Origin of the sequence: Pseudomonas sp. NPDC098740 (assembly GCF_044760065.1) — a bacterium.
Lineage (GTDB): Bacteria > Pseudomonadota > Gammaproteobacteria > Pseudomonadales > Pseudomonadaceae > Aquipseudomonas > Aquipseudomonas rossensis.
In genome coordinates this window covers 1-115,343 of record NZ_JBIWAM010000005.1, presented here as the reverse complement: position 1 = coordinate 115,343, position 115,343 = coordinate 1, and the positions used below count along the sequence as shown (strand labels likewise).

General features: G+C 58.4%; 95 protein-coding genes (1 of these 95 running past the window's edge). 41 read left to right on the top strand and 54 right to left on the bottom strand.

The features are described from left to right. Positions 1-2,517 carry the 5' portion of a membrane-targeted effector domain-containing toxin gene (locus ACIQU2_RS08065; RefSeq protein ID WP_403139895.1) on the bottom strand. Its footprint begins 615 nt before the window's first position, so the window shows 2,517 of its 3,132 coding nt (coding positions 1-2,517); it begins with the start codon at positions 2,515-2,517; its stop codon lies beyond the left edge, outside the window. A 247-nt stretch (positions 2,518-2,764) separates the two neighbouring features. On the opposite strand from ACIQU2_RS08065, the gene ACIQU2_RS08060 reads away from it, so the two are divergent. After that, the gene (locus tag ACIQU2_RS08060) at positions 2,765-4,141 is read left to right on the top strand and encodes a multicopper oxidase family protein (RefSeq protein ID WP_347803692.1); all 1,377 of its coding nucleotides are present in this window, start codon (positions 2,765-2,767) and stop codon (positions 4,139-4,141) included. Beyond that, on the top strand, positions 4,141-4,638 hold the full coding sequence (gene tadA, locus ACIQU2_RS08055; protein ID WP_403139893.1) for a tRNA adenosine(34) deaminase TadA: 498 nt from the start codon (positions 4,141-4,143) through the stop codon (positions 4,636-4,638). Before ACIQU2_RS08060 ends, tadA begins: the two co-directional genes overlap by 1 nt. A gap of 132 nt (positions 4,639-4,770) precedes the next feature. On the opposite strand, the gene cmoB is transcribed toward tadA, so the two are convergent. The 6 genes from cmoB to lon all read right to left on the bottom strand — a co-directional run bounded on the left by cmoB (position 4,771) and on the right by lon (position 10,814). After that, the gene (gene cmoB, locus ACIQU2_RS08050) at positions 4,771-5,727 is read right to left on the bottom strand and encodes a tRNA 5-methoxyuridine(34)/uridine 5-oxyacetic acid(34) synthase CmoB (RefSeq protein WP_347803694.1); all 957 of its coding nucleotides are present in this window, start codon (positions 5,725-5,727) and stop codon (positions 4,771-4,773) included. Continuing rightward, on the bottom strand, positions 5,724-6,503 hold the full coding sequence (gene cmoA, locus ACIQU2_RS08045) for a carboxy-S-adenosyl-L-methionine synthase CmoA (protein WP_193560118.1): 780 nt from the start codon (positions 6,501-6,503) through the stop codon (positions 5,724-5,726). Before cmoA ends, cmoB begins: the two co-directional genes overlap by 4 nt. Positions 6,504-6,629: 126 nt before the next feature. Then, positions 6,630-7,274 (bottom strand): lysoplasmalogenase, encoded by a 645-nt coding sequence (locus ACIQU2_RS08040; protein WP_403139891.1) that lies wholly within the window; start codon positions 7,272-7,274, stop codon positions 6,630-6,632. Between the two features lie 2 nt (positions 7,275-7,276). After that, positions 7,277-7,669 carry a protease inhibitor I42 family protein gene (locus ACIQU2_RS08035; protein ID WP_403139889.1) on the bottom strand — a complete coding sequence of 131 codons (393 nt, stop codon included), beginning with the start codon at positions 7,667-7,669 and terminating at the stop codon, positions 7,277-7,279. Positions 7,670-7,785: 116 nt separating this feature from the next. Beyond that, a complete protein-coding gene (locus ACIQU2_RS08030; protein WP_403139888.1) occupies positions 7,786-8,205 on the bottom strand; it encodes a hypothetical protein in 420 nt (139 codons plus the stop codon). A 191-nt stretch (positions 8,206-8,396) separates the two neighbouring features. Next, positions 8,397-10,814 carry an endopeptidase La gene (gene lon, locus ACIQU2_RS08025; protein WP_403139887.1) on the bottom strand — a complete coding sequence of 806 codons (2,418 nt, stop codon included), beginning with the start codon at positions 10,812-10,814 and terminating at the stop codon, positions 8,397-8,399. A gap of 454 nt (positions 10,815-11,268) precedes the next feature. Between lon and ACIQU2_RS08020 the strand changes: the two genes are divergently transcribed. Genes ACIQU2_RS08020 through ACIQU2_RS08005 form a run of 4 tightly spaced genes read left to right on the top strand, consistent with a single transcriptional unit; the run spans position 11,269 to position 15,573 of the window. After that, on the top strand, positions 11,269-11,946 hold the full coding sequence (locus tag ACIQU2_RS08020) for a methylamine utilization protein (protein ID WP_129438130.1): 678 nt from the start codon (positions 11,269-11,271) through the stop codon (positions 11,944-11,946). After that, positions 11,930-14,287 (top strand): putative bifunctional diguanylate cyclase/phosphodiesterase, encoded by a 2,358-nt coding sequence (locus ACIQU2_RS08015; protein WP_403139884.1) that lies wholly within the window; start codon positions 11,930-11,932, stop codon positions 14,285-14,287. Before ACIQU2_RS08020 ends, ACIQU2_RS08015 begins: the two co-directional genes overlap by 17 nt. 3 nt (positions 14,288-14,290) lie before the next feature. Beyond that, positions 14,291-15,154 carry a DUF3034 family protein gene (locus tag ACIQU2_RS08010; protein ID WP_403139882.1) on the top strand — a complete coding sequence of 288 codons (864 nt, stop codon included), beginning with the start codon at positions 14,291-14,293 and terminating at the stop codon, positions 15,152-15,154. Next, positions 15,154-15,573: a group 1 truncated hemoglobin gene (locus tag ACIQU2_RS08005; RefSeq protein WP_129438124.1), complete on the top strand. Its 420-nt coding sequence runs from the start codon at positions 15,154-15,156 to the stop codon at positions 15,571-15,573. Before ACIQU2_RS08010 ends, ACIQU2_RS08005 begins: the two co-directional genes overlap by 1 nt. A gap of 154 nt (positions 15,574-15,727) precedes the next feature. On the opposite strand, the gene ACIQU2_RS08000 is transcribed toward ACIQU2_RS08005, so the two are convergent. Together ACIQU2_RS08000 and ACIQU2_RS07995 are read right to left on the bottom strand one after the other, a co-directional pair. Next, the gene (locus tag ACIQU2_RS08000; protein WP_403139879.1) at positions 15,728-18,139 is read right to left on the bottom strand and encodes a glucose/quinate/shikimate family membrane-bound PQQ-dependent dehydrogenase; all 2,412 of its coding nucleotides are present in this window, start codon (positions 18,137-18,139) and stop codon (positions 15,728-15,730) included. A 213-nt stretch (positions 18,140-18,352) separates the two neighbouring features. Continuing rightward, the gene (locus tag ACIQU2_RS07995; protein WP_347806054.1) at positions 18,353-19,735 is read right to left on the bottom strand and encodes a carbohydrate porin; all 1,383 of its coding nucleotides are present in this window, start codon (positions 19,733-19,735) and stop codon (positions 18,353-18,355) included. Between the two features lie 362 nt (positions 19,736-20,097). On the opposite strand from ACIQU2_RS07995, the gene ACIQU2_RS07990 reads away from it, so the two are divergent. Then, complete coding sequence (locus ACIQU2_RS07990) at positions 20,098-20,328, top strand: VF530 family DNA-binding protein (protein WP_007944895.1); 231 nt, start codon at positions 20,098-20,100, stop codon at positions 20,326-20,328. A 2-nt stretch (positions 20,329-20,330) separates the two neighbouring features. Further along, positions 20,331-20,981 carry a Pr6Pr family membrane protein gene (locus ACIQU2_RS07985; RefSeq protein WP_403139878.1) on the top strand — a complete coding sequence of 217 codons (651 nt, stop codon included), beginning with the start codon at positions 20,331-20,333 and terminating at the stop codon, positions 20,979-20,981. An 89-nt stretch (positions 20,982-21,070) separates the two neighbouring features. Here ACIQU2_RS07985 and ACIQU2_RS07980 read toward each other — a convergent pair whose 3' ends face one another. Then, the gene (locus ACIQU2_RS07980; protein ID WP_403139877.1) at positions 21,071-21,856 is read right to left on the bottom strand and encodes a siderophore-interacting protein; all 786 of its coding nucleotides are present in this window, start codon (positions 21,854-21,856) and stop codon (positions 21,071-21,073) included. Next, positions 21,853-22,434, bottom strand: a complete 582-nt coding sequence (locus tag ACIQU2_RS07975) for a PadR family transcriptional regulator (RefSeq protein WP_347806051.1) — start codon at positions 22,432-22,434, stop codon at positions 21,853-21,855. The genes ACIQU2_RS07980 and ACIQU2_RS07975 overlap by 4 nt, the downstream gene beginning before the upstream one ends. Positions 22,435-22,949: 515 nt before the next feature. Between ACIQU2_RS07975 and ACIQU2_RS07970 the strand changes: the two genes are divergently transcribed. The 5 genes from ACIQU2_RS07970 (at position 22,950) to ACIQU2_RS07950 (ending at position 28,591) form a co-directional block, all read left to right on the top strand. Continuing rightward, the gene (locus tag ACIQU2_RS07970) at positions 22,950-23,444 is read left to right on the top strand and encodes a CS1 type fimbrial major subunit (protein WP_347806050.1); all 495 of its coding nucleotides are present in this window, start codon (positions 22,950-22,952) and stop codon (positions 23,442-23,444) included. An 85-nt stretch (positions 23,445-23,529) separates the two neighbouring features. Continuing rightward, positions 23,530-26,055: a CS1-pili formation C-terminal domain-containing protein gene (locus tag ACIQU2_RS07965; protein ID WP_403139875.1), complete on the top strand. Its 2,526-nt coding sequence runs from the start codon at positions 23,530-23,532 to the stop codon at positions 26,053-26,055. A 4-nt stretch (positions 26,056-26,059) separates the two neighbouring features. Then, positions 26,060-27,271 (top strand): hypothetical protein, encoded by a 1,212-nt coding sequence (locus tag ACIQU2_RS07960; RefSeq protein WP_403139873.1) that lies wholly within the window; start codon positions 26,060-26,062, stop codon positions 27,269-27,271. Between the two features lie 42 nt (positions 27,272-27,313). Beyond that, positions 27,314-28,057, top strand: a complete 744-nt coding sequence (locus ACIQU2_RS07955) for a molecular chaperone (RefSeq protein ID WP_347806047.1) — start codon at positions 27,314-27,316, stop codon at positions 28,055-28,057. Between the two features lie 33 nt (positions 28,058-28,090). Continuing rightward, positions 28,091-28,591 carry a CS1 type fimbrial major subunit gene (locus ACIQU2_RS07950; RefSeq protein WP_403139871.1) on the top strand — a complete coding sequence of 167 codons (501 nt, stop codon included), beginning with the start codon at positions 28,091-28,093 and terminating at the stop codon, positions 28,589-28,591. Positions 28,592-28,723: 132 nt separating this feature from the next. On the opposite strand, the gene ACIQU2_RS07945 is transcribed toward ACIQU2_RS07950, so the two are convergent. Both ACIQU2_RS07945 and ACIQU2_RS07940 read right to left on the bottom strand, forming a co-directional pair. Continuing rightward, a complete protein-coding gene (locus ACIQU2_RS07945; protein WP_403139870.1) occupies positions 28,724-33,844 on the bottom strand; it encodes an NEL-type E3 ubiquitin ligase domain-containing protein in 5,121 nt (1,706 codons plus the stop codon). A gap of 155 nt (positions 33,845-33,999) precedes the next feature. Next, positions 34,000-37,116 carry a transglycosylase domain-containing protein gene (locus tag ACIQU2_RS07940; RefSeq protein ID WP_403139869.1) on the bottom strand — a complete coding sequence of 1,039 codons (3,117 nt, stop codon included), beginning with the start codon at positions 37,114-37,116 and terminating at the stop codon, positions 34,000-34,002. Between the two features lie 636 nt (positions 37,117-37,752). Here ACIQU2_RS07940 and ACIQU2_RS07935 point away from each other — a divergent pair. Beyond that, positions 37,753-39,171 carry an amino acid permease gene (locus tag ACIQU2_RS07935; RefSeq protein ID WP_134417354.1) on the top strand — a complete coding sequence of 473 codons (1,419 nt, stop codon included), beginning with the start codon at positions 37,753-37,755 and terminating at the stop codon, positions 39,169-39,171. A 56-nt stretch (positions 39,172-39,227) separates the two neighbouring features. Here ACIQU2_RS07935 and ACIQU2_RS07930 read toward each other — a convergent pair whose 3' ends face one another. Next, the gene (locus tag ACIQU2_RS07930; RefSeq protein WP_403139867.1) at positions 39,228-40,352 is read right to left on the bottom strand and encodes an OpgC family protein; all 1,125 of its coding nucleotides are present in this window, start codon (positions 40,350-40,352) and stop codon (positions 39,228-39,230) included. A 241-nt stretch (positions 40,353-40,593) separates the two neighbouring features. On the opposite strand from ACIQU2_RS07930, the gene ACIQU2_RS07925 reads away from it, so the two are divergent. Genes ACIQU2_RS07925 through ACIQU2_RS07915 form a run of 3 tightly spaced genes read left to right on the top strand, consistent with a single transcriptional unit; the run spans position 40,594 to position 43,416 of the window. Beyond that, positions 40,594-40,968: a GtrA family protein gene (locus ACIQU2_RS07925; RefSeq protein WP_403139866.1), complete on the top strand. Its 375-nt coding sequence runs from the start codon at positions 40,594-40,596 to the stop codon at positions 40,966-40,968. Next, complete coding sequence (locus ACIQU2_RS07920; RefSeq protein WP_403139864.1) at positions 40,965-41,906, top strand: glycosyltransferase family 2 protein; 942 nt, start codon at positions 40,965-40,967, stop codon at positions 41,904-41,906. The genes ACIQU2_RS07925 and ACIQU2_RS07920 overlap by 4 nt, the downstream gene beginning before the upstream one ends. A 1-nt stretch (position 41,907) precedes the next feature. Further along, on the top strand, positions 41,908-43,416 hold the full coding sequence (locus ACIQU2_RS07915) for a glucosyltransferase domain-containing protein (RefSeq protein WP_403139863.1): 1,509 nt from the start codon (positions 41,908-41,910) through the stop codon (positions 43,414-43,416). 9 nt (positions 43,417-43,425) lie between these two features. Here the strand turns inward: ACIQU2_RS07915 and ACIQU2_RS07910 are convergent, their stop codons facing one another. From ACIQU2_RS07910 to ACIQU2_RS07900, 3 genes are all read right to left on the bottom strand, one after another. Continuing rightward, positions 43,426-43,710, bottom strand: a complete 285-nt coding sequence (locus tag ACIQU2_RS07910) for a putative quinol monooxygenase (RefSeq protein ID WP_056742041.1) — start codon at positions 43,708-43,710, stop codon at positions 43,426-43,428. A gap of 57 nt (positions 43,711-43,767) precedes the next feature. Next, entirely contained in the window at positions 43,768-45,387 is a 1,620-nt protein-coding gene (locus tag ACIQU2_RS07905) for an FMN-binding glutamate synthase family protein (protein WP_403139861.1), read from the bottom strand. A 176-nt stretch (positions 45,388-45,563) separates the two neighbouring features. Next, positions 45,564-46,364 (bottom strand): LuxR C-terminal-related transcriptional regulator, encoded by an 801-nt coding sequence (locus tag ACIQU2_RS07900; protein WP_008147857.1) that lies wholly within the window; start codon positions 46,362-46,364, stop codon positions 45,564-45,566. A 125-nt stretch (positions 46,365-46,489) separates the two neighbouring features. Between ACIQU2_RS07900 and ACIQU2_RS07895 the strand changes: the two genes are divergently transcribed. Together ACIQU2_RS07895 and ACIQU2_RS07890 are read left to right on the top strand one after the other, a co-directional pair. After that, positions 46,490-47,311 (top strand): carbon-nitrogen hydrolase family protein, encoded by an 822-nt coding sequence (locus ACIQU2_RS07895; RefSeq protein WP_403139859.1) that lies wholly within the window; start codon positions 46,490-46,492, stop codon positions 47,309-47,311. Positions 47,312-47,550: 239 nt separating this feature from the next. Next, on the top strand, positions 47,551-48,876 hold the full coding sequence (locus ACIQU2_RS07890) for an APC family permease (protein WP_403139857.1): 1,326 nt from the start codon (positions 47,551-47,553) through the stop codon (positions 48,874-48,876). Between the two features lie 137 nt (positions 48,877-49,013). Here ACIQU2_RS07890 and ACIQU2_RS07885 read toward each other — a convergent pair whose 3' ends face one another. Genes ACIQU2_RS07885 through ACIQU2_RS07865 form a run of 5 tightly spaced genes read right to left on the bottom strand, consistent with a single transcriptional unit; the run spans position 49,014 to position 57,406 of the window. After that, positions 49,014-50,420, bottom strand: coding sequence for an ATP-binding protein (locus ACIQU2_RS07885; protein ID WP_403139855.1), 1,407 nt, complete (start codon positions 50,418-50,420; stop codon positions 49,014-49,016). Beyond that, on the bottom strand, positions 50,417-52,228 hold the full coding sequence (locus tag ACIQU2_RS07880; RefSeq protein WP_403139854.1) for a DAHL domain-containing protein: 1,812 nt from the start codon (positions 52,226-52,228) through the stop codon (positions 50,417-50,419). The genes ACIQU2_RS07885 and ACIQU2_RS07880 overlap by 4 nt, the downstream gene beginning before the upstream one ends. Continuing rightward, positions 52,225-53,184, bottom strand: a complete 960-nt coding sequence (locus ACIQU2_RS07875; protein ID WP_403139853.1) for a cytochrome-c peroxidase — start codon at positions 53,182-53,184, stop codon at positions 52,225-52,227. The genes ACIQU2_RS07880 and ACIQU2_RS07875 overlap by 4 nt, the downstream gene beginning before the upstream one ends. 44 nt (positions 53,185-53,228) lie before the next feature. Beyond that, the gene (locus ACIQU2_RS07870) at positions 53,229-55,103 is read right to left on the bottom strand and encodes a putative bifunctional diguanylate cyclase/phosphodiesterase (protein ID WP_403139851.1); all 1,875 of its coding nucleotides are present in this window, start codon (positions 55,101-55,103) and stop codon (positions 53,229-53,231) included. Beyond that, positions 55,100-57,406, bottom strand: coding sequence for an EAL domain-containing protein (locus ACIQU2_RS07865; protein WP_403139849.1), 2,307 nt, complete (start codon positions 57,404-57,406; stop codon positions 55,100-55,102). Before ACIQU2_RS07865 ends, ACIQU2_RS07870 begins: the two co-directional genes overlap by 4 nt. A 261-nt stretch (positions 57,407-57,667) precedes the next feature. Between ACIQU2_RS07865 and ACIQU2_RS07860 the strand changes: the two genes are divergently transcribed. From ACIQU2_RS07860 to ACIQU2_RS07845, 4 genes are all read left to right on the top strand, one after another. Continuing rightward, complete coding sequence (locus tag ACIQU2_RS07860; RefSeq protein WP_403139846.1) at positions 57,668-59,026, top strand: HD domain-containing phosphohydrolase; 1,359 nt, start codon at positions 57,668-57,670, stop codon at positions 59,024-59,026. Positions 59,027-59,234: 208 nt separating this feature from the next. Continuing rightward, complete coding sequence (locus tag ACIQU2_RS07855) at positions 59,235-59,669, top strand: NUDIX domain-containing protein (RefSeq protein ID WP_056742030.1); 435 nt, start codon at positions 59,235-59,237, stop codon at positions 59,667-59,669. Between the two features lie 24 nt (positions 59,670-59,693). Further along, on the top strand, positions 59,694-60,332 hold the full coding sequence (locus tag ACIQU2_RS07850; RefSeq protein WP_403139845.1) for a LysE family translocator: 639 nt from the start codon (positions 59,694-59,696) through the stop codon (positions 60,330-60,332). Positions 60,333-60,334: 2 nt separating this feature from the next. After that, positions 60,335-60,832: a GNAT family N-acetyltransferase gene (locus tag ACIQU2_RS07845; protein ID WP_403139844.1), complete on the top strand. Its 498-nt coding sequence runs from the start codon at positions 60,335-60,337 to the stop codon at positions 60,830-60,832. Positions 60,833-60,952: 120 nt separating this feature from the next. Here the strand turns inward: ACIQU2_RS07845 and metR are convergent, their stop codons facing one another. Further along, the gene (metR, locus tag ACIQU2_RS07840; RefSeq protein ID WP_403139843.1) at positions 60,953-61,870 is read right to left on the bottom strand and encodes a transcriptional regulator MetR; all 918 of its coding nucleotides are present in this window, start codon (positions 61,868-61,870) and stop codon (positions 60,953-60,955) included. A 119-nt stretch (positions 61,871-61,989) separates the two neighbouring features. On the opposite strand from metR, the gene metE reads away from it, so the two are divergent. Then, entirely contained in the window at positions 61,990-64,302 is a 2,313-nt protein-coding gene (gene metE, locus ACIQU2_RS07835) for a 5-methyltetrahydropteroyltriglutamate--homocysteine S-methyltransferase (RefSeq protein ID WP_403139841.1), read from the top strand. Positions 64,303-64,345: 43 nt separating this feature from the next. Here metE and ACIQU2_RS07830 read toward each other — a convergent pair whose 3' ends face one another. Both ACIQU2_RS07830 and ACIQU2_RS07825 read right to left on the bottom strand, forming a co-directional pair. Further along, entirely contained in the window at positions 64,346-66,736 is a 2,391-nt protein-coding gene (locus ACIQU2_RS07830; protein ID WP_403139839.1) for a hypothetical protein, read from the bottom strand. A 345-nt stretch (positions 66,737-67,081) separates the two neighbouring features. After that, positions 67,082-70,282: a hypothetical protein gene (locus ACIQU2_RS07825; RefSeq protein ID WP_403139837.1), complete on the bottom strand. Its 3,201-nt coding sequence runs from the start codon at positions 70,280-70,282 to the stop codon at positions 67,082-67,084. Between the two features lie 256 nt (positions 70,283-70,538). On the opposite strand from ACIQU2_RS07825, the gene ACIQU2_RS07820 reads away from it, so the two are divergent. Together ACIQU2_RS07820 and ACIQU2_RS07815 are read left to right on the top strand one after the other, a co-directional pair. Beyond that, positions 70,539-71,558, top strand: a complete 1,020-nt coding sequence (locus ACIQU2_RS07820) for an alpha/beta hydrolase (protein ID WP_347804489.1) — start codon at positions 70,539-70,541, stop codon at positions 71,556-71,558. A gap of 176 nt (positions 71,559-71,734) precedes the next feature. Next, positions 71,735-72,400, top strand: a complete 666-nt coding sequence (locus ACIQU2_RS07815) for a DsbA family oxidoreductase (protein WP_347804490.1) — start codon at positions 71,735-71,737, stop codon at positions 72,398-72,400. Positions 72,401-72,586: 186 nt separating this feature from the next. Here ACIQU2_RS07815 and ACIQU2_RS07810 read toward each other — a convergent pair whose 3' ends face one another. The 9 genes from ACIQU2_RS07810 to ACIQU2_RS07770 form a co-directional block, all read right to left on the bottom strand. Beyond that, positions 72,587-72,916 carry a GlpM family protein gene (locus tag ACIQU2_RS07810; RefSeq protein ID WP_347804505.1) on the bottom strand — a complete coding sequence of 110 codons (330 nt, stop codon included), beginning with the start codon at positions 72,914-72,916 and terminating at the stop codon, positions 72,587-72,589. 8 nt (positions 72,917-72,924) lie between these two features. Then, positions 72,925-74,253, bottom strand: coding sequence for a sigma-54-dependent transcriptional regulator (locus ACIQU2_RS07805; RefSeq protein ID WP_403139836.1), 1,329 nt, complete (start codon positions 74,251-74,253; stop codon positions 72,925-72,927). Further along, positions 74,250-76,151: an ATP-binding protein gene (locus ACIQU2_RS07800; protein ID WP_403139835.1), complete on the bottom strand. Its 1,902-nt coding sequence runs from the start codon at positions 76,149-76,151 to the stop codon at positions 74,250-74,252. The genes ACIQU2_RS07805 and ACIQU2_RS07800 overlap by 4 nt, the downstream gene beginning before the upstream one ends. Before the next feature lie 169 nt (positions 76,152-76,320). Then, positions 76,321-77,055: an amino acid ABC transporter ATP-binding protein gene (locus tag ACIQU2_RS07795; protein ID WP_347804493.1), complete on the bottom strand. Its 735-nt coding sequence runs from the start codon at positions 77,053-77,055 to the stop codon at positions 76,321-76,323. Then, entirely contained in the window at positions 77,052-77,723 is a 672-nt protein-coding gene (locus ACIQU2_RS07790; protein WP_347804494.1) for an ABC transporter permease subunit, read from the bottom strand. The genes ACIQU2_RS07795 and ACIQU2_RS07790 overlap by 4 nt, the downstream gene beginning before the upstream one ends. Beyond that, positions 77,723-78,469, bottom strand: coding sequence for an amino acid ABC transporter permease (locus ACIQU2_RS07785; RefSeq protein WP_309675930.1), 747 nt, complete (start codon positions 78,467-78,469; stop codon positions 77,723-77,725). Before ACIQU2_RS07785 ends, ACIQU2_RS07790 begins: the two co-directional genes overlap by 1 nt. Positions 78,470-78,819: 350 nt before the next feature. After that, complete coding sequence (locus ACIQU2_RS07780) at positions 78,820-79,734, bottom strand: glutamate/aspartate ABC transporter substrate-binding protein (protein WP_347804495.1); 915 nt, start codon at positions 79,732-79,734, stop codon at positions 78,820-78,822. 324 nt (positions 79,735-80,058) lie between these two features. Next, the gene (locus tag ACIQU2_RS07775) at positions 80,059-80,469 is read right to left on the bottom strand and encodes a DUF4440 domain-containing protein (RefSeq protein ID WP_403139833.1); all 411 of its coding nucleotides are present in this window, start codon (positions 80,467-80,469) and stop codon (positions 80,059-80,061) included. Next, complete coding sequence (locus ACIQU2_RS07770; protein ID WP_403139832.1) at positions 80,450-81,817, bottom strand: MFS transporter; 1,368 nt, start codon at positions 81,815-81,817, stop codon at positions 80,450-80,452. The genes ACIQU2_RS07775 and ACIQU2_RS07770 overlap by 20 nt, the downstream gene beginning before the upstream one ends. A 105-nt stretch (positions 81,818-81,922) precedes the next feature. On the opposite strand from ACIQU2_RS07770, the gene ACIQU2_RS07765 reads away from it, so the two are divergent. After that, positions 81,923-82,810 (top strand): LysR family transcriptional regulator, encoded by an 888-nt coding sequence (locus ACIQU2_RS07765; protein WP_347804506.1) that lies wholly within the window; start codon positions 81,923-81,925, stop codon positions 82,808-82,810. A 61-nt stretch (positions 82,811-82,871) separates the two neighbouring features. Here the strand turns inward: ACIQU2_RS07765 and glpD are convergent, their stop codons facing one another. The 4 genes from glpD to ACIQU2_RS07745 all read right to left on the bottom strand — a co-directional run bounded on the left by glpD (position 82,872) and on the right by ACIQU2_RS07745 (position 88,083). Next, complete coding sequence (gene glpD / locus ACIQU2_RS07760) at positions 82,872-84,410, bottom strand: glycerol-3-phosphate dehydrogenase (protein WP_403139831.1); 1,539 nt, start codon at positions 84,408-84,410, stop codon at positions 82,872-82,874. Between the two features lie 245 nt (positions 84,411-84,655). Beyond that, on the bottom strand, positions 84,656-85,411 hold the full coding sequence (locus ACIQU2_RS07755; RefSeq protein ID WP_007916700.1) for a DeoR/GlpR family transcriptional regulator: 756 nt from the start codon (positions 85,409-85,411) through the stop codon (positions 84,656-84,658). 239 nt (positions 85,412-85,650) lie between these two features. Beyond that, positions 85,651-87,156: a glycerol kinase GlpK gene (gene glpK, locus ACIQU2_RS07750; RefSeq protein WP_033057460.1), complete on the bottom strand. Its 1,506-nt coding sequence runs from the start codon at positions 87,154-87,156 to the stop codon at positions 85,651-85,653. A 75-nt stretch (positions 87,157-87,231) separates the two neighbouring features. After that, positions 87,232-88,083, bottom strand: a complete 852-nt coding sequence (locus ACIQU2_RS07745) for an MIP/aquaporin family protein (protein WP_347804507.1) — start codon at positions 88,081-88,083, stop codon at positions 87,232-87,234. Between the two features lie 371 nt (positions 88,084-88,454). Here ACIQU2_RS07745 and ybaK point away from each other — a divergent pair, with 371 nt between their 5' ends. Beyond that, complete coding sequence (ybaK, locus tag ACIQU2_RS07740; protein ID WP_403139830.1) at positions 88,455-88,925, top strand: Cys-tRNA(Pro) deacylase; 471 nt, start codon at positions 88,455-88,457, stop codon at positions 88,923-88,925. A 106-nt stretch (positions 88,926-89,031) separates the two neighbouring features. Further along, on the top strand, positions 89,032-89,814 hold the full coding sequence (locus ACIQU2_RS07735; protein ID WP_403139828.1) for a PhzF family phenazine biosynthesis protein: 783 nt from the start codon (positions 89,032-89,034) through the stop codon (positions 89,812-89,814). A 91-nt stretch (positions 89,815-89,905) separates the two neighbouring features. Here ACIQU2_RS07735 and ACIQU2_RS07730 read toward each other — a convergent pair whose 3' ends face one another. Both ACIQU2_RS07730 and argF read right to left on the bottom strand, forming a co-directional pair. Then, on the bottom strand, positions 89,906-91,015 hold the full coding sequence (locus ACIQU2_RS07730; protein WP_403139827.1) for an ABC transporter ATP-binding protein: 1,110 nt from the start codon (positions 91,013-91,015) through the stop codon (positions 89,906-89,908). Further along, positions 91,012-91,932: an ornithine carbamoyltransferase gene (gene argF, locus ACIQU2_RS07725; RefSeq protein ID WP_347804501.1), complete on the bottom strand. Its 921-nt coding sequence runs from the start codon at positions 91,930-91,932 to the stop codon at positions 91,012-91,014. Before argF ends, ACIQU2_RS07730 begins: the two co-directional genes overlap by 4 nt. Positions 91,933-92,348: 416 nt before the next feature. On the opposite strand from argF, the gene ACIQU2_RS07720 reads away from it, so the two are divergent. From ACIQU2_RS07720 to grxD, 3 genes are all read left to right on the top strand, one after another. Continuing rightward, the gene (locus tag ACIQU2_RS07720; protein ID WP_347804502.1) at positions 92,349-92,639 is read left to right on the top strand and encodes a hypothetical protein; all 291 of its coding nucleotides are present in this window, start codon (positions 92,349-92,351) and stop codon (positions 92,637-92,639) included. 134 nt (positions 92,640-92,773) lie between these two features. After that, positions 92,774-94,879 (top strand): molybdopterin oxidoreductase family protein, encoded by a 2,106-nt coding sequence (locus ACIQU2_RS07715; protein ID WP_403139825.1) that lies wholly within the window; start codon positions 92,774-92,776, stop codon positions 94,877-94,879. 97 nt (positions 94,880-94,976) lie between these two features. Next, the gene (grxD, locus tag ACIQU2_RS07710; RefSeq protein ID WP_007943565.1) at positions 94,977-95,318 is read left to right on the top strand and encodes a Grx4 family monothiol glutaredoxin; all 342 of its coding nucleotides are present in this window, start codon (positions 94,977-94,979) and stop codon (positions 95,316-95,318) included. Between the two features lie 189 nt (positions 95,319-95,507). On the opposite strand, the gene bfr is transcribed toward grxD, so the two are convergent. Together bfr and ACIQU2_RS07700 are read right to left on the bottom strand one after the other, a co-directional pair. Continuing rightward, positions 95,508-95,981, bottom strand: coding sequence for a bacterioferritin (gene bfr, locus ACIQU2_RS07705; protein ID WP_056742015.1), 474 nt, complete (start codon positions 95,979-95,981; stop codon positions 95,508-95,510). A 198-nt stretch (positions 95,982-96,179) separates the two neighbouring features. Beyond that, positions 96,180-96,398, bottom strand: a complete 219-nt coding sequence (locus ACIQU2_RS07700) for a bacterioferritin-associated ferredoxin (protein ID WP_008155585.1) — start codon at positions 96,396-96,398, stop codon at positions 96,180-96,182. A gap of 301 nt (positions 96,399-96,699) precedes the next feature. On the opposite strand from ACIQU2_RS07700, the gene ACIQU2_RS07695 reads away from it, so the two are divergent. Beyond that, the gene (locus tag ACIQU2_RS07695) at positions 96,700-97,302 is read left to right on the top strand and encodes a peroxiredoxin (protein WP_403139822.1); all 603 of its coding nucleotides are present in this window, start codon (positions 96,700-96,702) and stop codon (positions 97,300-97,302) included. Between the two features lie 68 nt (positions 97,303-97,370). Here ACIQU2_RS07695 and rnt read toward each other — a convergent pair whose 3' ends face one another. Together rnt and pyrC are read right to left on the bottom strand one after the other, a co-directional pair. Beyond that, complete coding sequence (gene rnt, locus ACIQU2_RS07690; protein WP_046047091.1) at positions 97,371-98,048, bottom strand: ribonuclease T; 678 nt, start codon at positions 98,046-98,048, stop codon at positions 97,371-97,373. After that, positions 98,045-99,091 carry a dihydroorotase gene (gene pyrC, locus ACIQU2_RS07685; RefSeq protein ID WP_347805612.1) on the bottom strand — a complete coding sequence of 349 codons (1,047 nt, stop codon included), beginning with the start codon at positions 99,089-99,091 and terminating at the stop codon, positions 98,045-98,047. The genes rnt and pyrC overlap by 4 nt, the downstream gene beginning before the upstream one ends. Before the next feature lie 159 nt (positions 99,092-99,250). Here pyrC and ACIQU2_RS07680 point away from each other — a divergent pair, with 159 nt between their 5' ends. Together ACIQU2_RS07680 and ACIQU2_RS07675 are read left to right on the top strand one after the other, a co-directional pair. Continuing rightward, positions 99,251-100,159 carry an OmpA family protein gene (locus ACIQU2_RS07680; protein WP_403139821.1) on the top strand — a complete coding sequence of 303 codons (909 nt, stop codon included), beginning with the start codon at positions 99,251-99,253 and terminating at the stop codon, positions 100,157-100,159. Between the two features lie 129 nt (positions 100,160-100,288). Beyond that, positions 100,289-101,506, top strand: a complete 1,218-nt coding sequence (locus ACIQU2_RS07675; protein ID WP_007898502.1) for an argininosuccinate synthase — start codon at positions 100,289-100,291, stop codon at positions 101,504-101,506. Between the two features lie 160 nt (positions 101,507-101,666). On the opposite strand, the gene ACIQU2_RS07670 is transcribed toward ACIQU2_RS07675, so the two are convergent. After that, the gene (locus tag ACIQU2_RS07670) at positions 101,667-102,299 is read right to left on the bottom strand and encodes a hypothetical protein (protein WP_403139819.1); all 633 of its coding nucleotides are present in this window, start codon (positions 102,297-102,299) and stop codon (positions 101,667-101,669) included. Positions 102,300-102,879: 580 nt separating this feature from the next. On the opposite strand from ACIQU2_RS07670, the gene ACIQU2_RS07665 reads away from it, so the two are divergent. Further along, on the top strand, positions 102,880-103,506 hold the full coding sequence (locus tag ACIQU2_RS07665; protein ID WP_008155570.1) for a response regulator transcription factor: 627 nt from the start codon (positions 102,880-102,882) through the stop codon (positions 103,504-103,506). Between the two features lie 87 nt (positions 103,507-103,593). Here the strand turns inward: ACIQU2_RS07665 and ACIQU2_RS07660 are convergent, their stop codons facing one another. From ACIQU2_RS07660 to metG, 8 genes are all read right to left on the bottom strand, one after another. Continuing rightward, positions 103,594-103,773 (bottom strand): PA3496 family putative envelope integrity protein, encoded by a 180-nt coding sequence (locus tag ACIQU2_RS07660; protein WP_007898493.1) that lies wholly within the window; start codon positions 103,771-103,773, stop codon positions 103,594-103,596. A gap of 106 nt (positions 103,774-103,879) precedes the next feature. Beyond that, positions 103,880-104,518 carry an endonuclease III gene (gene nth / locus ACIQU2_RS07655; RefSeq protein ID WP_129438022.1) on the bottom strand — a complete coding sequence of 213 codons (639 nt, stop codon included), beginning with the start codon at positions 104,516-104,518 and terminating at the stop codon, positions 103,880-103,882. Positions 104,519-104,543: 25 nt separating this feature from the next. Then, on the bottom strand, positions 104,544-105,131 hold the full coding sequence (locus ACIQU2_RS07650) for an Rnf-Nqr domain containing protein (RefSeq protein WP_403139816.1): 588 nt from the start codon (positions 105,129-105,131) through the stop codon (positions 104,544-104,546). Further along, positions 105,124-105,735: an RnfABCDGE type electron transport complex subunit G gene (locus ACIQU2_RS07645; protein ID WP_403139814.1), complete on the bottom strand. Its 612-nt coding sequence runs from the start codon at positions 105,733-105,735 to the stop codon at positions 105,124-105,126. The genes ACIQU2_RS07650 and ACIQU2_RS07645 overlap by 8 nt, the downstream gene beginning before the upstream one ends. Next, positions 105,732-106,724, bottom strand: a complete 993-nt coding sequence (locus ACIQU2_RS07640) for an RnfABCDGE type electron transport complex subunit D (RefSeq protein ID WP_403139813.1) — start codon at positions 106,722-106,724, stop codon at positions 105,732-105,734. The genes ACIQU2_RS07645 and ACIQU2_RS07640 overlap by 4 nt, the downstream gene beginning before the upstream one ends. Beyond that, on the bottom strand, positions 106,711-107,721 hold the full coding sequence (gene rsxB / locus ACIQU2_RS07635) for an electron transport complex subunit RsxB (RefSeq protein ID WP_403139811.1): 1,011 nt from the start codon (positions 107,719-107,721) through the stop codon (positions 106,711-106,713). The genes ACIQU2_RS07640 and rsxB overlap by 14 nt, the downstream gene beginning before the upstream one ends. Beyond that, a complete protein-coding gene (locus tag ACIQU2_RS07630) occupies positions 107,718-108,287 on the bottom strand; it encodes an electron transport complex protein RnfA (protein ID WP_403139809.1) in 570 nt (189 codons plus the stop codon). The genes rsxB and ACIQU2_RS07630 overlap by 4 nt, the downstream gene beginning before the upstream one ends. Positions 108,288-108,429: 142 nt before the next feature. Then, complete coding sequence (metG, locus tag ACIQU2_RS07625; RefSeq protein WP_403139808.1) at positions 108,430-110,481, bottom strand: methionine--tRNA ligase; 2,052 nt, start codon at positions 110,479-110,481, stop codon at positions 108,430-108,432. 331 nt (positions 110,482-110,812) lie between these two features. Here metG and apbC point away from each other — a divergent pair, with 331 nt between their 5' ends. Continuing rightward, positions 110,813-111,907, top strand: a complete 1,095-nt coding sequence (gene apbC / locus ACIQU2_RS07620; RefSeq protein ID WP_046047101.1) for an iron-sulfur cluster carrier protein ApbC — start codon at positions 110,813-110,815, stop codon at positions 111,905-111,907. A gap of 127 nt (positions 111,908-112,034) precedes the next feature. Here apbC and ACIQU2_RS07615 read toward each other — a convergent pair whose 3' ends face one another. Next, positions 112,035-112,793: an SDR family oxidoreductase gene (locus ACIQU2_RS07615; protein ID WP_403139806.1), complete on the bottom strand. Its 759-nt coding sequence runs from the start codon at positions 112,791-112,793 to the stop codon at positions 112,035-112,037. A 169-nt stretch (positions 112,794-112,962) separates the two neighbouring features. Here ACIQU2_RS07615 and ACIQU2_RS07610 point away from each other — a divergent pair, with 169 nt between their 5' ends. The 4 genes from ACIQU2_RS07610 to ACIQU2_RS07595 form a co-directional block, all read left to right on the top strand. Continuing rightward, entirely contained in the window at positions 112,963-113,694 is a 732-nt protein-coding gene (locus ACIQU2_RS07610; protein ID WP_403139805.1) for a HugZ family protein, read from the top strand. A 66-nt stretch (positions 113,695-113,760) separates the two neighbouring features. Then, positions 113,761-114,240 (top strand): FxsA family protein, encoded by a 480-nt coding sequence (locus ACIQU2_RS07605; RefSeq protein ID WP_403139804.1) that lies wholly within the window; start codon positions 113,761-113,763, stop codon positions 114,238-114,240. A 248-nt stretch (positions 114,241-114,488) separates the two neighbouring features. Further along, a complete protein-coding gene (locus ACIQU2_RS07600; protein WP_047532658.1) occupies positions 114,489-114,782 on the top strand; it encodes a co-chaperone GroES in 294 nt (97 codons plus the stop codon). Between the two features lie 49 nt (positions 114,783-114,831). Then, positions 114,832-115,343: TCP-1/cpn60 chaperonin family protein (locus tag ACIQU2_RS07595; protein ID WP_403139803.1), on the top strand; the 512-nt coding region annotated here is incomplete at its 3' end.

Genomic DNA, 115,343 nt, shown 5'->3' with positions numbered 1-115,343 from the left:
CGAGTTATCGATTGCCTGGACCCGGATGTTGTTTTGTTTTGCGCTCTTGATCAGTTCCAGTTCGTTGAAACGTCCGGCAGGGTCCTGACCGATACTGATCAGGTAGTTTTTCAGATCTTTGGACATGTTCCCCGATTCGAAAAAGCTGTTCAGATCCTGCTGGGCAAAATCGCTGAGCAAGCCTCGCATGTAAATCGTGTTCACCCCCCGTTGAGCGAACTCGTGCATGTTTTCAATCATGAAGCGCAGGCTGGTAATGCGGTCCAGGGTTTCACCCACGACCAACCCATGGGTCACCTCGAACACTCGCTTAATCAGTTCGGCAATGCTCATGGGCTCGTCGACGGTAAATAACGTTGGCCGAGGTGGCAGTTCGCTCCACTTCAACTCATTGAAGAACCGCCCGGCGTCGCGCCTCAGATCCGCTAGTTTGCGGCTGAAGTAACGTGCGTAAGAGTCTTCTACTGTGAGCATGTTGTTAATGCGCATCACGCGCACATGAGTGGGTTGCTGATTCAAAGCCCACCCTCGGAGCTGTCGCCTGAATTGAGGATCCGCATCGTATGGCGTTTCCAGGGTGCGAAGGCGCGCCGGTGCGCGGGCTGCTGCCGAGGTACCTGCCTGTGGTTGAGGTGCTGCCCCATCGGAGGTGTTTGCTGTTTGCGCGGAATCGCCGCTGCTCGGTCCGGGTTTCGGTGTCGCCGGTTTGGAGAGGTTTTTACCACCACCCCTCAAACCGCCGCGCAAGATCATTTCCCACTCGTTTTCTTCATTCAGGCGAACTGGAATGTTGCGGTAAAACGAATAGGGATTGGTTGGGTCGATGATTGCCCAGCACTTCAGTTGGTTGTTGTAGTTCACCTGGAAAACACGATCGTCCATGGCAATGTAATTGCCGCCGCCATTGGGTTGATAGATACCCTTGTACTGACCGTCGTCACTGACCGGGAAATAACCGTCAAGCACCTCATTGGTGTCAAACGGGGCGAGGATCTGGGCGTCGGTCGGACCCGCTTCGACGATCGGCACCGGCAGCCCGGGTGGTGGCGTCAGTTCAGTTTCTGTCTTGGTCGCAAGCGCCTCTTGCGTCTCGGCGGACTCTCCAAGTTCGGCAGCGTCTGCCAGTTCAGCGGCACCCCACAGGAATGGCAAATTGAACAGGACTTCCACACTGCCAAATATTGCAGCAGTGACGGCGGCCTTGCGCTCCATCGGAGTGGGGGCGTTGATGGCCTGGTCGATCTGCAACCCGACATTGGCGATGCCTGCACCGATAACCACCAGCGCCGCCGGCCATGCGAGTGCGGCCATTGGCCCGAAGGTGTGGTTGAAGGCGTTGAGATAGCCAATCCATAGTTTTTTCCTGATCTCGCCATTGGAGCGCAGGAGGAAATTGGCGTCGCTGAGCATGCGCTCGTGGGTGGACTGACTGAGATGGCTGAACGCATCACCGACGATTTTTTCGCCTCGGTAGTGCAGCAAATGATAATCCGCGACGTCATGTTCGCCGGGCAAAACGTCATAGGCATGGGTGAGGCCGACGTTATCAATCGGCGTTTCTTCGAACGCGTGAATGATCAGGCCAATGCCGGTGAAGTTGGCGAGCTTGTGCCCCAGCGAGGTCGGCCGCTCCTGAAGAATGTCGCGCTCTTGCTGTTTGAAGTGCATGAACATGCGTTCACGGCCTTCGGCGTCCTTGACCTCATCGACCAGCCATTGGTGCAACTCCTCGACCTTGTTAAAGCAGTAAAACCCCCTGGGTTCTCCCGGAAGGTAGAGGATGTTCAGGTCGTGCTCGTCGGTAAAGCTGAGGATGTCCGTCGACACGAATTGATCGATGCAGAATTTGCGGATGGCTAGACCGTTACCCGCTGGCGCCTCGTCCATCAGCATTTGCCGGGTGAGTGGCCGGCTCACATTGCCGACGACAGCCCTTAGCACGGTAGTGAAGTGTTCGCGGGTCAGGTGTCCCTTCTCATAGTCGTCGATGGCCTTGGAGATAAAGGTGCACTTGGCCAGTGCGCGGAAGTTGGCGCTGTGTTTTTCCCAGAACGTCGCGACGGCGGTCTTGTAGCGGTCGCTGAAGTTGATGTTCCAGAAGGCTTTCAGCGCATCCCTGGCGTGCAGCCGGACTTCGTTGGTTTCGTCGTAGTTTTCGGCATTGCCATCGGCGCAATAGAAGCCGCTGTCGGCGTCCAGAAGGTCGGCGTTGTCCTGGTCGTGCACACTGAAACGCTGCATGACCAGTTGCGGGAAGGTCATCGACTCCCTGGGTTTTTCAAACACGTGTTGCCAACCGGTAAAGGTCTTCGAGCTGCTTTGCGCGGCGCGGAATCGGTGCCAGTAGACCTTGTCGGGCTCGATGTCGGTGATGTTGTGCTGGAGCAGAATATCTTTGGCGACCTGATACGCCATGGCGTACATATCGGGGCAGTCGGCGACCAGGCCGGGGATCAGGGCGTGGAGCGCCAATACGTCGGTGGCGTCGGGCACGAATGTGTCGTTGGAATCGTCCATGATTCTCTCTTTGAAAGCGGGTGGAAGGTCGCTCACTATCTCAAGAAAGCTCAGCTCGATCTGTAGGCCGTCGGGACGATAGCCGTGGCTGCTTGCGCAGGCGTTGAGTAGGACATCGAGCCTTGTCAGGTAGTCCTCGTTCTGCGGCCCATGGTCGCGCTGCTCTTACTGTTTCGCAGTTGCAGGTGTATCGTATTCGCCTTTTGCGGGCTCAGGCCTGCCGCTTTCAAGTGAGGTAGTCGCGTTCATGTCCTTTACCCGTCGCCAAATCCTCGGTGGCCTGGCCGGTCTTGTTGTCGTTGGTGTCGGAGCGGGGGGCGCGTCGCGGTACTGGTTGGGCAAGATGGCCGACGCCGACGCGGGCCACGACTATGAGCTGATCGCCGCACCGCTGGACGTCGAACTGGTAGCCGGGCACAAAACCGAAGCCTGGGCCTTCGGCCCGTCGGCGCCGGGTACCGAGTTGCGCGTGCGTCAGGGCGAATGGCTGCGGGTACGTTTCATCAACCACCTGCCGGTGGCGACCACCATTCACTGGCACGGCATTCGCCTGCCGCTGGAAATGGACGGCGTGCCCTACGTCTCGCAGCTTCCAGTGCTGCCGGGCGAATACTTCGACTACAAATTCCGCGTGCCCGACGCCGGCAGCTACTGGTATCACCCGCATGTGAACAGCAGCGAAGAACTCGGCCGCGGGCTGGTCGGCCCGTTGATCATCGAAGAGCGCGAGCCTACCGGTTTCAAGTACGAGAAGACCTTGAGCCTCAAGAGCTGGCACGTCGATGAAGAGGGCGCTTTTGTCGCGTTCAGCATTCCTCGCGAAGCGGCCCGTGGTGGCACGGCGGGGCGCCTGTCGACCATCAATGGCGTCGCGCAAGCGGTGATCGAGTTGCCCGCCGGGCAGATCACCCGGGTGCGCCTGCTCAACCTCGATAACACCCTGACCTACCGACTCAACATCCCTGGCGTCGAAGCGCAGATCTACGCGCTGGACGGTAACCCCATCGAGCCGCGGCCACTCGGCAAGGAATACTGGCTTGGCCCGGGCATGCGTATCTGCCTGGCGATCAAGGCACCGCCGGCCGGTGAAGAACTGTCCCTGCGTAATGGCCCGGTACGACTGGGCACGTTCCGTTCGGTGGCGAACACCGATGCACCGACCAAGTGGCCGCCCGCGCTGCCCGCCAACCCGGTGGCCGAGCCGGATCTGGCCAATGCGGAGAAACTCAACTTCAATTTCGAATGGGTAGGCTCAGTGTCGGTGAACGTCGACAATGGCAAGCCGCCGAGCCTGTGGCAGATCAACGGCAAGGCCTGGGACATCACCGACAAAACCTGCGCCGACCGCCCGATTGCCAAGCTTGAGAAGGGCAAGAGCTACATTTTCGAATTGAAAAACATGACTCAGTATCAACACCCGATTCATCTACACGGGATGAGCTTCAAGGTCATCGCCTCGAACCGGCACAAGGTCATACCGTACTTCACTGACACCTACTTGCTGGGCAAGAACGAACGTGCGCAAGTGGCGCTGGTGGCGGATAACCCAGGGATCTGGATGTTCCACTGTCACGTGATCGATCACATGGAAACCGGCCTGATGGCCGCCATTGAGGTGGCCTGATGCGTCAGATACGTCCTGCAGTGATCATCGACCGCAGCCGTGACCGTGACTTCATGCGCGAAGCCCTGACCCTGGCCGCCCAGGGTGCGGCGCTCGGTGAAGTGCCGGTGGGCGCGGTGCTGGTGCAGGACGGTGAAATCATCGGTCGGGGTTTCAACTGCCCGATCAGCGGCAATGACCCGAGTGCTCACGCCGAGATGGTCGCGATCCGCGCTGCCGCGTTGGCCGCCAGCAACTATCGTCTGCCCGGCAGCACGCTGTACGTAACGCTTGAGCCGTGCAGCATGTGCGCCGGGCTGATCGTGCATTCGCGGATTGCGCGGGTGGTGTATGGGGCGCTGGAGCCGAAGGCCGGGATTGTGCAAAGTCAGGGGCAGTTTTTTACCCAGGCTTTTTTGAATCACCGGGTGTTGTACGAAGGCGGAGTGTTGGCCGAGGAGTGCGGGGCGATGCTGAGCGAGTTCTTCAAGGCCCGAAGAGCCAAACCAGCAGACTAAACACCGATACCTGTGGGAGCGGGCTTGCCCGCGATTGCGGACTTACATTCAACATCGTCGTTGGCTGAAAGGACGCCATCGCGGGCAAGCCCGCTCCCACAGGTTTATCTGGTGTCTGAAAGATCGGGGGAGTTACTTACGAGCGACGATGACGGCACGCATCGGCGCCGGCAGCCCTTCAACCGTTTTGCTGTGATCCTCTGGGTCAAGGAAATCGCTCAACGACTGATACTTCATCCACTCCGTACCACGCTGTTCATCAACGCTGGTGGTGCTCACGTCCACACAGCGAACATCCGTGAACCCGGCCCGGCGCAGCCACAGCTCCAGCGCTGGTACTGACGGCAGGAACCACACGTTTCGCATCTGCGCATAACGGTCTTCCGGTACCAGCACCTGCTGCTGATCGCCTTCAATCACCAGCGTCTCCAGCACCAATTCGCCGCCCTTGACCAGGCAATCCTTCAGCGCCAGCAAATGCTCGATCGGCGAGCGGCGGTGATAGAACACCCCCATGGAAAACACCGTGTCGAAGCCTTCCATGTTCGGCGGCAGGTCTTCGAACGGGAACGGCAGGTGCCAGGCATTGGGTTCGGACAGGTAACGCTGCACCGCCTGGAACTGGCAGAAGAACAGCCAGTTCGGATCGACACCAATCACACTGTCGGCCCCGGCACCGAGCATGCGCCACATGTAGTAGCCGTTGCCGCAGCCGACATCGAGGATGCGTTTGCCCTTCAGATCCAGATGCGGTGCAACCCGCGACCATTTCCAGTCCGAACGCCATTCAGTATCGACGTGCACACCAAACAAATCGAACGGCCCTTTGCGCCACGGTGACAGTCCCATCAGCGCGGTGCGCATTTGCGCACGGGTTTCGTCATCGCAATCGGTGTCCAGCGTCAGGCCATTAAGCAGATCGACTTCGCTCGGCTGAATTTTTGGTAAAGCGTCCAACGCACTCTGCCAGCGCTCCAGGTCGCCGTGACCTTTTTCCATTTTCTTGTCGAGTTGCGCTTGCAGGGTATTGGCCCAGTCGGCCAGCGGTGTGCCAGCCAAACGGCGGGCGAGGGGGGACAGATCAATCATGGCAAGGCAATCAACGAGGCAAAGTTAAGACACTGGAACCACGGCACGACTTTCGAGAACCCGGCGGCCAGCAGGCGCTCGCGGTGTTCTTCGAGGCTGTCGGGCTTCATGACGTTTTCGATGGCGCTGCGTTTCTGGGCGATTTCCAGTTCGCTGTAGCCGTTGGCGCGTTTGAACGCGACGTGCAGGTCGGTGAGCAGCGCATGTTCTTCAAGGTCGTTGAAGCGCAGCTTCTCCGACAGAATCAGCGCGCCACCGGGCAATAGCGATTGGCGGATACGCGAGAGCAACGCCGTGCGCTGTTCCGGGGCGATGAATTGCAGGGTGAAGTTCAGCGCCACCACCGAGGCTGGCTGAAATTCGAGGGCCAGGATGTCGCCTTCGATCACTTCGACCGGCAGCAACTCCTGGAACATCGAGTCCTGACCGTTGAGGTACTCGCGGCAGCGTTCAACCATCGCCGCCGAGTTATCCACAGCGATGACGCGGCAGCCGTCAGTGCGTACGTGTCGGCGCAAGGCCTGGGTCACGGCACCGAGGGACGAACCCAGGTCGTAAAGAACGCTGTTGGGCTGGGCGAACTGCGCGGCGAGCACGCCAAGGTTTTCAACGATGGTCGGATAACCCGGCACCGAGCGCTTGATCATGTCCGGGAACACCCGCACCACGTCCTCGTTAAAGGCGAAGTCAGGCACCTGGGCCAAAGGCTGGGCGAAAAGGCGATCGGGTTCTTTGCTCACGGCGGTTCCAGCGGCATAGGTGGAAAAGGCCGGCATTTTAGCCAAATTGACGGGGGGATGCGCGGGTTGTCTGATAAACCGTAAATCAAAAGATCGCAGCCTTCGGCAGCTCCTACAGGGGATCACATTCCAAGTGTAGGAGCTGCCGAAGGCTGCGATCTTTTAAAGGGTTGAACGCGGTTTCTGGCTGAACGCCGACGCCGCAATCCCCCATTGCCCCAGCCAGTAGCTGAGGATGATGACGTAAGGGGCGGCATGAAACGGCGCGACGAATCGATTGATGCCAATCACGCTGTCCGAAAACACAAACGCCACCGCACCTGCGGCCGCCAGCAGCGCCGAGCGTTTGGGCACGTCAGTGCCGAGTCGAGCCAGCGCCCGCCAAAGCATGGCGCTGATGGCCAGACCGTAGACGATCACCGGGATGAGCAGGGGACCCAGCCCATTGGAAATCAAGATCCCCAACAACACCGCGCCGACGCCCAAAGCGATGATCAGCGGTAATAGCGCCAGTCGCCGGTAATCACTCAAGTAAGCCTTCAGATACGCCAGGTGGGCGACCAGAAACGCCCCAAGACCAAACACAAACAAATCCCCCGGCCATGCCAGCAACACATCGCCGAGCAGGGAGAAAATCAATCCAAGGCTGATCCAGCGCCGATATTCGCTGGGCGGTGCGTCATGCAACCAACCGAGCAAGGCCAAAACCGGCAATGGCTTGACCAGCAGGCAGAGCAACGCAGCGTGCACGCTGACGCCGTAGAGGAACGTCACCGCGCCCATCAGCGCCAGAATCAGCCAGCCCACGATCAGTTAACCGAGATCGCGCAGTCGAAAGTTTCCACTGCCGGTACTTCCGGTGCCCATGGCTGTGAGTAGGTCAGGCGCAAACGGCCCGTGCCAGCGGTGAAGGACTGGAAGCGCCAGGTCGAGAGGCCGGCGCTGCCGACGATCCCCGCGTCTTGCGGATTGCTGTATACCTCGGGGCTGAGTGCGCGCAATACGCCACCGGCCGAATCCTGGATCGCCCAGCGGTAACCTGTGGTCGGGTTGCTTGGCAAGGTCAGGATCAGGTTTTGCCCGCTGTGCAGTTTTACCGGGCATTCGCTTTGTTTTTCCACGGTCACGTTCTGCTTAGGTTGCATGGCGCAAGCGGCCAGCAGGGAAAGGGCGAGGGGGGCAAACAGGCGAGTGGGGGACATAAGGTCAGTGGCTCCGGCATTCACGACGAACGGCGAGCATAACTGAAGATGAGACAAACTGTGACGGCGAGAAGAGCGCCCGTGAGTAGGCGCCCTTCAGGGGGGAGCCCGTCTTGTTAATTTTGGGTGAGGTCGAAGCTACCCATGATGTCCCGCAATTCAGCATCTGGGAATTGGACTTTTACAAGGAACGACATTTTGTAGCGTTGGTTAACCGGGTCGAAATCAATCGTACATGTACCTTCCTTGATAAATTCCTTATCAGTAGCCCCACTACTCGTTGTGTGGACATAGATGAAAGACTTAATTCCCTTGGGGAACGTGTGCTGTCCACTGACTGCATCTTTTTCGGTGATGATGTAAATAGTTCTAAAGGGATTCGTTGGGGCAGAGCCCTCTTCCATTCCACTAAAGTGATACATGTCTTCAGTATCTTTATAAATCTGGAGCCTGTCGGCTTTGAAATCTTTATGACCCTGGATTTTTGCAGTAAATGAGCCTTCTATCGTTGAGGTGACGCGCATGTTGGCAGTCATGTTCGATCCTGGAGGTGAGTAGGGAAATGAGATGTCGAAACATCCTCGCCAACAGCATGTGCGATAGAGTTATGAGAGGTAACTGTCAGAGTTGACAGGTTTTAAGATTGTTTTCATCGGTTTTGTTGCCTTTTTATGGGCAAAAAAATCCCCGGCGAGTCTGGATGCACACCGGGGATTGATTGAACGAGTTAAAACAATATCTTCGCCACATCCGTAAACCGCTTGGCAAAGTGCACGGTAATCCCTTCCTTCAGATAATCCGGCAATTCTTCAAAGCTACCGCGATTAGGCTCCGGCAGAATCAATTCAAAGATCTTCTGCCGCCGCGCCGCAATCACCTTTTCGCGCACTCCGCCAATCGGCAGTACATGCCCGGTCAGCGTCAGTTCGCCGGTCATGGCGATGCCTTTTTTCGGCGCCTGGTTTCGGGCGAGCGAGAGCAGGGCGCTGGCCATGGTCACGCCGGCACTCGGGCCGTCTTTCGGGGTGGCGCCTTCCGGGACGTGCAGGTGAACGAAGGCTTCGTCGAAGAACTTCGGATCACCGCCGAACGACTTCAGATTGGAGCTGACGTAGCTGTAGGCGATTTCCGCCGACTCTTTCATCACGTCGCCCAATTGCCCGGTGAGTTTGAAGCCACGATTCAGGGTGTGGATGCGCGTGGCTTCGATCGGCAGGGTCGCGCCGCCCATGCTGGTCCAGGCCAGGCCGGTGATGACGCCGGTACCGGACAGCACTTGCTCGTTGCGGAAGACTGGATGGCCGAGTGAGGATTCGAGGTCTTTCGGGCCGAGCTTGATCACCGCTTTCGGCTCGTCGATCAGTTTCACAACGGCTTTGCGCACCAGTTTGCCCAGTTGTTTTTCCAACTGCCGAACCCCCGCTTCACGGGCGTATCCGTCGATCAACGCTTTGAGGGCGCTGTCGCTGATACTCAGGCTGCCTTTGGACACGCCGGCCTTTTCCAGTTGCTTGGGCCATAGGTGACGTTTGGCGATGGCGATTTTTTCTTCGGTGATGTAACCCGACAGGCGAATCACTTCCATCCGGTCCAGCAACGGGCCGGGGATCGAGTCCAGGGTGTTGGCGGTGCAGATGAACAGCACTTTCGACAGGTCCAGACGCAAGTCCAGGTAGTGGTCGAGGAATTCGACGTTCTGTTCCGGGTCGAGGGTTTCCAGCAGCGCCGAGGCCGGGTCGCCCTGGTAGCTCTGGCCCATCTTGTCGATCTCGTCGAGCATGATCACCGGGTTCATCACTTCGACATCTTTCAATGCATGGACGAGTTTGCCCGGCTGCGCGCCGATGTAGGTGCGGCGATGGCCCTTGATCTCGGCTTCGTCGCGCATGCCACCGAGGCTGAAGCGGTAGAACGGCCGACCGAGGGATTCGGCGATGGATTTGCCGACACTGGTTTTACCCACGCCCGGCGGGCCGACCAGCAGCACGATGGAGCCGCTGATCTCGCCTTTGTAGGCACCGACGGCGAGGAACTCGAGGATGCGGTCCTTGATGTCGTCGAGGCCGGCATGGTGTTTGTCCAACACCTTGCGCGCGTGCTTGAGGTCAAGTTTGTCCTCGCCGTACACGCCCCACGGCACCGAGGTTGCCCAGTCGAGGTAGTTGCGGGTGACTGCATACTCCGGCGAACCGGTTTCGAGGATCGACAGCTTGTTCATTTCCTCTTCGACGCGTTTTTGCGCTTGGGGCGGCAGAACCTTGCCTTCCAGGCGCTGTTCGAACTGCTCGATGTCGGCGCTGCGGTCGTCCTTGGTCAGGCCCAGCTCTTGCTGGATGACCTTGAGTTGTTCCTTGAGGAAGAACTCGCGCTGATGCTCGCCGATCTTGCGGTTAACTTCGGCGGAAATTTCTTTCTGCAGGCGTGCGACTTCGACTTCCTTGCGCAACATCGGCAGGACTTTTTCCATGCGCTTGAGCATCGGCACGCAGTCGAGCACTTCTTGCAGATCGTTGCCGGTGGCCGAGGTCAGTGCGGCGGCGAAGTCGGTCAGCGGCGACGGATCGTTGGGACTGAAGCGATTGAGGTAGTTCTTCAGCTCTTCGCTGTACAGCGGGTTGAGCGGCAGCAGTTCCTTGATCGCATTGATCAGCGCCATGCCGTAAGCCTTGACCTCGTCGGTCGGCTCGGTGGGCTGGTGCGGGTATTCGACTTCCACCAGGTACGGCGGGCGATGGTGCTTGAGCCAGGTGCGAATGCGCACGCGAGTCAGGCCCTGGGCGACGAATTGCAGTTTGCCGTTTTCGCGACTGGCGTGATGCACCTTGACCAGCGTGCCGTAGAGCGGCAGGGTCGAGGTGTCGAAATGGCGCGGGTCTTCCTGGGGCGTGTCCATGTAGAACAGGGCCAGGGAGTGGTGATCGGATTTGCTCACAAGATCCAGCGTTTCAGCCCACGGTTCTTCATTGACGATGACCGGCAGCACTTGGGCCGGGAAGAACGGGCGGTTGTGGATCGGGATGATGTAGACCTTGTCCGGCAGGTTCTGGCCTGGCAGGGCGAGGTCTTTGCCGGTGGAGTGGTGTTCGGCGTTCTCTGGGTCGGCGTATTCGCTCGGGTCTTCGGGGAATTCTTGCTGGTCGCTCATGGGGCACCTGCGCAATTGGGTATGGGTGTTAGATGGGGCGGGTGGGGGGTGGTTTCAATGGCGGGGGATATTTCAGGGTGTGTTCAGGATTTTGACAGGTCATTGCCCGAATGAACTCTGATTTCCTGTAGGAGCAAAGCTTGCTCGCGATGACGGCTAAACATTCAACATTGATGTTGGCTGACCCACCGCTATCGCGAGCAAGCTTTGCTCCTACAGAGGGCGGTGTTTATAGGACGCGCGTCCCGTCTTCAGTTTTTTCATTCGTGGTCGATAACCTATACAGAAGCTAACTTGTTGCATAAGTTTTGGCCGGACGAGCGGTCATCTGTCATGTACTATTCAGTGATGGCACTTAGCCTTAATTCAGGCATCATCCCCTTCGTGTCGGGCTTCAGTACGATCCTATCGCCAAGGCAGGCCATTTCGACTCCCTGACTTTTTTGGAAGCCTCATGGCCCGTTTGATTTCTGCTTTGTTCATAGCCGCAGCGCTCTGTCTCATTGGTTTGGCCAATGCCGCGCCGCTGCAAATCCAGATGCATGATCAAAATGGCAAATCCCTGGCCGATGCGGTCGTCACCCTGCAAGGTCCGGTCGGTCTGCCGGTGGGCGCGCTCAAGGCCGACATGGACCAGCGCAGTCAGCAATTCGCGCCCCACGTGCTGGCGGTGCACACCGGCACGCCGATCAAATTTCCCAACAGCGACAACATCCGCCATCAGGTCTATTCGTTTTCGCCGGCCAAGCGCTTTGAACTGCGGCTGTACGAAGGCACGCCGTCCGACCCGGTGCTGTTCGACAAACCTGGCGTGGTGGTGCTCGGCTGCAACATTCACGACTGGATGCTCGGCTACGTCTATGTCACCGATGACCCGCGTTTCGGCGTGACCGACGCCCAAGGCCAATTGACCCTCGACGCGCCGGCCGGGGTTTATCACGCCACCCTCTGGCACCCGCAAGCCTCGGGGATGCAACCGGTCGACGGCGGCGAAGTAAAAATCGCTGCGGCCGGCCTCACGCAGGCCTTCGCCCTGACCATAGAGGCCCAGGCCGAGCAAACCCCGACCGCGCCGGCACCGAGTGCCTTTGGCGATGCCTTTAAGCGAGCCGCCCATGAAACTACGCAGTAGCTTTCAGGCGCGGGTCGCCTGTGTTCTGATTCTGCTGTTGCTGGTGGTGGTCGGCGCGCTGTACTTCAGCGTGAAGGCGGCGACCAACTCGGCAGTGCGCGGCCAGGCCAGTGCGCAATTGGAAGTCGGCACACGGGTATTCGAACGGTTACTGGAAGTGCGGGGCCGACGGCTGGCCGACGGCGCGCAGTTGCTCGCGGCGGATTTCGGTTTTCGCGAAGCGGTGGCCAGCGGCGACGCGGCGACCATGGCCTCGGTGCTGCTCAACCATGGCAAACGCATCAATGCCAGCGACATGATTTTGCTGGGTATGGACGGCAAGGTCCTGGCCAGCACCCTCGATGACGTCGTCGAAGGTACGCCGTTCCGCTACGACCATGCCTTGCGAGAAGCCCGACGCACGCAACAGACCATGGTGATCGTGCCGTTGCAGGGCAAACCGCATTTGTTGGTGGAAGCCATGGTGCTGGCGCCGCTGCCGATCGCTCGGGTGGTCATGGGGTTCAGCATGGACGCAAGTTGGGCGGGTGAATTGCAGTCGCTGACCAACCTTGAAGTGTCGTTCCTCACCGTCGATCGCCACCACGTCGGCGAGTTGGTTAGCACCCAGCCCAGTGCCATGAAAGACAGCCTCATGCGATTAATGCTCGGCAGTCGGCAGGGCAGCCAGGTGCAGTTGAGTGAGCTTCACGATCAGAATTTCCTCGGCCAGTCGTTGATGCTGGCGAGTGCTCCGCAAGGCAGCGATAACCAGGTGATCGCGCTGTTGCAAAGTCCGCTGGATGCAGCGATGCAAGCCTTCGCGCCGCTGGATGAAAAGATCCTCGGCATTGCCTTGGTGGCGTTGCTCGGCTCGCTGGCCGGCGCCTTGTTACTGGCCCGTGGTGTGTCGCAACCGGTGCGCGCGCTGGCCGAGGCCGCCGAGCGGATTGGTCAGGGCGATTACCAGACGCCGGTCAGCCTCAAGCGCAGCGATGAACTGGGCCTGCTCGCCACGGCGTTCAATTCCATGCAAAGCGGCATCGCCGAGCGTGAACTGCAACTGGCCCACAACGCTTTGCACGACCCACTCACCGGCCTGCCCAATCGCACGCTGGCGATGGAACGCTTGGGCAGTGCGATCTCCGCACAACGACCGATGGCGCTGGTGTACATGGGCATCGATAACCTGCGGGCGATCAACGAAACCGCTGGCCCTGAGTCGGTCGATCAACTACTGCGCCAGACCGGCGAACGCCTGCAAGTCGCGCTGCGCCCCGGCGATACCGTGGCGCATTTGATTGCCGATGAATTCCTGTTGTTACTCGACGGTATGGACAGTGACGCCGCTGTGGCGGTGGCCGATCAGCTTCAACAATTGTTGCTCAAGCCCCAACGCATCAACGGCCATGACCTGATGCTTGAGTGTCGTATGGGCATCGCGGCCTATCTCGTGGATGGCTTGAGCGCGCACACCTTGCTGGAGCGCGCCGCGATTGCGATGAAAGACGCGGCGCAATTGCCCGGTCGCCTGCAAATCTACGAACAGGGCCGTGACCTCGTACATCGCCGCCAGATCACCCTGATCCGTGACTTGCGCCACGCCGCAAGCAATGGCGAATTCCTGCTGCATTACCAGCCCAAACTCGACATCAGCAAAGGCCATGTACGCCAGGCAGAAGCCTTGCTGCGCTGGCAGCATCCGCAATTTGGCATGGTCTCGCCGGCAGAATTCATTCCCTTGGCCGAGCGCACCGGCAGCATTCAAACGTTGACTAATTGGGTGATCGGCGAAGGCATGCGCCAGCTCTCGGAATGGAATCGCCGGGGCCTGCGTTTGCAGCTGTCGCTGAACATTTCTGCCGATGACTTGCTCAGTGATGACCTGGCCGAGCGGGTCTCGGCGCTGTTGCGGGTTTATCGCTTGCCGGCTGAACAATTGATTTTCGAAATCACCGAAAGCGCGGTCATGCGTGAACCGGAGCGAGCCCTTAAAGTGCTGCATCAGTTGCGTGATTGCGGCATCAGTTTGTCGGTGGATGACTTCGGCACTGGTTACTCATCGCTGGCTCACCTCAAGCGTTTGCCGGTGCAAGAGTTGAAGATCGATCAGTCCTTCGTTCGCGATCTGGATGAAACCAGCGAGGACGCGGTGATCGTTCGTTCGACCATCGAAATGAGCCATAACCTGGGACTCAAAGTGGTGGCCGAGGGCGTTGAATATGCCCACAGCCTGCGTTTGCTCGAACGCTGGCAGTGCGACACGGCGCAGGGTTATCTCATCAGTCGCCCGCTGAGCGCGGCGGCGTTCGAAGCTTGGGTGGCGTTGCCCCTGAGCGCTCAAACTTCCATGGTTCATTGATTCATGACTTCACGTTTTTCCCTGTTGCTCGGCTGTCTCGTCGGCCTGACCCTGCAAACCGCCGTGGCCGAAAACGGTCGTCTGATCGCCACCGGCGGCGCCAGCAGCCTCGAAGGTACGGCGGGCGGTGGCATCACGCCGTGGGCGGTGCTCGCCGGTTATGGCGAAAAGAATGAGTGGGGCGCCACGGCGTTCGCCACCACCGTCAACCTGCCGGACTATCGGCTGGATGTGGCGGGTCTCGCGTTGGCCTATGACAACCGCGTTGAATTGTCCTTTGCCCGGCAACGCTTTGATCTCGGTTCGTTGGTGCACAAGCTGAACCTGCCGGAAGACAGCCTCGGACAGGACGTGCTTGGGGTGAAGGTTCGGCTGTTTGGCGACGTGATCTACGACGACTTGCCGCAGGTTTCGTTGGGACTGGAATACAAACATCAGCATGATTTTTTGATCCCCAGCCTGGTTGGCGCCAAACGTGACAGCGATACCGAAGGTTATCTGGCCGCCAGTCGTTTGTTCATGGGTGCAGCGTTTGGCTACAACCTGTTGGTCAATGGCAGCTTGCGTTACAGCCGTGCGAACGAGTTGGGGTTGCTGGGGTTTGGCGGTGATCGTCGCGACTCGCGCAGCCTGTTGAAAGAAGGTTCGGTCGCGGTGCTGTTCAATCCGCGTTGGGCGGTGGGCGTTGAGTATCGAGAGAAACCAGACAACCTGTCGTTCTCCAGGGAAAGCGATTGGGCGGACCTGTTTGTCAGCTATTTCCCCAACAAGCATGTCTCGGTGGTGTTGGCCTACGCCCGGCTCGGCGAAATCGCCACGCTGGATAACCAGAACGGCACGTATCTGTCAATCCAGGGGAGTTTCTGATGCGGATTTCCCCTCTGATTCTGGCGCTGCTGTTGAGTGCCTGCGTACAGCAACCGCCCAAGGACGACAGCCTCTACCGCGACCTCGGCGAGCGTCCGGGGATCACTCGGATTGTTGAAGGCATGTTGCTGAAAATCGCCAGGGATGAACGCATTGTCGAGCGTTTTCGCAAGATTGATATCCAGCGCCTGCGGGACAAACTGATCGAACAGTTCTGCGTCGAAGCGGGCGGCCCTTGTGTGTACACCGGCGACAGCATGGCCGAGAGTCACAAGGGTCAGAACGTCAGTCGCAGCGACTTCAATGCACTGGTCGAAGACCTTATCGCCGCGATGGATGAACAGGGCATCAGCGTCCCCGTACAAAACTGCTTGATCGCCAGACTGGCACCCATGCGCCCTGACGTGATTGAGAAATAACACCGATTCGCATGCGATCCCTGTAGATACTCTGTTCACGGTCAAGCTTTCGCGAGCAAGCTTCGCTCTTACAAGGGATTGCGTTCATGCCCGGTCAGCACAAAAAAGGCGACCCCCTCACAGGAGTCGCCTTTCCTTTAACCGCCGCTAAAACTTATTCCGACAGTTTGTACGCAATCACATAGTCACCTTGTTTGGTGCCCAGCGACCCATGACCACCTGCAACAACAAGCACGTATTGCTTGCCGTCCTTGCCGGTGTAGGTCATCGGCGTGGTTTGCGCGCCGGCTGGCAGGCGGCCTTCCCACAACGGCTTGCCGTTTTTCACGTCATAGGCGCGCAGGTACTGGTCGAGGGTGCCGCTCAGGAAGCCAACGCCGCCGGCAGTGGTGAAGGTGCCGCCCAGGCTAGGCACGCCCATGCTCAGCGGGATCGGAGCCGGCGAGCTGTCGCGCACGGTGCCGTTTTTGTGTTTCCAGATGATTTTGCTGGTGGTCAGGTCGACCGCCGCCACATAACCCCAGGCTGGCGCCTGGCACGGCAGGCCCAATGGCGAGAGCAGGGGTTCGAGGATGACGCCGTATGGCGCGCCTTTGTTTGGCTGCACGCCTTCGGTTTCGCTTTTACGCGGGCCTTGGGCAGCGATTTCGGCGGCCGGGATCATTTTCGATTTGAACGCCATGTAGTCCGGGTTCATGAAAGCAATCTGACGCACCGGGTCAACCGAGATGCCGCCCCAGTCGAACACGCCGAAGTTGCCTGGATACACGATCGAACCTTGCAGCGATGGCGGCGTGAACGGGCCGTCGTAGCGCATGGATTTGAAGTCGATCCGGCAGATCAGTTGGTCGAACGGGGTGACGCCCCACATGTCGCGCTCTTGCAGCGGCGGCGGCATCAGGTTCAGGTCGGATTTCGGTTGGGTTGGCGAGGTGTGATCACCTTCCACCGAGCCCTGCGGTACAGGCACTTCGTTGATCGGCACGATCGGCTTGCCGGTGCTGCGGTCCAGCACGTAGATGCTGCCTTGCTTGGTGGACGCGAGTACCGCTGGTTTCACACCGTCTGCGGTTTTCAGGTCCATCAGGGTTGGCTGGCCACCGACGTCCATGTCCCACAGGTCATGGTGGGTGAACTGCATGTGCCAGCGCACTTGGCCGGTGGCGATGTCGAGGGCGGTCAGGCCGGCGGCATGCAGTTCCGATTCTGGCGTGCGATCGCCACCGAACTGGTCCGGGGTCTGGTTGCCCATCGGCAGGTAAAGCATGCCGAGTTTTTCATCGACGGCGAACATGGACCACATGTTCGGCGAGTTGCGGGTGTAGACCTTGCCTTCGGCAATCGGCGTGGTGTCGTCCGGGTTGCCACTGTCCCAGTTCCACACCAGTTTGCCGGTGTGCACGTCGAACGCGCGGATCACGCCGCTAGGCTCGTCGGTAGAGACGTTGTCGGTGACGTGGCCGCCAATCACCACCAGGTCTTTAGTGACCGCTGGAGGTGAGGTGGAGTAGTAACCGCCGGCAGTGAAGCCGCCGATGTTGGCGCGCAGATCAACCTGGCCCTTGTCACCAAAGTCTTCGCACATCTTGCCGGTGTCGGCGTCGAGGGCGATCAGACGGGTGTCGGCAGTCGGCAGGAAGATCCGGCGTGGACAGACGCTGCTGACCGGCGCAGGGCTGGCAGTGCCCGTCGGGCTTTGCTCGGACGCGTAAGCGGCGTCATCGTGATACGTCACGCCACGGCAGGTCATGTGCGCCCAACCCTTGAAGTTCGCCGCGTTTTGCGTGGAGAGCTTCGGATCGAAACGCCAGATTTCCTTGCCAGTGTCCGGGTCCAGCGCGATCACCTGGCTGTGCGGCGTGCAGACGTAGAGCATGCCGTTGACTTTCAGCGGGGTGTTTTCGGCAGTGGTTTCACCCGGGTCGTTCGGCCCAGGCAGGTCGCCGGTGCGGTAGGTCCAGGCCGGAACGAGCTTGTTCACGTTCTGCGGGGTGATCTGTGTCAGTGGTGAGTAACGATCGCCGTGAGCGCTGCGGCCGTAGGAGTTCCAGTCACCGTCGGGCATGGCCGGGGCGGTGTTGGTCATGCCCGGTACGCTGTCGCGGTCCAGTTGGCCTTTGATTTCACCCGGATTGGTGAATTGGCTGGCCAGCGCAGCAACGCCCGCCAGCACCACGGCCACGCTCAGTGCGCCGGTGCCCATCGGCGCAGGGCCAGTGAGCAACAGCGGACGGCGGAACCACGGCAGCAACATGACGAGGCCCAGCGCAAACAGCATGGCCAGACGCGGCACCAGTTGCCACCAATCGAGGCCGACTTCCCACAAGGCCCAAACGGTGCTGGCGAACAGCACCAGCGCGTAGAGGCCCAGTGCAGCGCGGCGGGCAGCGATCAGCAGCCCCCCGGTCAGCGCCAGGCCGATACCGGCCAGCAGGTAATACAGCGAGCCGCCGAGCATGCTCAGCTTGATCCCCCCGGCCAGCATGGCCAGGCCTATTAGCAGAAGCAGGATACCGAGCAGGCTCGGCAGCAGACGGCTTCGACTCAAAGCACCATCAGTGCTCATAGTGTGGTTCTCCGTGACGTTTTAAGTAGTTCCGCGCAAGTTCACTGTAGATGACGATCCTGTGCGGGCATGGTTCATGTAAAAAGTGTTTGGACGCCGCATTCCCTGTGGGAGCGAGCTTGCTCGCGATGGCGGCCTCGCATTCAGCATTGATGTCGACTGACACTCCGCCATCGCGAGCAGGCTCGCTCCCACAGGTTTTTGTGGTGTTGGTTAGAACGATGACTGGATCTTGATCCCGCCAATCAGCGCGTCATCGACCTGGTCCACGCCACCGGGGTGGCGGATGTATTGCAGGTTCGGGCGCACGGTCAGCCAGTTCGTGACGTGCACGCCGTAATAGAGTTCGGCGCTGTATTCGGTGTCCTGCGGTGGCAGAAAGGACGGGTCGTTGTAGTCGAAGACCGCGCGGGCCTGATTGGTCGCCTCGGCGTTCTTGCGATAGGCCGGGTTGACGTGGACGCGAGCCAGGGCGAAACCGATGTCGTCCTTGGCGCGCGCATCGAACAAGCCTTTGTAGACGACGCCTGCCTGGACATAGTTGTCGATGGCGTTGGTCTTCTTGTCGTGCATCGTGCCGTTGGCGAACACGCTCAGGCCGCGGGAGTTGTCGCTGGCGCGGCTGGTCAATTGCTGCTGCACACCGAGCCACACACCGTGTTTGCTTGACGTGCTGCGGTAAGCCTCGCCACTCAGGGCTGCCGGCTGACCGTTGCTGTCCTTGTAAGCGTCGGTGGCGTTAGCACTGCTGTAGTAATAGCCGGCGCGGTATTCACCCGGCAGGCCGTTGAGCTTCGGCGACCAGACCAGTTCCACCGGCAGGATCGCGCCCTGGGTGCCGCTGCCGCTGAGCTTGAAGCCATTGTCGCGATCAAGGTTCGACGGGTTTTGCTCGTAGGCACCGACCTGCGCGTACAGCTCCGGCGTCAGGTGATATTTGACCCGCATCGCCCACTGGCTGACCGGCCAGTTGTACCAGATGCCACCGACCCAGTTGCCGACCTGAGAGCCGCAGAACGCCAGGTTCTGGAAGTCGCAGGGGAAGCTGTTGAAGTCTTCGCCTTCGCCGAAACGGCCGACCTTGATGTCGAGCTTTTGATCGAAGAATTTCTGCTGATACCACATCTGCGTCAGGCGCCAGGTTTGCCCGCGACCCCAGACTTCCTGAGCCGAGGTGAACCCGCCTACACGCGGATCATTGATGCGGTCGTTGCTGATGTTGTTGCCGTTGCGCTCGGTGATGGTCAGCTGAAATTCGGCGTGGTCCCAGCCCAGAATCTTCTGCAGGTCCAGGTGCGTGCCGAGGCCAAACTGGTCGCTGTAGCGAGCGGTGCGGTCATGGTCGTAACCGCCGTGCAGATTGCTGCCCATTTCGCCGGTGTAATCGACTTTGAAGTCGTAGCCTTTTTCCGAAAGTTCGGTGCGCGTGCCGTTCCAGTCGCCCAGCATCCACGGCGACTCACTATCGAAAGCCGGAGCGGCCTGGGTGCAAGTGGCGAGGCCCAGCGCGGTGAATCCGCCAATCAGGTTCAGGGCTTTTCGACCAGCAATAGTGGTGCGGACAGCGCTGTCTCGCGGAGTTTGAAGATAAGGCATAGGGGAAGTAATTCTTGGTCTTTTCTGGGGGGTGAACTGAAGCGGCAGTATGTCGCGGGCAGCGGAAGCGTTTCAGCTTGACGGGCGCAAGGATAATGTCCTGTTACAAATAGAGAAAGCGCTTTTAACGACATGGAGCGTTTCGGATTTGGTAACAGTCAGTGGAAAAGATCGCAGCCTCGTTTCACTCGACAGCTCCTACAGGTGAACGCATTCCAATGTAGGAGCTGTCGAGTGAAACGAGGCTGCGATCTTTTGCGTTTCACCTACATTTAACTGACCGCACACAGATCGCTTCCCCCCAACGAAGCCCTCGGCTAAGGTGCGCGGCTTCCCATTCTTTCACCGCTCGAAGGCCCGGCATGACCGAACAGAACAACAACCCGCTGCACGGCGTGACGCTGGAGCAAATCCTCAACGCGCTGGTTGAACACTACGAATGGTCGGGGCTGGCCGAGCGCATCGATATCCGCTGTTTCAAGAGTGATCCGAGCATCAAGTCGAGCCTGACATTCCTGCGCAAAACCCCGTGGGCGCGGGAGAAGGTCGAACGCTTGTACGTGAAGCTGATGCGCACCAAGCGCCCGGTCTGAGCATGGTCAACCCACCGACGCCAGGTTCTGCCGCGAGGCGTCGTTTTGTCGCCGTGGCGGCGGTGCTTGGCTGGGCGGGACTGAGCATTCAGCTGTACCTGATTTTCTACTCACGCTGGACGCTGGCGGCCAGCCTGCTCGGCGGGCTGGTCAGCTTCTTCAGCTATTTCACCGTGCTGAGCAATACGCTGGTGGCGACCGTGCTGACGTGTGAGCTGACGTCCCGCGAGTCGGCGGCGCGACGCTGGTTCTTGCAGCCGTGGGTGAGTAGCGGCATTGCCGTGAGCATCGCCGTGGTCGGCCTGGGGTACAACGTGTTGTTGCGTCATTTATGGCATCCGCAAGGCTGGCAATGGCTGGCCGATGAGCTGATGCATGACGTCATGCCCCTGCTGTTTCTGACTTATTGGTGGTGCTGTGTGCCGAAAGGCACGTTGCGACTGCGGCATATCGCTGCGTGGGTGATCTATCCAGTGGTGTATTTCGCGTACTCGTTGTGGCGCGGGCATCTGCTGGCGGTTTATCCCTATCCTTTCATTGATGTCGGCAAACTGGGTTATCCACAGGTGTTTGTGAATGCCGGGGGGCTGCTATTGGGGTTTGTGGCGATAGCGTTGTTGGTGGTTGGGCTGGATAGACGTCATCGCCAATAAGGTCGCCAGGATCGCAGCCTGCGGCAGCTCCTACAATGGATCGTCGTACACCCTGTAGGAGCTGCCGCAGGCTGCGATCTTTTAAGGTTTCACTCGTCGTCGCTTTCATCCGCCCGCCAGTAACCCACGGCTTTGACGAACTGCTCGTTAAGCCCGTGCTCATCCAGCAACACCCGGCGTATCTGCCGCGACACTTTGCTCTCGGTCGCCACCCAGGCGTATAGGTTGCCGCTGGGCACCTGCAGCTGCTTCACGGTGTTCAGCAGGTTATTGCTGCCGCCTTCGCGCAGTACCCAGATCACATTGACCTGCGCCACGCTGTCGAGTTTTTGCTGCTCGGCACCGTTCTCCACTTCGATGATCACCAGTGCCCGGCGATTGGCCGCCAGGCCTTCCAGTCGACGAGCAATCGCGGGGATGGCCGTCTCATCGCCGATCAACAGGTAGCTGTCGAAAATGTCCGGCACGATCATCGAACCCCGTGGCCCGCCGATGTGCAGGAACTGGCCGGGTTTGGCCTGTTCGGCCCAGGTCGAGGCGGGGCCGTCACCGTGCAGTACGAAGTCGATGTCCAGTTCCAGTGCGTCGAGGTCAATGCGCCGAGGGGTGTAATCACGCATGGCGGGCATCGGGCCGTTGTCTTTGCCGGCACCGAGTACCAGGGTTTCCAGCGCCGCCTGCTGCGCTTCATTCTGTGGGAACAACAGTTTGACGTGGTCGTCCGTGCCGAGGCTGACGAAGCCCGCTAATTCCGGCCCACCCAGCGTGATGCGGCGCATGCGCGGCGTCAGGTCGACCACCCGCAACACTTCCAGGCGACGGCGTTTGATCTCGTGGCTGACACGGTGGATGGTTTGCACGATCACTTCAGTCATTCGGCTTGCTCCTGAGCGGGTTGAACGACAGGGCCATCGACGATGGCTTTGGCGGTGTTGTTAAGCAGGTCGCGCACCCGCAGGATTTCTTCCGGGCTCCAGCGGCCGTGATGCATCTGCAAGGCATGACGCAAGTTGTGCACTGCTTCGTGAATCTCGGCGGGGCGGTCATGGCCGCGCAATGAGCGCTTGCTGACTTCGATGCGCATCCGCACGCCGTCCAGTGCGATCGCCTGATCGCTTAACGACAGACGTCCGGCATCGGTGATGGTGTAGCGTTTTTTTCCGCCCTCGGCGTCGCCCAGGATCATTTCGCTTTCTTCAAGGAAGGTCAGGGTCGGGTAAATCACACCGGGGCTGGGGCTGTACGCGCCGTCGAACATGCTTTCGATCTGGCGGATCAGGTCATAGCCGTGGCACGGCTGTTCGGCGATCAGCGCCAGCAACAGCAATTTCAAATCGCCTGGGGCGAAGACCCGTGGGCCACGGCCACCGCGTTCGCGGCCGGGGCCTGGGCGTTTTTCGAAGCCGTCGCGGCCGTCGTTATGGTCGCGGTGTTGGGAATGATGGTCTCTCATTTTTCGCTGCTCTCGTCGTATTTAGATACAACTTAAGATATATCTTAAGCGCAGTGCAAGATGTTTTTTGCAAGGGGCTGATCTGTGCCGACGAGCGGTTGGCGCGGTCAATGATGCAATTCACCAGGAAATATCACCGTACATCAGCTGATTTTGTCGCCGATGCAGGAATTGCTTAATAGTTAAAGCTATTGCTCTAATAATAGTTGAGCTTATGTTCTAAAAATCCTGCAGGTCCATTGTTGTCTAGGCGAAGCCGCTGTATGGTTTTTTTAGAAAAACTGTATGTAGGCTGTAACTTACAGTCACTGTTTGGTGTTTGGGTTTTTTGTTTCTTTTTCCTTCTGGTCATGAGGTTGTTTAACTACGCGCTCATGGGAAGTTGCCTGCTTACTTTCCGGAACAAGAAGTCGAAGATGTTTCGGCGTTGGAAGTTTAAATAAAGCGACCTGTTACGGGTAAGCATTTTTTAACTTTCAATGAACCGATTCCATAAAGAAAACAGGTATTTAACAATGTTCAAGAAAATCGCAATCGCTGCCCCATTGGCTTTTTTGGCGCTGGGTTCCTCCGGGGCATTTGCCGCAGGTGAAGCTGCTCACTCCATCAGCATCGTCGCCCACGTGCCGACTAATGGTTTCTACGTGGTGCCTACCCATCCTGACCTCGTCAACAAGGATCAGGATATGAGCTTCCAGCCTACCACCGGCAAAATGGGAGAAGTGAACGGGTTCTTCGATGTTCGTAACAACAACGGTTCGGTTCACGCCAGCCTGGACAGCGCGCCAAAACTGATCTCTGGTTCCAATACCATTGCTTTGAAAGTGGAACTCAATAACAAGGAACTCAACTTGACCCCGCAAATGGTTGTAGGTGAAGCCGAGTCTGACGTGAACTTCCGCGCACCGCTGAAAATCAGTGCGGTAGGTACGACCTTCCTGCCGGGCGACTACACCGGTGTCGTGGCAATGACCTTCGACGCTGTCCCTCCCGTGGGCGGCTCGCGCTAACTTTCAAAGTCGCGCAAACCGACAGGGCAAACAGCATTGTTTGTCCCGTCGGACTTCAACTTGATCGTAATCAGAGTAAGAGTTCATGTTCCCGATGACCCCCATCGCGGCTGCGCTTGCGCTGTTGTTTTGCGCCAGTGCAGCGGCGGCTCCCGTTTCTTCCGCCGGTACGACACCGCGAAGTCTCCTGGCGCAGGCCAAAGGTCTTCCGACGGATTTCGAGGAGCATTTCTTTGATGTGCCTCTGGCTGTCCGGGTAGAACTCGATCAACAGCCTCTGGGAGAGGCCATGGTGGTGTTGTCTCGCGATGATCGCGTTACCCTGCTCGAATTTACCGACACCAGCGAAAACCGTTTCGGCCCCGCTGAACGGGAAAAATGGGCAAGTTATCTCAAGCCGGGTGTGCCGCTGGGCAATTGCACGGGATCATGCCCGGATCAGGTGCTGGCCGTGCACTACAACCTGGAAAGCTCGTTGGTTTCGATCCTCACCGAAAACGCCGAGCGCGATCTGGAGGCCAGGCGTTATTACGAGCAGCCGGATGGCGGCAGTAGCGGCCTGATGGTGCGCAACCAGCTCAACCTCAATGGCGGCCAGGATCAGGATCTGGGTGGGCGCTATGGCCTTGAAGCCAGCGCGAGCCTGGGCAACTGGAGCCAGACGTTCAACATGCAATTGGCCCGCCTCGGCGGTCCCGACGATAAGCTTTATCACGCGGTTCACGAGCTCTACACCCAGCGCGAACTGCAGGGCAGTTTCCTGCGCCTGGGCTATTTCACCCCAAGTTCCGAAGGGCTGACCCGTCAACCTCGTACGTTTGGCACCAGCCCCGATACCGCTGTCGGCGTCATGTTCGGCAGCTCTGACAGCCTGGCGATCAACAGTCCGATGCCCAGCGTCTACCCGATTTATGTCACGGCCAATCGCCAAGGGTCGGTGGAGATCTATCGCGACGGTCTGTTGATCAACACCCAGTCAGTGCCCGCGGGATTGCAAACCCTCGATACCCGGCCGCTGCCAGGCGGGATCTACGAAGTGGAAGTGCGCTTGGTCGAAGATGGCCAGATCACCTCCACTACCCAGGAGCTGGTCTACAAACCCAACAACTGGCGCAACCTCGATGAGCGCTGGCGCTACAACCTGTTTGCCGGTGAAGAAAGCAAACTGCTCAGTAACTGGGACCAGCAGTCCAGCGGCAGTCCTACGGCCGGCGCCTCGATCAATTACCTGTTGCACCCGCGAGTCATTCTCGGGTTATCGGCGCGGCAGATTCGCGAAAAACTGCAATACGGCAGTTCCATCGACTGGACCCTGGCCAATCACATCAGCCTGTATGCCAACGTGTATCAGACCCAGGATCATGGCACCGGTCTCGATCTGCAAAGTCTTTACAACTATGGCTCCGGTAGCCTGGTGATCAGCCACAACCGCAGCTGGCTGGACACCACCAACCTGTACGAAACCCTGCCAGACGGTACACGGGTGCGCCAACGCAATGTGTTCATGGGCGAAACCAGCAATTCATCCCTGGCGATCAACCATCGGGTCAGCAGTAAAAGTTCGATCAGCGGACGGGTGTCCCACAGCGAGGGCAACATCGATGGCATCGGTATGGATCTGGGTTGGACCCAGCGCGCTACGTTGCTTGGCAGCGATGCGAGTTGGCGTCTGTCGCTATTTGATCGCCCCGGCAGTTTCAGCAGCGGCGACGCACGCAACCGCGGGATCGACCTGAGCCTTAACCTGGCCTTGGGCGCGCCGGGCCAGCAGATCACCGGCAGCATCGGTTCGCGCACGGCCCGTGACGGCAGCCGCGACAACAATGCTTCCCTCGGCTGGCGCAAGGATTTGAAGGATCACGTGCTGCAAAACGTCTCGGTGACTGCACTCACTGACACCTACGGCGTGGGTGTGTCGAGCCTTGCCAACTTTCGTACCGACGCAGTCAATGGCGACGGTTTCGTCCAGCGTTCGTCCTACAACGGCAACTTCACCGGCGGTCTTAACCTGGACAGCACCTTGGTCGTCGGCGGCGAGCAAATGCTCATGACCAGCCATTACGAAATGCGTGGCGCGGGAATGATTGTCGACGTGGAATCAGACATCGACGACATCACCCTGCGCGCCGACGATTACAGCGGTGGCGGCGCGGCGTTGAAGCCGGGGCGCAATTTCATTCCGATTACCGCGTACCAGAACAGTTCGGTGAGCTTCGATTTTGAAGGCAATCACGTGCCGGCAGCGACCATCGAACCGCCGCGCACGCGCTATCACCTGAACAAGGGCGGGGTGGAGTACCGCAAGGTTAGGGTGATGAGAACCATGACGGTGCTCGGGCGACTGGTCGATGAACAGGGTCGGCCGCTCAAGGGCCATCACGTGATCAACCATGCCAGCCGCGGGGTGACGGAAGTCGACGGGTTCTTCTCGATGGAAATGAACGCCGGCTCACCGACGCTTGAAGTGCGCCAGGGCAACCAGTTGCTGTGCCAGTTCCGTCTCGATGCGAGCCGACATCGCAGTGAGAACAATGTGTTGATGATCGGTGATCTGCGCTGCACGCCGGACACCCTGGCGGACGTCGCCTCCAACGAGCAAAAGGCGGGGTGAATATATGAAGAAATCTACCTGTTATCTGGGGTTGTTAATGGCACTGGCGGTGCCTTCGGCTGAGGCGGCGAATCAGGAAATCAGAGCGTTGTTTCAGCCGGATCCTTCTCAGCCAAACAAAAATGCATTTCTCAACAAAACACCGAACAGTGGTTACTGCGCGAGCTATCCGGGTGAATGCGCTTCCAACAATATGTTCAGTATTCAGCTGCCGATCCGGTTCAACGCCAGCCGTTTCATCGGGGTCGGCGAAGGTATCCCATTGAAGGTGCCGGCCAACTGGCGACAGCTGACGGTGACCAATGCCGAGACCCATGAAACGGAGACTGTTGAAGTGCGCATCACCGGTGTTGGCTCCAGGTTCATTTTGAGCGAATCAGCGGCCAGTCTGGTGGGGGTGACCGACATACTCGAAGGTCATCAAAAGCTATGGACCAACAACAGTTGGGTCTACGCACCGGCACCCTGTCAATACAGCGGTGTTGGGGCTTACACCCCCACGAGTTATCGGTTTTTCTGGAAAACGCCCGTGGAAGCAGCTTGTGTCAAGGTGGCCGCTTACTTCATTCCCTCCATGTACTTTGACACCCTCGATATCGCCTATGAACTGCGCACTCCCAATCCCCTGGGCATGTCGAGCGGGCTGTACACAGGCTCGATTCCCTACACCCTGGGTCCCGGCGCCGATTTCGATCTGGGGCCAGTGATGCAACCGGACGACGCCAACCTGACCCTGGATTTCGTCCTCGACGTACAGCACACCCTGAAGGTTGACCTGCCACCGGGCGGCAACAAAGTTTCGCTGGAACCCGAGGGCGGGTGGCAACGCTGGATTGAAGGCGGTCGCAAACCGAGCAAGATCTACCGCGACCAGCTGTTTTATCTGTCGGCGTCGTCGCGCTTCAAAGTCATGATGCTATGCAGCTCGTCCGGCGGCACCCGCTGCAAGCTGTACAGCCCCAAAGGCAGTACCACCGAAGTGGAAACCTACCTCACCTTGCCCGACGGAATCATCGGGCCGGGCGGGCCGGTCAAGCTTTACCCGCTGAGATACAACACCTGGTCATCAGTCTTTCAACCAGGGATCTATGTGAATCGCAAGGCCGGCTCGCTACGTTTCGATATGCCCAAGGACTCCATCGATTTTCTGCTGCGGCCCGGCGTGAGCGACACGTTCAGCGGCAACATCACCATTATCTGGGACTCGGAAGTTTGACCGCTCGAGCCTGGCCACTTTGTTCTTATGGGATAAAAGACGATGAACCGTGTGTTTTTGCTGTGGGTGCTCAGTGTGTTTTTCGGGACGGCCAACGCCGGGCCGCAGATCAATGTCGGCACCGTGTATGACTATCTGGATGCGGATAAAAGTACCTACCTCAAACGGGTATTCAACAGCGGCGATGCCACCGCTTTCGTCAAGGTCAACGTACTGGAAATCGTCTACGAGGCCGACGGCACGCCGAAGGAAATACCGCTCGAAGCTGCCGCCGACGGCGCCTCGCGCAACGGCGTGATGGCCAGCCCGGCGCGGCTGATCGTGCCGGCCCAGGGCATGCAGGGCACGCGTCTGTTGTACATGGGCGAGCGAGACCGCGAGCGCTACTTCCGTGTGCGTTTCGTGCCAGTGGTACCGGAGAAGGAAGATGAATTCGCCGTCTCAAGCGAAGAGCGCGAAGACTACAAAAAGAACCTGTCGGCCGGGGTCAACGTGATGACCGGGTTCGGCACAGTCTTTTTCGTGCGCCCCAAAGATGCTCGCTTCGAGACCGTCATCAATGACACTGCCAGCCGCTACGAGTTGAAAAATAATGGCAACACCGTGGTGATCGTCGATGAATTCAAAAGCTGCTCATTGAGTAACGAGAGTGACTGTGGCGCGACCACCAAACACCACGTCATGGCAGGCAAGGCATTTGGCTTCGACAAGGAAAAGGGGCGTGAATACCGTTTCATCCTGATCGAAGGCGACAGCAAAAAAGTCCTGAAGATTGCCAGCCGATAGGTCGGCTTTCCATCGACACAACGGGTATTGAACATGATCAAGCAATGCGCCGCCGTCGCGCTGACGGCAATGACCGCACTGATGGGCTCTTTGACATGGGCTGCCCGGGAAGAGCACACCTTCGAGGTATCCGTGAGCATCCCGACGCGCTCGTTCTACCTGATCCCGGCCGAACCGGACTGGATTCACCGGCCGCAGCGGTTGAACTGGAACCCCTCGACATCGACCCTGAGCAGCGTGCGCAAGCACTTCGATGTGCGGCATGACACCAGCGCCATTGAAGCGCGCCTGGACGCAGCGCCGTACCTGTCGAACGGCAAGCCGGGCGACGACATTGCGTTGCGGGTCAGTTTCAACGGCGTGGAATTGAGCCCTGAAAGTGTTCCGCGCCAAGTGGTGTCGGCGGCCGAGGCGGCGGCGGGCAAGCGGGTGTTGCTGGAGATCGATCCGGTGATGCCGTCCGGGGGATACCGCCCGGGGGATTACAGCGGCAACGTACTGTTGTTGTTCAGCGCCAGGGCGCCGGGGGAGTGAGCTGAAACAGGCGCCTCGATATCCGGGATTCGGAAGTGGGCTGAGCAATGTGTCGATCGAGAAGCAGCGCCGAGTGATAAGACTCGGCGCTGGCGTAGGGTCAATCAAAAGATCCCCAGGCGCGTTACATTTTCAAAGCCCGGCTCGTGCCATCGCTGCCCGGGTCAGGTTTCTGGCCAACTCGTTCCGTGCATAGCCCATGTCTTGCACCAGCCTGTTGTAAAACGACGTGCTCATTTTTTCGCCACTGAACACGTCTTTCTCTGGAACGTTCAGCGCTCGGGCCAACGCTTCCAGTTTTTTCTGAAGCGGTGTTGTCTGAGCCCTGTCCTGATTATTTGCCCACTGGTTTTGAACCTCGCGCAGCTCTTCGAGCTGCCCTTGTTTTTCCTTGAAAAGTTGATCGTTCGACTCGAACTGTTCAGGGTAGGTTTTACGCAAATGTTGCTCCCAGAACGGGTTCTCGAATGAATCGACCATCCCATTGACCAGCCCGTCGCCTTTCTCCCGTTCGATGATCGTGTCATAGGCTGTGTCGATTTTTGCCCGATCTACCCCGGATCTCGGTTCAAACAGCATGCCCTCGGACTGCCACGGCAACTCCAGGCGTTTTGCCAGTCCCGTTTCAAACGCCAGGTGCACTTCCACATTATCCGGAGGGGTGTTGTTTGCCGGATTGATCAGAAACTTTTGCTTCTGGCTGCTGATTTCGGCTCTGGCGATATCACCGACCTTTTCCAGGCGAGCGGCGCTACGGGCCAGCCTGACCAGTTTGTCGTCGAGCACCGTGGGGGACGCCGATTCTGTGTACGCTTGCGACACCAGTACTTTGAGCCCCATGTTGTTGAACAGCTGCGCCCCGGCATCCGCGCAGCTCTCGGGATCATTGGCCTGTTTAAAAAGTTCTTCGCGCAAATCGGAGTCCAGCGCCATGGCATCGATCATTTGCCAGACGCGCTTGGTCAACTGCTTGCGAGCTCCGACGTCCTGGTAGTCCTGGCTTTCTCTCTGCTTACTGATGACCCTGAAAAAATCGGTGGAGCCGGGTTCGGCCATCACATCGTGCCAGGACTCTTCCCTGTGTACTTTGTAACCCTCGGACAAATCGAAAACCGATGGTGCGGTCGAGGACGGCTTCCAATGGCTCAGTTCATCCTCTACAGCTCCTGAATAGGCCTGCTGACGGGCAAAGCCCACGGATTCGCGGTAGTCGCCAAAACGGATCCGGTCGGCATCGGAAAGCCGCATGGTGCCGAATCGCGCACGTGCCAGGATGAACGCTTGATCCGACCCTGGTGCGACCTCCGGTACGGTCTTGATCGGGCATTGGCGCATGTCGAGAGCAAAACCACGCGGGCGGTTTCTCTCGCCGGCCGCGTCGCTGAAAAGACCTTGCGGCCAGTCTTCGATACCGGTATTTGCCAGACCTAATACTTTCAAGTCGCGCATGCCACCGACATTCGGGGGCTGGCGCAGCGGATTGCCGTCCAGCCTCAGAGTTTCCAGGTTGGTGAGGTTGCTCAACTGCTCGAGCGAATTGGCACTCAGACTGATTCGGTTGTCAGCCAAATCCAGGGTTGTCAGCTGACCCAGCTTGCCGATATCGGATGGCACCGTGGTCAATCCTGTGTTGCGGGCACTCAGCTGATGAAGGTTCGGGAAGTCGTTCAATAGACCGTTGCTGTCGACCGAAAAACGCGCTTTGTCCAGGTTCAGCACGGTGATCTGGTCAAGGTATTTGCTGATGTCGGCCAGCTTGCGCACTTGCTTCCACCAACTCTCGAGATCCGGACCCCTGATTTCGGAGGAAAGGTCCAGCGTATAGCCCCCGTGCGCAAGGATGCTGCGCTCGCCGAACGCTTCGCTCTTGCGTTCGAAGCACTCAAGCAGCCGTTCCTCGATATGCCTTCCGCCGTTTTGCAGGAAGTCCCTGTTAATCCCGGCGATGGGATCCCCGACACTGTCGAATTGAGTCGGTTGGTTGTCCCGCCACGCCTGTAAAGTGTTGCGCAATTGCTTGAGGTCATCCCTGATGCGGTCTATGGCCTGGTTGGGATCGCCCTTGGCACGCAATGCCTGAAGAAACCTGGTGACTTGCTGATCGCTCAATTGCGGATGCAGGTCCTTGATCCTCTGCTCCGGGGTTTTTTCGCCAAAGAACCAGAACGGACCACGCACCAGATTGGCGGTTTCAGTCGTGGCAACGGCGCGAATGGGCGGCTCCGCCAGCAATGTTCGGCGTTCGCCCGACGGCGCGGAGATTTCCATGATCCACAGTTTAAGCTGGCGACCGTGACCGCGCGCGTAACCCAATGCCGTGCGCTTGTCGTCGGGCAGGGCATTCAGTATCGCTTCGTAGAAGTCACCGGCTTTGTGCAGCTGCCGGTTGTCCCCGTCGAGCACCTCGTAGCGGCCCTGCTCATCGCGGATCAGTAGCCGTACCGTCGAGGCATCATCGGGGCCGACACTACAGCGTAGCGGGCCGTCAAATACGCCATCTCGCACCTCAATGCGAAAATCGCTCAGGCTCTCGTTATGAAGTGTCAGGGTTCTCAACGCTAGCATCTCAGTGTTCGGCACCATCATTTCGTCGCGATAAAAACCGTCGTAGGCGCGGGCGGTGGACGCTTCGAAATTCACTTCGCGCGCCAGGGTCTTGACCCTTAGGGGCAGGCGACTTTCATCGGCTATTCGCCGCAGTTCGGCTGGCTTTGCTTGAGCCAGGACTTTTTCCGCAAGCGGGAGCGGCATGTCCGGGAACGTCTGTTTCAGCACGCGGGTTTGCGCCCTGTTCGACCGCTCACCCGCCTGGTACAGGCGTTTGGAAATTTCGCCCTGATGCTGATCGACGGCCTCCGCCAATCGGTCACGCACTGCTTGGACGCGTTTGGCGCGTGGTACTTCGCGACCCAGCAGGGCGTTGATTTCGGTGTCATTCAAAAAGACAGAAACGCGTTCGGACAGCCGGCCGGACAGGAGCTCCGGCAGGCCGATGCTCAGGGTATTGGTGTCAGTTGCTTTGGCGTTGCCATAGGTGCGTGACTGACCAGTCAAGTCAGACCGTTCATAAACCTTCAGCGCCCGTTCGGCGGGCCAGCCCTGGAGCTTTGTCAGCTGTGGTACGAACCACACGGACGATGGGTCGAGCGGTCGTCCGGCACGGATGTTTGCACTGGCGATCTGCACCTCGTCAAAGGCGCCGAAGCGCTTGATCGCGTCGACCAGCAGCGGCGGCGGTGGTGCATGCTCGATATGCATCCACCGCAGTTCCCCTTCGTCGGTACCGCTGCTGATGCGAATCTGTTCGCGCTCGATTGGCGTAAAGCGCTCGACGCTATGGCCGAGGCGACGCATCAGCGTTTCACCTTCCCAATCGCCCGGATTCTCGCCCTCGAACATCCAGGCGCCGCTGCCGTTGTGTTCGAGCTTCGGCGAGTAGGCATTCGGTCGGGAGGGGTGTTTGAGGCGGTGCGTGGCGCTCGGGTCGTGCGAAGTGGTTTCAACGGCGTAGAGCTTGCCTTCAAGCGGCAGGATGTCCTGATTGAGGTGTCGATGCAGGCCGAGGACGTCGGGTTTCGAATCAGTGGGCAGGTTCAGACTGGCTTGTTCATAAGGCTTGAGATCGGAATGCCACAGCGACTGTTTGCCGTTGGGCAACGTGACCGGGTTCATGCCCTCGACCAGCGCCGACAATTTGAATCGAAGCGTGCTTCCAATCGCTGCACCCGCCCCGAACGCCGCCAGTTGAATGACGTCCGTCACCACGCTGATCATATGCTCGGCTGCTTCAACTGCCAGACCTTCGGCCAGATCGACAACTCCTTCAATGACATCACTCGTCAGTTGATAAGCGGTGTAGGCCATCATCAGTTCGCCCAGACCCGGCACGAATGGCGTGGCGATCAACAGGGCGACGTTGAAAAGGTCCGATACGACTTTCTTGAAGTTGTCCCACCAGGCCCAGCGCGCCTTGATATCTGTGTCAGCGGTGGACACGGCGATTTCACGCGCGTCGTTGAGGACCTTGTTGAGTTTCTGCTGGTAGGCATATGTCCAGTAACTCCGAGGAACTGGCAGAGACTGGAACTGCAAGCGAAGGTGAGGCACAGGTTCTTCGCGCCACGCCGGACGTTGATCCGTCCGATCTTCTTTGTCATGCCATTTGATGGTGGTGAGGCCTCGATCCAGATTGGCAAAAAAATGCCCGCGCTGCTGTTGATCGACAAACTGGCTGAAGAATTGTCGGTAACTCTGCCTTGCTGAGGCGCCGACCTTGTTTTCGCGCAACTGGCGCGCCAGTTCCGTCATGAAGGCGTCTGTTGATTCGTATTCCTTGAGCGGGTGATCCGGGTCATGGGGAACATAGGCAATGAGCCGTCGAATACCTCGGCTGTCTCGCATGACAGGAAGCAAAAGAACAATGCCGGTCATACGCGTCCCCATCATGGAGAAATCGCAACACAGCATTTGTTTCCCATTGAGGAGCGGTAGAGGTTCGTCCTTTGCCAGCGCCACTATCAGTTTGTAGGCGTCGTATTGGATATCCTCGGTCATCAGCGCCAGTTGCGCGGCGACGGCGAGTGCGTCTTTCTGGCTTTCAGTCACCATCTGTTGAAGGATGGCTTTGGCCATGGGGTCGCCGGGGAGCAGGCAGCTTTCGAGGTATGCGTTATATCGGGCGCCAATGTCCAGTTCCCGGCACAGCGCCTGGAACTGGCTGATGGTCATTTTTCGCTTGATTGGCAGGACATCGAAGTGCCCGCGATGGTCGGGTTCGGTGATGAAGTCCGAGCCGGTATCAACCTGTTCACTCTTTGCAAAGTTGTGTAGCGCCGCATCCAGCATGGACACGGTTCGGGCTGTGACACCATCCCGCAGGTCGATCACATACCAGGGCAAATCCTTGGGAAGGTACAGGCGCACGTAGGTCGTCTTGACGTCATGCTCGACTCCGTAACGCTTTTTGAGCTCTGCCTGGAGCAGGGGCGCGGCGAACGAATGGAGGTCCAGTTTTTCGAACAGTTTGTCGACCGTATTCTGCGAACGCCATGCCTTGAGGTTGGCCGCTTTCAGCTTGTCATGATGGGTGGCGGGCGATGTGGTGTACCACGGCTCAATCTTCAATCCAGTAGCCGCCAGTGCCCGGCCTCTGCCGACAGTGGCACCTTTGAAGTTGTTGCTGATGGTGTTTTTGATGAACTCGTAGTGCCGGCCCTTGTTCATGTTTTGGCCGAGCGTGGGAGCGTCAGACATGGCAATCATCCTTGATCGTTTTAAGAATGATCAGCCTATCTGTCGGGGCTAAAAACAACAGTCTAAAGATCTGTGCCTAACCGGCGCTTTCAGCCGGTAAACAGGTCAGTATTCAAATCTGAAAAATAATTAAATACCACCTGCTGCGCAAAAGCTCACAGTCGCGATGTCGGAACCGGCTGACACGCGACACTGCTACCCGGTTGCAGATACGGCGTCAGAATCGGCGCCATCCCCTTGAGCACTTGCACAGGCAAGGCCGAGGTGAATTTGAACGCTTCGGCCGATTGCCCGGGCACGAACGCAGTCATCGTGCCGAAGTGACGATCGCCGATGTAGAACACGAAGGTCGCGGTGCGGTTAATGGATTTCGAACTCAGAATTCGCCCACCCGAACCGAAGGCTTCGATGCGGTTATCGCCCGTACCGGTTTTGCCGCCCATGGCCAACGGTTTGCCATCCGGCGTGATGAAACTGCCAGAAACACGTTTGGCCGTACCGGCATCGACCACTTGCGACAAGGCTTCGCGCATGGCCGTGGCGACCTCGGAAGGCATCACCCGTTTACCGGCATCCGGGTCATTGATCAGTTTGGTTTCGTACGGCGTGTTCGCTGCAAAATGCAGGCTGTCGATGCGCAGTGTCGGCATGCGCACGCCGTCGTTTAGGATGGTACCGATCAGCTCCGCCAATGCTGCCGGACGATCGCCGGAACTGCCGATGGCGGTGGCGAGCGACGGAACCAGATGGTCGAACGGATAGCCGACTTTCTGCCAGCGTTGGTGAATGTCGAGGAACGCCTCGATCTCCAGCATGGTGCGAATGCGGCTGTCGCGGGCGCCCTTGTGACGGCTTTTGAACAGCCAGCTGTAGACTTCCTGGCGTTCGAACTGGCTGGCTTTGACGATCTGGCTGAACTTGGCGTCCGGGTTGTTCAGCAGGTAACCCATCAACCACAAATCGAGCGGGTGGACCTTGGCGATGAAGCCCTGGTCCGGCAAGTCGTAGGCGCCAGGACCGTAGCTTTCGTAGAGCCGTTGGAGGCGTTCGTCGGTCAGTTTTTCGGTGAGTTTGGCGCCTTTGAGGTGCGAGCGCACGAACATGTTGAAGCTTTCCTGACTGGCCTGTGGCAACAGATAACGATGCACCGCGGCCATGCGGATCGGGGTCGGGCGCATGCTGTCGAGGAAGGTCTCGAGCCGTGCCTGGGTGTCCTTGTTCTTGTATTTCTTCCAGAACTTCAGCAGGAACGACGTGCCTTCGCGGTCGGCGAATGAGGCCAGGTATTCCTGGCGGCGAGGGTCGCGGTCGTCCTTGAGCAATTCGGCGCTGCTGTTGGTGCCTGAATACGTGGTGTAGCGCACCAGGTCACGCATCAGCCGAATGAACGGAAGGTTGATCGACTCGCGCAGGGCATCGCGCAGGGTAGGGAGGCGGCCGTTGTCTTCTTTGCGAAAGTTAACGAATGTGTGCAGCCCGCCACCGGTGAAAAAAGCTTCGCCGGGGCTGGCCGAGTATTTGCGATCCAGTGCAGCGCCGAGCATGCCTGGTAAGTTGCGGTCTTTGTTCTGGATCAGGTAATCGACGGCCCAGCGACTCAGGCGGTCCTGATCAGGGACGTCGACCTTCTTCAGTTCCGGGACGGTCATCGTTGCGTATTTATCGTGCAACTCGGCGATGATCTGCAAATAGGTGGTCATTACACGCATCTTGGCGGTGGAGCCCAGTTCCAGCTTGCTGCCTTCATTGATATCGAACGGCTGGTCGGTGCTGTCGGTCTGCACCCGCACCCGCGAGCCGTCTGGGGTCAGTTCGAACAGCGTGAAGCTGTAGCGCACCTGGGTTGTACTGGTGGGGGTCAGCAGGCGTTCGCCCATCAAGCCGATCTGCGCCGCAAACACAGGGTCGGCCAGATGCTTCAGGTACTCGGTAGCCTGGGTTTGCAACTCGCCTTGCAGGGTGCTGGTGGCGGAAAGATCAAGGCGATCGAGGTCGTACAGCGGACGGTTGAGCAACCCGCCCAGACGACTGCGTGCCACGCTGATGCCCTTGTTGGTTTCGATTGGCTGGATGGTTGGCTGCGTTTGCCAGTCGCGATAGGTCACTTTGCTGGCCAATGCCGCTGCCGCGAGTGGCGCATCGATCACGCTATTGAGTGCCAGCAGACGAATGTGGCTATCGGTGAGCTCGGCCAGTTCATCGTGGCCCTTGGTCAGGTAGTGGGAAGGGCGGCGTTGGGCAATCATCAAAGACAGCATCTCACGCAGGGCCAGACCTTTTTCCGACATGCTTTTCGGATCTGTCTCCTTGCTGGCCAGCCGCTCGTTGGCCTTGTTGAAATCGGCGCCGTACCAGACGCGCAAACCTTCGGCCATGCCATGCACTTCACCGTGGCCCGGTACTGCCGACAGGGGCACGCTGTTGAGGTAATCGCGAATCACGTTCTGCCGGGCTTCGAGGGTCTCCGGTCCGGTCTGATAGGCGCGCACACTGGCGGAAATCATCTGGCGGATTTTTTCTGCGCCTGACACGGTCAGGCCATCGGGCGAATGCCGGTACTTCTCAAGTTGCGTTGCCAGGGTACTGCCGCCCGCCGACTGGCCCGGCAGGTGCAACAACTTGGCAACCTGGGACCACGCAGCCATGCCGAACCGAGGCCAATCCACGGCAGGATTGGCCCGGGGCTGACGGGGGTCGAGCAGAAAGCGGTTTTCGATGAACAGCAAACTGTTGACCACCACGGGGGGGATCGCCGAAAAGCTTGAATACAGTTGTTGTGGGTATTTGTACTGGTAAAGCGGTGCAGCACGGCAATCGGTGATCGACAATCCAGCCTGGATTTTCTCCGCGTAGGGCACGAAAAAGCCCTTGTCGGTGTAGTCCATCAGTTTTTGGGAAAACCGGGTTTGTGACGCCACAACGTAGTCGCGCTTGATCAGACGCGGCAGGAATTCATCCAGGAAGCTGTAGCCCAGACGCAGGTCGAAAGGACCGGCGCCGGGATAGTGAATGGCATCGCTGGGACCGGGTTTCAGCTCGTAGCTCAGGGTGGCGGCGAATTGGCTGAGTTCCCGGGATTGAAACTTCGACGTGCGCATTTCCTTGGCCGCGGCCAGCCCCAGGACAATCAGTATTATCAGCAACAACAACCAGAACGCCCCCCAACCGTGCTTGGTACGACTGCGAGGGGGTTTTTCAGGTAAAGGCGCTTCATCCACACGTTCAGTCGGAACCACATTTTTTCTCGAATCGGTTTGCCACAAAACGCCCATAGTCGACTGATCCATTCACGCAGATTGAGAGGACTTGTCTGAAGCTTAGACGGTGGTTGGCGTTGGTGAAAAAATTGTGAACACCGTTGCTGCTGTTTTTTATCCCGGATCCAAGGAGATTTTTGTAGCAGCTGGCGAAGCCTGCGTTCGGCTGCGCAGCAGTCGGCAATGCGACCAACTCGGTTAGCCTGATATACCGCGGTGTCGGGTTTACGACTGCTGCGCAGCCGAACGCAGGCTTCGCCAGCTGCTACAGGGGGAAGCGGTGTCTGTTGCCTGATACGCTTGTATTAGAGCCGTCGAAGCGAAAAACTCTAATTTAGCAGGGGCATGACGATGCACCATTACCGTGCAATACTCCGCGCCGTTTCATTGGCGAATAATCCTGCGTAAGGCAGGTAATGCCCCTCCGTAAACCCGGCTTTTCCCGAGACTTCTCGCTGAATGTTGTGGTTTATAGAGTGAAAAACCCTGTAGGAAGCTTTTTATACTGCACGCCCCGCTGATCTTGCAGGTTTTGTCCTGCAAGACGGGTTTGCCCACGAAGCAGGCCCGGTTTCAAAAAAGCATTGGCTTACCGGTCAGCGCTTCGACACTCGGTGGTCATATCCAATAACAAGACGAGGTTGTACCCCTATGCCAGGCAATCACCTGCCCAATGGCGAGACCGCTCAAGGCGGCCCGCTCAAACGCGAACTCGGCGAACGGCATATTCGCTTGATGGCGCTCGGTGCCTGTATCGGCGTCGGTCTGTTCCTCGGTTCGGCCAAGGCCATCGAGATGGCTGGCCCGGCAATCATGCTTTCTTACATCATCGGCGGTCTGGCGATCCTGGTGATCATGCGCGCCCTCGGCGAGATGGCGGTGCACAACCCGGTCGCCGGCTCCTTCAGTCGGTATGCTCAAGACTACCTCGGCCCCTTGGCGGGCTTCCTGACCGGCTGGAACTACTGGTTCCTGTGGCTGGTGACCTGCGTTGCGGAAATCACCGCGGTGGCGGTGTATATGGGCGTCTGGTTCCCCGATGTGCCGCGCTGGATCTGGGCACTCGCCGCGTTGATCAGCATGGGCTCGATCAACCTGATCGCGGTGAAAGCCTTCGGTGAGTTCGAGTTCTGGTTCGCCCTGATCAAGATCGTCACCATCATTGCGATGGTGGTCGGTGGTATCGGCGTGATCGCGTTCGGCTTCGGCAACGACGGCGTGGCGCTGGGGATTTCCAATCTCTGGGCGCACGGCGGCTTCATGCCCAACGGCGTGCAAGGCGTGTTGATGTCGCTGCAAATGGTGATGTTCGCCTACCTCGGCGTCGAGATGATCGGCCTGACCGCCGGTGAAGCGAAGAACCCGCAGAAGACCATTCCCAATGCGATCGGCTCGGTGTTCTGGCGGATTCTGCTGTTCTACGTCGGCGCACTGTTCGTGATTCTGTCGATCTACCCGTGGAACGAAATCGGCACTCAGGGCAGCCCGTTCGTGATGACCTTCGAGCGTCTGGGCATCAAGACCGCCGCCGGCATCATCAACTTTGTGGTGATCACTGCTGCACTGTCGTCCTGCAACGGCGGCATCTTCAGCACCGGGCGCATGCTCTACAGCCTGGCGCAGAACGGTCAGGCCCCGGCCGGCTTCGCCAAGACCTCGAACAACGGCGTGCCGCGTCGCGCCTTGCTGCTGTCGATCGGTGCCTTGTTGCTGGGCGTGCTGCTCAACTACCTGGTGCCTGAGAAAGTATTTGTCTGGGTGACGGCGATTGCCACCTTCGGCGCGATCTGGACCTGGGTGATGATCCTGCTGGCCCAGCTCAAGTTCCGCAAAGGCCTGAGCGCCAGCGAACGTGCCGGCCTGAAATACAAGATGTGGTTGTACCCGGTCAGCTCGTATCTGGCGCTGGCGTTTTTGGTGCTGGTGGTCGGCCTGATGGCGTACTTCCCGGACACTCGCGTGGCGCTCTATGTGGGCCCGGCGTTCCTGGTCCTGCTGACGGTGTTGTTCTACGTGTTCAAGCTGCAACCGACCAATGTGTCGCAGGGTGCGGTGCGTTCGGCTTCGTAAGGCGTAACGCCTGAAACAAAAAAGCCCCGGTCCATTTTGGCCGGGGCTTTTGCATTTCAGGCTGTCGCGGTTTGCACTGATCGATTCAGGCGTTTATTGAAGTCCAGCCACGCCCCCAGCAACGCCATCACCCCGGCACCCACCAACGCTGTGAAAACCTGCATGGCAAACGCATCGTCGGTCAGGGCGTTGAGCATGTCCGCCAAAGGCGCCAACAGCACGCCGAGGCAGAAAACTTCCAGTGAGTAGCGCCCCATGCGACAGCATTGCTGCGCCAGCCAGTTTTGCGTCCAGCCGTTGCCGGGCAAGAGCCTGGCGGTGACATAAGCCAGCGCCAGGAAGTGCAGCAGACGGACCGGCGACAGATCGGTCTTGCTGATCGGGTACAGCAGGTTGCTCAGGCTGGCTGGCATCACGGCATCGTGTATTTCCGGCCAGCGCCAGGAGACAGTAATCACGCCGGTCACCACCACGTACACCGCCGCGCTGACAAACAAGGGCTGGCGCAACAGCGGGCGAGTGTCGGGCAACCGTGGCCGCAGCCCGTGAATCGCCGCAAAGCCACCGAGGATAAACAGCAGTTGCCAGGTGACGGGGTTGAAGTACCACACGCCGTCCTTGATGGCCGCCAGGTTCCAGCCAAACCGCGGTGCCAGCAGGTACACCGCCAATGACACCGCTACGACTGCCCACGGTTTGCGCACCAGCAACGGCAGGACCAGTGGCAATCCCGCCAGCAGCACGATGTACAACGGCAGCGGGTCCATCAGGTTCGGCTTGAAGCGCAGCAGTAACTCATCCGTCAACGCTTGCTGGGGGTTGGTGATGAAGTGATGCAGGCCCATTTCCTCCACCAGATCGCGGGTCTCCACATGACTGTTGGCGAAGAACACGATGCCCATCAGCATGGCCAGCAGGAAAATATGGACCACGTAGAGCACCCAGGCGCGCCGCAGAATCTTCACGCAGGCGATCAGGTAACCATCGCGCGCAAGGATTTTGCCGTAGGCCAGAACGGCCGCGTAGCCGGCGAGAAACACGAATATTTCTGCGGCATCGCTGAAACCGACATTGCGCAGGGTGATTTGGCCTAGGGGGTTGTGAGGCACGTGATCCCAAAAAATGAAGATCAGTGCCAGGCCGCGAAAAAAGTCGATTCGGTGATCGCGCTCAAACGTCATGACGGCGGGCTCGTGAACGGGTGTTGAGAATAAGGAGTAGCCGAAGGCGCCAAAGGTTGCGCGCCGCACAACGGCGGCGCGCAGGGTGGCGTGATTCGCAGGTAATTGCAAAACCGGGGTATTTCGGGATGTCTCCCGGGGTTGAGGTCAGCCCTGACCGCTGGTCTGAAAGGCAGTCAGACCTGTGATTTCTGACAGTAGACAAGTTCAAAGTTTTATGAACTGAAACAGGGGAATCACCATGAGGCTCTTGTGGAAAGGATTTTCCAGCTACACGGTAGTCGGGGTCGCCAACACGCTGATCCACTGGCAAATTTTTTTCCTGCTGAGCGTGGGGGCCGGCGTCAGTCAGGCTGTCAGCAACCTGGCAGCCTTCTGCGTTGCCGCCTCGTTTTCCTTCTATATGAACGCGCTGTACACCTTCGATGCCAAGGCGTCGGTCGGCGGTTATCTTCTATTCTTGGGAGCCATGGGGGCGCTGAGTCTGGGCGTCGGTCATGCAGGCGACGTGTGGAGACTTCACGGTCTGCTGACGGTGGCTATTTTTTCGGCGTTGAGCCTGGTGCTGGGCTTTCTGGTTTCAAAGTACGTGGTCTTTCGCGAGCGTAACGCATGAAAGTCTCGTTGATCGTTCCGGTATTCAATGAAGAACAGGCGATCAGCCTGTTTTATCAGGCCGTGCGTCGCGAGTTGAGGCTTGACCAGGCTGAGGTCGAAATCGTGTTCATCAACGATGGCAGTTCCGACCGGACGGCTGAAGAGGTCAAGGCCCTGGCGCAGGCCGATGAACAGGTATTGCTGATCAACTTCTCGCGCAATTTCGGCAAGGAACCGGCGTTGTTCGCCGGCCTGGAATATGCCACCGGCGATGCGGTGATTCCCATGGATGTCGATTTGCAGGACCCGATCAGCGTCATCCCGCGGTTGATCGACCAATGGCAAAAAGGCGCGGATGTGGTGCTCGCCAAACGCCGGGATCGCACCGCCGAAAGTTACCTGAAACGCCACAGCGCGTCGTTGTTCTACCGTGTGCTGAACCGTATCGCTTACACCCGCATCGAAGAAAATGTCGGGGATTTCCGGCTGATGGATCGCAAGGTGGTCAACGTGATTCGTGCGCTTCCCGAACACCAGTTGTTCATGAAGGGGGTGCTGTCATGGGCCGGGTTCAACACCGTGGTGGTGGAATACGAGCGAGCCGCGCGAGCGGCGGGCACCAGCAAGTTCAATGGCTGGAAACTCTGGAACCTGGCGCTGGAAGGCGTGACCTCGTTCAGTACGGTGCCGTTGCGTTTATGGACTTACGTCGGTGGCGGTATTTCGATCTTCGCGGTGCTCTACGCGGTGTACATGGTGCTGGACAAGATTTTCTTCGGCAACAGCGTCCCCGGTTACCCGTCGTTGATGACCGCGATTCTGTTTCTCGGTGGCGTGCAGCTGATCGGCATCGGCATCCTCGGTGAGTACGTCGGCCGCATCTACATCGAAGCCAAACATCGGCCGCGCTATGTGGTGAAAGACATCATTGGCGGCAAAGACCGGCTCGGAATTTAGCATGGGCAGGTTCAGCGACTTTTTCAGCAAGGAACTCGGACGTCGGCAGGTCTGGCTGTTTTTTCTGTTGGCGACCTTTGTGTATGTGGTGCCGCTGATCCTCGCGGACTACCCGTATATCGATGACAACTGGCGATCGTTGTCGGCCGGTATGGCTTGGGCGGAGCAGGGGCGGTTATTCACCGAGCTGTTCTACAACCTGCTGACCTTCAGCAATGCCGCGCCGAACATCTTTCCGCTGCCGCTATTGATCGCCACGCTGGCCATGGCCGCGGCGTTGACGAGTTTGACGTTCCATTACTACCCGCAACCGACGATTGCCTGCTGCCTGGTGCCATTGCCGCTCTGGTACAACCCGTTCTTTCTACAAAACCTGTCCTATCAATACGACGGCCCCGCCATGGCGTTGAGTGTGGTGGCGGTCATCTACGCGATCAGCTTCCGTCATCCCTCGCGCATTGTTCATTGGCTGGTGCCCTCGTTCCTGATTGCGCTGGCATTGGGGCTCTATCAGGTGAGCCTCAATGTGTTTCTGGGCCTGTGTTGTCTGGAACTGCTCAGGAGCGCGAACAACAAGCTGGACTGGCCGCAGTGGTGCGAGTTGATCGGCTGGAAAATATCGCAGGCCATCCTGGGCTGGTTGATTTACAGCGTCAGTGCTTATCCGTTCATGAATGGAAATCGCACCTTGTTGTTGAACTGGACGGCGCAGCCTCTGCTGCAACTTCAAATCAACATCGCCCGGGTGCTGGAAAAAGTCGTGCTGCTGTTTCACGGCGGATTTGCCTGGGTGTTCGCCGCATTGCTGCTGTGTGCCATTGCCGGCAGTGTCCGACTTGGGCTGAACGTGTTGGATCGTCAGGACACAGGGCTGAAGAAGATCCTGATTGGCCTGGTGTGTTTACTGACATTGCCGGTCGTGGCGCTGCTGGTGTCGGGTGTCGCGCTGTTGTTCCGGGACTTCAATGAAGGCGCCAGGACCCTGATGGGCTTCGCAGTTCTGTTGGTGCTGTTGTTCTATTTGAGCCATCTGGCGCTGGCACGAATCCACGAGCGGCTGCCGTTGTTGTTGATGGTTCCACTGCTGGCGATGCTTTCGCTGTCGTACGCCTATGGACGCGTGCTGACCGTGCAGAAAGCCTTCGCGTCCAGCGCGCTATTGAGTCTTGAGCACGACATCGCGTCGAATCGACAGCTGCTCGAGGCCAAGCGCATTTACATGTCAGTGACCTATTCCGATCACTGGCTGCGGGGGGCGGCGGGCTCGTTCAAGCAGATGCCGGTGTTGCACTATCTGCTGAACATCGACTTCTTCATGCTGGCCGAGAACCTGCCGAAAGTGGGCATAACCAACGTCGTTGCGGAGAAGGAGCGACGTAACGCGACGAGGGTGGGTTATCAGGGTTATCCACCGGTGGTGGAGAGCCAGTACTACCGGATTTATCTGCTCGGCGATTACGGTTTTATTGTCATGAAAGAGCCAGCGCCGATTAAGACGCTGCACTGGTGACGGCGGGCGTCAGAACGCATCCATCCGCACGACAATGCAATCCCTGGCCTGGTAAGCGTTGATCTGCGGTACCAGCCGCCGAAAATGCTCCGACTGGCAATGAGCATCCAGCGCCGCCTGATTCGGCCATTGTTCGATGAAGATAAAGTGCCCGGGGTCTTTTTGATCAATGAACAAGTCGTAAGCGATGCAATCAGGTCCCAGTCGAGTCTTCTCGACCAGTTCGGCGTACCACGGGCGAACGGTTTCAATGTGTTCGGGTTTGATGAAATCCTGAGCGATGACTTTCAGCATGGTGTTCTTCCTTGATGTAATGCCAACCTCCCGATGAGGTTGGCGTTCAAACGTTGTTTACGCGGCAGCCAACTCATTCGGCTCAAAACTGTCCGCCCGCGCCATCTGCCACATCCGCGAGTAAAACTCGCCATTCACTTCACCGGTCAGCAACTCCCCCGGTTTCAGGAACACATGCAACTGCGAGAACAGTTTGATCTCGGTCGCCGACATGCGCCGCACCAAATGCTTGGCCGACAATTGCGAAGGATGTTCCAACCCGGCAGCGGCGAGCATTTCGGCCAGGGCCTTGAGCGTGTTGCGGTGGAAGTTGAAGACGCGTTGGGCCTTGTCCGGAACCACCAGTGCGCGTTGGCGCAGGGTGTCCTGGGTGGCGACACCGGTCGGGCATTTGTTGGTGTGGCAGCTTTGCGACTGGATGCAACCGATGGCGAACATGAAGCCGCGTGCCGCGTTGGCCCAGTCGGCGCCGATGGCCAGGACGCTGGCAATGTCGAAGGCGCTGACAATCTTGCCGCTGGCGCCGAGTTTGATTTTGTCTCGCAGGTTCAGGCCGACCAGCGTGTTGTGCACGAACAACAGGCCTTCGCGCATCGGCACACCAATGTGGTCGGTGAATTCCACGGGCGCGGCGCCGGTGCCGCCTTCCTTGCCATCGACCACGATGAAGTCGGGGAGGATGCCGGTTTCCAGCATGGCCTTGGCGATGCCCATGAATTCCCACGGGTGGCCCAGGCAAAACTTGAAGCCCACCGGTTTGCCGCCGGACAGTTCGCGCAACTGCGCGATGAAGTGCATCAGTTCAATCGGCGTGGAAAACGCGCTATGCCGCGACGGCGAGATGCAATCTTCGCCCATCAGGATGCCGCGGGTTTCGGCGATTTCCTTGGTGACTTTGTGCTTGGGCAGGATCCCGCCATGACCGGGCTTGGCGCCTTGGCTCATCTTGATTTCGATCATCCGTACTTGGGGCGTCTGCGCTTGTGCCGCGAAGCGTTCAGGGTCAAAGCGCCCGTCAGCGGTGCGACAGCCAAAGTAGCCGCTGCCGAGTTCCCAGGTCAGGTCGCCGCCGTTTTCCCGGTGATAGGCGCTGATGCTGCCTTCGCCGGTGTCGTGGGCGAAGTTGCCGAGTTTCGCCCCCTGGTTCAACGCGCGAATGGCGTTGGCGCTGAGGGAGCCGAAGCTCATGGCCGAGATGTTGAACACCGACGCCGAGTACGGCTGCGTGCATTGCGGGCCGCCGACGATGACCCGGAAACTGCTCGGGTCGCTCAACGGCGCCGGGCGCATGGAGTGGCCGATGAATTCGAAACCCGACTGATACACGTCGATCAACGTGCCGAAGGGTTTGTCGGCGCTTTCGTTTTTGGCCCGTGAATAGACCAGCGAACGCTGGGCCCGGGAGAAGGGCAGGGCGTCGCTGTCGGATTCGAGCAGGTACTGGCGGATTTCCGGGCGAATACCCTCCACCAGATAGCGGATGTTGCCGAGGATCGGGTAATTACGGCGCACCGCGTGAGGGCTTTGCAGCAGATCGAACAGGCCCACGAGGCTGAGAATGCCGGTGACGACGGTGATCGGCCAGAGCCAGTCGTGCTCCAGGAAGGGCAGGCTGGCGAGGGTAAACATCACACAGACGGCAAAGAAGGCGTAGCGGCTCAGGAGTGACAGGCTCATACGGTTTCCTTGGGTTCGGACTCAATTGTGTTCAACACAGCAGGGTGCATGGATACAAAGATCCCTGTGGGAGCGAGCTTGCTCGCGATGGCGCCGGGTCAGTCAACATCCATGTTGAATATGAAACCGCTATCGCGAGCAAGCTCGCTCCCACATAAAAGCGCCTCAGCGGTGTGTCAGGCATTCTGTGCCTGGAGAAAAATCGAAAACAGCTCTGACTGGGATTTGATCCCCAGTTTGCTGTACATGTGTTTCTTATGGACTTTCACGGTTTCGACAGAGATTTCCAGCTTGCGGGCGATTTCTTTACTGGAGCAGCCGCTGAGCATCAAGCGCCCGACATCCAGCTCCCGGGCGGTCAATTGCGCGCCTTTGAGTTGCTGTACCGACGCTTCCAGCTGCACGCGCCAGTCAACTTGCGGTGGTGCTGGTGCGAGGGCCACGACTTCGTTGATTTCGTAGGGCAGGCGCTGGCGCAACAGGCCGAGCACCCAGGGCTGGATCAGCGACAGCAAGGCAATCTGCTGGCCGCTGAAACGTTGCTTGCTGCCCAGTGACAGGCACAGCGTGCGGTCGCCTTCGAGCTGGCAATTGAACTGGATTTCATCGGCCACCACATTCAGACGAAAGTAGCGCTGGTAATACTCGGTCAGCTCGAAGTGCTCCGGCGCCACTTCCGACAGGCGATAGAGCCCGGTGCGCGACTGCTCGCGACAGGCGATGTAGAACGGATCGAGCAGATACAAGCCGCGCAGATAGTCCTGGAACAATTGATCGGGACTGCCGTCCGCGCCCGGGCATTCGGCGAACACTTGCGGGTGCTGATCGGCGCTGAAAAGCAGCGCCACCCAGCTGTCGAAGGTCACGTACTGATCCAGCAACCGTACCAGCTGCGTCCAGAAATTGGGCTTGTCCAGGGCGTCGATCAGTTGCCCGACCGAGCGGTGCCAAGCGATGTCGTCTAACGAGAGTGTCATGCCTCTACCCCTATCGGGTTACCCCAGCGGCGTGATTCCCCGGCCGGTGGCTTGCTGCGCATACTGGCGCACAGACACCGACCGGGCAATCTTTCTGCCAGCCTGGTTAAGAACAAGGAATACCCATGAAAGTCGAACTCGCCCAGTTGGCGGGCCGTGACAACGACACGGCTTACAACCTCGAACGCGCTCTGAAGGCGATGGCTGCCTGTGCTGCCGATACGCAGCTGATCGTGTTTCCCGAAACCCACCTGATGGGCTTCCCGTCCCTCGAGGCGTTGGCTGAAACCGCCGAACCGCTGGACGGTCCGACCGTCAGTGCAGTGCTGGCTGCTGCCCGTGAACACAACATCGCCGTGGTGATCGGCATGGCCGAGAACGACAACGGCCGCTTCTACAACACCACGCTGCTGATCACCCCCGAAGGTATCGCGCTGAAATATCGCAAGACGCACCTGTGGGCGTCGGATCGCGGGGTGTTCGAGGCCGGCGACCGTTACGCCACGTGTGAGTGGAACGGTGTGCGGGTCGGCCTGCTGATTTGCTACGACATCGAATTCCCGGAAACCGCCCGGGCCCTGGCGCAATTAGGTGCCGAACTGCTGATCGTCACCAACGGCAACATGGACCCGTACGGCCCGACTCACCGCACCGCGATCATGGCCCGCGCCCAGGAAAACCAGGCGTTTGCGCTGATGGTCAACCGGGTGGAAGAGGGCGATGGCGGGTTGGTGTTCGCGGGCGGCAGTGCGCTGGTGGATCCGCTGGGGACTTTGTTGTTCGAGGCCGGGCGCGAGGAGGGGCAGTTTGCGGTTGAACTGGACCTGAATCAGCTGACGGCGGCGCGGCAGGATTATCGGTATCTGGATGATCAGCGGCTGCGGTTGCCGGGGGAGATTGTCGAGCATGCTTGTGGATTGCGGGAGCTGATGATTCCTCAGAGCTGATCCGGATCCTGTGTTGTCAGGGCGGGCCTCTTCGCGGGCAAGCCCGCTCCCACAGGGATGTTCAGTGAACACAGAATTTGCGCACGACAGATACACCTGTGGGAGCGGGCTTGCCCGCGAAGAGGCCCTGACAGGCAACACATCTCTGTCGGCCAAAAAACCAGAACAACAACGAAACACCCGAAATTTAGCGCCGAACTCGGCTCTGCCATAAATCTAATAATTCGGAGTAGTCGCTCATGGCTCGTTTGCAACGCACCCTGTCATTGGGTTCGGTGGTGCTGTTCGGCATCGCCTACATGACGCCGATCATTGTGCTCGGCACCTTTGGCATCCTCGCTCAATCCACCGCCGGCATGGTCCCGGCCGCATACCTGGCGGCGCTGGTGGCGATGTTTTTCACCGCCATGAGTTACGGCCGAATGGCCTCGGCGTTTCCCGTCGCTGGCTCGGCCTATAGTTATGTCCGCAAGGCGATCAGCCCGAAACTCGGTTTCATCGCCGGTTGGGCCGTGCTGCTCGACTACCTGTTCCTGCCGATGGCGATCTGGCTGATCGGCTCGGCCTACCTCAACTCCGCCTTCCCGGCCTTGCCGCAGTGGATCTGGGTGCTGGCGTTCATCGGCATCACCAGTGCGATCAACATCGTCGGTCTGAAACTGGCCAACGGCATCAACGCGTTACTGATGCTGGTGCAGTTCCTGGTGCTGATCGCCTTCGTTGCGCTGTGCGTGCACTACGTCGGTGGCGACGCGAGCACGCCGTTGTGGTCGGTCAAACCGTTCTTCAACGGTGACATGCAGATGCCGCTGATCATGAGCGGTGCAGCCATCGCCTGTTATTCATTCCTCGGGTTTGACGCGGTCAGCACCCTGACCGAAGAAACCCGCGACCCGCGCCGCACCATCCCGCGAGCGATCATGCTGATCACCCTGATCGGCGGACTGATCTTCGTCGGTGTGTCGTACTTCGTGCAGATCGCGCATCCGTCGTTCCAGTTCGACAGCGTCGACTCGGCGGCCTATGAAATTGCCCGCAACATCGGTGGTGATGTGTTCGTGTCGATCTTCCTGATCGGCCTGATCGTCGGCCAGTTTGCGTCGGGCCTGTCGGCTCAGGCCAGCGGCTCGCGGCTGTTGTTCGCCATGGGCCGTGACGGTGTGCTGCCAAAATCGTTCTTCGGCACTTTGCATGAACGCTTTGGCACGCCGGTCAACAGCATCCTGCTGTGCGCCGTGGTCGCGTTGCTGGCACTGAAACTGGACGTCACCACCTCGACCTCGTTCATCAACTTCGGCGCGTTCCTGGCGTTCAGTCTGGTGAACCTGTCGGTGATCTTTCACTACTGGATTGGCGGTGAGAACAAAGGGCTGCGTGAATTCGTGTTGTTCCTGCTGTTCCCGTTTATCGGTCTGGCGGCGGATTTGTGGCTGATGGTCAGCCTCGATCACCTGGCGATCTATCTGGGCCTGAGCTGGCTGGCGATTGGCGTGGTGTACCTGGCGGTGCTGACCGGCGGCTTCCGTCGCCAGCCACCGGAGATGGATTTCCAGGAAGCCACATAATTGCCTGACTGCTAAAGAACCTGTGGGAGCGAGCTTGCTCCGGGCGGCGTTCCGACGATAGGGGCGTGTCAGTCGCTATGCATGTTGACTGACACACCGCCATCGCGAGCAAGCTCGCTCCCACATTTGATTGGCGTTCAGCTTGCCAGCTTTGATTGGTGAATCGGCAACTGGACTCGAAACGTGGTTCCCACGCCGATTTCACTGCGCACCGTAATATCCCCCCGATGTTTTTTCACGATGCCATAGGACAGGGACAACCCCAGCCCCGTCCCCTGGCCCACCGGTTTGGTGGTAAAGAACGGGTCGAAGATTTTTTGCAGGCAGTCCGGCGCAATGCCGACGCCGGTGTCTGCGACCTCGATCCACACCGTTTCCGCTTCAAGCCCGGTGCGCAAGGTGATGGTGCCGCGCTCCGGGCCGATGGCCTGAGAGGCGTTGACGATCAGGTTCATGATCACCTGATTGATTTGCGAAGGCAGGCATTCGATGTCGGGCAGGACCTGATATTCCTTGAGCACATCGGCCTTGTACTTGAGTTCGTTGGCGACAATGTTCAAGGTCGATTCGATGCCCTGTTGCAGATTGGCCCACTGCCATTCCTGATTGGAGTCCACCCGGGAGAAGTCCTTCAGGTCCTTGACGATCTGCCCGACCCGGTTGATGCCGTCCTTGGATTCCTTGATCAGCAGCGGAATGTCCTCGCGCAGGAATTCCAGCTCGACCCGTTCGCGCAGTTGGTTCAAACGCTCGACGAGCTCGCTGGAACCGATCGCCTCTTCCGCATCCCTATAGGCGTCGAGCATTTCCTGCAGCTGTTTGAAGTAGCCATCCAGGGTGCCGAGGTTGGAGGAAATGAAGCCGATGGGGTTGTTGATTTCATGAGCGACGCCGGCCGCGAGTTGGCCCAATGACGCGAGTTTTTCCGATTGCACCAATTGGGTTTCAAGCTGTTTGCGCTCGTCGATTTCCCGCTGCAACTCAACGCTGGCCTCTGTGAACTGCCGGGTTCGGCGTTCGACCATTTGCCCTAAATGGTCCATCTGCACGCTGGCCCGTTCGGTCATGTCCCATTTGGTCAGCAAGGTGTTGGCCATTTGCTGGACTTCAATGTTGTCGAACGGCTTTTTCAGGATCAGCAGCCGGTCATGGGCCTTCAATCGATCGAGCAGTTCATCCCAGGAGTAGTCGGAATAGGCGGTGCACACCACCACTTGCAGGCGCGGGTCGGCCTGCCACAAATGTTCGATGGTCTGCGCACCGTCCCAGCCCTCGGGCATGCGCATGTCGACGAAGGCCAGGGCGTAGGGGCGGTTTTGCTGCAAGGCTTCGTTCAGTTTGCCCAGGCCTTCCTGGCCGCCATAGGCCGAGTCCAGCTCGAACAGTGCACTGGTTGGTTTAACTTCGCTGCCAAACAGCGCAGCCTCCATCTCGTCCAGTTCGACGGTCTGCTCCGGCATGGGTGTGAGAATCTTGCGGAAATCCACGTGAATGGACGGGGTGTCATCGATCAGCAGAATGCGTCGGTTCGAAAGCTCGCTCATGCTTCCTCCGCTACGGTTTTCAGCGGGATCTGCAACGTGAACATCGCCCCTTTGCCTGGCCCGTCACTATGGGCGGTGAGGTGGCCATTCATCTCAATGGCGGCCAGGGCGCAGCTGTGCAGGCCGAAGCCATGGCCTTCCTTGCGGGTAGTAAACCCGTGGGCAAAGATGCGCGTCATGTTTTCCTCGGCGATGCCTTCGCCGTCGTCCTTGACGCTGACTTGCAGGGTCTTGTCTTCGACGATTTTGACCCCCAGGGTCATTTGTCGCGGGCGATTGCTGAGGTCGGACATGGCGTATTTGGCGTTGCTGATCAGGTTGATCAGGATCAGCAGCAACCGGTGCTTGTCACCCATGACTTGCGGTACATCGCTGTACTCCTTGACCACCGTGACGTGGTGTCGGGTCAGGGCGCCGGAGTTCATGCGCAGGGCGTCTTCCAGCAATTCGCTGATGTGCAGCGGTTCCATCAGGCTGTTGGCGCCCGCGTAGGACTGCTGGGTGGCGACGATGTCCTTGATGTGGTCCACGCTTTTGGTCAGCTGGGCCAGTTCGTCGGTCATGCCTTGTTGTTCGAGGGCTATCGCGTCCACCAGTTGATTCAGGTAACCCGGTAGCAACTTGCCTTTCGCGTCCTCGGTCAGAAAGGTGCCGAGGTCACCTTGATGGTCGTTGATCAACTGCATGGCCTTGCCCAGGCCCTGCGCTTTGCTGGCGCGCAGTTTGCGGGTCACCAGGTCGGCCGAAATGTTCACGCTGTTGAGCACGTTGCCGACGTTGTGTAGCACATTGGTGGCGATCTCGGCCATGCCGGCCTGACGCGCGGTGTCGAGCAGTTCGCTCTGGGTATCCTTGAGTTCGCGGGTGCGCTCTTCAACCCGCAGCTCCAGATCGTCATTGGCGGTTTGCAGGGCTTTGTTGACGCGATTGATCACCGTGAAACTGCGCATCAGGTGAATCGCCAGGTACACCAGCAGCAACACCAGCAGCACCGAAAACAACAGCATGTAGAAGTGATAGCGCTGGTCGACCGCATCGGTCTGCTGCTGCTCGGTGTTCAGCAGGTTGGTAATGTCGTCCAGGCGTTGGGCCACGGGAACGCCTTCGATGCTTTCCAGTAACCGATTGACCACGGGTTGTTCGCGCAGGATCAGCGCGATGTGGTTGCTCAGAATATCGATCGGGCTGTGGAACGGCTCCGGCAATCGTAGTTTGTTCACCCCCAGTTTGTTCAGCCCGAGCAGGATGTCGGCGGCCTTGTCGTCTGAGGTGACCTGAGCGAACTCCAGGCTGCTGAGCAGCAAGTCATAGGTGTCGGTGGCGATGTTCTGCAGTTGCAGTTTGTCGCCATCCATCACCTGGGTCAGTTGCCCTTGAATGTCGTCTTCTGCGGTCGGCAGAAATGCCAGCGAGTTGCGCAGCACCGCATTGTGAGACTTGAACTGTTCCACCAGACGGGTCTTTTCCTGGATGGCGGTGAGGTAGGCATCATGGCTCGCACGCCAGATGGGTGATTCGTTACGACCGTGGCTGGATTCCATGGTGTCGAACCGTTCCCATAGCGCCGACATCTGGGTCGGTGGTGTGACCAGTGGATCGTAGTTGTGACTGATGGCGATCCTGGCCTTGAGAATCTCGGTTTCCCACTGCGCGTTCAGTTGTTTGATCCGGCCGATCAGGTCCCGGGATTCGGCGTAGTTCGTCGTCTGGTTCGAACTGGATTTGAGGTACAGGAACAGCAACATCGAGGCCAGCAGCACGGCTATCAAACCGAGCAGCATCAGGTTGCGACGACGGGAAATATTCATAAGGGCTTGCCTCCCCATTCGCCGGTCAGGGTCTTGAGGAATTTGATGATCAGGGTCTTGTCGTCGACAGAGGGGTCACGGCCGAGCTGGAACTTGAACATCACGTCCACCGCCTCTTCGAGGGTTTTGGCCGAACCGTCATGAAAGTACGGCGCGGTCACGGCGACATTACGCAAGCTCGGCACCTTGAACACATTGCGGTCCTCGTCATCCTTGGTGACCAGATAACGGCCCAGGTCAGTTTCGGTAGGATTGCCACGTTTCTGGAAGTAATCACCCATGACCCCGAACTTCTGGTACATGTTGCCGCCGATGTTCACCCCTTGATGGCAAGCGATGCAGCCGTAATCCTTGAAGCGTTGATAACCGTATTTTTCCTCCCGGGTGAGAATGTCGGTATCACCCAGCAGGTATTGGTCGAAACGCGAGTTGGCACTGATCAACGTGCGTTCGTAGGTGGCCAGGGCATTTTGCGCATTGTTCATGGTCACGCCGTCGGGGTAGGCGTTACTGAACGAGGTCTTATAAGCCGGGTCAGCGGACAGCATTTCCACCACGTGTACCCAGTTACTGCCCATTTCACTGGGGCTCTGCACCACTTCGTGGATCTGGGTTTCCAGGGTGTCGGCGCGGCCGTTCCAGAATTGCCGGAAATTCAGGCTGGAGTTGAACACGCTGGGCGTGTTGATCGTGACCGGAAGGCCGGCGAAGCCGATGGAAAATGCCTTGTTGTCGGCGCCGCCCTTTTCCAGTCGATGGCAACTGGCGCAGGACAGTGAGTTGTTGACCGACAAGCGTGTCTCGTTGAACAACTGGCGACCGAGTTCGATCCGCAGCGGATTCTGCTGGGGCACCGCCGGCAGTGGTTTGAGCGGTTCATCCAGCGGCGCAGCGCCAGCGCTCAGGCAGAGCCCGAACAACGGCGCCAATAGCAGACGGTGAAAGGTAGGCGACATCTGATAGTTCCTTGGCGTAGGGCCTGTGTGTCGTTGCGCATCATTCACGTGGCTGCGGATGAAGAGGGCTTCACCGACCCCAGATACCGGACGAAGGCGTCCGGCTCCACGGCTTTGCTGAAGTAGAAACCCTGGCCTTCCTCGCATTGATGGGCCTTGAGGAAATCCAGTTGTTCGAGGGTTTCCACCCCTTCGGCAATGATGGTCAGCTTGAGGCTCCGGCCCAGGCTGATGATGGCGCTGACGAGGGCAGCGTCGTTGCTGTCGCTGCTTAAGCCGCGAATGAATGACTGATCGATTTTCAGCACATCGATGGGAAAACGCTGCAAGTAACTCAGGCTGGAATAACCGGTACCGAAGTCATCAATGGCCAGTCGCACGCCCATGGCCTTGAGCCGGGTCAGCGCGGTCACCGTGGTTTCGACGTTCTGCATCAATATGCCTTCGGTGATTTCAAGCTCCAGCAAGGCCGGTTCCAGACCTGTTTGTTTGAGTGTCTGTTCGATGCCGTCGACAAAGTCCCGCTGACGGAAGTCGATGGCCGAGATATTCACCGACATACAGATTTTCGGCAGCCCTGCGGCCTGCCAGGCGCAGGTTTGTCGGCAAGCCTCGGCGAGCACCCATTTGCTTAACGGCACGATCAAACCGCTGTCTTCGGCTACACCGATAAATTTGGACGGGTAGACCAGACCGTGCCCCGGTTTTTGCCAGCGGATCAGCGCCTCGGCACCGACCACTTGGCCGCTGCCCAGGTCCAGTTTGGGTTGGTAATGCAGGACAAATTCGTTGCGCTCCAGCGCCAGGCGAATGCCGCTCTCGATACTTTGCTGATCCCGGGCGCGCTGGTTCATGTCGTCGATGAAAAAACTGAAATCGTTCGGGCCGCTTTCCTTGACGTTGCGCATCGCGGTTTCGGCTTTCTTGATCAACGAGATGGCATCGAAACCGTCGTCCGGGTAAATGCTGATGCCCAGGCTGGCGGTCACGCTCAGGTCGTGGCCGGCAATGTGCTGGGGCGCGCGGATGGCGTTCAAGAGTTTTTCGGCGATGCCCTTGGTCTGCTGGGGATGGCGGACGTCGGCTAGGATCACCACGAATTCATCGGAACCGTAGCGAAACACCGAGTCGGACTCGCGTACCGTCGCCACCAGATTGCGGCCGACTTGCTTGAGCATTTCGTCACCGGCCGGATGGCCCAGGGCGTTGTTGATGCGCTTGAAGCGATCGAGGCCCAGAAACATCACGGCCAGTTGTTTGTCATGGCGACGGGACAGGGCCAGGGACTGGTTCAGCCGGTCACCGAGCAACGTGCTGTTGGGCAGCTCGGTCAGTACGTCGTACTGCAACAGGTGCGACACCTTGAGCAATTCGTGGACCCGCGCCTCGATGGTTTTCTCCAGGTTCAGGACCTTCATCGCTGCGTCCTGCGCCATCTGCCATTTCCAGGTCAGGGCACTGGCCATCTGGCGGATTTCCAGGCTGTCGAAGGGTTTTTTCAGCACCAGCAACTGGTCGCCGAACTCCAGCCGTTCGGCCATGTCTTCCCAGGTGTAATCGGAATAGGCCGTGCACAATGCGATTTGCAGGTGAGGGTCGGCCTTCCACAGTTGTTCGATGGTTTCCAGGCCGTCCCAGCCCGGTGGCATGCGCATGTCGGTGAACGCCATGGCATAGGGGCGACCTTCGGCCAGTGCGCGCGTGACCAGTTCGAGGGCTTCCTGGCCCTGGTAGGCCGAGTCGAGCTGGAACGTCAGCCGATCAAGCTGCACGGTGCCGAACAGGGCTTCTTCAGCGCCGGCCAGGGTCTGTTCACATTCAAATTCAGGGCCGAGGATCTTGCGAAAATCCTCATGAATCGAGGGCGTGTCGTCGATGATCAGGATGCGCCGGTTAGTCCGCACGAAAGGCGTTTTCATCCTTTGTCCTCCGTGGAGCGTGGCGGGTTGTCCAGAATCTGCCCGATGTCGTGGTTCGGGGGCACGATGCTGCCGGCCTTCAGCAGCTCGGCGGCCTGCTGGCTGCTGACCGCTTTGCTGAAGAAGTAACCCTGAGCGTTCATCGGTGAACCGGTGGCCATCAGCGAGCTGCGCTGCTCCTGGGTTTCAACGCCCTCGGCAATGATGCCGATCCCGACTTCACGGGCGAAGTTGATGATGGCGCGCAGGGTGTTCGCGCTGGCCGGATCGCGGGCGGCGGTGTCGATGAAGGCCTGAGCGAGTTTCAGGTGATTGACCTGGTATGTCTTGAGGTAGTCGAACGAGGAGTACTCGGTGCCGAAGTCGTCGATGGCGATCTTCACCCCCAGCTCACGCAGGCGCGGCAGCACATCGTTGTGGGTCCATTTGGTCTGGGCCAGCGTCGCTTCCGTGACGTCGAAGCGCAGGTCCCAGGGGCAGAGTTCCCAGCGTGCGGTGGTGCGCAGCACGTCATAGATCAGTTCGGGACCACTCTTGAGTTGGGCCAGGGACAGCTTGATCGCAATCACCGGCGGCGCCATGCCTTCATCGCGCCATTGGCGCATTTGCTGGCAGGCGCGATCCAGCACCCAGTGACCGAGCGCGACGATGGTGCCGGTCTTTTCCGCGGCGGGCAGGAACGCCGGCGCTTCCAGTAAACCGCGCTCAGGGTGGTTCCAGCTGACCTGAGCTTCCATGCCGAGGATTTTGCCGCTGCTCAGGTCCACTTCCGGCCAGTAATGCAGTTCGAGTTCCTGGTGTTCGATGGCCGCTCTCAAGTCGCTGGCGATGGTCATGCGTTCGACCACCTCCTGATTGATCTCCTCGGAGTGGAAGTGGTACTGGTTGCGACCCTTTTCCTTGGAGCGATACAGCGCCATGTCGGCCTGGGTCAGCAGGCCGTCGGCGCTGGTGCTTTCCGGGGTGCAGCTGCTGATGCCGATACTCACCGAGACCCGCACATCATTGCCGGCCAGGGAATAGGGCAGTACCAACGTATCGCGGACCTTGGCGGCCAGGGCCGCGGATTGGGTCGGGTCGCCGACGTCCAGCTGCAAGATCGCGAACTCGTCACCGCCGAGGCGGGCAACCACATCGTTTTCGCGCACACAGGCCTTGATCCGGCGGGAAACCTCTTGCAGCAACAGGTCGCCCACTGGATGGCCGAGGGTGTCGTTGATGCGTTTGAAGTGATCCAGGTCCAGGTAAAACATGGCGAACGGTGCTGCCCCCCGACGCGCAGAGGCGAATGCCTGGTGCAACCGCTCGATCAGCGTCGCACGGTTGGCCAGCCCGGTCAGCCCGTCGGTGCGGGCCAGCAGGGCGATTTTCTCTTCGGCCAGTTTGCGTTCAGTGATGTCGATGATGATGCCTTCGACTTCCAGCAAACGGCCTTCATCGTCGCGCACCGGGATGTAGCGGTTTTCGACCCAGCGCCAGGCTCCTTCGCCAGTGCGCATCCGGAATTCGATGGAAGCGCCCGCCGCATGACGGTCCAGCACCCGGGCCATGGCGGTGTCGACCTTCGTTTGATCATCGGGATGGATCAGTTCCTGGGCCCAGTTGGCCGAGGCCACGAGGTTCGCTGCGATGTGACCGTACTTGGTGATGTTGTGCGAGATGTACATCAGCGGAAACGACGGCTCGCCCCGTAGCCGATACAGAATGGTCGGGCTGTTCTGCACGATGATGTTGGCATCGGACAGCTCCCGGGTGCGCTCCTCGACCGCTTGTTCCAGCAACGACATTTTCAGCGCCGCGTCTTCGGTCATTTGCCACTTGGCGGTCAGTGCGCTGGCCATCTGGCGGATTTCGATGGCATCGAAGGGCTTTTTGAGAATCAGCAGGCGATCGCCCAGTTCCAGGCGTTCGTCGATGTCTTCCCAGGAATAGTCGGAATAAGCGGTGCAGAGCGCCACTTGCAGTTTGGGATCGACCTGCCACAGCCGTTCGATGGTTTCCAGCCCGTCCCAGCCTGGCGGCATGCGCATGTCGATGAAGGCCATCGCATAGGGCATGTCGTTGGCCAGCGCCGTCTCGACCTTGTCCAGGGCTTCGAGGCCCTGGAACGCCGAGTCGAGCACGAAGCTTTGCAGTGACAGCGCCGCAGGAGTGCCGAACAGGGCATTCTCGGCGCTGATCAGGCTGTCGTCATCGATCGATGGCGGACTGAGGATCTTGGCGAAGTCCGCATGAATCGAGACTGTGTCGTCGACGATAAGAATCCGTCGGTTGGTCCGCGCCAGCAGCGTATTTATCGACATACGCCAGTACCGGCAGCAGTTTGATGCGGTGTACTCATAGAGGGGCTTCCTTTCCCTGATCACCTGGCCGAACGTACAGATTATGGATCCGAGTCAGCTGAGCATAGTCGCCTGTCCAGCACTTCGCGCAACTCAATGAGCTGAATCATTTCCGTTGGCGGGCTGAAAAATCATCTAGCCTGTAGCTCAGGCTCCGGCAATAGGGGATGTTTGCCTCGGGACCTGCCACAACGATGTGCCCGTTTCACTTGAGGTGACGCCATGGAAGAGCAACTCCCCACGATTTTGTACGATAAACCCAAGGTGCTGCTGGTCGATGACGAGGAGTCAATCCTCAACAGCCTGCGTCGATTGTTACGCGGCCAGCCCTACGAGTTGCTGCTGGCCACCAGCGGTGCCCAGGCGCTGGAGATCATGGAGCAACACTCCATTGACCTGGTGATGACCGACGCACGCATGCCCAATATGGACGGCGCCACGTTGCTGGCCCGCATCCATCAGCTTTACCCGACGACAACCCGGATTCTGCTCACCGGCTACGCGGACATGCCGACGATCATCAAAGCGATCAACGAAGGGAAGATTCACCGCTACATCAGCAAACCCTGGAACGACGAGGAAATGCTCCTGACCTTGCGCCAGGCCCTGGCTCATCAACATTCCGAGCGCGAACGCCAGCGCCTGGAGCAGTTGACCCGGCTGCAGAACGACCAGTTGAAGTCGCTCAACATCACCCTGGAAAAACACGTCGCCGCCCGCACTGCCGAACTCCAGCAGACCGCCGACATGCTCGACCTGGCCTACGAAGAACTCAAGCACAGCTATGTCACCGGCACCGAGGTGTTCTCGCTGCTGGCCAACTTGCGCCTGCCACCGGCCAAACAGACCAACCGCCAGATCATCGAACTGGTGCGAGTGTATTGCAGACTCCACGAACTGGATGAGGGCACGAGCCGCGACTTGGCCATGGCCGCGGCGCTCTACAACATCGGCAAGCTGAGCTGGACCGACAGCATGATCACCGCGCCCGCGGACCTGCTGCATCACAGCGATCGGGAGCGCTATCGCGGTTATCCAAAGCAGAGCGAATCGCTGTTGATGACGCTCGATCCGATGAAGGACGCCGCCCGTCTGATTCTTCACCATCAGGAGCACTGGGACGGCAGCGGCTTCCCCGACCGGCTGAAGGGCGAGGCGATTCCGTTCGGTTCGCGGCTATTGAAGCTGGCGGTGGATTTCATCGAGTTGCAGCGCGGGCTGATCCTCGAGCGGCAGATGAACAGCGATGAAGCGCTGGTCTACATCCGCAGCTATGCCGGACGACTCTACGACCCCGAGATGGTCGAGGATTTCATCCAGGTCTGTGCCGCGTACCTGAGCGATGTCTCGTTGGCCGATCCGTCGGTCAAGGTGCTGAGCACACGGGAAGTGACGGCGGGCATGATCCTGGCGCGCAACCTCAATGCCGACAACGGCATGCTGCTGCTCAATGCCGGCAAGGTGTTGAATGGGCCGCTGGTGGAGAAGTTGATCGCCTTCGAAGCCATGGAAGGCGCGAAATACAGCATTTTCGTGAAGGTGCCGGAAGAAGTGAACGGCGCGATTCTCGAGGCGGGTTAGAGTTTTCAGTCGCTGCACTGGTCCCTTGTGGGAGCGAGCTTGCTCGCGATAGCGGTTCAACATTCAACATCTATATTGACTGACACACCGCTATCGCGAGCAAGCTCGCTCCCACAGGGGCCAGTGGTGCTTTGAAGATGTTTTCGGCGTGACGAGGCAGCGGCAGCCATGTGATCCTTGCGCCTTTTCCCAAGGACGATCCTGATCCATGACGCTGTCATCCGCTGCTTCGCCCCGCCTCATCCGCATTGCCGCTGCGCTGTTGATCGGTCCCGATGGCCGAACTTTGCTGGTTCGCAAGCGCGGCACCGAGGCCTTCATGCAACCTGGCGGCAAGATCGAAGCCCATGAGCAACCGGTCCACGCGCTGGCCCGTGAACTGGAAGAAGAATTGGGCCTGGTCATCGATCCGGCACACGCCACTTATCTCGGGCAATTCTCGGCACCGGCCGCCAATGAGCCGGGTTTTACCGTCCAGGCCGAGCTCTTTCAACTGACCATCGATTCAGACGTATCGCCTGCGGCGGAGATCGAAGAGGTGCGCTGGATCGACCCGGCCACAGACGGCAATGTCACGCTGGCGCCATTGACACGGGACCTGATCCTGCCGTTTTATCGTGCCTTGTTAACCGAAACTGCCTGATTGTTCCCGGACAAAGGACTGCCCATGATCCCGCTTCAAGACTTGCTGATTTTCGCCGCTGCCGCATTGCTGATGGTGCTGACGCCGGGGCCGAACATGATTTACCTGATCTCCCGTTCGATCTGCCAGGGGCGCAAGGCCGGTGTGACCTCGTTGCTCGGTGTGGTCGCGGGGTTTTTCGTGCACCTGTTCGCGGCCGCTGCCGGTTTGACTGCGGTGTTTCTGGCGGTGCCGATGGCCTACGAAGTGCTGAAGTGGGCTGGCGCGCTGTACCTGATGTGGTTGGCCTGGCAAGCCGTCAGACCGGGTGCGCGTTCACCGTTCGAGGCGCAGCAGTTGCCGCCGGACTCGTCGCGCAAACTGATCACCATGGGCTTTCTGACCAGCGCCCTGAACCCGAAGATTGCCGTGTTTTATTTGTCGGTGTTTCCGCAGTTCATCACGCCTGAGCATGGCTCGGTGTTCACCCAAAGCATTACTCTGGGTCTGACCCAGATCAGCGTCAGTTTCGGCGTCAATCTGCTGATCGCGCTGTTCGCCGCGGGCATCGCCTCCTGGTTCGTCAACAACCCGTCCTGGCTGGCGGTGCAGCGCTATTTCATGGGGTTCGTGCTGTCGGCGCTGGCGGTGCGACTGATGCTGGAACAACGACGGATGGCTTGACCATGTGGATTGAACGGCTTGATGCCAGTCATGCTCTGGATTATCGGGCGCTGATGCTCGAAGCCTATGACCTGCATCCCCAGGCGTTTACCTCCAGCGTGCGCGAACGCGCCGTGATGCCGTTGAGTTGGTGGGAATCACGCCTGAGCAGCAAGCTGGACGTGGTGTTCGGCGCGTTCGAAGGCGGTGAGTTGGCGGGCATCGTCGGCCTGGCCTTCGAACCCCGGGAAAAGGCCCGGCACAAGGCGACATTGTTTGGCATGTACGTGTCGGGCAAGGTCCGGCAACGCGGGTTCGGTTATCACCTGGTGCAGGCCGCCCTGGCTGAGGCGCAGAACCATAAAGGTCTGAGGTTGATCCAGCTGACCGTCACCGCCGGCAATGACGCCGCGTTCAACCTGTACCAGCGTTGCGGCTTCATCCAGTTTGGTCTCGAACCTTTGGCGGTACGGGTGGGCGAGGACTACTTCGACAAAATCCACATGTGGCGCGAGCTCTAAAGATCACCGAAATCCTTGTGGGAGCGAGCTTGCTCGCGATAGCGGTGTGTCAGTCGATACAAATGTTGCATGCTAAACCGCCATCGCGAGCAAGCTCGCTCCCACAGGAGATGTGTTTTTCTAGCGAACGGCGCTGACGCCGTCGAGTGTCGAGAACGACGTGTCCTTGGCTGTCAGCAAAAAGTCGCGCATGTACGGCGCATCCAGCATGTCGGCGCGAATCCCGGCGTACAGCGTCGCAAACAAACCTTTCTCGCCCAGCCGCTTGGCCTTCACATAACCCCGTGAGCTGTATTCATGCAGCGCCCAATGGGGCATGCCGCACACACCGCGACCGCTGGCCACCAATTGCATCATCATCACCGTCAGTTCCGACGTGCGGACCTGCGCCGGTTCGATATCGGCCGGTTCGAGGAAGCGAGTGAAGATGTCCAGCCGATCACGTTCCACTGGGTAGGTGATCAGCGTTTCGGTGAGCAAATCTTCCGGAACGATGTAGGACTTGCTTGCCAAACGGTGCTGGTTGGCCACCGCAAGCATCGCTTCATAGGTGAACAACGGCACGTAAGTGATCCCGGCCAGTTCCAGCGGGTCGGAGGTCACCACCAAATCCAGATCGCCGCGGGCCAGCGCCGGCAGCGGGGCGAAGGAGAACCCTGAGGCCAGGTCCAGTTCGACTTCCGGCCAGGCATCGCGGAACTGGTCGATGGTCGGCATCAGCCACTGAAAGCAACTGTGACACTCGATCGCCATGTGCAAACGCCCGGCAGTGCCACCGGCCAGCCGCGCGATATCGCGCTCGGCGCCACGCAGCAATGGCAGGGTGGCGTCAGCCAGTTGCAGCAGACGCAAACCGGCACTGGTGAAACGCACCGGTTTAGTCTTGCGCACGAACAACGGCATGCCCATGCGCTCCTCCAGTTCCTTGAACTGGTGGGACAGGGCCGACTGCGTCAGGTGCAGGCGGTCGGCGGCATCGACCAGGCTGTCGGCTTCGCGCAAGGCGTGCAGGGTCTTCAGGTGACGGATTTCAAGCACCGGGGGCTCCATGAGGAAAACTTGTGATCAACACGAAAAGGTTGAGTTTGTCTCATGTTGGGTTGGCTGTCGACAATAGCGCCATGTTTTACGACATCTTTTATAGGGAGAAACTCACCATGGCTCTGGCCCACACACTTGGTTTCCCGCGCATCGGCGCTGACCGCGAACTGAAAAAAGCCCTCGAATCCTACTGGAAGGGCGATCTGGATCAGGACGCGCTGAAAAGCGTCGGCCGCCAATTGCGCGCCACCCACTGGCAATTGCAGAAAGACGCCGGTATCGACCTGCTGCCCGTGGGCGATTTCGCCTGGTACGACCAGGTCCTGACCCATTCCTTGACCTTCGGTGTGATCCCCGAGCGTTTCGACAGTGCCAAGGACTCGCGCTGCCTGCCGACCCTCGACACCCTGTTCGCCATGGCCCGTGGCGCCACGGCTGCCTGCTGCGGCGGCGAACACAGCAAAGCGCAATACGCGCAGGAACTGACCAAGTGGTTCGACACCAACTACCACTACCTGGTCCCGGAGTTCACCGCTGACCAACAATTCAAACTGAGCTGGGAACAGCTGTTCGACGAAGTCGACGAAGCCAAGGCGTTGGGCCACAACGTCAAACCGGTGATCATCGGTCCACTGACTTACCTGTGGCTGGGCAAAGCCAAAGGCAACGACTTCGACAAACTCGACCTCCTGGAACGCCTGCTGCCGATCTACGGCGAAATCCTCGGCCGCCTCGCCGCCCAAGGCGTGGAGTGGGTGCAGATCGACGAACCGATCCTGACCCTCGACCTGCCGCAAGCATGGAAAAACGCCTTCGAACGCGCCTATCACATCCTTCAATACTCGCCGCTGAAAAAACTGGTGGCGACCTACTTCAGCGGTCTGGAAGACAACCTCGGTCTGGCGGTCAGCCTGCCGGTGCAAGGCTTGCACATCGACGCCGTGCGCGCCCCGGATCAGCTCGGCCAGGTGCTGGACCGTCTGCCGACCTACAAGATTCTCTCGGTGGGCCTGGTCAACGGTCGCAACGTCTGGCGCTGCGAACTGGAGCAAGTGCTCGCTCAACTGCAGTCGGCCCAGGAACGCTTTGGCGACAACCTGTGGGTCAGCAGTTCCTGCTCGCTGCTGCACAGCCCGGTAGATCTGGATCGAGAAGACAAACTCGACCCGCAACTGAAAAGCTGGCTGGCGTTTGCCGTGCAGAAGTGCGGCGAAATCGCCGTGCTGCGCGATGCCCTGAACGACCCGCAATCACCCAAGGTGCAAGCCGCACTCGCCGAGAGCCGTGCGATTCAGGCCAGTCGTGCCGAGTCACCGCGTATCCACAAAGCCGAAGTGCAGGCACGGATAAATGCCATCAGCGCCAAAGACAGCCAGCGCCATTCGCCGTTTGCCAAACGCATCGAGCAGCAGCGTGCGCGGTTGAAACTTCCGGCATTCCCGACCACGACTATCGGCTCGTTCCCGCAGACCGGTTCTATTCGTCTGGCACGCCAGGCGTTCAAGCAAGGCAAGCTGTCGGCCAACGACTACACCGACGCCATGCACAGCGAAATCCGCCATGCTGTGCAAGTCCAGGAACGCCTGGGGCTGGACGTGTTGGTACACGGTGAAGCCGAACGCAACGACATGGTCGAGTACTTCGCCGAGCAACTGGACGGCTATCTGTTCACCCGGTTCGGTTGGGTGCAGAGCTACGGTTCGCGCTGCGTCAAACCGGCGATCATCTACGGCGACCTGAGCCGTCCGACCGCCATGACCGTCGACTGGATCACCTATGCCCAGAGCCTGACCGACAAGGTCATGAAAGGCATGCTCACCGGTCCCGTAACCATGCTGATGTGGTCGTTCCCGCGTGAAGACGTCTCGCGCAAAATCCAGGCGCAGCAACTGGCGCTGGCTTTGCGTGACGAAGTGGTGGACCTGGAAAGCGCCGGCATCAAGATCGTGCAGATCGACGAAGCCGCGTTCCGTGAAGGCCTGCCGCTGCGCCGGGCGCAATGGCAGGAATACCTCGATTGGGCGGTGGAAGCGTTCCGTTTGAGCGCCTCCGGTGTGCGTAACGAAACCCAGATCCACACCCACATGTGCTACAGCGAATTCAACGATGTGATCCAGTCCATCGCGGCGATGGACGCCGATGTGATCACCATCGAAACCTCGCGTTCAGACATGGAGTTGTTGGAGGCTTTTGAAGCGTTCGACTACCCGAACGACATCGGCCCGGGCGTCTACGACATCCACTCGCCACGGGTGCCGGACACGGCCGAGATGGTTAAGTTGATGAGCAAAGCGGTGAAGCGTATTCCGGCGGAGCGGTTGTGGGTCAATCCGGATTGCGGGTTGAAAACCCGGGCGTGGCCGGAGACTGAGGCGGCGTTGGTGAACATGGTGGCGGCGGCGCGGCAACTGCGAAGTCAGTTGGCATAAAGTAACCAAAACGGGAGCGGACAAACCGCTCCCGTTTTTCGTTCTAAACCTGCTCGAAATGTTTGAGTGCCGCTGACTTCTTGCCGATATCGGCATAGGGAAGCGCGGCGTTATCGGCGCGGGTCAGAAATCGGTGTTCTGGCAGTTTCAGATGGGCCTTCTCGAACACATCGAAGGCGGATGCTGCCGTGGCATAGTGGAAATGGGCATACCACAGCACCTTGGGAGGGGTTGCAGTCAAATCCCATACTTCGTATTCCTGCAAGTAATCGATTCGATCGTCAGGACGTTTGCCCAGGTTTTTCATTGGGCTCGTTTTGCGTATCTCCAATGCGTTGTGGCGGACCAGGTCATCGAGCATTCCATCGGTAGGATTTTTAGTACTCAACGACTGCCGTGTGCGCATTTCACGTCCGGTGGTGGTGAGTTCGGTGGCCTTGTCGCGCAGTTGCTGGATGATGGCGTTCTGCGGAGCAATCTCTTCGATGTTGAGCGCACGGCGGGTCAGCTCGCTGGCCGACCCCATGAATGCGCCGCGGATCAGTGTTTCGTACGCCTGGGGTAGATCAAGCTCGGGCAGGACCTTGCGCAGCCAGGGCAGGGTAATGCCGCTTGCCAATATCCGGCGTTCGGTGGGGGCCGCGGCTGTAACTTGCACCCGCATAAAGCCCAGTCGCAGCGAAAGAGGCTCCAGCTGCATTGATGGGGTGTTGTCGATGTTGAGCTGGGCGAGGTCTTCGAGTGACATTTTGTTGCGGGTCGTACTGGGAACCGCGACGAGTTTCTGCGGGGTTCCCGGGGCTGCGCCATCCACCAGATGTTTTTGCAGAGTGACCGAGTCGGGCAGATCAAGGTGTACGTCAAAATGCCCCAGGAGCGAAAAGTCTTTCCGCAGGCGGGCATGCAAATGTTGACGGGTGAATTCGTCACGGGGCGCCAGGGCGATCTCCAGCTGTTCGTGACTACTGCGCATCGCCAGGATGTAAGCCTCAACCAAAACCTTGAGTTCAACGCGGTCGAACGCCGATAAGGTGGCCAGCCACTCGGGCAACAAGGAAAAGAGGGCAGCGCTGCGGCTTTGTTCCAACAGGTGCGAAAAGGCAAGACTTCTAGCGGCCGGCACCGGGACTTGTAAGGTGGCCAACCTTTGTTTGCGTAGTTTTTCCAGTTCGTTTGCACGCTGTAGAGCCTGGGCTGCATCGGGATATTGCTGGCGTATTTGCGCTGCCTTTTCTTCGAAATGGGTCGTTTGTTTATTGAGGCTGTATTGCAGTGGGTCGGTACGGATGTTTTTCAGCTGCAAGGCCAGAGCCTTATCCTGGTCCTGAATCTTGAACACGTTCCGCTCCAGCTCTGTGCGGTTGGCGAACCGTTGCAAGCCGCCGCCGGTACCGGGCCAGTACAGCAAAAGGCTGTGTGGCGATGCGGCATCGTGATCGGCAGCGAGCGGCGTGTCCAACACCGCTTTGAGCAGGCTTGATTCATCGCTGTTGACCTGTTTAAGGGCCAGTTGAAGCTGAGCCTCGGCACTCAGGCCATCCTTGTGCGCCTGATAGAGCGCGCTGAACTCGCGGTTGAGGGTCACAAAGTCGAAAGTACGCGACCTGTAAAGCAGCGCGGATGCAGCTGTATCGGCGGCTTGCCCTGCCGTCTCGAGCGCGTTCAGTGCCTCATTGAATTTCTGTTGGTGGTCGCTTTCGAGCCCATCTCCCAATAGCGTTTCGAGCGCATCGCGCTGCTTGTTCAGCGAGGCCTGCCGCTGGGGCCAGGGAATATCGGCAAACAGATTGTCGAATAACGGTTGCTCTTCATCATCAATGCCGTTGTCTGACGGCGGTTCCCCAAGGTCTGGTGGTGAGGCGAAAACGACTGCGTTTGCGTGCTGCGGGTGTAAAAGCAGTTCAGTGATGCCTGCCGTTAGCGGCTGGGAGTTCGCTGTGTATTCGAAGCGCAAGTTATCGTCGGGCAGGCCCGGCGGGATGAGAGCTTGTCGAGACAGCCAGTCCTCCATGTCGCTGCGCTGATTGAAGATCTGGATGGGAACAGGCCGGCAGGGCAGATACAGCAACTGCGCGACGGGCGCCCGATTCCCCACGCTGATGACCCAGGCGGCGGGGAGTTTTAGTGTGCCGCTGTCACTCAGGAACGGGGTCAGCTGCTCGGTATGGATGGGTTGATTGTCCAGGCTCAACCCTTCGACGGGAGGGTCGATGATCAACAGCAGCGGCTTCAACTGTTCGGCGCTCAGGGTTCTGCGAGCAAACGCCACTTGAGCGGTGGCCTCGAAATGGTTGCAGTACAACTGAGCCGCCCGCTCGCGCCGCGACACCGGCGTGCCGGGTGCTCGGGCGTCCCAATAGGCATTCCAGCGTTCATTGAGCGTTGGTTCGGTTCGCTGGCTTCGCAACGGGGCGGCGGCGAACAACGCTTGCAAACCCTGGCTGCTGTCGCGTCAGCGCGCCGAGGCACTCAGCAACAGGCTTTCATCGGAGTTTTCTTTCAGGGGCGGATAGGCCGCCATCACGACCGGCGGGGAGACGGGCAGGGCGCTGAACGCTCTTTCTTTCATGGCAACGTGGGCTCTTGTGCAGGGGAGCGGCGTATCCGCTCTTGAAGAGCGCCATTAAAAGAAACTCGCCACCGTCCATGGCACTACATAGTTATCGCGTCGATCACTGAGCGATGCATCATCAGAATGTTACGTCACGGTGGCAACTAGGCGGGTAAACCCGCCTCCTGGTGACAGGTGGCGGGTTTTGACGCTTACTGCTGGCGGGTCTCAAAGGTGAACGATCTGGAAGTTCTCTCCTTCCCAGTCGTTACCGTTACCGGTGGCCAAATGACTGTAAATTTGCACCGTCATTGTTGAAGACGTGGCGTAGAAGTTACCCCAGACCGATGTCCAGCTATGGCTAGTGATAATAATCGGGGAGGTTATCGCGACTCCATCCACCATCAGCGACAGAATTGGATAGGCATAACGACCGTCGAAACGAGCCAGGTATGTTGAGAAGCGATAGAGACCGTTCACTTCAAGATTGGTGAACGTTTTGTACATGATGACCCCGGCAGATTGGTGGGAATACGTGTAGTTGTTGAGTCGCCAGTTACCCTGTTCCAGACGCAGGGTCAGGTCCTGAGGGACCCCCGCCGGCCCTTTGACCCAGCCATTCCAGTGGTCGAACGTGGTGAGATCATTGACGAGCCATTGCAGCAAGTTGAAGCTCCAGGGCGCGGAGTCTTGTCCACCATAAACCGGTCTGGCAGTAATACTGTGTGTGCCGACGTTGAGGCCTGCCAGCGTTGTGTTCCAGGTTCCATTGGCGGCAACGTCAACGGTGCGTATCACCCGGGTATTGACGAGTATCTGAACCTGCTGATCGGCCGTGGCGCTGCCGCTCACTATGGCGGTTCTACTATAGGTGCCGGCGCCGCGCCCGATCGGGCGACCTTTGATGTCCACGACGGACAAGATGACGGGCGTCAGTGCTTCTACGACACGCACAGTCCGGGTGGGAGAAATCAATCCGGTTCCGTAAAGCGCTTTGGCGGTGAAATGATGGATGGCCAGACCCAAGCCGCTGACAACCAGCTTCCAGATACCGCTGGCGTCGACCCACACCGGACCTTTCGAAACGTTGCCCTGCCAGATTTCTATCTGCTGATTTTCGTTGGCGCTGCCGGTCAACGTCAGCGTTTTGGCGATAGTGCTTTGATTGTGGGCGATCTCAACGCCTTCAGGGGTGATGACTGAAGTGATCAGCGGCATCTGAGCCACCAGAACAGAGAACTCCCGGGCATCGGATCTGGGATTGTTTCCGTAATCACCTTCCAGGGCCACGGTATGCAAACCCGCACTGAGGGTTTTCAGAACATAGGTGCAGATGCCCTCGTTGTTGGCCTTGGCCGGCCCTTGCAAACGGCCCTGGTGATAAACATTGACGGACCGATGGGGTCTGGCGCTTGCGGTCAGCGTCACGGTTTCGTCGAACGTTTCGTTCAGGAACTCGCCCTTGCTGTCGTCCAGTCTTTCTATTTTTGGAATGATCTCGCCAATTCGGAACACCAGCGCTTGGGATGCTCTTGGCCATCCGTCCGGACTTTCCACCCAATAAAATAAATGTGCATAACGATCGAGTTGACTTTTAAACAGTTCTTCTTCCAACAAAAACAGGAAGTCTCTGTTTATGTTGGCAGGGACGATATCCAGTGTTTCTTCGTAAACCAGGTCGCCCTCGCCATTTTCCCAGCGGAAGAATAAGGTTTCGCGAAGTTCCAGATCTTTCAGCGCCTGGATATAAGCATCGATGAACCCTGTGATTTTTTCTATCAATAGGATGCCATCTTCCAACACCGGTCCATAGCTTGGGTGGAAGCCGGGCGGCGGGTAATATGCCTGGACTTCACCGATATACAATCGCTCGTTGTATGAGTGGCGCTCTGTAAAGCCATCCGGTTCAGTCACCTTGTACCTGACCTCCAGCTTGGCCGTGTTGAAACGATTGATATGTTCCGGTCCATTGATGTTGAACGGCACGGGACGGTTGACCAGGCCTTTGGTAATCGGCCGATAGGTTTCGTAGAGATGGGTCCTGCCGTTGAACTGCGTGACAAACCAATAGATCGTTACTATTTGATTGGGGCGCATGTCCAGATAAGGCTTCACTTCTACGACTGCCCTTGGAAGTGTGTGCGACACGTGCCCACGCCTGGCTTCGATGACCAAGGGTTTTGCCAGTAAAATGGCCTTGGCAACCAATATGAACAAATACTGATTGGACGGTATCAATGTCTGGTCCGGTTTCTTCAGTTCATATCTGACCTTTACCGGGCCGGGTGGAATGTTCAGCAAAGTTTCGAAGGGGACTTCAAATTCCATGATCGAAAACACATCAAAGGGCTGCTCTTTTACGAACAGCACCCGGTCACCTTCCGGGGTCGGCACACTCAGGGTAACAATGACAGCGTCATTGCGATTGAACGGCGGATCCAGTGCCACTACCTGGATGATCCCGGGTTTGGAATCGAGTTTGTCCAGAAACAACCTGTCCTGGCTGTCCACCCCCTTTACCGACGGCGCGCGTAGTCGGGTTTCACCCGCCTTGACAGGGAAATCTTTGAATTCCGAAAAATCGCTGGAATCATTTTGCAGTACGTCCTGTATCCAGTATCTGATTTTTGCCAGATAGGAATCTCCCGCCTCGCGGATCTTTTCACCTGGGACCAGAATCTCAATGAATTCTCCGGGTTGCACTACCGTCTGGACGGTATGGCGCACGATGGCCGTCCCCCATAAAAGCTGAATCACGTCGCCTTCGGTCATGAATAAGTAATAGGGAACAAAAACCGGAACACCTGATTTGATCCAGGCTTGCGTAACCGCCCCCTCTTTTTCCAGTTGTTCTGGAAGTTTGGGTGCCAACAAGGCTTGATGGCCGGGCATGTCGAGGTCTGGATCCTTACCGCCCGGAAGATCGATTTTGATCCGCGCCGTCAGGATTAATGACTCTTCGGACGCGTTATCGCTTTTGCGTTTTACCAGATACTTGATCTGTATATTGTCATTCAGCGAAAACTGAAGTGCTTGTTTGAAGTAATTAGCTGGAATGTAAGTCTCTACATCGTCGTCGTCACTGAGACCCTCCGGGACTTCAAGCGTTTGCACTTCATCGATACCTGTGAAATGTATGCTGATGACATCCCCGGCCGTCCGGTTTGGATAATAGAGTATTTTCGTCAGTGCCCCCTTGGGATCGTCGTAAACCGTCTTGTAGTTGATGCCAATGTCGGCTGAGTTATTAGAGGGGACTGAAAAGGGGAACCTTATCGCCCATAGCGACAGGACGCCCAGTACACCCCCGGAGTTTGATCGAGAAGGGCGCTCATCCATCTGGCCCTCGAATGTCAGCGGGTCGTCGTAGTCCCAATGATCAAAAGACGAGTCGATCAGGAGTGCCGTATTTGCAGTGCTGGTGGTCATGAGGAGCCTCCGGGTGTTTGAGTCATCGTTGCCACCAATGTCATGGGCAAACGGACTTCTGATTGAATTCGTCAGCGCCGGAAATTGCTACTGTCACAACTGACAGGTAGCGGCTGTTTTCCGACTAACGGTTGGTGCTACGAGAGGCATGACCGTTCAGCGTTGTTCATCAAACTGTCACGTAACTGTGGCAGCGCGCTTGAACAAACTTCATCAGACTCGCGCTCTACTGGAGTTCTGCGTTTCGGTGTTTTTCATGCGTGTTTTCTTTTTCCTGGCCGCGCTGTTGTTCGGCCTGCCGTCCTTGGCGGCGTCTCGTTGCGATATCAATGTTCCGACCGAGCGGGTCGATCTGGCACAGGTGAGCCTGGCGTACCAGAGCATCGGCCGTGCGTCGGACCCTGCGTTGTTGCTGGTGATGGGCCTTGGCGGGCAGTTGATTCACTGGCCGGATGAGGTGGTGGTCGCGCTGTGTCAGCAGGGTTTTCGGGTCATTCGCTATGACAATCGCGATGTCGGGCTCTCGACCTGGCGGCAAGCGCCCGTCGATGCCAACCTGACCTTTGAAGTGCTGCGCTACAAACTGGGTTTGCCGGTGTCGGCGCCATACACCCTGACCGATATGGCTGACGATGCTTTTGGCTTGATGGATGCGTTGCACGTCGAGCAATTCCACGTGTTGGGCGCGAGCATGGGCGGGATGATCGCCCAGCATATGGCGGCGATTGCGCCGCAACGGGTCGAGAGCCTGACCCTGATCATGACCAGTTCCGGGGCCGAAGGCTTGCCGGCGCCGAGTGCGGCGTTGGTGCAACTGTTGTCGCGTCGTGGGGCGCCCAATCGCGAAGTGGCGCTGGAGCAGCAAGCCGATTTGCTGGCGGCGCTAGGCAGCCCGACGGTGAGCGATGATCGGCAGGCATTGCTGCATCAGGCGGCGCAGTCCTATGACCGGGCATTCAACCCCGAGGGCGTGAAGCGCCAGATCATGGCGATCCTCGCCGAGCGCAGTCGTGTGTCGCTGCTCAATCAACTGCGCGTTCCGACGCTGGTGGTTCACGGCACTGCTGATCCGTTGCTGCCGGTCATGCACGGTGTGCATCTGGCGGCGCATATCCGCGGCAGCCAGTTGAAGCTGATTCCGGGTTTGGCCCATCGTTTCCAGGAGGCGTTCAAGGCGCCGTTGCTGGCGGCGGTGTTGCCGTACTTGCAGGCCCACCGCGAAGACTCCTCGCATTGGGCGCAGATTGATCCGGTGGCAACTCCAAACCTCCTGTAACCCCCATTCAACTGTGGGAGCGGGCTTGCTCGCGAAGGCGTCGTGTCAGTCGACATCTGCTTTGACTGATACACCGCATTCGCGAGCAAGCTCGCTCCCACAAGTGACCTGCGCGCTCCGATCTTTCGGGTGTATCGTTCGAGCTTTCCGGCGCGTTCCAGTCTGCGAGGTGTGTGATGAGTGCCCCCCTGAAAATCGATTTCGTCAGCGACGTGTCCTGCCCCTGGTGCGTCGTCGGCCTCTACGGCCTGACCCGGGCCCTGGATTTGCTGGGCGACGAGGTGCAGGCCGAGATCCGTTTCCAGCCGTTCGAACTGAACCCGAAGATGGGGCCTGAAGGGCAGAACATCACCGAACACATCACCGAGAAGTACGGCTCGACGCCCGAGCAATCCCAGAAGAATCGCGAGATGATCCGCTCGCGCGGCGCCGAGGTCGGGTTTGCGTTTCGCACGGACGGCAACAGTCGCATCTACAACACCTTCGACGCCCACCGCTTGCTGTTCTGGGCGGGGCTGGAAGGGTTGCAGTTCAATCTGAAAGAGGCGCTGTTCAAGTTGTATTTCACCGAGGGCGGCAATCCGTCCGACCATGGGCAGTTGGCGCAGATCGCCGAAAGCGTGGGGCTGGATCGGTCGGTGGCCGAGGCGATTCTGGCGTCGGACGAGTTCGCCAAAGAGGTTCGTGAGGAAGAGCAGCTGTGGCTATCGCGCGGGGTGAGTTCGGTGCCGACAGTGGTGTTCAACGGACAATACGCAGTCAGTGGCGGGCAGCCGGTGGACACCTTTGTCGGGGCAATTCGGCGGATTATGAGTGAAACGAAGGGCGGGACGGTGAGCTGATTCCCACAAAACTTGTAGCAGCTGCCGAGCCTGCGAGGCTGCGTTCGGCTGCGAAGCAGTCGCAAAACTTGCCACCGTGTTCTTTCAGGAAAACGGCATTGATCGGATTACGACTGCTACGCAGCCGAACGCAGCCTCGCAGGCTCGGCAGCTGCTACAGGCGGGTTTCGGGCAGGATCAAAAATCTCAGCCGTGAAGGCGCCCCCAAACGCTGACCAACACCGTAGCCGCCATCAACCAAGCCACCGCCGCTACAGCGAGCGAAGCCTCCAGCCGCATCCGGTCCACCATCACATACAACGTCGCCAGGTAGATGAAGTAAGGAATGATCGACCACATCCCAAACACGATGGTGGTCTTCAAATCCTCCAGCGAACGGCCCTTGCCGACGATGTAATGAGCAATCAACGCAAAGGTCGGAAACAGCGGCACCAATCCTGCGATGTAATAGTTTTTTGTCTTGGCCAGCTCGGCGAGGATCACCACCACGGCCGCGCCCAGGGTTGCTTTGAGGATCAGGTCCATCAGTGGCTCAGCCCGTACTTCTTCACTTTGTCGAACAACGTGGTCTTGGCCATCCCGAGTTCCAGACTGGCCTGGGTCAGGTTGCCGCCGCTGCGCTGCAGGGCATCGCTCAGCAGGTTGCGTTCAAAAGCTTCTACCGCTTCGGCGAAGGCCAGGCCCTGATTGCTGCCGCTGGCGCCGGATTTTTTGAAGGCCGGCAGACCGAGGGCAAAACGCTCGGCGACGTTGCGCAATTCGCGCACGTTGCCCGGCCAGTCGTGGCTCATCAGGTTCGACAGGGTCTGGTTGTCCAGATCCGGCACGGCACGGTCGAAACGCAGGGACGACTGCTGCAGAAAGTGTTCGAATAATTGCAGGATGTCTTCGCGTCGTTCGCGCAGCGGCGGTAATTCAAGGGTCACAACGTTCAAGCGGTAATACAGGTCGCTGCGAAACTCGCCAGCCCTGCTCGACTCATCCAGATCGGACTTGGTCGCCGCGATCACCCGGCAATCCACCGCCACGCTCTGGTTCGAGCCAAGGCGTTCCAGGGTGCGTTCCTGCAATACCCGCAGCAGTTTGATTTGCAGCGGCAGCGGCATGCTTTCCACTTCGTCGAGAAACAGCGTGCCGCCGTCGGCGTGTTCGATCTTGCCGATCCGCCGCTTGCCGGCGCCGGTAAAGGCGTTGGCTTCATGGCCGAAGATTTCGCTTTCGAACAGGTTTTCCGGCAGTCCACCGCAATTCAGCGCGACGAACTGCTTGGTGTGCCGCCGACTGAAGTCGTGCAGGCAGCGCGCAACCAACTCTTTACCGGTGCCGGTCTCGCCTTCGATCAGCACGTTGGCCGACGTATCGGCGACGTTGGCGATCAATTCCCGCAGGTTCTGCATGGCTGGCGAACGGCCGATGATCCGGCCTTCGAGGGAATCCCGCTCCGCCAGTTGCCGACGCAACGAAGACACTTCCCGCGCGAGGCTGCGTTGCTCCAGCGCACGGCGCGCCACATCGACCAGACGTTCGGGGGAGAAAGGTTTCTCCATGAAGTCATAGGCGCCTTTCTGCATCGCACCGACAGCCATGGAAATGTCGCCGTGACCAGTAATCAGCACCACCGGCAGGCTGCGATCGCGGGCCTTGAGACGGGTCAGCAATTCCAGACCGTCGATGCCCGGCAGGCGGATGTCGCTGATGACGATGCCGGCGAAGTTGTCGCCGACCCGCTCCAGCGCTTCTTCGGCGCTACCGACACCCACGCAGGGAATGTCTTCCAGTGTCAGCGCCTGTTGGCAGCCGAGCAGTACATGGGGGTCGTCTTCGACGATCAGCACACTAAGGTCGTTGTTCATATTGGCTCGGCGTGAGTGGGGCTTACCAACGGTAAACTGAGGACGAAGGTGGTACCACCGCTGGCCGGGTGTTCGACACCCAGGTGCCCGCCGGTGGCGGCGGCCAGGCTGGCGGAAAGTGTCAGGCCCAGGCCCAGGCCTTGTTCGCCGGGTTTGGTGGTGAAGAACGGTTCGAACAAATGCTTGCGCGCTTCGGCGTCGATGCCGTGGCCGTTGTCGCGCACGCGCAGGCGATATTTGCCATCGAATGCTTCGCCTTCGAGCCACAATTCGGGCAACGGTTGTGCCTGCATGGCGTCGAGGGCATTGCCGATCAGGTTGACCAGGATTTGCTCGAGGCGGGTCTGGTCGATCTGCACCTGCAGATCGGCGAAGTCTCGGTGCAGTTGCAAATGCGCGCTTTCCACGCGACCACCAAGCAGCTGCAAGGCTGCATCCACCGCTTTGCCGAGGCTGGCCTGACCTTTGTCGTCTCCGCGGCGAGCGAACGAACGCAGGCTGGCGGTGATCCGGCCCATGCGGTCGATCAGTTCGTTGATGGTCTTGAGGTTGGTGCTGGCAACGTCCAGTTGACCGCGTTCCAGAAACCGCACGGTGTTGCCGGACAAGGTCCGCAGCGCCGCCAGTGGCTGGTTCAATTCGTGGGCGATGCTGGTGGACATCTGGCCGATGGCCGCGAGTTTACCGGCCTGCACCAGTTCATCCTGGGCGCGGCGTAGTGTCTCTTCGGCCAGACGCCGTTCGCGGATCTGGCCCTTGAGTCGCTCGTTGCTGGCGCGCAGATCGGTGGTGCGTTCGGTAATCCGACGCTCCAGTTGATTGTTGGCTTCCTGCAAGGCTTCCCGGGCGGCGAGGCGCGTAGCAATGACCTTGCGCCGCTCGTTCCAGGCGATCAGCAGGAACGCCACCAGGGCAAACGCCACCGCCACCAGAATCCCTTGATTGATCGCTTCGCGCCGCAAATCCTGCAGGGGTGTGAGCAGGGTGAAATTCCACGGGGTATCGCTCAATGGCCGGGTTTGCGAGAGGTAGCTGATGTCCTCTTCATCTGATTCCACTTCGCTGTTGGCGGGGAAGGTCAGTTTTTCCTCGCCTTCGGCCAGTTGTTCACGGGCCAGCGGTTGCAGTTCGTTCAGTGGGAACCAGTAGTACTGAAGGCTGCGGGCCAGTTTTTCCTTGGTCTCGTCGCTCAGCGGCACAACCGATTTCAGGCGCCGTGCCGGATCGCTGGAAAGAATGATGATGCCGTTTTCATCGCTGACGAAAGCTTCCAGGCGCGCGCGCTGCCAGCGTTCTTCCATGGCTTCGAGGCGGACCTTGACCACCGCGACGCCGATGATCTTGCCGTGTTCTTCCAGGCCATGGGCCAGGTAATAACCGGGCTCGCCGTTGGTGCTGCCGATGCCGTAGAAGCGCCCCGGCTGACCGCGCACGGCATTCTGGAAATAGGCGCGAAAGGACAGATCTTCGCCCAGGTAACTGTCGACATCGCGCCAGTTACTGGTGGCCATGACACGGCCGGTGGTGTCCATCACATAGATAGCCCGACTGCGGCTGCGCCGGTTCAGGCCTTCGAGGTATTCATTGACCGTCTGCCGGTGTTCCGGTGACGGGTCGGCCAACAGCTTCGAAACGCTGGATTCGAGTTCCAGCAGGCTGGGCAGGTAGGTGTACTTGCTGATCTCGCTCTCGACAGCGCGGGCGTGCAGTTCCAGCTGACGCTGGCCGTTCTCGCTGAGGCTGCGGATCCCGTAGTGTTCACTGACCCAGAAGCCGAGGTAACCCAATCCGATCATCAGGGCGATGACCAGCGGCGGCAGGAACAGATGGCGAATCAGACGGGGTTTCACGGCGAGTGATGGCGGCGCGGCGCGATAGAGAGTGGGGTCGCATTTCATCACAGATGCCTTGGGTCAACCACAACTACAAGTCCCGAAGATCCCGCGTAGGAGCTGCCGCAGGCTGCGATCTTTTGATCTGCTCAGCAGGCAAATTGTTGCCTGAGCTGGCGCCAACATCAAAAGATCGCAGCCTGCGGCAGCTCCTACAGGGGCGGCCGTGTAGGTTTTAGTGCTGCAGAATCTTGGCGAGGAAATGCTGCGTACGCTCGGCGCGGTGGGTGATGTCGCCGAAGAAGTCCTCTTTCTTGCAGTCTTCGATGATCTTGCCCTGGTCCATGAAAATCACCCGGTCCGCCACTTTACGGGCGAAGCCCATTTCGTGGGTCACGCACATCATGGTCATGCCTTCGTGGGCCAGTTGCACCATCACGTCGAGTACTTCGTTGACCATTTCAGGGTCGAGCGCCGAGGTCGGTTCGTCGAACAGCATGACGATCGGGTCCATCGCCAGCGCGCGGGCAATCGCCACACGCTGTTGCTGGCCACCGGAGAGCTGGCCCGGGTGCTTGTGGGCGTGAGCCGAGAGGCCGACGCGCTCAAGCAATTGCAGGCCTTTCTTGGTGGCTTCTTCCTTGCTGCGACCTAACACCTTAATCTGCGCGATGGTCAGGTTTTCGGTGATGGTCAGGTGCGGGAACAGTTCGAAATGCTGGAACACCATGCCGACGCGCGAACGCAGTTTCGGCAGGTTGGTCTTCGGGTCGGCGATGGACGTACCATCGACCACCACGTCGCCTTTCTGGAAGGGTTCCAGGGCATTGACGCATTTGATCAGGGTGGATTTGCCGGAACCGGACGGCCCACACACCACAATCACTTCGCCTTTTTTGACCTCGGTGCTGCAGTCAGTCAGTACCTGGAAGTCGCCATACCACTTGTTGACATTCTTGATAGAGATCATACGGCAAACCTTTTTTGCAGACGCTTGACCAGCAGCGAGGCGGCAAAGCTGATTGTGAAGTACGTGAGACCTGCAAAGATCAGGAACTCGTTGGAGCGACCGATGATGTCGCCACTGGCACGCGAGGCATTGAGGAAGTCCACCAGACCGACCGCGTAGACCAGCGAGGTGTCCTGAAACAGAATAATGCTCTGTTGCAGCAGCAGCGGGGTCATCTTGCGGAACGCTTGCGGCAGGATGATCAAACGCATCATCTGGCCATACGTCATGCCCAAGGCTTGGGCAGCACCCATCTGGCCCTTGGAAATCGACTGTACGCCGGCCCGGACGATTTCGCAGAAGTACGCCGCTTCGAACATCATGAACGCCACGATGCAGGATGCGAACGCGCCGATCGGAGTGTCTTCGCCGGTGATCCAGCGCAGTACGAACGGCACCGCCAGGTAGAACCAGGTGATGACCAGCAGCAGCGGGATCGAGCGGAAGTAGTTAACGTAGGCGCCGGCAATATTCGACAGCCATTTGCTGTGGGACAGGCGCATCAGCGCCAGGATCGTGCCGAGGATGATCCCGCCGACGACGCCCAGCGCCATCAGTTGCAGGGTCATGACCATGCCGTTCCACAAACCCGGCAGGGACGGGATGATGCCCGAGAAGTCGAATTCCATCATTTACCCCCTACGGAGATCAGGCCCGGTACGGCCACTTTCTTCTCGACCATGCGCATCAGCAGCATCAGGCCCATGTTCAGCGTGAAGTAGATCAGCGTTGCCAGGGTGAAGGCTTCGAACAGGTTGGCGGAGAACTCGGCGGTCTGTTTGGTCTGCGCGAGCAACTCCATCAGGCCGATCAGCGACGCGACGGAAGAGTTCTTGAACACGTTCAGGAATTCCGAGGTGAGCGGCGGAATGATGATCCGGTAAGCCTGGGGCAGCAGCACGTTCCAGTAGATTTGCGGTAGCTTGAAGCCCATGGCGCGAGCGGCAGCTTCCTGGCCGCGAGGCAGCGCCTGGATACCGGTGCGCACCTGTTCGCAAACACGAGCGGCGGTGAACAGGCCCAGGCAGACGACGACGCTCAGGTAGGCCGAAGTGGTCGGGTTCAGGTCCTGCTTGTACCAGTCTTGCAGGTTCTGAGGCAGCAGGTCGGGCACCAGGAAGTACCAGATGAACAGCTGAACCAGCAGCGGCACGTTACGGAAGAGTTCGACGTAGCAGGTCGCAATGCCCGACACGATGCGATTCGGCACGGTGCGCATGACGCCGAGAATCGAGCCCAGCGTCAGGGCAATGATCCAGGCCACGATGGCAATGGCGATGGTCCAGCCCAAACCGGAAATGTACCAGTCGAGATACGTCTCGCTGCCCACGCCGGTGGACTTGAAGAACACGCCCCAGTCCCAGTTGTAATTCATTAGGGTCTCCCCTCAGATCGTTCGATATACAAATGCCCGCCTGGGGAAGCTCCGTTCCCGCCCGACCTAGGTGGTCTGTGTGGTCAGTTCTGTCAGCTCAACTCCGGCCCCGGAAGTCCATCTCCCGCGTTGCTGTTCCTCGCCATAGCGGGCTATGACTCGTCACAGCGCCTTGGATATGAACTTCCGGCACCGAATTTGAGCTAACGAACTGACCGTACAGACCACTACGATCAGGCACACACGAGCGGCTCGACAGCCACCGGTTCGAGTGTTTCCAAAAATGCCAGCAGGGAGTGACTATCCCTGAAAGGGCAGCGGCCCTTTCAGGAGATAAGGTTAGTCAGAAATCAGGATTTCTTGTCGTCAGCCGCTTTATCGGTCGGATTGGCGATCAGGGCCTTGAGCTCGTCGCTCATCGGGAACATCAGGTTCAGGTTTTTTGGCGGGATTGGCTGCATGAACCATTTTTCGTAGATCTTGTTGATCTCGCCGGACTTGTAGGTCGCAACGATCGCGTCATCCACGGCCTTCTTGAACGGTGCGTCGCCCTTGCGGACCATGCAACCGTAGATTTCGTAGGACTGTGCAGTACCGGTCACGGACCAATCGGCTGGCTTCTTGGCCTTGGCCATTTCACCGGCCAGCAGGGCGTCGTCCATCATGAAAGCAACGGCACGGCCCGATTCCAGCATGTTGAAGGACTCGCCGTGGTCTTTGGCGGAGATCACGTTCATGCCCATCTGCTTGTCAGCGTTCATCGACTTGAGGATGCGCTCGGACGTGGTGCCGGCGGTGGTCACGACGTTCTTGCCTTTCAGATCGGCGAAGTCTTTGTAGGGCGAATCTTTCTTGGCCAGCAGCTTGGTGCCGATTTCGAAGATGCCGACGGAGAAGTCAACTTGCTGCTGACGCTCGACGTTGTTGGTGGTGGAGCCGCATTCGACGTCCACGGTGCCGTTCTGCACCAGCGGGATACGGGTTTGCGAGGTCACCAGGTTGTATTTGACCTGGAGGTTCGGCAAGTCCAGGTCTTTTTTGATGGCTTCAACGATTTTCAGCTGGATATCGTGGGAGTAGCCAACCGGTTTGCCGGAAGCGTCCGCGATATAGGAAAACGGAATGGAAGCGTCACGATGTCCGAGGGTGATAACGCCGGACTCTTTGATCTTCTTCAGGGTGCCGGTGAGCTCGGCGGCGAAAACTGGAGTGCTGATCAGAGCGGCAGCAATGGCTGCGCCCAGGAGATGGGGAACGATGCGCATCAAATTTTCCTCGACATTGTTTTTATATGGAGCCAGTTCATCGGCCCTTTTGTGCTTCGAATGCTTGCCGGCTCCTGAAGGGTTGGCACAGCGGTCATTCGTCCAAGAGTGTAGAGCATGACTCGTGCCAGGCCAGGCAGAATAGATCAAGCTATTGATTTATAAGGGAATTAAATATTTATGGCGAGGTTTTTAATGTTGGAAAATCCGGTTAACCGAATCGACTGATAGGTCGCGTTCGGAAAACCGAATGGTGTTCGGGGCCGCTAACGTCCTTTCGACCAGATAATAGAAGAGCCAGTGATCATGCCGTTCATATGACAATCAGCCTCCCTGGCTTAGCGGCGTTTCATGCAGGTAAATCCACTCGGTGTTGTGGTGTTCGATGCCAATGACCGCCACCGAAACCCGTGAGCTTTCGCGCTGGCCGAGGCGATGGGTTTCCTTGTAGCGAATCGCCACGCTGTTGCCTTCCTGCCAGACCGTCTGCAGGTCGCTGATGACGATCTCCAGCCCCGGCTTGGCGCCGACTGCACCCTTGAACATCTGTTCGACCGTCGCCCGGCTGACGATGGCGGCCGAAGTGGTGACCATGGTGAAGTGCTCTGCAAAGGCCGACATCAGCGGTTCAAGCGCGGCCTGCCCCTTACCGTTTGCGTCGGTGAACAGGGTGTGGATCAGCTCGTGCACGTGATGAATGCTGTGGTGCGCCTGTTCAACTATTTTGTTGTGCATGACAGTCCTTTTGAGTGTTCAACTGACTCAGTTGAAAGAGTGGGAGCAGGCCCACCAGCGCGGCGATGGCAAAGGTCACGTGGTAAGCCTGGGTGGTATCGAAATGCTTCAAGAGCAGGTTGAAAACCATCAGGAAGAGGGCGGCGCCGATGCTGAATGACATCTGTCGGTTGATGTTCCAGATGACGCTGGCCTTGTGGGTGTCATTGCCCTCGAAGTCCATCAGCGATGTGGTTTGTGCGGTGTTGGCACCGACACCGCCGCCAATCCCCATCAAGCTGTAGGCGATGACGATCACCCAGAGGTCCGAGGGATCGTTGACCATTAACAGGGTGGCGATGCCGGCGCTGTGCAACAGCATGCCGAGGGCAAACAGCCACTTGGCGCCCATCCGGTTGTAGACCCGGCCACAGATCAGCATCGCGATGAATGCGCCGATGGCGTAGAGGATCATGAACATCCCTGTCAGCCGGGCGCTGAAGTGCAGGGTGTTTTGCAGGAAGAAGATGCTCATCAAGTTGACCCCCGTGAAGACACCGGGAATCGCGTAATAGATAAAGATGGAGGTGCTGAGTTTTTTGCTTTTGAGCAGGCTCAGTTCAATGATCGGTTTTTTGCATGTGCGGTAGTGCAGCCCGTACAGCACGACGAAAGCAACGCCGGCCATGACGAAGAGGGCGGCCACCCATGCCGGAGCGTCGCCGCCATACAACGACATGCCCATCAGCAGGCTGCCGAGTGCCGCACTGACCAGCAGCAAGCCCTTGATGTCGGGCCGGGGCAAACTCGTCGGCCGCGCTTCGTTGATCCAGAACCAGGACAGCAATGCCGCGATCAGCGAGAACGGGATGTTGCTGTAGAACACCCAGCGCCAGGAGCTGCTGTCGACGATGACACCGCCGATGGTTGGTGAAATGGCGGGCGCTATCAGGGCAACGGCCATGACCAATGTGGATATTTTCGCCCGCTGCTCGCCCTTGAACAGGTTGAACGTCAGCGCCTGGCCGACTGGAATCAAAAGGCCGCCGCCAATCCCCTGGACGAAGCGCCAGATCACCAGTTCGTTGAAACTGTTGGCCAGCCCGCACATCCACACGGAAGCGGTGAATACGATCATCGAGGCGGTGAGGATTACCCGGCTGCCAAAACGACCGGCCAGCCAGGTGCTGAGCGGGATGATCAGTGTCAGCCCCAGAATATAAGCGTTAGCCACCCAGGCAACGTCTGAAGTACTAACGTGCAGCGCCGCCGATATACTCGGTAATGCGACCGCCGACATAAAGATGTTAATGCAGTCTATAAAAAAGCCGATCAGGAATATCAGTGCAACTTTGTAGCGATAGGTCATGTTGTTTCCCCTTTGCCGCAAAGCATAGGGGCGGTGGACTTGAACTGTCGATACGACTATCCTTGAAACAATGTTTGACGGGATTTAACAGTGAGCCATATTTCTATGCACACTCATCTTAATCGGGTCCAGACATTCCTGGCCGTGGTCGATTTTGGTTCTTACACCAAGGCTGCCAATTACCTGAGCATCAGCAAGGCCATGGCCAGCCTGCATGTCAAGGCGCTGGAGGACGTGCTGTCAGCGACGTTGTTGATTCGAAATACCCGAAATATATCCCTCACCGAAATCGGTCAGGACTTTTATGAAGAGTTCAAAGGTATTGTCGCTGACATCGATAATGCCTTTGATAATGTATTGAAAGGTCATGATCGCGTCACCGGCAAGTTACGTTTCAGTTCCACCAGTGAATACGGCGAGGCGTATATTCTTCCGTTGATACCACAATTTATAGAGCGCTATCCGGAAATAAAACTCTGTTATAACTTTAACTCTTCACTCAATGATCTGGTGGCGGAAAAGTTAGACTTGGTTATCCGTCTGGGCAACTTGGCGGACTCGGCTTTCAAGAGCCGTAAACTGGCGGATTATGAAATTGTCCTGGTGGCTAGCGAGACGTTTCTTGCGCGTCATCCGGTGCAGAATCCTCAGGACCTGAACTCGGTGCCGTGGATCGCCAACAGCAACCTGCAGGCACCGACCCAGTGGACCTTGCGCCATCCGCAATTGGGGGCTGTCGAGATCAACGGGATCAATCAGTTTGAATCCAACTCTTCCACGGCCATCCGCTCCATGACGTTGTCGTCGCTGGGCGTCTCGGTGCTGCCAGCCTGGGTGGTCAAGGACGACATTGCCAGCGAGCGGCTGATTCGCCTGTTGCCCGACTATTCGCTGCCCTCGCAGTCCGTCAACGTGGTGTTTCCCAACAGTCCGCATTTGCCCCACAAATCGAGGGCGTTCATTGATTTCCTGTTGCTTCATCTGGCGCAATGAGCACCTGCAAAAAAGCCCCTGAATCGTCAGATTCAGGGGCTTTCGTTTAAGCGGATTGCGATCAGGCCGCTTCGATCTTGCTGCGGTTCTGCTCGACCGTGCTCAGGTAGTCCGCCAGTTTCTGCTGTTCCGCCGGGGTGGTGAACAGGCCCAGCTTGCTGCGGCGCCACAGAATGTCGTGCGCGGTGGTTGCCCATTCTTCGCTGCACAGGTAATCGACTTCACGGGTGTAGAGCCCGCCGCCGATGTGTTCGCCCATATCGCCGAGATTCTGCACGCCTTCCAGCATGCGCCAGGTGCGGCTGCCGTAGGTGGTGGCCCAGCGGCGGGCGATTTCGGTCGGCACCCAGTCGAACTTGTCACGGATCAAGGCGCACAAGGCTTGCGGGGTGGTCATGTCTTCGCCACCCGGCAGGGTAGCGCTGGCGGTCCAGCTCGGCTTGATGTCTTTGAAGTACGGAGCCAGTTGCGCCAGCGCCGACTCGGCCAGTTTGCGGTAGGTGGTCAGCTTGCCGCCGAACACCGACAACAGCGGCGCTTCTTCGCCGGTACCCGACAATGCCAGGGTGTAGTCGCGGGTGACGGCCGACGGGTTGTCGGATTCGTCGTTGCACAGTGGGCGAACACCGGAATAGCTGTGCAGGATATCGTCGCGGCTGATGCGTTTCTTGAAGTGGGAGTTGACCACTTTCAACAGGTAATCGGTTTCGCCTTCGGTGATCGCAACTGCAGCCGGATCGCCGGTGTACTCGCGGTCGGTGGTGCCGATCAGGGTGAAGTGGTTCAGGTACGGAATGGTGAAGACGATGCGCTGATCTTCGTTTTGCAGAATGTGCGCGTGTTCGCCTTCGTACAGCTTCGGCACGATCAGGTGGCTGCCCTGGATCAGGCGGATGCCGTACGGCGATTCCATCTTCAGGTCGTCACGAATGAACTTGGCGACCCAAGGGCCGGCGGCGTTTACCAGTGCCTTGGCGCGGATCGAAAACAGACTGCCATCGGCGCGTTCCAGATGCAGGTGCCACATTCCCTTGGTGCGACGAGCGCTGACGCAACGGGTCTGGGTGTGAACGTGGGCGCCTTTTTCGCGGGCGGCCATGGCGTTCAGCACCACCAAACGAGCATCGTCGACCCAGCAATCGGAGTATTCGAAGCCTTTGGTGATTTCGCTTTTCAGCGGGCTGTCCGGACCGAACTTCAGGCTTTTCGAGCCTTCGAGTTTTTCCCGTTTGCCGAGGTGGTCATAAAGGAACAGACCGGCGCGGATCATCCAGGCCGGACGCAGGTGTGGGCGGTGCGGCAGCACGAAGCGCATCTGCTTGACGATGTGCGGGGCCTTGGCCAGCAGCACTTCGCGTTCGGCCAGGGCTTCGCGCACCAGACGGAATTCGTAATGTTCAAGGTAGCGCAAGCCACCGTGGATAAGCTTGCTACTGGCTGACGAGGTGTGGCTGGCGAGGTCGTCTTTTTCGCAAAGAAACACCGAAAGACCGCGACCGGCGGCATCCGCTGCGATCCCTACGCCATTGATCCCGCCACCGATGACGGCGATATCGTAGATCTCAGCGAGAGGGGGCGTAGGCAAGGTAGAAGTGGGCATCGGCTAGCCTCGGGCTTTTATGATTTTCGGTATTGGAATTCGAACATTAATGTTCATTTGCGAAAATGGTAGCCCATAAAGTCGCCCACAGCCAGTTAACTTCGATTGAAAATACTGATCGAAGGGCCACGAAAGGAAAATTTTCGAACATTAAAAGCAAAAGATCGCAGCCTCCGGCAGCTCCTACAGGGGTGAGTGAACCTGTAGGAGCTGCCGAAGGCTGCGATCTTTAGAGGCTGAAAGCCTTAAACGACTTCGAGCCGAATCTTGTGCTGACTCAACAACTGCGCCAACGCCGGCACAGGTTGCTGATCGGTCACCAGGCAATCAATCAAACTGATCGGCCCCAGACGAATCATGGCGTTGCGCCCGAATTTGCTGGAGTCAGCCGCGAGGATGACCTGTCGGGCATTGGCGATGATCGCCTGGGACACCCGAACTTCCTGATAGTCGAAGTCCAGCAGACTGCCGTCTTCATCGATACCGCTGATGCCGACCAGGGCGAAATCAACCTTGAACTGGTTAATGAAGTCGACACTGGCCTGACCGACCACGCCACCGTCACGCCGCACGTTGCCGCCAGTCAGCAGGACATCGAAGTCGTCCTTGGCGCTGAGCATCGAGGCTACATGCAGGTTATTGGTAATGATCTTCAGGTGATTGTGATTGAGCAACGCCCGGGCGATGGATTCGGTGGTGGTGCCGATATTGATGAACAGCGAGGCGTGATCCGGGATTTGAGCCGCAATGGCTTCACCGATACGCTGCTTTTCATCGCGCATCTGATCCGCACGCATGGCATAGGCGGTGTTTTCGACGCTGGAATCGTAAGCTGCGCCGCCGTGGTAGCGACGCAATAAATTAGCTTCCGCGAGCTGATTGATATCGCGGCGGATGGTTTGCGGTGTAACGACGAACAGCGTAGCCATTTCCTCGATGCTGACGTAGCCGCGTTCGCGGACCAGTTCGAGGATTTGCTGCTGACGGGGAGGCAGATTCATGGGGCTTCCTTTGGGCTGCCGTGCAAAATTTGCCCATGATGACGCAGGAATCTGCTCCCTACCAGTTTCCAAATAACGTGAAAGCTACTGCGCTCGGCAATCCTGCGTTAAAAACAGGCTCGGACTGCTCATTTACAACCTCGTAAACTCCGCGTCCTCGCCTGTTTTTGCCTTGTCTTACCTTCGCTCGCTACGCTTTCACGCTATTTGGACATACAGATACGAGTACTCAGCTTGGCTTATTCAGCGCCTTCATGCGGTTCCCAGTCGCGGGTGCGGCTGACGGCTTTTTTCCAGCCGGCGTAGAGTTTTTCCTTCGCGGTTTCGTCCAGGGTCGGTTCGAATTCGCGTTCGATCACAGCCTTGCCGCGCAACTCATCCAGGCTGCCCCAGAAACCACACGCCAGACCGGCCAGGTAAGCCGCGCCCAGTGCGGTGGTTTCGCGCATTTGCGGACGCTCGACCTGAGTGCCGAGGATGTCGGCCTGGAACTGCATCAGGAAGTTGTTCGCTACCGCACCGCCGTCCACGCGCAAAGACTTGAGGCGTTCGCCGGAGTCCTGTTGCATGGCGTCCAGAACATCGCGGGTCTGGTAGGCAATCGACTCAAGGGCTGCACGAATGATGTGATCCACGCGTACGCCGCGAGTCAGACCGAACAGCGCGCCACGGGCATACGGGTCCCAGTACGGAGCGCCCAGGCCGGTGAAGGCGGGTACCAGATACACGCCGTTGCTGTCCTTGACCTTGTTGGCGAAGTATTCGGTGTCGTGGGCGTCGTTGATGATTTTCAGTTCATCACGCAGCCATTGAACGGTGGAACCACCGTTGAACACAGCACCTTCCAGCGCGTAAGCCACTTCGCCGCGCGGGCCGCAAGCAATGGTGGTCAACATGCCGTGCTTGGATTTCACGGCTTTGTCGCCGGTGTTCATCAGCAGGAAGCAGCCGGTGCCGTAGGTGTTTTTCGCTTGGCCGGGTTCGACGCACATCTGGCCGAACAGGGCCGCTTGCTGGTCACCCGCGATACCGCCGATGGCGATGCCGCTTTTGGTGTGGCCGTAGATTTCGGACGAGGATTTAACTTCCGGCAGCATCTCGCGCGGAATATCCAGCACCTCCAGCATCTTCGCGTCCCACTCCAGCGTGTGGATGTTGAAGAGCATGGTGCGCGAGGCGTTGGTGTAGTCGGTGACGTGGACCTTGCCGCCGGTAAATTTCCAGATCAGCCAGCTGTCGATGGTGCCGAACAACAGTTCGCCTTTGCGCGCACGTTCGCGGCTGCCTTCGACGTTGTCGAGGATCCATTTGAGCTTGGTGCCGGAGAAGTACGGGTCGGTGACCAGGCCGGTGGTGTCGCTGATGTATTGCTCGTGACCGTCGCGCTTGAGCTGCTGGCAGATCTCGGTGCTGCGGCGGCACTGCCAGACGATCGCGTTGTAGATCGGGCGGCCGGTGGTCTTGTCCCAGACCACGGTGGTTTCGCGCTGGTTGGTGATGCCGATGGCGGCGACCTGGTCGTGATGCAGGCCGGCTTGAGCCAGGGCCTCGACCATCACGGCGCTTTGAGTCGCGAAGATTTCCATCGGGTCATGTTCAACCCAGCCGGCTTGCGGGTAATGCTGTGCGAATTCGCGCTGGGCGGTGCAGACCACGTTCGCGTCGCGGTCGAAAATGATCGCGCGGGAGCTGGTCGTACCCTGATCGAGGGCAATGATGTAGTTCTTATTCTGAGTGTCGGTCATGTCGATTGCCTTGGACGAAAAAAGGGAGTGAGGTCCGGCGCGCGATCTTATTGGCAGGATCACACGCCAACGGTATCAAGAAGTTCTTGGTTTGCCGTCAATGGCCGGTGCTGCGTCCTTTGTAGCAGCTAGGGCGCTGGGCAGATGACGGGCAATCAGCCCGCGATAAGCTGCAGCACCGAGGCAGGCACCGACAATCGGTGCAAAAATCGGAATCAGGAAATACGGGATATCGCGCCCGCCGGTGAAGGAAATTTCACCCCAGCCAGCGAAGAAAGTCATCAGTTTAGGACCGAAGTCGCGCGCCGGGTTCATCGCAAAACCGGTCAGCGGCCCCATCGAACTACCAATCACGGCAATCAGCAGGCCGATCAGCAGCGGAGCGAGCGGACCCTTTGGCAAGCCATTGTTGTCGTCGGTCAGGGACATGATCACACCCATCAGGATGGCAGTGATGATCACCTCAACCAGGAAGGCCTGTGCCGTGGACAAGACCGGGTTGGGGAAGGTGGAAAACACCGACGCCAATTCGAGGCTGGCCTGAGTACCACGAACCATATGGTGAGTTTGTTCGTAATCGAAGAATAAATTGCTGTACAGCGTGTAAACCAACAACGCTCCACAGAAGGCCCCAGCGATCTGGGCGAGAATATAGAAAGGCAGTTTGCGCTTTTCGAAGTCAGCGAAAATGCTCAGGGCAATGCTGACGGCGGGATTGAGATGAGCCCCGGAAACGCCGGCGGTCAGGTAGATCGCCATGCTCACGCCGACCCCCCAGATGATGCTGATTTCCCAAAGGCCGAAGCTGGCACCCGCGACCTTGAGCGCGGCAACACAGCCTGTACCAAAAAAAATCAGCAGCGCAGTACCCAGGAATTCGGCCATGCATTGGCTTGAGAGTGACGGTTGTTGTAAAGCAGTTGTCATTGAAAACCTCGTTTTTGTTGTTGTCTGGCGCTTTTGCATCATGGTCAAAAGCGCGATTTTCACCGAGGCAGGATCCCCATCCTGTTCTCGGCCTACTGCTGGGTGGTGCGATAGGAGCATTCGTACAGTATTCAGATTCGAAAAAATATAGACAAGAAACGCTGCTGTCAAAGGTCGAAAGTGAACCGTCAGTCACAATCGAACTATTAGTCACGTGAATGACCGCATCGTTCACGCGGCAGGCCGAAGGTGGACGAACGGCATAAGGCGCCGCCAAGCCTTTGAAATAGCGCCGAAATAGAGCCTTTTATTGATCAATGACCTAGAATCCAGCGCAGTATTTTTCTACTGCCGCCCAGTCTGGAGCTGTCATGACCCCCGCATTGGATTTGTTGAAAAAAGTTCGTGCCGAACATCGCGTGCACAGTTACGAACATGATCCGAAGGCAGTGTCCTACGGGCTGGAGGCCGCGGAGAAGCTGGGGCTGGATCCGGCGCAGGTGTTCAAGACCTTGCTGGCGGCCAGCGAGAAAGGTGAATTGCTGGTGGCCGTGGTGCCGGTCGTCGGAAGTCTGGACTTAAAGGGCCTGGCGCATGCTGCGGGCGTGAAAAAAGTCGAAATGGTCGATCCTGCCGCTGCGCAACGATCCACCGGTTACCTCTTGGGCGGCATCAGTCCGCTGGGACAGAAAAAGCGCTTGCGTACCTTTATCGATAATTCAGCTCAGCCCTTTGCCAGCATTTTTGTCAGCGCGGGGCGACGTGGGCTGGAAGTCGAATTGGCACCCGCGGTGCTGGCCGAACATACCCAGGCGAAGTTCGCTGATATCGGTCGTGCCTGACGCGGACTATCAGCCCGGCGCTGTATGGTGCAAATTTACGGGCTCTGTCACTGGTGCCGCGTTGCCGGCAGCTTCATGCTCGGTGGCCTGACAAAGGGAGAAGGTTATGCAGCTTGAGTTTCATCAGGTCGATGCGTTCAGTGATCGGCCGTTCAGTGGCAACCCGGCGATGGTCTATCGACTGGATGCGTGGCTTGCCGATGAGTTGATGCAGAAGATCGCCGCCGAGCACAACCTCGCCGAAACCGCCTTCGTGGTGCGCGAAGGGCAGGGCTGGCACATCCGCTGGTTTACCCCAACCACAGAGGTGCCGTTGTGCGGTCATGCAACCCTGGCCAGCGCTTATGTTCTGTTTGAAATCTACAAAGAGCCGGTCGAGCGTCTGGACTTCGTCTGTAAGTCCGGCCCGCTAAGCGTGAGCCGTGAGGGTGAGCGCTTGTGGCTGGACTTTCCGGCGCTCATTCCGTCGGAAGTGGGCGTGACCCTGGATGTCGAGCGCGCGCTGGGTGTGGAAGTGGTTGATGTGCTGGGGTCGAACGAGTTGTTCGTGGTGCTGGAATCCGAGCAGGCGGTGCTCGAATGTCAGCCAGACATGGCGGCGCTGGCGAAGCTGCCGTGGCCGGGGGCAATTGTCACGGCCAGGGGCAGCAAGCATGATTTTGTTTCACGCTACTTCGCGCCGGCGATCGGCATCAACGAAGATCCGGTGACCGGTTCCACCCATTGCAGCCTGATTCCGTACTGGTCGAAACGTTTGGGCAAGTCGAGCCTGACGGCTTATCAGCGTTCGGCTCGAGGCGGGGCGTTGTTCTGTCGGCTGGAAGGGGATCGGGTGAAAATCGGTGGGAATGCGGCGCTCGTTGCAAGCGGAACGCTGATGCTCGGTTAACCCCGAAAAAGATCGCAGCCTTCGGCAGCTCCTACATTGGAGTGTGTGCGCCTGTAGGAGCTGCCGAAGGCTGCGATCTTTTAGCGATGGTTTAGTGGGCGCTGCTGTAGCGGCGCACACCGGATTCGACGGCCAGAATCTGCGCCGCCGTGCTGCCCGATGCCTGAAACAGCACCAGGTGTTCAGCCGCGACACGAATGCCGACCTCTGAACCCACCTGATGATCGGCATGGCTCGGGAAAATAGATTCCAGCTGCGCGCCGGTCGGCAACTGCAAGCGATACAAGGTGGACGCACCCTGGAAAGACTTGCCGACAATTCGCGCCTTCAAAGTGCTGTCCGGTGCATAAACGATATCGTCCGGACGCAGCAATACATCCACCGCACCGCCAACCGGCCAGGTGTAGGCACGATTACCGCGTAACTCACCCAATTCGGTCTGCACCGACTCGGGGCTGCTCAGCTGGCCACGAATGAAATAACCCTGGCCAATGAAGCTGGCGACAAACGGCGTCAGCGGTTCGTGATACAGGTTGTAAGGCGTGTCCCACTGCTCCAGGCGACCTTCCTTGAAAACCCCCACATGATCACTCACCGCGAAGGCCTCTTCTTGGTCGTGGGTCACCAGAATCGCGCTGGTGCCGCGGGCCTTGAGGATATCGCGCACCTCATGGCTGAGCTTGCGTCGCAGCTCGCCATCAAGGTTGGAAAAGGGTTCGTCAAGCAGCAGCAGTTGCGGTTCCGGCGCCAGGGCGCGGGCGAGTGCGACGCGCTGCTGTTGACCACCGGACAGCTCATGCGGGAAGCGCTTGCCGAGGTTTTTCAGATTGACCAGTTCCAGCAACTCTTCGGTGACGCGATCCTTTTGCGGGTGCTTGCGGATCCCGAAGGCGATGTTCTCGGCCACGCTCAAGTGCGGGAAAAGTGCGTAATCCTGGAACACCATGCCGATCCGGCGTTTCTCCGGGGCGAGGGTGAAGCCGGCGCGGGAGATCGTCTCGCCCGCCAACTGGATTTCACCTTCGTGAACCGGTTCGAAACCGGCAATCGCCCGCAGGGTGGTGGTTTTTCCGCAACCCGACGAGCCCAGCAGGCAACCGATGTCGCCGGCATTCAAGTGCAGGTTGAGGTTCTGCACGACCCGCTGGTCTTGATAGCCGCAGGCGAGGTTGCGCAGGTTCAGCAGTAATGGATGGCTCATGCGTGGTGGTACGAAGGCGGGACGAGAAACTCGAGCAGGGCCTTTTGTGCGTGAAGACGGTTTTCGGCTTGATCCCACGCGACGGAGCGCTGGTCATCGAGCAGGTCGACGCTGATTTCCTCGCCACGGTGGGCCGGCAGGCAGTGCATGAACAGCACGTCCGGTGCGGCCAGGTCGAGCAGGGCGCGGTTGACCTGGAACGGAGCGAACAGTTTCAGGCGCTTGGCGGTTTCCTCTTCCTGGCCCATGGAGGTCCAGACGTCGGTGCTGACCAGGTGGGCGCCGCGTACGGCATCCTTCGGATCGCGGACGATGGTGACCCGATCACCGGCCTTGGCCACGAATTCAGGGTTGGGTTCAAAGCCTTCCGGGCAAGCGACGCGCAACTGGAAGTCGAACTGGATCGCCGCTTCTATATAGCTGTTGCACATGTTGTTGCCGTCGCCGATCCAGGCCACGGTTTTGCCCTGGATCGAGCCGCGGTGTTCGAGGAAAGTCTGCATGTCGGCCAGCAACTGGCACGGGTGCAGGTCATCGGACAGGCCGTTGATCACGGGCACGCGGGAGTTGGCGGCGAATTCGGTCAGGGTGCTGTGGGCAAAGGTACGGATCATCACGGCGTCGAGCATGCTCGACATGACGATCGCGCAGTCGCCGATCGGCTCGCCACGGCCCAGTTGGGTGTCGCGCGGCGACAGGAAGATCGCCTGGCCACCGAGCTGGATCATGCCGGCTTCGAACGAAATACGGGTGCGGGTCGAGGACTTCTCGAAAATCATCCCGAGCACGCGGTTTTTCAGAGGCTCGAACAGTACGCCGCGGTTACGCAGGTCTTTGAGCTCAACGCCTCGACGGATCACGCTGACCAGCTCTTCGGGCGTGCAATCCATCAGGGAGAGAAAGTGCCTTGCGCTCATCATTGACTACCTTTTTGCAACAGACCGCAGATACTCAAAGCCTTGTTTAACTGAAAAACGGGCGAGACCTGCGGCGTAAGCCGCACGGGGCGACGAAATAGGGGAAGGCGCGATATTGACATTAAATGTCGCGTTTTTCCAATAGGCTACGGTGTTTAGGGGATTTCAGAGGGGCTACGGGATGACCGCAGTAGCGCTTTTGAAGCCTGTTTCCTGACAGCAGCCCGTCATTTGTACACTGGGGTCGCGGGGCTTTGCAATCAAACGAGGCGGGGAAGGCGTAGCGACGGTCGGTTTCTGGCCTGTCATTCGAAACATTTGTACTCAGGATTGAGGGATGTGTCTGGTCTGAAACATTTGCTAATGCAAAGCGGCGGGTTATAACTAACGCACGAACGACGCAGGAAGCCTTCGGAATGGAATCGAAAGAACGACAGTTAATGGAATTACTCGGCCTCACGGCTCGCTCGCTGACCCACCTCACCGCGTCCATCACCTCGATGTCCTTCGAGTTGATGCGCAGTGAAGACGAAGTGACCAAGGCTGCCGGCCGGCGGATGATCGACCGCATGGCAACCATCAGCACCGGGCTCGACGAGCACTGGCGGCTGATCGGCGAACTCACCGGTGTTCATGTCGCTCAAGAGCAGATCGAAACCATCCAGGAGATCCAGTTGCAGGCGCCGCCGAGGCTGCCGCCGAACTGATCCCCGGCGGTCATCGGCTGGCCTGATGGCCGCCGATTCACAAGACGAACGTCGCTGGCGCAGCAGTGGATCAGGCGCCATAGTTTTGTTCCCGCGGCCGATAATGCCCGCCCAGAACAAGACAGAGACTGGCCATGACCAAGACTCTCCATCACCGTGCGTGCCACCTGTGTGAAGCCATCTGCGGCCTGACCATCGAAACCACCGAGGTCGAAGGCGCGGTACAGATCACCTCGATCAAGGGTGACGCTCAGGATACATTCAGCCGCGGGCACATCTGCCCCAAGGCCGTCGCCCTGCAAGATATTCAGAACGATCCGGATCGTTTGCGTCAGCCGATGCTACGGGTCGGCAGTGAATGGCAACCCATCGAGTGGGAAGACGCCTTCAGCCTTGTAGCTGAACGTCTGGCGGCGATTCAGGAGCGTCACGGACAGAACGCGGTGGCGGTCTATCAAGGCAACCCCAGCGTGCACAACTATGGGCTGATGACCCACAGCAACTACTTTCTCGGCCTGTTGAAAACCCGCAATCGGTTTTCCGCGACCTCAGTCGACCAGTTGCCCCATCACCTGACCAGCCATTTGATGTACGGCCACGGTTTGCTGTTGCCGATCCCGGACATCGATCACACCGATTTCATGCTGATCCTCGGCGGCAATCCGCTGGCCTCCAACGGCAGCATCATGACCGTGCCGGATGTGGAGAAGCGCTTGAAGGCTATTCAGGCCCGCGGCGGCAAAGTGGTGGTGGTCGATCCGCGCCGCAGCGAAACCGCGGCGATTGCCGACCAGCATCTGTTCGTGCGCCCCGGTGGCGATGCGGCGTTGTTGTTCGGACTGCTCAATACCTTGTTCGCTGAAGGTCTGACCCGCGACAGTCATTTGCCGGTGGACGGTCTAAATGAGGTGCGGGAGGCGGTCGCGAATTTCACCGCCGAGGCCATGAGCCCACTATGCGCGGTGCCCGCCGAACAGATCCGCCAACTGGCGCGAGACTTTGCGGCGGCGCCGACAGCGGTCTGTTACGGCCGCATGGGTGTCTCGACCCAGGTGTTCGGCACCTTGTGTCATTGGGTTGTGCAACTGATCAATCTGGTCACCGGTAATCTCGATCGCGTAGGAGGGGCGTTGTGCACCGAACCTGCGGTGGACCTGGTGGCGTCCACCTCAGGTGGGCATTTCAATCTGTGGCAGAGCCGGGTGTCCGGGCGTCCTGAATATGGTGGAGAACTGCCGGTCTCGGCGCTGGCCGAAGAGATGCTTACCGAAGGGGAAGGGCAGGTCCGCGCGCTGATTACCGTGGCGGGTAATCCGGTGCTGTCGACGCCCAATGGCCGACAACTGGAACAGGCGCTGGACGGTTTGGAGTTCATGGTCAGCATCGACCTGTACATCAATGAAACCACGCGTTATGCCGACCTGATTCTGCCGTCCACCTCGGCCCTGGAAAACGATCATTACGACACGACTTTCAATATGTTTGCGGTGCGTAACGTCAGTCGGTTCAATCGCGCGATCCTGGCCAAACCTGAAGGTGCGTTGCATGACTGGGAGATTTTCGTGGGGCTGGCCAAGGCGTTTGCTGCGAAGACTGGCAAGGAGCTGAAATCGACGATCCCGCCAGCGCAGATGATCGACCGTGGCTTACGGGGGGGGTTGTATGGCGATGCTTCGGAACAGAAATTGTCGCTGGCGACCTTGTTCGATCACCCTCATGGTGTCGATCTCGGGGCGCTGAAATCTAACCTGGCGCCACGCCTGAAAACCGCCAACCAGCGCGTCCAGACTGCGCCACCAGCGATCCTTGCCGACCTGGCGCGCTTTGCAGCCTTGCAAGCACCAGCGGCCGATGAGTTGCTGATGATCGGCCGCCGTCATGTGCGCAGTAACAACTCGTGGATGCACAACTATCACCGCTTGGTGAAGGGCAAGCCGCGCCATCAATTGCTGATGCACCCGGATGACCTGGCCAGCCGTGGGCTCAGCGATGGGCAGCGCGTGCGGGTCAGTTCGCGGGTCGGTGAGATCGAAGTTGAAGTGCTCGGCAGTCTGGATATGATGAAAGGCGTGGTCAGCCTTCCGCACGGTTGGGGCCATGCGCGGCCAGGTGTGCAGATGACTATTGCCAGTGGTCAGCCGGGTTCCAGCGCCAATGACTTGACCGACGAGTGTCAGCTCGATGAGTTGTCGGGCAATGCGGCGTTGAACGGTGTGCCAGTGACCGTGGCGGCGGCTTGATCAAGTCTGTCGGGGAGACCGAGCAGGGTGCTCGGGTTTCCGTTACAATGCGCCACCGTGCCGACCACTGAGTCGGAAAGTTCAGCCGAGGTGCTCCATGGATATCATCGAAACGATTAAAGAGCAGATTGCTAACAACACCATTCTGCTTTACATGAAAGGCTCGCCGAATGCCCCGCAGTGCGGCTTCTCTGCGAAAGCCGCGCAGGCCGTGATGGCGTGTGGTGAAAAATTTGCTTACGTGGACATCCTGCAGAACCCGGAAATCCGCGCCAACCTGCCAAAATACGCCAACTGGCCAACCTTCCCGCAACTGTGGGTTGGCGGTGAGCTGGTCGGCGGTAGCGACATCATGACCGAGATGGCTGCAGACGGTTCGCTGCAAACCACCATCAAGGCTGCTGTCGAAGCTGCTGCTGCCAACAAGACCGAAGCCTAAGACGATTGGCTCCCCTGTAGGAGCTGTCGAGTGAAACGAGGCTGCGATCTTTTGATCTCCAGCAACTAAAAAGCCCCGCCCTCGAAAGAGGAGCGGGGCTTTTTATTGCGCTTGATAAGTTATGTCGGTGTCGCCGCTGCTATCGCCAAGATCGCAGCCTCGTTGCACTCGACAGCTCCTACACAGCTCCTACTCTTCGCCCATCTGCGACTGCAGATAGTTCTCAAGACCGACTTTATCGATCAGGCCCAGTTGGGTTTCCAGCCAGTCGATATGTTCTTCTTCGGATTCAAGAATATCTTCAAGCAGTTCACGGCTACCAAAGTCGCCAACGGTTTCGCAATGAGCGATAGCCACTTTGAGATCCGCATGACCGGTGCGTTCGATACGCAGGTCGCATTCAAGCATTTCCTTGGTGTGTTCGCCGATCTGCAGCTTGCCCAGGTCCTGGACGTTCGGCAGGCCTTCAAGGAACAGGATGCGCTTGATCAGCTTGTCCGCGTGCTTCATCTCGTCGATGGATTCGTGGTATTCGTGCTTGCCGAGCTTGTTCAGGCCCCAATCTTCGTACATGCGTGCATGCAGGAAGTATTGATTGATCGCGACCAGCTCATTGGCAAGGATTTTGTTGAGATGCTGGATGACTGTAACGTCGCCTTTCATGATGGGGTCCTGCCCTAAGTAGCTGTCTATAAGGCAGAGTTTGAGCCGCGTAATTAAGAGTGTCAAACCTAAGTTATTGAAACTTAAGTGAAAATTAATCGGAATAAGAATGTTTGTGTTCCGCGTCTAGAGCGTAAGCGATTGATTTTCAGACATAAAAAAACCGGACATCAAGTCCGGTTCTTTGAAATACGTTAATTACGCGGCCGTAAATTCTACAGGGTACGGAATCGCGGCCTGGGCCGATTGCAATTTGGTCAGGGTTTCGCGGACCACTTCCTTGGCAAGGCAGGCACATTTGCCGCATTGGCTGGCTACGCCGGTGGCCTGACGGACTTCCTTATAGCTGCAGCAACCTTCATAGATCGCTTCGCGGATTTGACCGTCGGTGACGCCAGTGCAGAGGCAAACATACATAAGTGAAAACCGTCGCTGGTTGTGACTCAATTGCGATGGATCTTAATGTTAACGAGAATGATTGTCAAAGTGGTTTCTGAAAGCTTTGATCAGGGCTGACGAACGGTTTCCTCTCAGCATCGATCACGAGGAAAACCCGTCGACTGCATTTCCCCTGACAAAAAACCGTTAAGGACAGGTCAAAAACGCAGTGTATGATGGCCGGTCCTTATGAAGCGGGTTCGTGTCACAGGGCTGTCGCCTGAAGGTGGCAGGCTGGCGCAAACCCGGAACTTCACGTTTTTACACCAGGAGATATCCAATGAGCGTACTCGTAGGCAAACAAGTCCCTGACTTCACCGTACCGGCCGTACTCGGCAATGGCGAAATCGTAGACAGCTTCACCCTGTCGTCGGCCATCAAAGGCAAATACGGCCTGGTGTTCTTCTACCCACTGGACTTCACCTTCGTTTGCCCGTCCGAGCTGATCGCTCTGGACAACCGCATGTCTGACTTCAAGGCACGCAACGTTGAAGTGATCGCCGTTTCTATCGACTCGCACTTCACCCACAACGCCTGGCGCAACACCCCGGTCAACAATGGTGGTATCGGCGAAGTTCGCTACACCATGGCTGCCGACCTGAAGCACGAAATCGCCAAGGCTTACGACGTTGAGTCCGAAGGCGGTGTGGCTTTCCGTGGCGCGTTCCTGATCGACGACAAAGGCGTTGTCCGCTCGCAGATCATCAATGACCTGCCGCTGGGCCGTAACATTGAAGAGCTGATCCGTCTGGTCGACGCTTTGCAATTCCACGAAGAGCACGGCGAAGTTTGCCCTGCCAACTGGAAAAAAGGCGACAAAGGCATGACCGCTTCGACCGAAGGCGTCGCGGCTTACCTGACCGAGAACGCTGCTGCGCTGTAAGGCACGTTTGAGGCATAAAAAAACCGGCCGTTTAGGCCGGTTTTTTATGGGCGGGATAAACCCAACGATCAGTCGTTGTAGTCTTCCCAGCCGCCCATTTGTTTCCAGCGATTGACGATGCCGCAGAACAGCTCGGCCGTCTTCTCGGTGTCGTAGCGAGCCGAGTGGGCCTCACGACCGTCGAAGTCGATGTCGGCTGCTGAACAAGCCTTGGCCAGTACGGTTTGGCCGTAAGCCAGACCGGCCAGGGTTGCAGTATCGAAGCTCGAGAACGGATGGAAAGGGTTACGTTTCATGTCCAGGCGCGCGACGGCGGCGTTAAGAAAGCCCAGATCGAAGCTGCTGTTGTGCCCGACCAGAATCGCCCGTTTGCAACCGTTGGCTTTCAGTGCCTTGCGGATGCCGCGGAAGATGTCGGTCAGCGCTGCTTCCTCACTCACTGCCATGCGCAGCGGGTGATCGAGTTTGATCCCGGTGAATTCCAGAGCGGCCGCTTCGATGTTCGCGCCTTCAAAAGGCTCTACGCGAAAGAAGTAGGTGTGGTCGGGGTACACAAACCCTTTTTCGTCCATGCCGATGGTGGTGGCGGCAATTTCCAGCAAGGCGTCAGTGGCAGAGTTGAAACCACCGGTTTCAACGTCGACAACGACTGGCAGGTATCCACGGAAGCGCTCAGCCATCGGGTGGCGTGAACCACCTCCGCCGCCTTGACCGTCCTGTTCGTCGTCGAAATGGTCTTCACTCACGCGTGTTCCTCCAGCAGGCGCCAGCGCAGTTTTTCACCGGCGCGCAGCGGGATTACGGTCAGCTCGCCAAATGGCAGGCTGGTTGGGGCGGTCCACTCTTCGCGGACCAGGGTGATGCGATCGGTGTTCACCGGCAGGCCGTAGAAACGCGGGCCGTTCAGGCTGGCGAAGGCTTCGAGCTTGTCCAGCGCGTTGCGCTGTTCGAAGGCTTCGGCATACATCTCGATCGCTGCATAAGCGGTGTAGCAACCGGCACAGCCGCAAGCGGCTTCTTTGGCGTGCTGGGCATGGGGCGCCGAGTCGGTGCCGAGGAAGAACTTGTCGCTGCCGCTGGTGGCGGCGTCGAGCAGGGCTTCCTGATGGGTGTTGCGCTTGAGGATCGGCAGGCAATAGAAGTGCGGCCGAATCCCGCCCACCAGCATGTGGTTGCGGTTGTACAGCAGGTGATGCGCGGTGATGGTCGCGCCAACATTGGCCGAAGCTTCATTGACGAACTGCACGGCGTCGGCGGTGGTGATGTGTTCGAACACCACTTTGAGGCTCGGGAAGCGCTCGACCACACGACGCAGGTGCTCATCGATAAAGAATTTTTCGCGATCGAACACGTCGACATCGCCACGGGTGACTTCACCATGAACCAGCAAGGGCATCCCGACTTCGGCCATGGCCTCAAGTGCAGGGAAAATCTTGTCGATGCTGGTGACACCGGAGTCCGAGTTGGTGGTCGCGCCGGCCGGGTACAGCTTGGCGGCGTGAATGAAGCCGCTGGCCTTGGCCTCGCGAATTTCTTCGGGCTGGGTGCGGTCGGTCAGGTACAGCACCATCAACGGTTCGAAGCCGCTGCCAGCCGGGCGTGCAGCGAGAATCCGCTGGCGATAGCCGTCGGCTTCGGCGGTGTTACGCACCGGAGGTACCAGGTTGGGCATGATGATGGCGCGACCAAAGGTGCGCGCGACATCCGCGACTGTATTGGGCAACACAGCACCATCGCGAAGATGAATATGCCAGTCGTCGGGACGCAGCAGGGTCAGGCGGTCGGACATGAGGGGATTCCAGGCGGGTCAAACTGAGGGGAATGCTACCGGAAAAGACTCTTCCAGGCACTCGCTATCAAGTTTTGCAGGAAGCTTCCGATATCCAACAGGTATGCCGTAAACATCTGTGTGTCGGTCTTTTTGTTGTAGAAGCCAGTGGAGCCTCCCGTGCGCCAGCGTTATTTAGCCTTGCTCAGCGTGTTTGCCAGCCTTCCTGCGATGGCGCTCACTTTCCAGACCCGTCTGGAGAGCATCGAGTGGACGGTCGAAGGTGACAAGTTCGAATGCCGCCTGACTCAGCCGATCACTGATTTTGGTTCGGGCGAATTCGTGCGTCGCGCTGGCGAGCAAGCGACGTTCCGTCTGAAGGCCTATAACTCGATGATCGGCGGCGGTTCGGCCACCTTGCTGGCGGCGGCTGCACCCTGGCAGCCGGGGCGTGGCGACATCAACCTCGGTTCTGTGCGAATCGGCAGCGGCAATGTGTTGTTCAACAGTTCGCAAGTTCAGGCTGGCCGCTTGATCAGTGGCCTGATGGATGGCCGCAGTCCGGTCGTTCGACATTACTCGGGCGATGGCCGTGTGTCGGAAGTGCGTCTGTTGCCAGTCAAGTTCAGCAAGGCATTCAACGACTATCAGGGCTGCGTGGCGAAGCTGCTGCCGAAGAATTTCGAGCAGGTTAAGCAATCGCAGATCGGCTTCCCCGGCGAAGGCATCGATCTCGACGCGCAGGCCAAGGCGCAATTACAAGTGATGCTGGAGTTCATGAAGGCTGATCCGACGGTCAACCACATCGAGCTCGATGGCCACTCCGATAACAGCGGAAACCGCCTGACCAATCGTGATTTGTCGCGGCGTCGGGCCCTGGCAGTCATGGAGTTCTTCAAGGCCAACGGCATTCAGGAATCGCAGGTCACCGTGCGCTTTCACGGCGAGCGTTATCCGTTGGCGCCCAATACCAATTCCTCCAACCGGGCGAAGAACCGTCGGGTCAATGTGCACCTCGCGCGCGTTGCGCCCACCGAAAAGCCGGCCCCTCAGGCCACTGCATCGGCGAGCGCCGCGTCGACCTCCTGAACCCGCTGTTATCGTCGCTCACTCGACATAATCTGTCGCTTCGTCGTCATAAGCTGTCGCGCCTCTGTAAATTATCCTGCATGAGCGGTAGACTTGACGGCTTTCCGTAGAACCCCGTGGAGTGATGGCATGGCGGACGTAAACAAGGTCGTTCTGGCGTATTCCGGCGGCCTGGACACTTCGGTGATCCTCAAGTGGCTGCAGGATACTTATAACTGTGAAGTCGTGACCTTCACCGCTGACCTGGGTCAGGGCGAAGAGGTCGAACCTGCGCGCGCCAAGGCACAGGCCATGGGCGTGAAAGAGATCTACATTGACGACTTGCGCGAAGAGTTCGTGCGCGATTTCGTTTTCCCTATGTTCCGCGCCAACACCGTTTACGAAGGCGAGTACCTGCTGGGTACTTCCATCGCTCGTCCGTTGATCGCCAAGCGCTTGATCGAAATCGCCAACGAAACCGGCGCTGACGCCATTTCCCACGGCGCCACCGGCAAGGGCAACGACCAGGTTCGTTTCGAGTTGGGCGCCTACGCCTTGAAGCCAGGCGTGAAAGTGATTGCTCCGTGGCGCGAATGGGACCTGCTCTCCCGTGAGAAGCTGATGGATTATGCTGAAAAGCACAACATCCCGATCGAGCGTCACGGCAAGAAAAAATCCCCGTACTCGATGGATGCCAACCTGCTGCACATCTCTTATGAAGGCGGCGTGCTTGAAGACACCTGGACCGAGCACGAAGAAGACATGTGGAAATGGACCGTCTCCCCGGAGAAGGCTCCAGATAAAGCGCAATACCTGGAACTGACCTACCGCAACGGCGACATCGTTGCACTGGACGGCGTCGAAATGACCCCGGCTACCGTGCTGGCGACCCTGAACCGTATCGGTGGCGAACACGGTATCGGCCGTCTCGACATCGTTGAGAACCGTTACGTGGGCATGAAGTCCCGTGGCTGCTACGAAACCCCAGGCGGCACCATCATGCTGCGCGCCCACCGTGCGATCGAATCGATCACCCTGGACCGCGAAGTGGCTCACCTCAAAGACGAGCTGATGCCTAAATACGCCAGCCTGATCTACACCGGTTACTGGTGGAGCCCTGAGCGTCTGATGCTGCAACAGATGATCGACGCGTCCCAGGCCCACGTGAACGGCGTTGTGCGCCTGAAGCTGTACAAGGGCAACGTGATCGTCACCGGTCGCAAGTCCGACGAATCGTTGTTCGATGCCAACATCGCGACCTTCGAAGAAGATGGCGGCGCCTACAACCAGGCCGACGCGGCGGGCTTCATCAAGCTCAACGCGTTGCGCATGCGTATTGCGGCGAACAAAGGCCGGAAGCTTTTCTGAGACCTTTGACCGTAGTGGAACGAGAGTTGTGGCCTTGTCGGTGACAAGGCCACAATTTCTGAATAGGGGGAGTTTTCCTGCCGAACATCGTGTTATCAGCGCTCTTTTTGTATCTGTAATACCTTCCTTCTGTTTCCTCTCTCTGAATGCTCTTCAAGCGTTACCTGCTGCGTGTCAGGTAAAAAGAGTGATCAAGAATCGTCAGGCCGTGTGAATTCAAATTGTAAGCAATGCAAAGCGTTGGTCCGCTGCGATTCTTTGCCTGTTTTGATTGCTTGCTTGCGCTTTCCTTAAGTAGTGCCTCCGAATCGGTACAGGTGAGAAATACGATCACTTGTGCAGGGCTTCCCTGTGGGTGCCGGTTTTTTTCAATCCATGCACCGAATTCCATTTTCTTGTTTAGCCACCGCGCATCGACGATGTGCAGGTTTTTTAGCTGCTCGGCCATGCAAACGTGCTGTAGAGCCGAGAGGCCCGTCTGAATATCGATCCGGGCGGGAGGGGCCTTCAGGTTATCGGGCCGCTGACCGCGATCAGTGTTGTCCATCACTTTTATAAAATGCTTTCCCTTGCCGAAATCGGATGGCGCGTACAGCGACCGGTAGTTGAAGTTGAGTGTGGCGAAGAAAAGAAAAAGCAAATAAAAAGGAAAGCTGATCAGGAACCAGACATAGAGCTCCCGCTCCTTGTTGTCGAGAAAGGGCAGTGAGACGGCGGCTGATGTTTCAGAAATAGCGGCAAATATTGCAATAACTGTCATGGGGTTGATAATTTTTTTCTTTGATTTGATCATGTCTTTTTCTCATGGGGGTATTGTTTTTTCTCTATTGATTAATGTTTTTGGTTTTCAGTTTAATAACTAAGTGGTCGGTGTTTGTATTTGTGCAGTACTCCTTTTGAGTTTTAGATTTCGAAGGTTCGATAGTAACGGTATTGAGTGTGTAGCGGGTACCTCTGTTGTAGAGTTTTAGGTGGTGATGGATTGAGTTTGTTGTTGAAGTGTTGCCTGGTGTGATTTTTTTATTACAACCTTGATGTGCGGTATTTGGGGTATGGGATTTCAAGTGGTAAATATCAGTTACTTTTAAGGGTAGCTCAATAGTCAGTATTCGTTGGATCTCTTGCGACGAACCCTGCTATTTGGTTTTCTGGTTGTAAACAGAAACAAAAAAACGGCGGATAATCAAAATGTTTTCAGGTTGATAAAATTTTTACCCCCACGGTATTTTTGGGAATTTTGTAAGACTATTCTTTAATGTCTGTAGGGAATGTCTCTCGGTGTGGGTGGCCGAGGGGGGCGGCATGCCATGGGTGAAACGACTAGGCTATCGTGCGGGCTCTAAAAATTCGAACAGCGAAAATTGGACTTGCCCATGAATAAAGTGCTGATCGTGGATGATCACCCCGTCATTCGTCTTGCGGTACGTATGCTAATGGAGCGTCACGGCTACGAGGTTATTGCAGAGACAGATAATGGCGTGGATGCGTTGCAACTTGCCCGTGAGCATATGCCGGATATTGTCATCCTGGATATTGGAATACCAAAACTTGATGGGCTGGAAGTCATTGCGCGTCTGACATCGACAGCAATGCCCATGAAAGTACTGATACTAACTTCCCAGGCACCCGGGCATTTCTCTATGCGTTGCATGCAATCGGGTGCTGCAGGGTATGTCTGTAAGCAACAGGATCTCACTGAATTGCTCAGTGCAATAAAGGCAGTATTGTCAGGCTACAGTTACTTTCCGAATCAAGCCTTGCATACCGTACGTTCCAGTTTGGGGAACGCCAGTGAAGCCGATATGGTAGATCGACTGTCGGGACGGGAAATGATGGTCTTGCAACAATTGGCCCGAGGCAAGACCAACAAGGAGATCGCCGACGGAATGTTCCTCAGCAATAAGACCGTCAGTACTTACAAGACTCGTCTGTTGTTGAAGCTCAATGCCCGCTCCCTGGTCGACCTGATCGAATTGGCTCAACGCAATGGTCTGGTGTGACTGCCCCAGCGTTTGACGAAGCGCGATGAGCGGGGGGCATCAGGCGGCACTTAGTAAAAAGCCTCCGTTTCGGGAGGCTTTTAGGTGTCATAGGTCAAAATCGTAATCGGCCAATTGCTTTTGCAGTCGGCGCTCCTCCAACAGATTGTCGATGGTACGGCGTTTGCTCAGGTTGGTCTTCGCCACTTCAACCACCGGTTCAGCATCATCAGCCTCAACAGGGGTGAAGTCGTCTTCTACGTCCAATTGCTCTTTGCCAGTGCTCATAGTGTTACTCCAGGCTAAGACTGCCTTTGGCGCTCCTTATATCGATAATCTCCCGGCGGGTAAAAAAGATTTTTTCAATCGATAAATCGAAAAACCTAATAGTGCCTCAATCGTCCGACGTCTTTTGCTTGTATTCGCACAAGTCTTCGATCCGGCAACTGCCGCAGCGAGGCTTACGGGCCAGGCAAACGTAGCGTCCGTGGAGGATCAGCCAGTGATGGGAATCCAGCAGATATTCCTTCGGCACGAACTTCATCAGTTTTTGCTCAACCTCGACCACATTTTTGCCTGGAGCAATGCCGGTACGATTGCTGACCCGGAAAATATGCGTATCCACGGCCATGGTCAACTGACGGAATGCGGTATTGAGCACTACGTTGGCGGTCTTGCGGCCGACGCCGGGTAACGCTTCCAGTTCTTCACGGGTTTGCGGCACTTCACCTCCATGACGTTCCACCAGCAAGCGACAGGTCTCGATCACGTTTTTCGCTTTGCTGTTGAACAGGCCGATGGTCTTGATGTATTCCGACAAACCTTCGACACCCAGGGCATAAATCGCCGCCGGTGTATTTGCCACCGGGTAGAGCTTGGCGGTGGCCTTGTTGACGCCGACATCGGTCGACTGCGCCGAGAGAATCACGGATATCAGCAATTCGAACGGCGAGGAGTAGGCCAGTTCGGTCTTCGGTTCCGGGTTGTCTTCGTGAAATCGGCGAAAAATTTCCAGACGTTTTGCGGCATTCATGGGCAGTGCGTTTCCTCGAAGGCGGTCAGTGTGGGGGCGTCGAGCGGGTCCAGGCCTGACGTGCGGCGATCAGCAGTCCCAGCAGAATGAATCCGCCAGGGACCAGGGTGGCCAGGTGCAAACCACCGTCGGTAGTCAGCACCCAGCCTTGCCAGTCCCCTTGCGCAGTGCCGGCTAGCCATGGCAGATGGCTGCCTAGTGTCCCGCTGCCGATGAGTTCGCGCAGCAAGCCAAGGCCCGCCATCAACGCGCCGAACAAGCCACACAGGCGCAGGCGAACACGCCAGGCGCTCTGGAAAAAACCGGTGTGTTCCAGCACAACGCATTGCAAGGCAATCAATCCTGCATATAACCCTACATGCTGGTGCCATTGCAGCGACCAGACTTGCGCGGCAAGTTCCGTGCAGCTGGTCAGTGTGGCCGCCAGCAGGACGCTGGCAAGCAAACGTGTCGCCGGGACAAGTCGGGATCGCAAGGCGCCCATGCTCACTCCAAAGGCACTGATCACCACGATGAACATCAGCCACAAGCCCACAGCGGACACTAATGAATCCGTGGCACCGATCAGCGGTGCAAGCATCAGCGAATTCTGCAGCGTCGATGACTTATTCATGAGCGCTGCTCCCGATCAACTGTTGCTGATGTTCGTCGAAATAGCGCAACGCGTCATGGATGGCGTTGATGACCGCTCTCGAAGTAATGGTCGCCCCCGCCATTTGATCGAATTGCCCCTGATCCTTTTTCAAGGCCCAGCCATTGTCGGCAGGTTCGGTTCGGGACTTTCCGGAAAAAGCCTGAAGCCAGGCATTGGGCCAGTCGGCGAGTCGACCGCCCAGCCCCGGAGTTTCGGATTGCTTGAGCGTTTTTACGCCCAGCACCTTGCCGTTTGTGCCGATGGCAATCAGCAATTCAATGGAACCCTCGTAACCCAGGGTTTGGCTGCGCAGCAACACGGCGCTGGTCTGGCCTGTCTTGGTTGCCAGGTAGCCACCTAGCAGCGTGCTGTTGGCCAAGTCGGTGTTTTCGAGGGGGAGCGGCTGTTCCAGCGGCTGATTGTCGTAGCTTTCAGCCGGGAGCAGGTCCAGCAGGTTACGACTGTCGATCAGGCGCTGTTCGGCCGCAATGCGCGGCGCACTGGTGTGCTGCAGGAGGTAAGTCGCACCAATCCCCAGGGCTGCCAGCAACGCCAGGGTCACAACGCTCGACGCTCGGCTCATGGCGCACCCCGTTCCAGTCTGGAGGCGGCAAACCGCTCCAGCGCCGGCACACAGAGGTTCATCAACAGCACGGCAAAGGCGACGCCGTCCGGATAACCTCCCCAGGTACGAATCAAGTACGTCAGCAGCCCGACGCCCGCACCGAACAGCAGTCGCGCGCCGGGGCTTTTCGCGCCGGACACCGGTTCCGTGACGATGAAGAATGCACCCAGCATGCTCGCGCCAGTGAACAGATGAAACAGCGGCGAACCATGTGAGTCGGAGCCCGAGCCGTTCCAGCACAGCAGGCTGATGATGAACAGGCTGGCCAGCATGCCGACCGGCGCATGCCAGCTGAACACCCGTCGTTGCAGCAGAAACGCGCCACCTGCCAGGAAGGCCAGGTTGACCCATTCCATGCCTCGGCCGCCGAAGTGGCCGAACGCCGGGTTAGCGGCAAACAGTTCGTCCATGGTCAGGCTTTTGTTGATCCGCAGGCTGTCCAGCGCCGTGGCCTGGACCCAGGCATCTGGCTTCTGACCGAGGCTGAACCCGAACACCTGCTGCAAGCCGCCGATCAGGTCCAGACCATGGGATGACGGCCAGTGGGTCATCGGTTGGGGAAAGGTCACCAGCACCAGGGCGAAGCCTAGCATTGCCGGGTTGAACGGATTCTTGCCAACGCCGCCATACAGGTGTTTGCCGAACACCATCGCGAACGCCGCGGCACAGACCGTCAGCCACCACGGACAATAAGGCGGCAAGGCCAGAGCCAACAGCGTCGCGCTGATTAGCGCACTGCCGTCGCTCAAAGTCGGCTTGAGCGCAAGCTTGCGCAAGCGCAACACGGTCGCTTCAACGGCCAGTGCGGTAGCACCTGTCAGAATCAGGTTGATCAACACGCCCCAGCCATACAGCCAGAAAAACACCAGCGTTCCCGGCACGGTGGCCAGCAATACCAGCTTCATGGCTTGCTGGAGGCGTTCGTCGACCGATTCAAGGGGCGGCATAGGCATCCACCTGACGCTCGGCTTCATTCACCGCGAGTTCCAGGGCTTCGATCTGCTCAGCAGGGGCTTCGCTGGCATGGGCTTTCTTGAGTTCGGAGCGGCGCATGGCCAACTGGATCTTTGCCCGATTCAGCTGCGCATTTTTCGCCGGAACGACGGGGGGCGCGGCTGGCGGTGCAGTACTTTCCAGTTTCGCCAACGCCTGTTCGGCTGCCTCGAACTGCTGTTGCAGGACGATCAGCTGCGATTGCTGTTCGAAGGTCGGCGGATGCCCGAACGCCTTGAGTGACTTGTTCAGTTGCGCCCGACTCATCGCCAGATCGATCTTGGCTTTTTTCAACGCCGCATCCGCGTTCGCTGCCTTCTGTGCGCGGACTCGCTCAAGAGCGACCTGAACCGGGTCGAGTGTCGCTACCTCACTGTGCTGGACGGCGCGCTGGGCTCGGGCCTGACGTTCGGCGATTTTCTGTTCTTCTTCGCGACGCAGGCGAGCGTTGCGCTGTTCAAATCGGCGTCGCGCGTGATTGCGCTTGGCCGCCCGGGTGCGATGTTCATCAAGGCTGAACGCCAGGCCGCCGACAATCGGCAGCACCGTGTCCAGCGGTAACGGCCGCATTTCGATGCAATCCACCGGGCACGGCGCTACGCACAGGTCGCACCCGGTGCATTCATCGACGATCACCGTGTGCATCAATTTCGCCGCGCCGACAATGGCATCCACCGGGCAGGCCTGGATGCACTTGGTGCAACCAATACACTCCGCTTCACGAATATAGGCGATCTGCGCCGGGGCCGAACCGCGACTGACGTCCAGTTCCAGCACCGGCACTTTCAACAGCTCGGCCAAGGCCGCGATGGTCTCGCTGCCGCCCGGCGGACATTTGTTGATCGGTTCGCCGCTGGCAATGCCTTCGGCGTACGGTTTGCATCCGGGGTGGCCGCACTTGCCGCATTGGGTCTGCGGCAAGAGGGCGTCGATGCGTTGAATCAGACTCATGTTTTGATCAGTCCGCTGAATCCGAGAAAGGCCACTGCAATCAGTCCGGCGCCGATCAGGTCGATGGGCAGGCCGCGAAAGGGCAGGGGGATATCATTTTCGATTGTGCGTTGGCGCAAGTCGCTGAACAGGCTCAGTACCAGCCAGAAACCCAGCCCGGCACCCAGGCTCAGGGCCGTGGCGTGGAAGAAGCCTTTGTCGTCCTGAGCGTTGAGCAACGTCAGGCCGAGTACGCCGGCGTTGCCCAGCAGCAGGGGCCAGAGGCCATCGAACGCAAGCTTTGGAAGTAACCGGGAAAGCACTTTCAGCAGCGGGCCAATCAGCAGAACGCTTAATGGCAGGAAGACGAAAAGGCGCAGCGACGTCAGCTCCAGCGGGACCAGCAACCAACGGTAGGTCGAGTAGCCCAGCGTGCCGACGATCAGCATCAAACACATCGTCGCAAGGCCCAACGCGTGGACTTGCCGATGCTCGTTGCCCAGCAGCGGATCGACGCCCAGCGGCCAGTGCAACACGAGGTTGTTGATCAGGGCAGCGCTGATAAGCGTAAGAACAATTTCGGTCATGATCGTGCCGGCAAGAACGGGGCTTTTTAACGGAGCGGTCTAAAAAGCTTAGGCATTATCCGGCAAGGACGGAGGGTGGGCCAGACATGAAAATCCCACAGTCGCGCCAGGCACGACTGCGGGATCGGTTTACAGCAGAGCCTTACTTGATGCGCTGACCTGGCTTGGCGCCGCTGTCAGGGCTGAGCAGGTAGATTTCTTCGCCGCCAGGGCCGGCCGCCATCACCATGCCTTCGGAGATGCCGAACTTCATTTTCCGTGGCTTGAGGTTGGCGATCATCATGGTCAGACGACCATTGAGCTTGGACGGATCCGGATAAGCGCTCTTGATCCCGGAGAACACGTTGCGTTGCTCATCACCGATGTCCAGGGTCAGGCGCAGCAGTTTGTCGGCACCTTCCACGTGTTCGGCCTTGAGGATCAGGGCGACGCGCAGGTCGACAGCGGCAAAGGCGTCGAACTCGATCTCCGGCGACAGCGGATCCTTGGCCAGTTCACCGTTGCCGGCGGGCGCAGCATCGCCGGTGTCGGTAGCGCTGGCGGTCAGGTCTTCTTTCGAGGCGTCGCTCATGGCTTGCACTTTCACCGGGTCGATACGGGTCATCAACGGTTTGAACTCGTTCAGCTGATGGTTGCTGAGCAAGGTAGCGTGGTCGTTCCAGGTCAGCGGCGCGACATTCAGGAACGCCTCGGCGTCGGCGGCCAGCAGCGGCAGCACCGGTTTGAGGAAGATCACCAGCTGGCGGAACAGGTTGACGCCCAAGGCGCAGATGGCCTGGACTTTGTCTTGCTTGCCTTCCTGTTTGTTCAGCGACCACGGCGCCTTGTCGGCGATCCAGGCGTTGGCGCGGTCGGCCAGGCCCATGATCTCGCGCATGGCACGGGCGAAGTCGCGAGCCTCGTAGGCTTCGGCGATGCTCGGCGCTGCGGCGAGGAACGCTTCGGTCAGTTCCGGCGCGGCATTACCCGCCACCAGTACACCGGCGTTGCCTTTGTGGATGAAACCGGCGCAACGGCTGGCGATGTTGACGACTTTGCCGACCAGGTCGGAGTTGACCTTCTGCACGAAGTCTTCGAGGTTCAGGTCCAGGTCATCGACGCCACGGCTCAGCTTCGCCGCGTAGTAGTAGCGCAGGTATTCCGGCGACAGGTGGTCGAGATAGGTCCGGGCCTTGATGAAGGTGCCGCGGGATTTGGACATTTTCTGACCGTTGACGGTCAGGTAACCGTGTACGTTGATACCGGTCGGTTTACGGAAACCGGCGCCTTCGAGCATGGCTGGCCAGAACAGGGCGTGGAAGTTGACGATGTCCTTGCCGATGAAATGGTACAGCTCGGCGGTGGAATCCTTGCCCCAGAACGCGTCGAAATCAAGTGTAGGCGTGCGGTCGCAGAGGTTCTTGAAGCTGGCCATGTAGCCGATCGGCGCGTCGAGCCAGACGTAGAAGTATTTGCCTGGCTCGTCGGGGATTTCGAAACCGAAGTACGGCGCATCGCGGGAGATGTCCCACTGTTGCAGGCCGGCATCCAGCCATTCGGCGATCTTGTTCGCCACGGCCTCTTGCAGGGTGCCGCTGCGGGTCCAGGCTTGCAGCATTTCCTGGAAGTCCGGCAGCTTGAAGAAGAAGTGCTGGGAATCCTTGAGCACCGGAGTGGCGCCAGAGATCGCCGACTTCGGATCCTTCAGGTCGGTCGGCGCGTAGGTCGCACCGCATTTTTCGCAGTTGTCGCCGTACTGGTCTTCGGTGCCGCATTTCGGGCAGGTGCCCTTGATGAAGCGGTCGGCCAGGAACATTTTCTTTTCCGGGTCGAAGTACTGAGTGATCGAGCGCGTGGCAATGTGCCCGGCGTCGCGCAGCTTCAGGTAGATCTGGCTCGACAGCTCACGGTTTTCTTCGGCGTGAGTGGAGTGGAAGTTGTCGAAGTCCACCAGGAACTCGGCAAAGTCGGCGCTGTGTTCAGCCTGGACGTTGGCGATCAGTTGTTCGGGGGTGATGCCTTCCTTTTCCGCGCGCAGCATGATGGCCGAACCGTGGGCGTCGTCGGCGCAGACATAAATGCATTGATTGCCGCGGTGCTTCTGGAAGCGCACCCACATATCGGTCTGGATGTATTCCAGCATGTGGCCAAGATGGATCGAACCATTGGCATAGGGCAGGGCGCTGGTGACGAGGATCTTGCGTGGCTCGGACATGGGGCTCGGCTACTTGATGAAACGGAGGTCGGCCACTATAAAGCGCCAGCGCATATTTTTCACCCCCAAGGCCAGCCTCCGCGGACCTTTGTAGCAGCTGGCGAAGCCTGCGTTCGGCGGCGAAGCCGTCGCCAATTCTGTCACCCTGATTTGCCTGGCACACCGCGGTGCCTGGGTTTGCGACGGCTGCGCCGCCGAACGCAAGCTTCGCCAGCTGCTACAGGTAGCATTCGACCATGGGTTATTTGTCACATCCTGAAAGCATGCCGTCCGGGCGACAGAACGGTTAGGATACTCGCCTGATTTTCCAGTCTTGCTATCGGAGTTGCCCATGAGCGCCGTCAATCGCGCAGCGGTGGAAGCCGTCCTTCGCCAATACACCGACCCTTACCTGAACCAGGACCCGGTCAGCGCCGGGTGCGTGCGCGGCATCGATATTCAGGGGGATCGCGTCAGCGTCCAGCTGGAACTGGGTTACGCCGCCGGCCTGTTCAAGAGTGGCTGGGCGCAGTTGCTGCAAATGGCCATTGAAGGGCTGGACGGCGTGACCATCGCCCGCGTCGAGATCACCAGTGTCATTGCCGCGCACAAGGCTCAAGCGCAGATCCCGGGGCTGGCCAACGTCAAGAACGTGGTGGCCGTGGCGTCCGGCAAGGGCGGTGTGGGCAAATCGACCACCGCCGCCAACCTGGCCCTGGCCCTGGCCCGCGAAGGCGCCAAGGTCGGGATCCTCGACGCGGATATTTACGGACCGAGCCAAGGCATCATGTTCGGCATCCCTGAAGGCACCCGACCCAAGGTCAAGGATCAGAAGTGGTTTATTCCGATCGAGTCCCACGGTGTCGAAGTCATGTCCATGGCGTTCCTGACCGATGACAACACGCCGATGGTCTGGCGCGGGCCGATGGTTTCCGGCGCCTTGTTGCAACTCGTCACTCAGACCGCCTGGGGCGACCTGGATTACCTGGTCATCGACATGCCACCAGGCACCGGTGACATCCAGCTGACCCTGGCGCAGAAAGTCCCGGTGGCCGGTGCGGTGATCGTCACGACCCCGCAGGACCTGGCATTGCTGGACGCGCGCAAGGGCGTGGAGATGTTCCGCAAGGTCAACATCCCGGTGCTGGGCGTGGTGGAAAACATGGCCGTGCACATCTGCTCCAACTGCGGGCATGCCGAGCATCTGTTCGGTGAGGGCGGTGGTGTGAAGCTGGCCAACCAGTACGGCGTCGAGCTGCTGGCTTCGTTGCCGCTGGCGATGGCCATCCGCGAACAGGCCGACGGCGGCAAGCCAACGGTGATCGCCGAGCCTGACAGCCCGATTGCGATGGTTTACCAGGAACTGGCCCGCCATGTCGGCGCGCGGATCGTGTTGCAGGAAGCGGCGACACCGGCCATGCCGAACATCACGATCAGCGACGATTAATGAACTGAAATACGCTTCTCTGTGGGAGCGAGCTTGCTCGCGATGACGGATTAACATTCAACAGATTTGTTGACTGGACTACCGCTATCGCGAGCAAGCTCGCTCCCACATTTGTTTTGCAGTGGCTTTAGATGCGCAACCCGCCATCCAACTCCATAATCCGACCGGTGAAATAGTCGTTCTCGAAAATGTACGCCGCTGAATGGGCGATCTCTTCAGGCTTGCCCATGCGCTTGAGTGGAATCGCGGACGTTATCTTCTCCAGCGCCTCAGGCTTCATGCTCAGCGTCATTTCGGTTTCGATAAAGCCCGGTGCAATGCCTGCCACACGAATACCGTAGCGTGCCAATTCCTTCGCCCAGGTCACGGTCGCCGCGGCGACACCGGCCTTGGCGGCGGAGTAGTTGGTCTGGCCGACGTTGCCAGCGCGGGAGATCGACGAGATATTAATGATCGTGCCGCTGTTGTTCAGCTCGATCATTTTGGCCGCGACTTCACGGGTGCACAGGAATACGCCGGTCAGATTGACGTCGATGACCGTCTGCCACTGGGCCAGGCTCATCTTGGTCATCTCGCCGTCCTTGACCTTGATAAGCAAGCCATCGCGCAGGATCCCGGCGTTGTTGATCAAGCCATGGATCGCGCCGAAGTCCTCGGCAACCTGGGCGACCATGTGGGTCACTTGCTCTTCATTGGCGACATTGCACAGATAAGCGCGAGCATCGACGCCTTTAGCCTTGCAAGCGGCGACGGTGTCGTCGAGCTTTTCCTGGTTCAGGTCCACTAGCGCCAGCTTCGCGCCTTTATCGGCGAAATACTCGGCCATGGAACGGCCTAAACCCTGGCAACCGCCCGTGATAATGATTACTTTGTCAGTGAGTTGCATTCGCATGCCCCAATAGCAGGTCAGAGGAGTGGTTTCCTTTTAGAGAGTAGCCTCTCGATCTGCACCTGATGCGGCCTGGCTGCACATGAGAACTGCCCCGATGGCGTACTGGAACTTATCCCCAGGCGCCTGTCCGTTTTTTTGACGGATTCTAATAAGGAGTCATAAATTGAGCGTTGAAGCGGCCAAGAATGCCCGAGAATTGCTTCTCAAGGAATACCGTGGAGTGCTCTCGACACACTCCAAGGCGATGCCCGGTTTCCCGTTTGGCTCCGTGGTTCCGTACTGTCTGGACGAACAGGGTTGGCCGCTGATCCTTATCAGCCGTATCGCCCAGCACACCCACAACCTGCAGAAAGATCCAAAATGCTCACTGTTTGTGGGCGAGCGCGGGGCCGAAGATGTGCAAGCCGTTGGTCGCCTGACCTACCTCGCCGAAGCAGAAAAGCTCGAGGACGAGTCAGCCATCGAAGCGGCGGCTGAGCGTTACTACCGCTATTTCCCGGATTCACAGAGCTACCACAAGGCCCACGATTTCGATTTCTGGGTGCTCAAGCCGGTACGTCACCGTTACATCGGCGGCTTCGGTGCGATTCACTGGGTCGATCAACTGACCCTGACCAACCCATTTGCCGGTAAGGCCGAAGCGAGCATGGTCGAGCACATGAATGCCGATCACGCGAAAGCCATCGCCCACTACGTCGAACTGGCAGGCCTGCCGAAAACCGAGCCGGCGCAACTGGCGGGTATCGATACCGAAGGCATGCACCTGCGCATTGGCCAGGGGCTCTATTGGTTGCCGTTTCAAACGCCGTGTAATACGCCGACACAAGTACGCGAAGCCTTGGTTTTCCTGGCTCACGCCGAACATTGGCCGAAAAATGAAGTGGCCGACGCTTGAATTCACGAATCGGCGACGTCATCTAGGGAAGACTGGCAAGGCATTCTTGCGTTGAGGAACCATTTGATGCGCCCTTTTTTATTGCTCTTTGTACTGTTCCCGGTGTTGGAGCTGTTCGTATTCGTCAAGGTAAGCGGGGCGATCGGGTTTTTCCCGGCCCTGCTGCTGGTCATTCTCGGCTCGATGCTCGGCGTGTTCGTGCTGCGTATCGCTGGTCTGGCAACCGCATTGCGTGCTCGGGAAAGCCTGAACCGCGGCGAGTTGCCGGCCCAGACCATGCTCGAAGGTTTGATGCTGGCACTGGCGGGTGGTCTGTTGATCCTGCCGGGCTTCGTCACTGACGTGCTGGGTCTGATCATGTTGCTGCCGATCTCTCGTCGACTGTTGGCCAATAAAATGCGCCAGCGTGCCGAAGAGGCGGCAATCCGTCAGCGTGCGTTCGCCGACGACCTTCAGCCAGGTGGCGGCGGCCCTGCGACCCGCGAGCCGCTGGGCCGTGAGCCCAACGTGATCGAAGGCGAATTCGAACACCGCGATACCAAGTAATCCGCTACACCGGCACGGCACCTTCGGGTGCCGTGTTCGTTTGTGGGGCAGCAACCTGAAAAAATTTGCGTCCTCGCCCTTGTAATAAGCTTATGCGCCCTTATGTAACGGTCACCGCAAGGTTTCTGGCGATTACGCCAGACAGACTTCCGCGGTTCGCTCGACGAACCGCACCCGGCACCGCCGGATTTGTTAAACCCGCCGGGAATACACCGGCCGATGAAAACCACAATTAGGAGAGATCGACAATGAAGCTTCGTCCTCTGCATGACCGCGTCGTCATCCGTCGCAGCGAAGAAGAAAAGAAAACCGCTGGCGGTATCGTCCTGCCAGGTTCGGCTGCTGAAAAAGCCAACAGCGGCGAGATCCTCGCTGTCGGTACCGGCCGCGTGCTGGACAACGGTGAAGTGCGTGCACTGGCCGTTAAAGTGGGTGACAAGGTTGTGTTCGGCCCGTACTCCGGCAGCAACACCGTGAAAGTCGACGGCGAAGACCTGTTGGTAATGAGCGAGAACGAAATCCTCGCTGTTATCGAAGGCTGATTCCCCGCTCATTTTCCCGCTACTACAAAGTATTTAAGGAATATCGATCATGGCTGCTAAAGAAGTTAAATTCGGCGATTCCGCCCGCAAGAAAATGCTCGCCGGTGTCAACGTCCTGGCTGACGCATTAAAAGCGACCCTGGGCCCTAAAGGCCGTAACGTGATCATCGAGAAGAGCTTCGGCGCTCCGACCATCACCAAGGACGGCGTGTCCGTTGCCAAAGAAATCGAGCTGAAAGATCGCTTCGAAAACATGGGCGCGCAGCTGGTCAAAGACGTTGCCTCCCGTGCCAACGATGACGCAGGCGACGGCACCACCACCGCTACCGTTCTGGCTCAATCGATCGTCAACGAAGGCCTGAAAGCCGTCGCTGCCGGCATGAACCCGATGGACCTGAAGCGCGGTATCGACAAAGCGACCATCGCAATCGTCAAAGAGCTGAAAGCCCTGTCCAAGCCTTGCGCTGACACCAAGGCCATCGCTCAGGTCGGCACCATCTCGGCCAACTCCGACAACTCCATCGGCGACATCATTGCCGAAGCCATGGAAAAAGTCGGTAA

Coding starts and splice junctions, on each gene's coding strand:
- ACIQU2_RS08060 (WP_347803692.1), top strand. CDS start 2,765: ATGTCCTTTACCCGTCGCCAAATCCTCGGTGGCCTGGCCGGTCTTGTT.
- tadA (WP_403139893.1), top strand. CDS start 4,141: ATGCGTCAGATACGTCCTGCAGTGATCATCGACCGCAGCCGTGACCGT.
- cmoB (WP_347803694.1), bottom strand. CDS start 5,727: ATGATTGATCTGTCCCCCCTCGCCCGCCGTTTGGCTGGCACACCGCTG.
- cmoA (WP_193560118.1), bottom strand. CDS start 6,503: ATGCCGGCCTTTTCCACCTATGCCGCTGGAACCGCCGTGAGCAAAGAA.
- ACIQU2_RS08035 (WP_403139889.1), bottom strand. CDS start 7,669: ATGTCCCCCACTCGCCTGTTTGCCCCCCTCGCCCTTTCCCTGCTGGCC.
- ACIQU2_RS08030 (WP_403139888.1), bottom strand. CDS start 8,205: ATGACTGCCAACATGCGCGTCACCTCAACGATAGAAGGCTCATTTACT.
- lon (WP_403139887.1), bottom strand. CDS start 10,814: ATGAGCGACCAGCAAGAATTCCCCGAAGACCCGAGCGAATACGCCGAC.
- ACIQU2_RS08020 (WP_129438130.1), top strand. CDS start 11,269: ATGGCCCGTTTGATTTCTGCTTTGTTCATAGCCGCAGCGCTCTGTCTC.
- ACIQU2_RS08015 (WP_403139884.1), top strand. CDS start 11,930: ATGAAACTACGCAGTAGCTTTCAGGCGCGGGTCGCCTGTGTTCTGATT.
- ACIQU2_RS08010 (WP_403139882.1), top strand. CDS start 14,291: ATGACTTCACGTTTTTCCCTGTTGCTCGGCTGTCTCGTCGGCCTGACC.
- ACIQU2_RS08005 (WP_129438124.1), top strand. CDS start 15,154: ATGCGGATTTCCCCTCTGATTCTGGCGCTGCTGTTGAGTGCCTGCGTA.
- ACIQU2_RS08000 (WP_403139879.1), bottom strand. CDS start 18,139: ATGAGCACTGATGGTGCTTTGAGTCGAAGCCGTCTGCTGCCGAGCCTG.
- ACIQU2_RS07995 (WP_347806054.1), bottom strand. CDS start 19,735: ATGCCTTATCTTCAAACTCCGCGAGACAGCGCTGTCCGCACCACTATT.
- ACIQU2_RS07990 (WP_007944895.1), top strand. CDS start 20,098: ATGACCGAACAGAACAACAACCCGCTGCACGGCGTGACGCTGGAGCAA.
- ACIQU2_RS07985 (WP_403139878.1), top strand. CDS start 20,331: ATGGTCAACCCACCGACGCCAGGTTCTGCCGCGAGGCGTCGTTTTGTC.
- ACIQU2_RS07980 (WP_403139877.1), bottom strand. CDS start 21,856: ATGACTGAAGTGATCGTGCAAACCATCCACCGTGTCAGCCACGAGATC.
- ACIQU2_RS07975 (WP_347806051.1), bottom strand. CDS start 22,434: ATGAGAGACCATCATTCCCAACACCGCGACCATAACGACGGCCGCGAC.
- ACIQU2_RS07970 (WP_347806050.1), top strand. CDS start 22,950: ATGTTCAAGAAAATCGCAATCGCTGCCCCATTGGCTTTTTTGGCGCTG.
- ACIQU2_RS07965 (WP_403139875.1), top strand. CDS start 23,530: ATGTTCCCGATGACCCCCATCGCGGCTGCGCTTGCGCTGTTGTTTTGC.
- ACIQU2_RS07960 (WP_403139873.1), top strand. CDS start 26,060: ATGAAGAAATCTACCTGTTATCTGGGGTTGTTAATGGCACTGGCGGTG.
- ACIQU2_RS07955 (WP_347806047.1), top strand. CDS start 27,314: ATGAACCGTGTGTTTTTGCTGTGGGTGCTCAGTGTGTTTTTCGGGACG.
- ACIQU2_RS07950 (WP_403139871.1), top strand. CDS start 28,091: ATGATCAAGCAATGCGCCGCCGTCGCGCTGACGGCAATGACCGCACTG.
- ACIQU2_RS07945 (WP_403139870.1), bottom strand. CDS start 33,844: ATGTCTGACGCTCCCACGCTCGGCCAAAACATGAACAAGGGCCGGCAC.
- ACIQU2_RS07940 (WP_403139869.1), bottom strand. CDS start 37,116: ATGGGCGTTTTGTGGCAAACCGATTCGAGAAAAAATGTGGTTCCGACT.
- ACIQU2_RS07935 (WP_134417354.1), top strand. CDS start 37,753: ATGCCAGGCAATCACCTGCCCAATGGCGAGACCGCTCAAGGCGGCCCG.
- ACIQU2_RS07930 (WP_403139867.1), bottom strand. CDS start 40,352: ATGACGTTTGAGCGCGATCACCGAATCGACTTTTTTCGCGGCCTGGCA.
- ACIQU2_RS07925 (WP_403139866.1), top strand. CDS start 40,594: ATGAGGCTCTTGTGGAAAGGATTTTCCAGCTACACGGTAGTCGGGGTC.
- ACIQU2_RS07920 (WP_403139864.1), top strand. CDS start 40,965: ATGAAAGTCTCGTTGATCGTTCCGGTATTCAATGAAGAACAGGCGATC.
- ACIQU2_RS07915 (WP_403139863.1), top strand. CDS start 41,908: ATGGGCAGGTTCAGCGACTTTTTCAGCAAGGAACTCGGACGTCGGCAG.
- ACIQU2_RS07910 (WP_056742041.1), bottom strand. CDS start 43,710: ATGCTGAAAGTCATCGCTCAGGATTTCATCAAACCCGAACACATTGAA.
- ACIQU2_RS07905 (WP_403139861.1), bottom strand. CDS start 45,387: ATGAGCCTGTCACTCCTGAGCCGCTACGCCTTCTTTGCCGTCTGTGTG.
- ACIQU2_RS07900 (WP_008147857.1), bottom strand. CDS start 46,364: ATGACACTCTCGTTAGACGACATCGCTTGGCACCGCTCGGTCGGGCAA.
- ACIQU2_RS07895 (WP_403139859.1), top strand. CDS start 46,490: ATGAAAGTCGAACTCGCCCAGTTGGCGGGCCGTGACAACGACACGGCT.
- ACIQU2_RS07890 (WP_403139857.1), top strand. CDS start 47,551: ATGGCTCGTTTGCAACGCACCCTGTCATTGGGTTCGGTGGTGCTGTTC.
- ACIQU2_RS07885 (WP_403139855.1), bottom strand. CDS start 50,420: ATGAGCGAGCTTTCGAACCGACGCATTCTGCTGATCGATGACACCCCG.
- ACIQU2_RS07880 (WP_403139854.1), bottom strand. CDS start 52,228: ATGAATATTTCCCGTCGTCGCAACCTGATGCTGCTCGGTTTGATAGCC.
- ACIQU2_RS07875 (WP_403139853.1), bottom strand. CDS start 53,184: ATGTCGCCTACCTTTCACCGTCTGCTATTGGCGCCGTTGTTCGGGCTC.
- ACIQU2_RS07870 (WP_403139851.1), bottom strand. CDS start 55,103: ATGAAAACGCCTTTCGTGCGGACTAACCGGCGCATCCTGATCATCGAC.
- ACIQU2_RS07865 (WP_403139849.1), bottom strand. CDS start 57,406: ATGTCGATAAATACGCTGCTGGCGCGGACCAACCGACGGATTCTTATC.
- ACIQU2_RS07860 (WP_403139846.1), top strand. CDS start 57,668: ATGGAAGAGCAACTCCCCACGATTTTGTACGATAAACCCAAGGTGCTG.
- ACIQU2_RS07855 (WP_056742030.1), top strand. CDS start 59,235: ATGACGCTGTCATCCGCTGCTTCGCCCCGCCTCATCCGCATTGCCGCT.
- ACIQU2_RS07850 (WP_403139845.1), top strand. CDS start 59,694: ATGATCCCGCTTCAAGACTTGCTGATTTTCGCCGCTGCCGCATTGCTG.
- ACIQU2_RS07845 (WP_403139844.1), top strand. CDS start 60,335: ATGTGGATTGAACGGCTTGATGCCAGTCATGCTCTGGATTATCGGGCG.
- metE (WP_403139841.1), top strand. CDS start 61,990: ATGGCTCTGGCCCACACACTTGGTTTCCCGCGCATCGGCGCTGACCGC.
- ACIQU2_RS07825 (WP_403139837.1), bottom strand. CDS start 70,282: ATGACCACCAGCACTGCAAATACGGCACTCCTGATCGACTCGTCTTTT.
- ACIQU2_RS07820 (WP_347804489.1), top strand. CDS start 70,539: ATGCGTGTTTTCTTTTTCCTGGCCGCGCTGTTGTTCGGCCTGCCGTCC.
- ACIQU2_RS07815 (WP_347804490.1), top strand. CDS start 71,735: ATGAGTGCCCCCCTGAAAATCGATTTCGTCAGCGACGTGTCCTGCCCC.
- ACIQU2_RS07805 (WP_403139836.1), bottom strand. CDS start 74,253: ATGAACAACGACCTTAGTGTGCTGATCGTCGAAGACGACCCCCATGTA.
- ACIQU2_RS07800 (WP_403139835.1), bottom strand. CDS start 76,151: ATGAAATGCGACCCCACTCTCTATCGCGCCGCGCCGCCATCACTCGCC.
- ACIQU2_RS07795 (WP_347804493.1), bottom strand. CDS start 77,055: ATGATCTCTATCAAGAATGTCAACAAGTGGTATGGCGACTTCCAGGTA.
- ACIQU2_RS07790 (WP_347804494.1), bottom strand. CDS start 77,723: ATGGAATTCGACTTCTCGGGCATCATCCCGTCCCTGCCGGGTTTGTGG.
- ACIQU2_RS07785 (WP_309675930.1), bottom strand. CDS start 78,469: ATGAATTACAACTGGGACTGGGGCGTGTTCTTCAAGTCCACCGGCGTG.
- ACIQU2_RS07780 (WP_347804495.1), bottom strand. CDS start 79,734: ATGCGCATCGTTCCCCATCTCCTGGGCGCAGCCATTGCTGCCGCTCTG.
- ACIQU2_RS07775 (WP_403139833.1), bottom strand. CDS start 80,469: ATGCACAACAAAATAGTTGAACAGGCGCACCACAGCATTCATCACGTG.
- ACIQU2_RS07770 (WP_403139832.1), bottom strand. CDS start 81,817: ATGACCTATCGCTACAAAGTTGCACTGATATTCCTGATCGGCTTTTTT.
- ACIQU2_RS07765 (WP_347804506.1), top strand. CDS start 81,923: ATGCACACTCATCTTAATCGGGTCCAGACATTCCTGGCCGTGGTCGAT.
- glpD (WP_403139831.1), bottom strand. CDS start 84,410: ATGCCCACTTCTACCTTGCCTACGCCCCCTCTCGCTGAGATCTACGAT.
- ACIQU2_RS07755 (WP_007916700.1), bottom strand. CDS start 85,411: ATGAATCTGCCTCCCCGTCAGCAGCAAATCCTCGAACTGGTCCGCGAA.
- glpK (WP_033057460.1), bottom strand. CDS start 87,156: ATGACCGACACTCAGAATAAGAACTACATCATTGCCCTCGATCAGGGT.
- ACIQU2_RS07745 (WP_347804507.1), bottom strand. CDS start 88,083: ATGACAACTGCTTTACAACAACCGTCACTCTCAAGCCAATGCATGGCC.
- ybaK (WP_403139830.1), top strand. CDS start 88,455: ATGACCCCCGCATTGGATTTGTTGAAAAAAGTTCGTGCCGAACATCGC.
- ACIQU2_RS07735 (WP_403139828.1), top strand. CDS start 89,032: ATGCAGCTTGAGTTTCATCAGGTCGATGCGTTCAGTGATCGGCCGTTC.
- ACIQU2_RS07730 (WP_403139827.1), bottom strand. CDS start 91,015: ATGAGCCATCCATTACTGCTGAACCTGCGCAACCTCGCCTGCGGCTAT.
- argF (WP_347804501.1), bottom strand. CDS start 91,932: ATGAGCGCAAGGCACTTTCTCTCCCTGATGGATTGCACGCCCGAAGAG.
- ACIQU2_RS07720 (WP_347804502.1), top strand. CDS start 92,349: ATGGAATCGAAAGAACGACAGTTAATGGAATTACTCGGCCTCACGGCT.
- ACIQU2_RS07715 (WP_403139825.1), top strand. CDS start 92,774: ATGACCAAGACTCTCCATCACCGTGCGTGCCACCTGTGTGAAGCCATC.
- grxD (WP_007943565.1), top strand. CDS start 94,977: ATGGATATCATCGAAACGATTAAAGAGCAGATTGCTAACAACACCATT.
- bfr (WP_056742015.1), bottom strand. CDS start 95,981: ATGAAAGGCGACGTTACAGTCATCCAGCATCTCAACAAAATCCTTGCC.
- ACIQU2_RS07700 (WP_008155585.1), bottom strand. CDS start 96,398: ATGTATGTTTGCCTCTGCACTGGCGTCACCGACGGTCAAATCCGCGAA.
- ACIQU2_RS07695 (WP_403139822.1), top strand. CDS start 96,700: ATGAGCGTACTCGTAGGCAAACAAGTCCCTGACTTCACCGTACCGGCC.
- pyrC (WP_347805612.1), bottom strand. CDS start 99,091: ATGTCCGACCGCCTGACCCTGCTGCGTCCCGACGACTGGCATATTCAT.
- ACIQU2_RS07675 (WP_007898502.1), top strand. CDS start 100,289: ATGGCGGACGTAAACAAGGTCGTTCTGGCGTATTCCGGCGGCCTGGAC.
- ACIQU2_RS07670 (WP_403139819.1), bottom strand. CDS start 102,299: ATGATCAAATCAAAGAAAAAAATTATCAACCCCATGACAGTTATTGCA.
- ACIQU2_RS07665 (WP_008155570.1), top strand. CDS start 102,880: ATGAATAAAGTGCTGATCGTGGATGATCACCCCGTCATTCGTCTTGCG.
- ACIQU2_RS07660 (WP_007898493.1), bottom strand. CDS start 103,773: ATGAGCACTGGCAAAGAGCAATTGGACGTAGAAGACGACTTCACCCCT.
- nth (WP_129438022.1), bottom strand. CDS start 104,518: ATGAATGCCGCAAAACGTCTGGAAATTTTTCGCCGATTTCACGAAGAC.
- ACIQU2_RS07650 (WP_403139816.1), bottom strand. CDS start 105,131: ATGAATAAGTCATCGACGCTGCAGAATTCGCTGATGCTTGCACCGCTG.
- ACIQU2_RS07645 (WP_403139814.1), bottom strand. CDS start 105,735: ATGAGCCGAGCGTCGAGCGTTGTGACCCTGGCGTTGCTGGCAGCCCTG.
- ACIQU2_RS07640 (WP_403139813.1), bottom strand. CDS start 106,724: ATGCCGCCCCTTGAATCGGTCGACGAACGCCTCCAGCAAGCCATGAAG.
- rsxB (WP_403139811.1), bottom strand. CDS start 107,721: ATGAGTCTGATTCAACGCATCGACGCCCTCTTGCCGCAGACCCAATGC.
- ACIQU2_RS07630 (WP_403139809.1), bottom strand. CDS start 108,287: ATGACCGAAATTGTTCTTACGCTTATCAGCGCTGCCCTGATCAACAAC.
- metG (WP_403139808.1), bottom strand. CDS start 110,481: ATGTCCGAGCCACGCAAGATCCTCGTCACCAGCGCCCTGCCCTATGCC.
- apbC (WP_046047101.1), top strand. CDS start 110,813: ATGAGCGCCGTCAATCGCGCAGCGGTGGAAGCCGTCCTTCGCCAATAC.
- ACIQU2_RS07615 (WP_403139806.1), bottom strand. CDS start 112,793: ATGCAACTCACTGACAAAGTAATCATTATCACGGGCGGTTGCCAGGGT.
- ACIQU2_RS07605 (WP_403139804.1), top strand. CDS start 113,761: ATGCGCCCTTTTTTATTGCTCTTTGTACTGTTCCCGGTGTTGGAGCTG.
- ACIQU2_RS07600 (WP_047532658.1), top strand. CDS start 114,489: ATGAAGCTTCGTCCTCTGCATGACCGCGTCGTCATCCGTCGCAGCGAA.